Origin of the sequence: Streptococcus sp. SN-1 (assembly GCF_041154385.1) — a bacterium.
Taxonomy (GTDB): Bacteria; Bacillota; Bacilli; order Lactobacillales; family Streptococcaceae; genus Streptococcus; species Streptococcus mitis_CT.
In genome coordinates this window covers 865,072-980,414 of sequence record NZ_AP028929.1, presented here as the reverse complement: position 1 = coordinate 980,414, position 115,343 = coordinate 865,072, and the positions used below count along the sequence as shown (strand labels likewise).

General features: G+C 39.5%; 91 protein-coding genes, 2 tRNA genes, 6 pseudogenes and 1 riboswitch (2 of these 100 only partly in view). Of the genes and pseudogenes, 27 read left to right on the top strand and 72 right to left on the bottom strand.

Annotation, left to right across the window (positions count from 1 at the left end):
* Both htpX and ACAM22_RS04340 read right to left on the bottom strand, forming a co-directional pair.
* Positions 1–533 carry the 5' portion of a zinc metalloprotease HtpX gene (gene htpX / locus ACAM22_RS04345; RefSeq protein WP_369606990.1) on the bottom strand. The gene continues 367 nt to the left of window position 1, outside the view, so 533 of the gene's 900 nt are visible here — the first part of the coding sequence; its start codon is at positions 531–533; its stop codon lies beyond the left edge, outside the window.
* A 1-nt stretch (position 534) separates the two neighbouring features.
* A complete protein-coding gene (locus tag ACAM22_RS04340) occupies positions 535–1,095 on the bottom strand; it encodes a LemA family protein (protein WP_000219822.1) in 561 nt (186 codons plus the stop codon).
* A 93-nt stretch (positions 1,096–1,188) separates the two neighbouring features.
* Between ACAM22_RS04340 and rsmG the strand changes: the two genes are divergently transcribed.
* Both rsmG and ACAM22_RS04330 read left to right on the top strand, forming a co-directional pair.
* Positions 1,189–1,902 carry a 16S rRNA (guanine(527)-N(7))-methyltransferase RsmG gene (rsmG, locus tag ACAM22_RS04335; RefSeq protein ID WP_261055447.1) on the top strand — a complete coding sequence of 238 codons (714 nt, stop codon included), beginning with the start codon at positions 1,189–1,191 and terminating at the stop codon, positions 1,900–1,902.
* A 253-nt stretch (positions 1,903–2,155) separates the two neighbouring features.
* Positions 2,156–3,439 carry a solute carrier family 23 protein gene (locus ACAM22_RS04330; protein ID WP_261043677.1) on the top strand — a complete coding sequence of 428 codons (1,284 nt, stop codon included), beginning with the start codon at positions 2,156–2,158 and terminating at the stop codon, positions 3,437–3,439.
* A gap of 301 nt (positions 3,440–3,740) precedes the next feature.
* Here ACAM22_RS04330 and ACAM22_RS04325 read toward each other — a convergent pair whose 3' ends face one another.
* The 18 genes from ACAM22_RS04325 to ACAM22_RS04240 form a co-directional block, all read right to left on the bottom strand.
* A complete protein-coding gene (locus ACAM22_RS04325) occupies positions 3,741–9,365 on the bottom strand; it encodes a ZmpA/ZmpB/ZmpC family metallo-endopeptidase (protein WP_369606989.1) in 5,625 nt (1,874 codons plus the stop codon).
* A 43-nt stretch (positions 9,366–9,408) separates the two neighbouring features.
* Positions 9,409–15,930: a ZmpA/ZmpB/ZmpC family metallo-endopeptidase gene (locus tag ACAM22_RS04320; RefSeq protein ID WP_369606988.1), complete on the bottom strand. Its 6,522-nt coding sequence runs from the start codon at positions 15,928–15,930 to the stop codon at positions 9,409–9,411.
* Positions 15,931–16,171: 241 nt separating this feature from the next.
* Complete coding sequence (locus ACAM22_RS04315) at positions 16,172–17,350, bottom strand: hypothetical protein (protein ID WP_369606987.1); 1,179 nt, start codon at positions 17,348–17,350, stop codon at positions 16,172–16,174.
* 17 nt (positions 17,351–17,367) lie between these two features.
* Positions 17,368–21,018, bottom strand: a complete 3,651-nt coding sequence (gene addA / locus ACAM22_RS04310) for a helicase-exonuclease AddAB subunit AddA (RefSeq protein ID WP_369606986.1) — start codon at positions 21,016–21,018, stop codon at positions 17,368–17,370.
* A complete protein-coding gene (gene rexB, locus ACAM22_RS04305) occupies positions 21,015–24,290 on the bottom strand; it encodes an ATP-dependent nuclease subunit B (RefSeq protein WP_369606985.1) in 3,276 nt (1,091 codons plus the stop codon). Before rexB ends, addA begins: the two co-directional genes overlap by 4 nt.
* 129 nt (positions 24,291–24,419) lie before the next feature.
* On the bottom strand, positions 24,420–25,091 hold the full coding sequence (locus ACAM22_RS04300; protein ID WP_261091071.1) for a CPBP family intramembrane metalloprotease: 672 nt from the start codon (positions 25,089–25,091) through the stop codon (positions 24,420–24,422).
* 383 nt (positions 25,092–25,474) lie between these two features.
* On the bottom strand, positions 25,475–28,600 hold the full coding sequence (locus ACAM22_RS04295) for a pneumococcal-type histidine triad protein (RefSeq protein WP_261052538.1): 3,126 nt from the start codon (positions 28,598–28,600) through the stop codon (positions 25,475–25,477).
* Between the two features lie 7 nt (positions 28,601–28,607).
* Complete coding sequence (gene adcAII, locus ACAM22_RS04290; RefSeq protein WP_000744916.1) at positions 28,608–29,525, bottom strand: zinc-binding lipoprotein AdcAII; 918 nt, start codon at positions 29,523–29,525, stop codon at positions 28,608–28,610.
* Positions 29,526–29,866: 341 nt separating this feature from the next.
* A complete protein-coding gene (locus ACAM22_RS04285) occupies positions 29,867–31,258 on the bottom strand; it encodes an APC family permease (RefSeq protein ID WP_369606984.1) in 1,392 nt (463 codons plus the stop codon).
* Between the two features lie 110 nt (positions 31,259–31,368).
* Positions 31,369–32,343 carry a DUF1002 domain-containing protein gene (locus tag ACAM22_RS04280; protein WP_261052551.1) on the bottom strand — a complete coding sequence of 325 codons (975 nt, stop codon included), beginning with the start codon at positions 32,341–32,343 and terminating at the stop codon, positions 31,369–31,371.
* Between the two features lie 73 nt (positions 32,344–32,416).
* A complete protein-coding gene (gene pmp23, locus ACAM22_RS04275) occupies positions 32,417–33,031 on the bottom strand; it encodes a cell wall hydrolase Pmp23 (protein WP_261052560.1) in 615 nt (204 codons plus the stop codon).
* Positions 33,031–34,005 carry a nucleoid-associated protein gene (locus tag ACAM22_RS04270; protein WP_369606983.1) on the bottom strand — a complete coding sequence of 325 codons (975 nt, stop codon included), beginning with the start codon at positions 34,003–34,005 and terminating at the stop codon, positions 33,031–33,033. Before ACAM22_RS04270 ends, pmp23 begins: the two co-directional genes overlap by 1 nt.
* 7 nt (positions 34,006–34,012) lie before the next feature.
* Complete coding sequence (gene glyA, locus ACAM22_RS04265) at positions 34,013–35,269, bottom strand: serine hydroxymethyltransferase (protein WP_369606982.1); 1,257 nt, start codon at positions 35,267–35,269, stop codon at positions 34,013–34,015.
* 59 nt (positions 35,270–35,328) lie between these two features.
* A complete protein-coding gene (locus ACAM22_RS04260) occupies positions 35,329–35,760 on the bottom strand; it encodes a GNAT family N-acetyltransferase (RefSeq protein WP_369606981.1) in 432 nt (143 codons plus the stop codon).
* 1 nt (position 35,761) lies between these two features.
* Positions 35,762–36,364, bottom strand: coding sequence for an L-threonylcarbamoyladenylate synthase (locus ACAM22_RS04255; protein ID WP_369606980.1), 603 nt, complete (start codon positions 36,362–36,364; stop codon positions 35,762–35,764).
* Positions 36,348–37,184, bottom strand: a complete 837-nt coding sequence (prmC, locus tag ACAM22_RS04250; protein ID WP_369606979.1) for a peptide chain release factor N(5)-glutamine methyltransferase — start codon at positions 37,182–37,184, stop codon at positions 36,348–36,350. Before prmC ends, ACAM22_RS04255 begins: the two co-directional genes overlap by 17 nt.
* Positions 37,184–38,263 (bottom strand): peptide chain release factor 1, encoded by a 1,080-nt coding sequence (prfA, locus tag ACAM22_RS04245; protein WP_001028815.1) that lies wholly within the window; start codon positions 38,261–38,263, stop codon positions 37,184–37,186. The genes prmC and prfA overlap by 1 nt, the downstream gene beginning before the upstream one ends.
* Positions 38,260–38,850, bottom strand: a complete 591-nt coding sequence (locus ACAM22_RS04240) for a thymidine kinase (RefSeq protein WP_369606978.1) — start codon at positions 38,848–38,850, stop codon at positions 38,260–38,262. Before ACAM22_RS04240 ends, prfA begins: the two co-directional genes overlap by 4 nt.
* A gap of 123 nt (positions 38,851–38,973) precedes the next feature.
* Here ACAM22_RS04240 and ACAM22_RS04235 point away from each other — a divergent pair, with 123 nt between their 5' ends.
* Both ACAM22_RS04235 and mnmE read left to right on the top strand, forming a co-directional pair.
* Positions 38,974–39,156, top strand: coding sequence for a 4-oxalocrotonate tautomerase (locus ACAM22_RS04235; protein ID WP_001117401.1), 183 nt, complete (start codon positions 38,974–38,976; stop codon positions 39,154–39,156).
* Positions 39,157–39,293: 137 nt separating this feature from the next.
* Positions 39,294–40,667, top strand: a complete 1,374-nt coding sequence (gene mnmE / locus ACAM22_RS04230; RefSeq protein ID WP_369606977.1) for a tRNA uridine-5-carboxymethylaminomethyl(34) synthesis GTPase MnmE — start codon at positions 39,294–39,296, stop codon at positions 40,665–40,667.
* A gap of 41 nt (positions 40,668–40,708) precedes the next feature.
* Here mnmE and dapA read toward each other — a convergent pair whose 3' ends face one another.
* The 4 genes from dapA to ACAM22_RS04210 form a co-directional block, all read right to left on the bottom strand.
* The gene (gene dapA, locus ACAM22_RS04225; RefSeq protein ID WP_261052591.1) at positions 40,709–41,644 is read right to left on the bottom strand and encodes a 4-hydroxy-tetrahydrodipicolinate synthase; all 936 of its coding nucleotides are present in this window, start codon (positions 41,642–41,644) and stop codon (positions 40,709–40,711) included.
* A 56-nt stretch (positions 41,645–41,700) separates the two neighbouring features.
* The gene (locus ACAM22_RS04220) at positions 41,701–42,777 is read right to left on the bottom strand and encodes an aspartate-semialdehyde dehydrogenase (RefSeq protein ID WP_000542462.1); all 1,077 of its coding nucleotides are present in this window, start codon (positions 42,775–42,777) and stop codon (positions 41,701–41,703) included.
* Between the two features lie 573 nt (positions 42,778–43,350).
* Positions 43,351–43,423: transfer RNA gene (locus tag ACAM22_RS04215), tRNA-Thr, on the bottom strand.
* 100 nt (positions 43,424–43,523) lie between these two features.
* Complete coding sequence (locus ACAM22_RS04210) at positions 43,524–44,033, bottom strand: QueT transporter family protein (RefSeq protein ID WP_261052602.1); 510 nt, start codon at positions 44,031–44,033, stop codon at positions 43,524–43,526.
* Positions 44,031–44,127, bottom strand: a riboswitch (PreQ1 riboswitch). It overlaps the preceding gene by 3 nt.
* A 28-nt stretch (positions 44,128–44,155) precedes the next feature.
* Here ACAM22_RS04210 and ACAM22_RS04205 point away from each other — a divergent pair.
* Positions 44,156–44,587 (top strand): GtrA family protein, encoded by a 432-nt coding sequence (locus ACAM22_RS04205; RefSeq protein WP_261052611.1) that lies wholly within the window; start codon positions 44,156–44,158, stop codon positions 44,585–44,587.
* 81 nt (positions 44,588–44,668) lie between these two features.
* Complete coding sequence (gene mscL, locus ACAM22_RS04200) at positions 44,669–45,049, top strand: large conductance mechanosensitive channel protein MscL (RefSeq protein WP_261052623.1); 381 nt, start codon at positions 44,669–44,671, stop codon at positions 45,047–45,049.
* Between the two features lie 40 nt (positions 45,050–45,089).
* On the opposite strand, the pseudogene hemH reads toward mscL, so the two are convergent.
* Positions 45,090–46,186 (bottom strand): annotated as a pseudogene (hemH, locus tag ACAM22_RS04195) (ferrochelatase).
* A 153-nt stretch (positions 46,187–46,339) separates the two neighbouring features.
* Here hemH and pepT point away from each other — a divergent pair.
* Positions 46,340–47,563, top strand: a complete 1,224-nt coding sequence (gene pepT / locus ACAM22_RS04190) for a peptidase T (protein ID WP_369606976.1) — start codon at positions 46,340–46,342, stop codon at positions 47,561–47,563.
* A gap of 140 nt (positions 47,564–47,703) precedes the next feature.
* Here pepT and pta read toward each other — a convergent pair whose 3' ends face one another.
* The 4 genes from pta to ACAM22_RS04170 are packed head-to-tail and all read right to left on the bottom strand — an operon-like array spanning position 47,704 to position 51,088.
* Complete coding sequence (gene pta / locus ACAM22_RS04185; RefSeq protein WP_000451580.1) at positions 47,704–48,678, bottom strand: phosphate acetyltransferase; 975 nt, start codon at positions 48,676–48,678, stop codon at positions 47,704–47,706.
* 43 nt (positions 48,679–48,721) lie between these two features.
* Positions 48,722–49,618, bottom strand: coding sequence for an RluA family pseudouridine synthase (locus tag ACAM22_RS04180; RefSeq protein ID WP_049524089.1), 897 nt, complete (start codon positions 49,616–49,618; stop codon positions 48,722–48,724).
* Positions 49,615–50,433 carry an NAD kinase gene (locus ACAM22_RS04175; protein WP_049524088.1) on the bottom strand — a complete coding sequence of 273 codons (819 nt, stop codon included), beginning with the start codon at positions 50,431–50,433 and terminating at the stop codon, positions 49,615–49,617. The genes ACAM22_RS04180 and ACAM22_RS04175 overlap by 4 nt, the downstream gene beginning before the upstream one ends.
* On the bottom strand, positions 50,417–51,088 hold the full coding sequence (locus tag ACAM22_RS04170; RefSeq protein ID WP_049524087.1) for a GTP pyrophosphokinase family protein: 672 nt from the start codon (positions 51,086–51,088) through the stop codon (positions 50,417–50,419). Before ACAM22_RS04170 ends, ACAM22_RS04175 begins: the two co-directional genes overlap by 17 nt.
* Positions 51,089–51,215: 127 nt before the next feature.
* On the opposite strand from ACAM22_RS04170, the gene ACAM22_RS04165 reads away from it, so the two are divergent.
* The 7 genes from ACAM22_RS04165 (at position 51,216) to ACAM22_RS04135 (ending at position 55,987) form a co-directional block, all read left to right on the top strand.
* Positions 51,216–51,785: a CYTH domain-containing protein gene (locus ACAM22_RS04165; RefSeq protein WP_049524086.1), complete on the top strand. Its 570-nt coding sequence runs from the start codon at positions 51,216–51,218 to the stop codon at positions 51,783–51,785.
* A 111-nt stretch (positions 51,786–51,896) separates the two neighbouring features.
* Positions 51,897–52,856: a ribose-phosphate diphosphokinase gene (locus ACAM22_RS04160; protein ID WP_261052663.1), complete on the top strand. Its 960-nt coding sequence runs from the start codon at positions 51,897–51,899 to the stop codon at positions 52,854–52,856.
* 9 nt (positions 52,857–52,865) lie between these two features.
* Positions 52,866–53,981: a cysteine desulfurase family protein gene (locus tag ACAM22_RS04155; RefSeq protein WP_261052666.1), complete on the top strand. Its 1,116-nt coding sequence runs from the start codon at positions 52,866–52,868 to the stop codon at positions 53,979–53,981.
* Between the two features lie 4 nt (positions 53,982–53,985).
* Complete coding sequence (locus ACAM22_RS04150; RefSeq protein ID WP_000863540.1) at positions 53,986–54,333, top strand: DUF1831 domain-containing protein; 348 nt, start codon at positions 53,986–53,988, stop codon at positions 54,331–54,333.
* Positions 54,334–54,340: 7 nt separating this feature from the next.
* The gene (locus ACAM22_RS04145) at positions 54,341–54,556 is read left to right on the top strand and encodes a DUF4649 family protein (protein WP_000462489.1); all 216 of its coding nucleotides are present in this window, start codon (positions 54,341–54,343) and stop codon (positions 54,554–54,556) included.
* Between the two features lie 82 nt (positions 54,557–54,638).
* Positions 54,639–55,280 carry a redox-sensing transcriptional repressor Rex gene (locus tag ACAM22_RS04140; protein ID WP_000653414.1) on the top strand — a complete coding sequence of 214 codons (642 nt, stop codon included), beginning with the start codon at positions 54,639–54,641 and terminating at the stop codon, positions 55,278–55,280.
* A gap of 17 nt (positions 55,281–55,297) precedes the next feature.
* Positions 55,298–55,987 (top strand): gamma-glutamyl-gamma-aminobutyrate hydrolase family protein, encoded by a 690-nt coding sequence (locus ACAM22_RS04135; protein WP_261052669.1) that lies wholly within the window; start codon positions 55,298–55,300, stop codon positions 55,985–55,987.
* Here the strand turns inward: ACAM22_RS04135 and radC are convergent.
* The 3 genes from radC to ACAM22_RS04120 form a co-directional block, all read right to left on the bottom strand.
* Positions 55,984–56,664: a DNA repair protein RadC gene (gene radC / locus ACAM22_RS04130; protein WP_261052670.1), complete on the bottom strand. Its 681-nt coding sequence runs from the start codon at positions 56,662–56,664 to the stop codon at positions 55,984–55,986. The two genes, ACAM22_RS04135 and radC, sit on opposite strands and share 4 nt — an antisense overlap.
* Positions 56,665–56,706: 42 nt before the next feature.
* A complete protein-coding gene (pcrA, locus tag ACAM22_RS04125; RefSeq protein ID WP_153192381.1) occupies positions 56,707–58,998 on the bottom strand; it encodes a DNA helicase PcrA in 2,292 nt (763 codons plus the stop codon).
* Between the two features lie 266 nt (positions 58,999–59,264).
* Complete coding sequence (locus tag ACAM22_RS04120) at positions 59,265–60,935, bottom strand: formate--tetrahydrofolate ligase (RefSeq protein WP_153192383.1); 1,671 nt, start codon at positions 60,933–60,935, stop codon at positions 59,265–59,267.
* Between the two features lie 225 nt (positions 60,936–61,160).
* Here ACAM22_RS04120 and coaB point away from each other — a divergent pair, with 225 nt between their 5' ends.
* The 5 genes from coaB to ACAM22_RS04095 all read left to right on the top strand — a co-directional run bounded on the left by coaB (position 61,161) and on the right by ACAM22_RS04095 (position 64,191).
* Positions 61,161–61,850 (top strand): phosphopantothenate--cysteine ligase, encoded by a 690-nt coding sequence (gene coaB / locus ACAM22_RS04115; RefSeq protein WP_153192385.1) that lies wholly within the window; start codon positions 61,161–61,163, stop codon positions 61,848–61,850.
* An 11-nt stretch (positions 61,851–61,861) separates the two neighbouring features.
* Positions 61,862–62,413 carry a phosphopantothenoylcysteine decarboxylase gene (gene coaC, locus ACAM22_RS04110; RefSeq protein WP_369606975.1) on the top strand — a complete coding sequence of 184 codons (552 nt, stop codon included), beginning with the start codon at positions 61,862–61,864 and terminating at the stop codon, positions 62,411–62,413.
* Entirely contained in the window at positions 62,397–62,960 is a 564-nt protein-coding gene (locus tag ACAM22_RS04105) for an ECF transporter S component (protein ID WP_369606974.1), read from the top strand. Before coaC ends, ACAM22_RS04105 begins: the two co-directional genes overlap by 17 nt.
* Positions 62,961–63,136: 176 nt before the next feature.
* Complete coding sequence (locus ACAM22_RS04100; protein ID WP_049500798.1) at positions 63,137–63,664, top strand: ECF transporter S component; 528 nt, start codon at positions 63,137–63,139, stop codon at positions 63,662–63,664.
* A gap of 11 nt (positions 63,665–63,675) precedes the next feature.
* Positions 63,676–64,191 carry a transcription repressor NadR gene (locus tag ACAM22_RS04095; protein WP_020902811.1) on the top strand — a complete coding sequence of 172 codons (516 nt, stop codon included), beginning with the start codon at positions 63,676–63,678 and terminating at the stop codon, positions 64,189–64,191.
* On the opposite strand, the pseudogene ACAM22_RS04090 reads toward ACAM22_RS04095, so the two are convergent.
* From ACAM22_RS04090 to ACAM22_RS04060, 7 genes and pseudogenes are all read right to left on the bottom strand, one after another.
* A pseudogene (locus tag ACAM22_RS04090) lies at positions 64,188–64,328 on the bottom strand (NUDIX hydrolase); the annotation flags it as partial. The gene ACAM22_RS04095 and the pseudogene ACAM22_RS04090 overlap by 4 nt on opposite strands.
* 77 nt (positions 64,329–64,405) lie before the next feature.
* On the bottom strand, positions 64,406–65,371 hold the full coding sequence (locus ACAM22_RS04085) for a substrate-binding domain-containing protein (RefSeq protein ID WP_261052700.1): 966 nt from the start codon (positions 65,369–65,371) through the stop codon (positions 64,406–64,408).
* 104 nt (positions 65,372–65,475) lie between these two features.
* On the bottom strand, positions 65,476–66,420 hold the full coding sequence (gene rbsC, locus ACAM22_RS04080) for a ribose ABC transporter permease (RefSeq protein WP_369606973.1): 945 nt from the start codon (positions 66,418–66,420) through the stop codon (positions 65,476–65,478).
* 1 nt (position 66,421) lies between these two features.
* Positions 66,422–67,900, bottom strand: coding sequence for a sugar ABC transporter ATP-binding protein (locus ACAM22_RS04075; RefSeq protein ID WP_369606972.1), 1,479 nt, complete (start codon positions 67,898–67,900; stop codon positions 66,422–66,424).
* A gap of 13 nt (positions 67,901–67,913) precedes the next feature.
* Positions 67,914–68,312, bottom strand: coding sequence for a D-ribose pyranase (gene rbsD, locus ACAM22_RS04070; protein WP_000759833.1), 399 nt, complete (start codon positions 68,310–68,312; stop codon positions 67,914–67,916).
* The gene (gene rbsK, locus ACAM22_RS04065; RefSeq protein ID WP_369606971.1) at positions 68,287–69,198 is read right to left on the bottom strand and encodes a ribokinase; all 912 of its coding nucleotides are present in this window, start codon (positions 69,196–69,198) and stop codon (positions 68,287–68,289) included. The genes rbsD and rbsK overlap by 26 nt, the downstream gene beginning before the upstream one ends.
* Positions 69,198–70,172 (bottom strand): LacI family DNA-binding transcriptional regulator, encoded by a 975-nt coding sequence (locus ACAM22_RS04060; RefSeq protein ID WP_000207599.1) that lies wholly within the window; start codon positions 70,170–70,172, stop codon positions 69,198–69,200. The genes rbsK and ACAM22_RS04060 overlap by 1 nt, the downstream gene beginning before the upstream one ends.
* A gap of 144 nt (positions 70,173–70,316) precedes the next feature.
* Here ACAM22_RS04060 and ACAM22_RS04055 point away from each other — a divergent pair.
* Positions 70,317–70,385, top strand: a pseudogene (locus ACAM22_RS04055) (DNA-binding transcriptional regulator); the annotation flags it as partial.
* Here ACAM22_RS04055 and ACAM22_RS04050 read toward each other — a convergent pair.
* From ACAM22_RS04050 to ACAM22_RS04040, 3 genes are all read right to left on the bottom strand, one after another.
* Positions 70,382–70,849, bottom strand: coding sequence for an 8-oxo-dGTP diphosphatase (locus tag ACAM22_RS04050; RefSeq protein ID WP_000091556.1), 468 nt, complete (start codon positions 70,847–70,849; stop codon positions 70,382–70,384). The pseudogene ACAM22_RS04055 and the gene ACAM22_RS04050 overlap by 4 nt on opposite strands.
* A gap of 22 nt (positions 70,850–70,871) precedes the next feature.
* Positions 70,872–72,860: an excinuclease ABC subunit UvrB gene (gene uvrB, locus ACAM22_RS04045; protein ID WP_369606970.1), complete on the bottom strand. Its 1,989-nt coding sequence runs from the start codon at positions 72,858–72,860 to the stop codon at positions 70,872–70,874.
* A gap of 76 nt (positions 72,861–72,936) precedes the next feature.
* Positions 72,937–73,890: a CPBP family intramembrane glutamic endopeptidase gene (locus ACAM22_RS04040; RefSeq protein ID WP_369606969.1), complete on the bottom strand. Its 954-nt coding sequence runs from the start codon at positions 73,888–73,890 to the stop codon at positions 72,937–72,939.
* Between the two features lie 172 nt (positions 73,891–74,062).
* On the opposite strand from ACAM22_RS04040, the gene ACAM22_RS04035 reads away from it, so the two are divergent.
* The 3 genes from ACAM22_RS04035 to zwf all read left to right on the top strand — a co-directional run bounded on the left by ACAM22_RS04035 (position 74,063) and on the right by zwf (position 78,607).
* Positions 74,063–76,228: an ABC transporter substrate-binding protein/permease gene (locus tag ACAM22_RS04035; protein ID WP_261052744.1), complete on the top strand. Its 2,166-nt coding sequence runs from the start codon at positions 74,063–74,065 to the stop codon at positions 76,226–76,228.
* On the top strand, positions 76,228–76,968 hold the full coding sequence (locus tag ACAM22_RS04030) for an amino acid ABC transporter ATP-binding protein (protein ID WP_050315938.1): 741 nt from the start codon (positions 76,228–76,230) through the stop codon (positions 76,966–76,968). The genes ACAM22_RS04035 and ACAM22_RS04030 overlap by 1 nt, the downstream gene beginning before the upstream one ends.
* A 151-nt stretch (positions 76,969–77,119) precedes the next feature.
* Complete coding sequence (gene zwf / locus ACAM22_RS04025; RefSeq protein ID WP_261052745.1) at positions 77,120–78,607, top strand: glucose-6-phosphate dehydrogenase; 1,488 nt, start codon at positions 77,120–77,122, stop codon at positions 78,605–78,607.
* 45 nt (positions 78,608–78,652) lie between these two features.
* Here the strand turns inward: zwf and ftsY are convergent.
* From ftsY to ACAM22_RS03900, 25 genes and pseudogenes are all read right to left on the bottom strand, one after another.
* Positions 78,653–79,941: pseudogene (gene ftsY / locus ACAM22_RS04020) on the bottom strand (signal recognition particle-docking protein FtsY).
* Between the two features lie 3 nt (positions 79,942–79,944).
* Positions 79,945–80,763, bottom strand: a complete 819-nt coding sequence (locus ACAM22_RS04015) for a Cof-type HAD-IIB family hydrolase (protein ID WP_261052757.1) — start codon at positions 80,761–80,763, stop codon at positions 79,945–79,947.
* Positions 80,763–81,557, bottom strand: coding sequence for an HAD family hydrolase (locus tag ACAM22_RS04010; protein WP_261052760.1), 795 nt, complete (start codon positions 81,555–81,557; stop codon positions 80,763–80,765). Before ACAM22_RS04010 ends, ACAM22_RS04015 begins: the two co-directional genes overlap by 1 nt.
* Positions 81,554–85,093: a chromosome segregation protein SMC gene (smc, locus tag ACAM22_RS04005; protein WP_261052766.1), complete on the bottom strand. Its 3,540-nt coding sequence runs from the start codon at positions 85,091–85,093 to the stop codon at positions 81,554–81,556. Before smc ends, ACAM22_RS04010 begins: the two co-directional genes overlap by 4 nt.
* Complete coding sequence (rnc, locus tag ACAM22_RS04000; protein ID WP_000661487.1) at positions 85,084–85,782, bottom strand: ribonuclease III; 699 nt, start codon at positions 85,780–85,782, stop codon at positions 85,084–85,086. The genes smc and rnc overlap by 10 nt, the downstream gene beginning before the upstream one ends.
* 173 nt (positions 85,783–85,955) lie before the next feature.
* A tRNA-Arg gene (locus ACAM22_RS03995) sits at positions 85,956–86,027 on the bottom strand.
* Between the two features lie 66 nt (positions 86,028–86,093).
* Positions 86,094–87,080, bottom strand: coding sequence for a GMP reductase (locus ACAM22_RS03990; RefSeq protein WP_261052768.1), 987 nt, complete (start codon positions 87,078–87,080; stop codon positions 86,094–86,096).
* A gap of 174 nt (positions 87,081–87,254) precedes the next feature.
* Positions 87,255–88,574, bottom strand: a complete 1,320-nt coding sequence (locus ACAM22_RS03985) for an McrC family protein (protein ID WP_261052807.1) — start codon at positions 88,572–88,574, stop codon at positions 87,255–87,257.
* Positions 88,558–90,267, bottom strand: coding sequence for an AAA family ATPase (locus ACAM22_RS03980; RefSeq protein ID WP_261052771.1), 1,710 nt, complete (start codon positions 90,265–90,267; stop codon positions 88,558–88,560). Before ACAM22_RS03980 ends, ACAM22_RS03985 begins: the two co-directional genes overlap by 17 nt.
* A 155-nt stretch (positions 90,268–90,422) precedes the next feature.
* Positions 90,423–91,202, bottom strand: coding sequence for an L-threonylcarbamoyladenylate synthase (locus ACAM22_RS03975; RefSeq protein WP_000160498.1), 780 nt, complete (start codon positions 91,200–91,202; stop codon positions 90,423–90,425).
* Positions 91,203–91,226: 24 nt separating this feature from the next.
* The gene (gene leuD / locus ACAM22_RS03970; RefSeq protein WP_261052773.1) at positions 91,227–91,820 is read right to left on the bottom strand and encodes a 3-isopropylmalate dehydratase small subunit; all 594 of its coding nucleotides are present in this window, start codon (positions 91,818–91,820) and stop codon (positions 91,227–91,229) included.
* Between the two features lie 9 nt (positions 91,821–91,829).
* The gene (gene leuC / locus ACAM22_RS03965) at positions 91,830–93,212 is read right to left on the bottom strand and encodes a 3-isopropylmalate dehydratase large subunit (protein WP_196311757.1); all 1,383 of its coding nucleotides are present in this window, start codon (positions 93,210–93,212) and stop codon (positions 91,830–91,832) included.
* 3 nt (positions 93,213–93,215) lie between these two features.
* Complete coding sequence (locus ACAM22_RS03960) at positions 93,216–93,485, bottom strand: DUF1294 domain-containing protein (protein WP_261023815.1); 270 nt, start codon at positions 93,483–93,485, stop codon at positions 93,216–93,218.
* The gene (gene leuB, locus ACAM22_RS03955; protein WP_261052777.1) at positions 93,482–94,519 is read right to left on the bottom strand and encodes a 3-isopropylmalate dehydrogenase; all 1,038 of its coding nucleotides are present in this window, start codon (positions 94,517–94,519) and stop codon (positions 93,482–93,484) included. Before leuB ends, ACAM22_RS03960 begins: the two co-directional genes overlap by 4 nt.
* A gap of 11 nt (positions 94,520–94,530) precedes the next feature.
* Positions 94,531–96,093, bottom strand: coding sequence for a 2-isopropylmalate synthase (locus ACAM22_RS03950; RefSeq protein WP_369606968.1), 1,563 nt, complete (start codon positions 96,091–96,093; stop codon positions 94,531–94,533).
* A 304-nt stretch (positions 96,094–96,397) separates the two neighbouring features.
* Positions 96,398–97,054, bottom strand: a complete 657-nt coding sequence (locus ACAM22_RS03945) for an MmcQ/YjbR family DNA-binding protein (protein WP_261052781.1) — start codon at positions 97,052–97,054, stop codon at positions 96,398–96,400.
* A 43-nt stretch (positions 97,055–97,097) separates the two neighbouring features.
* On the bottom strand, positions 97,098–97,730 hold the full coding sequence (locus ACAM22_RS03940; RefSeq protein WP_261052784.1) for a copper homeostasis protein CutC: 633 nt from the start codon (positions 97,728–97,730) through the stop codon (positions 97,098–97,100).
* Positions 97,731–97,823: 93 nt separating this feature from the next.
* The gene (locus ACAM22_RS03935) at positions 97,824–98,183 is read right to left on the bottom strand and encodes a YbaN family protein (RefSeq protein WP_001220352.1); all 360 of its coding nucleotides are present in this window, start codon (positions 98,181–98,183) and stop codon (positions 97,824–97,826) included.
* 257 nt (positions 98,184–98,440) lie between these two features.
* A complete protein-coding gene (topA, locus tag ACAM22_RS03930) occupies positions 98,441–100,528 on the bottom strand; it encodes a type I DNA topoisomerase (protein ID WP_261052787.1) in 2,088 nt (695 codons plus the stop codon).
* A 231-nt stretch (positions 100,529–100,759) separates the two neighbouring features.
* The gene (dprA, locus tag ACAM22_RS03925; protein WP_261052793.1) at positions 100,760–101,608 is read right to left on the bottom strand and encodes a DNA-processing protein DprA; all 849 of its coding nucleotides are present in this window, start codon (positions 101,606–101,608) and stop codon (positions 100,760–100,762) included.
* A gap of 87 nt (positions 101,609–101,695) precedes the next feature.
* A complete protein-coding gene (locus ACAM22_RS03920) occupies positions 101,696–102,385 on the bottom strand; it encodes a sugar phosphate nucleotidyltransferase (RefSeq protein WP_000643976.1) in 690 nt (229 codons plus the stop codon).
* 11 nt (positions 102,386–102,396) lie between these two features.
* Positions 102,397–103,275, bottom strand: coding sequence for a DMT family transporter (locus ACAM22_RS03915; protein WP_004269680.1), 879 nt, complete (start codon positions 103,273–103,275; stop codon positions 102,397–102,399).
* Positions 103,265–104,133 (bottom strand): annotated as a pseudogene (locus ACAM22_RS03910) (phosphotransferase). The gene ACAM22_RS03915 and the pseudogene ACAM22_RS03910 overlap by 11 nt, the downstream one beginning before the upstream one ends.
* A 16-nt stretch (positions 104,134–104,149) precedes the next feature.
* Complete coding sequence (locus ACAM22_RS03905; RefSeq protein WP_261052796.1) at positions 104,150–105,172, bottom strand: ribitol-5-phosphate dehydrogenase; 1,023 nt, start codon at positions 105,170–105,172, stop codon at positions 104,150–104,152.
* A gap of 4 nt (positions 105,173–105,176) precedes the next feature.
* Positions 105,177–105,884: a 2-C-methyl-D-erythritol 4-phosphate cytidylyltransferase gene (locus ACAM22_RS03900; RefSeq protein ID WP_261052798.1), complete on the bottom strand. Its 708-nt coding sequence runs from the start codon at positions 105,882–105,884 to the stop codon at positions 105,177–105,179.
* A gap of 212 nt (positions 105,885–106,096) precedes the next feature.
* Here ACAM22_RS03900 and ACAM22_RS03895 point away from each other — a divergent pair, with 212 nt between their 5' ends.
* The 4 genes and pseudogenes from ACAM22_RS03895 to ACAM22_RS03880 all read left to right on the top strand — a co-directional run bounded on the left by ACAM22_RS03895 (position 106,097) and on the right by ACAM22_RS03880 (position 109,275).
* Positions 106,097–107,263, top strand: a complete 1,167-nt coding sequence (locus ACAM22_RS03895; RefSeq protein ID WP_369606967.1) for an IS30 family transposase — start codon at positions 106,097–106,099, stop codon at positions 107,261–107,263.
* Between the two features lie 531 nt (positions 107,264–107,794).
* Positions 107,795–108,328, top strand: a pseudogene (locus ACAM22_RS03890) (transposase); the annotation flags it as partial.
* On the top strand, positions 108,267–108,869 hold the full coding sequence (locus tag ACAM22_RS03885) for a transposase (protein WP_261054018.1): 603 nt from the start codon (positions 108,267–108,269) through the stop codon (positions 108,867–108,869). The pseudogene ACAM22_RS03890 and the gene ACAM22_RS03885, both read left to right, overlap by 62 nt.
* Positions 108,832–109,275 carry a transposase gene (locus tag ACAM22_RS03880; protein WP_261054020.1) on the top strand — a complete coding sequence of 148 codons (444 nt, stop codon included), beginning with the start codon at positions 108,832–108,834 and terminating at the stop codon, positions 109,273–109,275. The genes ACAM22_RS03885 and ACAM22_RS03880 overlap by 38 nt, the downstream gene beginning before the upstream one ends.
* A 156-nt stretch (positions 109,276–109,431) precedes the next feature.
* Here the strand turns inward: ACAM22_RS03880 and gla are convergent, their stop codons facing one another.
* The 5 genes from gla to ACAM22_RS03855 all read right to left on the bottom strand — a co-directional run.
* Positions 109,432–110,301 (bottom strand): aquaglyceroporin Gla, encoded by an 870-nt coding sequence (gene gla, locus ACAM22_RS03875; protein ID WP_049491488.1) that lies wholly within the window; start codon positions 110,299–110,301, stop codon positions 109,432–109,434.
* A gap of 262 nt (positions 110,302–110,563) precedes the next feature.
* On the bottom strand, positions 110,564–111,088 hold the full coding sequence (locus tag ACAM22_RS03870) for an MgtC/SapB family protein (RefSeq protein ID WP_285299035.1): 525 nt from the start codon (positions 111,086–111,088) through the stop codon (positions 110,564–110,566).
* A 308-nt stretch (positions 111,089–111,396) separates the two neighbouring features.
* The gene (locus tag ACAM22_RS03865) at positions 111,397–112,626 is read right to left on the bottom strand and encodes a hypothetical protein (protein WP_285299037.1); all 1,230 of its coding nucleotides are present in this window, start codon (positions 112,624–112,626) and stop codon (positions 111,397–111,399) included.
* A complete protein-coding gene (locus tag ACAM22_RS03860) occupies positions 112,616–113,782 on the bottom strand; it encodes an AI-2E family transporter (protein WP_077805236.1) in 1,167 nt (388 codons plus the stop codon). The genes ACAM22_RS03865 and ACAM22_RS03860 overlap by 11 nt, the downstream gene beginning before the upstream one ends.
* A gap of 117 nt (positions 113,783–113,899) precedes the next feature.
* Positions 113,900–115,343 carry the 3' portion of a peptide ABC transporter substrate-binding protein gene (locus tag ACAM22_RS03855; RefSeq protein ID WP_369606966.1) on the bottom strand. Its footprint extends 539 nt past the window's final position, so only the last 1,444 of its 1,983 coding nucleotides appear in the window; its start codon lies beyond the right edge, outside the window; the stop codon is at positions 113,900–113,902.

The following is a 115,343-nucleotide window of genomic DNA, read 5'->3' as shown; positions in this document are numbered from 1 at the left end:
CACATCATACGACCTGCCATACTAGAAAGCATGGTGATAGCACTGGCAAGGGCAACAGCAATAGTCGAAATACGGATATCGTAATTACGAATATGACTGACTTCATGTCCCATAACAGCTTCTAGCTCCTCACGATTCATGATAGCTAGGAGACCTGACGTCGCAGCAACCGCCGCATTTTGAGGGTTAGAACCTGTCGCAAAGGCATTTAAGGCAGGTTCATCAATGATGAAAACACGGGGCATAGGAATCTGAGCCACCATAGCCATATCTTCCACTACATGGTAGAGGTCTGGTGCCGTTTGTTCATCAACCTCACGCGCCCCGTTCATGGACATGACAATCTCTGTCGATTGAAAAATCATGGACAAGGCATAGATAAAGCCAATAATCAGTGCGATAATCAAACCACCAAGCCCAGATCGCATAAAGAGGTAACCAACCGCATAGCCAACAAGAGCTAAGAGTAGGAAAAATACCAGCAACAAAATCCAGGTTTTTCGTTTATTGCTTGCAATTTGATCAAACAACATCTTAGTCACCTAAACCGCTAAAATCAACTTTAGGAACTGCTTTTTCCTCTTCTGGTGTTTGAAGGAAATCTGCTGCTTTAAATCCAAACATTCCAGCGATAATATTGCTTGGGAAAGTTTCTAATTTTACATTGTAGTTGCTGACAACACTGTTGTAAAGTTGACGAGAGTATGAAATTTTATTTTCTGTGTTTGTCAACTCCTCTTGCAATTTAACAAAGTTGGCACTAGCTTTCAAATCTGGATAGCTTTCTGCAACAGCAAAAATACCTGAAACCTGACGAGTGAGGGCATCACTAGCTTTCATAGCTTCTGCTGGTGAAGTCGCTGCAGCAACTTGATTGCGAAGTTCTGCCACCTTTTCAAGGGTAGAACCTTCATATTTAGCATAACCTTTTACAGTCTCAATCAAGTTTGGCAAGAGATCATTTCGACGTTTCAACTGAACATCAATCTGACTCCAAGCCTCCTTTGTTTGCATACGATTCTTAACCAAACCGTTATAGCTAACAATTACAAAAATAACAATAAGAGCGATAACTCCAAGAATAATCCAAGTCATTATATAAGTCCTTTCTACTTTTAGATTAGTACCAGTATATCAAATTTTTAATGATTGTGGTAAAATAAGATGATACTAAAGAAGGAAATAACTATGAAATCAGAAACATTTTACAACTTGCTTGCCGAGCAAAATATTCCACTTTCGGACCAGCAAAAAAAACAATTTGATCGTTATTTTGAACTCTTGGTCGAGTGGAATGAAAAGATTAATTTAACAGCTATTACGGACAAGGAAGAAGTTTATCTCAAACATTTTTACGATTCGATTGCACCCATTCTTCAAGGTTTGATTCCCAATGAAACTATCAAACTTCTTGACATCGGTGCTGGGGCAGGATTTCCTAGTCTACCAATGAAAATTCTCTATCCTCAGTTAGATGTGACCATCATTGATTCACTCAATAAGCGCATCAACTTCCTCCAACTGTTGGCTCAAGAACTGGATTTAGACAATGTTCATTTCTACCATGGACGTGCCGAAGATTTTGCCCAAGATAAGAACTTCCGTGCTCAATATGATTTTGTAACAGCTCGTGCGGTTGCCCGCATGCAGGTTTTATCTGAATTGACAATTCCTTACCTGCAAGTTGGCGGAAAACTATTGGCACTCAAGGCCAGCAATGCGCCTGAGGAATTATTAGAAGCTAAGAATGCCCTCAACCTCCTTTTTAGTAAGGTCGAAGACAATCTCAGCTACGCTCTACCTAATGGAGATCCGCGCTACATCACAGTAGTAGAAAAGAAAAAAGAAACACCAAATAAATATCCACGTAAGGCTGGCATGCCCAATAAACGCCCGCTTTAATCTTTTTAGTAAAAAAATATTTACAAAGTCAACCTCGCTTTTTTATTTCTAGGCTCGGGAAAAAATGATTTACAAAATCATTTTTTTCTGCTATACTATCCTAAGCAAAGGTTTTTAATGTCATCCCGTGAGGTGACGAAGACGCAGAAATATTTGAAACTCTTTAAAGTCTAGATTTTAAAGAAGTCTTACTCTGAGGGCCTATTGCTGTAAAATAATGGGCTCTTTTTTGATGCCCAAAAGTGAGGTTTATATGAAACAAGAATCAACTGTTGATTTGTTACTAGACGTTAACCAACGTCCTTCAGCTGGAAAAGGAATTCTCCTTAGCTTCCAACACGTTTTCGCCATGTTCGGTGCAACCATCTTGGTACCCTTGATTTTGGGAATGCCTGTATCTGTTGCCCTTTTTGCTTCAGGTGTTGGAACACTCATCTACATGATTTCAACTGGATTTAAAGTTCCAGTTTATCTAGGTTCTTCATTTGCCTTTATCACAGCTATGTCACTGGCTATGAAAGAAATGGGTGGTGATGTATCTGCTGCCCAAACAGGGGTTATCTTGACTGGTTTGGTCTATGTCCTTGTGGCTGCTGGTGTTCGTTTTGCAGGTACAAAATGGATTGATAAACTCTTACCACCAATCATTATCGGTCCTATGATTATCGTTATCGGTCTAGGACTGGCAGGTTCAGCAGTTACTAACGCTGGACTTGTAGCGGACGGAAATTGGAAAAATGCTCTTGTAGCAGTTGTTACTTTCTTGATTGCTGCCTTTATCAATACTAAAGGAAAGGGCTTCCTACGAATCATTCCATTCCTCTTTGCTATTATCGGTGGTTACCTCTTCGCACTAACCCTTGGCTTGGTTGATTTTACACCAGTTCTTAAAGCTAACTGGTTCGAGATTCCTGGTTTCTACTTGCCATTTAGCACTGGTGGTGCCTTTAAAGAATACAATCTTTACTTTGGTCCAGAAACCATCGCTATCTTGCCAATCGCTATCGTAACAATTTCTGAACATATCGGAGACCATACTGTTTTGGGTCAAATCTGTGGCCGTCAATTCTTGAAAGAACCAGGTCTTCACCGTACTCTTCTTGGTGACGGTATCGCAACTTCAGTTTCTGCCTTCCTTGGTGGACCAGCCAATACAACTTACGGAGAAAATACAGGGGTTATCGGTATGACTCGTATCGCTTCTGTCTCAGTTATCCGTAACGCTGCCTTTATCGCGATTGCCCTTAGCTTCCTTGGTAAATTCACTGCCTTGATTTCAACCATTCCAAATGCTGTACTTGGTGGTATGTCAATCCTTCTCTATGGAGTTATCGCCAGCAACGGTTTGAAAGTCTTGATTAAAGAACGTGTTGATTTTGCTCAAATGCGTAACCTAATCATCGCAAGTGCTATGTTGGTCCTTGGACTTGGAGGAGCTATCCTTAAACTCGGTCCAGTTACCCTTTCAGGTACTGCCCTATCAGCCATGACAGGAATCATCTTGAACTTGATCTTACCATACGAAAATAAAGATTAAGAGACTTGACACAGAAAGAGAATAAACAAAAACGAGTTTCTCTTTACTAACCCCAAAAAGTTGCACAAATAATTATTGAAAGGATTTAGTTCTGTACTGCACAGGACTAAGTCCTTTTATAATAAAATGAAGCAAAACAGTACATAATGTGGTATCGTCAATTGAAACAAGGACAAGATAAAAGAGCCTCAAAAAAAGGTATTGCAACTTGCCAATACCTTTTTTGAGGTGCTTTTTGAAAGCCATCAAATGATGACTTTTCAGAGGGAGCAAAAAACTGTTCCCTTTATATTCTAAACATTTAAATGTCTTTTTTAAACAGTTGGTTAAAGAAACCGTCTGTATTTTTAAGAAGGGCTTTGAATACCTTAGATTTAAGAGCTACAGTATGAGAGAAGTCATCTGTTTTTTCCAAATCTTCTTCGACTGCTTTATCAAATAAAGGCCTTAACTCATCATAGTTACTGATATGGACGCCATCAATATCGATACCTTCAAAGCCTTTCTTAGCTTTAGCAAGAACCTCCTCGTACCAATGTCTCTTCCACTCTTCAAGTGTCTTGAACTTGTCTCCAGATACTTTCTTGATGATAAAATCATCTCCTAATAAGCTATTATTTTGTCTATTAGCTTCATCTTGATATTTGCTAGAGACATATCCAATGAATCCATTTGCATATCCAAAGTAACCCCACATACGAAAAGCATTGTGTTTAAATGATAATGAACCAGGAGCACCTTTGCTTGTATTACCACCATAAATACCAGCCATCATATTGACATTTACGTAAGCTGAGTTTGGTGTAAAATCTTCTGGTCTATAACGTCCATTACCTGGATTTCCATGTTTTGTCATGAAGTTATTATCCACTAAATCATTGACGCTAGATAAAGTCATTACCTTTTCTTCATCTTTCAAATCACGGACACTATCCCATTGGTTTGGACCTAAAAGATCATTATACTGAATCTTAAAGCGCATTTCTTTGTCAATCTTCTTGAACCACTTACTATTGTCTCCTTTAATTTTAGGAAGTACAGCATCAGCTTCTACATGATCAAGCAACATCATAGCTTCATTGTAGTTTCTCATGTAGCGGTCAATGTCATCACGTGTCTTTAATTTGTCAGGATCTGGGTTGTACCATTGGTTACCATCATTTGGACGATGGTAAGCCATGTTAATTCCAAGTGCGCCGTATTCACCATTAGTCGTTGAGCTGTCAGGTGTTTGCAGCATACCTTGTGCATAGGCTTCAACGTCTGTACCTTGACGATGCTTATGACCACCGAAGTAAAGCATTCTATCGTTTACGTGTGTTGTTTCGTGAGTAAAGGCTGAAATACCAAACGGACTAATCATATTTGTTCCCATGAAATAAACTTGGTCATTATTATTAGGATCTGGGAAAATAGATGCCATAGCTCCCATATTCCAGTTGGTATTATGGAATTTCCAAGTTGGTCCATATAATTCACGAATAGGTGCAATTGGTTTATTGTTCTTATCATAACCCATACGATTTACACCTTCAACGTTATGATAGTTTTGGTTATCCCAAACAGGTGTCGGAACCCTATTTTGACTTTTGAGTAATTGGTCACGTACACTTGGCAATGCTAAACGTGACCAAAAATCAAGGTAAGTTTGTTGACCTTTCGCAACATTATCAATCTCTTTCTTAAATTCGTTTCGAGATTCTTCTGTATACTTACCATATTTCTCAAATGAACTGTACGCCATCGTGTTATATGTTGAAATTAAGAACATATGGGCATCTTTAAGCGTTAGAAGTGGTAAAATCATACGACCATGAACACCGTTATCTAAACCATCAAAGACTCTATGACGTTTATTGACAAAGTCAGGATTTGTAGTTTTAGGTTCTGAAACATAAACATTCTTAGCTGAGTGGATAAACCAATCATTGATGTCTTTATCCTCTGTAAACAAACGCATGTTGTATTCTAGGAAGTTACGAAGACTACCTTTACCAGTATTACTTGCAATGATTTCACGATAAGCATCCTGAGTTCGGTCACCCTTTAAGTTCTTCTCGCTAGACCCGATGTTAATCAAGCGATCTAACACACTTGGTGTTTTACCGTAGAAGTCAGGTTTAAATATCATAATGTCTTTGATACTCATACTGTTGTCAGTATACTTAATGTTATAGTAACGGTTCAAGTAAGATAGAGCCATCATAATTTTCGCTTTATTATCGTCAATTTTCTTCACAAGTGCTTTCATCGCAGCTTCGTCACTATTCAATTGATGATCTTCATTTTCGACTAAAGCTTTCACAAATTTATCAAGATTGTCTTTGACGTCAGTAAAGCTTTCTTCTAGATACAAATCAGCTGGATTTCCAATAATTTTACGAACATCTTGCGAATCGTATGTGACTGAAGATAACTTCTCTTTCACATCTGCAATCAGTTTCACACGGTCTTTCTCAACCATATTTGGTGTATAAACAACATTTTGTCTAGCGATGGTATATTCTCGAACTTGTTTCACTTTAGAATCAGCATTCTTAGTAACATCCATTTCTTCCTTAGTACCATCAGCATAGTGAATCATTATTTTATCGATATCCGATAAATCGGTCACGAATTGACCATCCTTCATTCCCGTAACAGAAAGGACTTCTTTCTTAGCTAAGTTTGAATCTTCTGTAAGTTTGTTACCTTGGTTGACAATCCATTCTTTGTTATAAAATGGTTGAAGTTTCTCAATATTACGATAAGCCAGATCTCGATCTACTTTATAGTCTTGGGTTGACTTATATTCATCTTCTCTTCTGGTTAAACGATTTAAGCGATTGACAACAGGTTCGTTGATTTCGTATTTATCAGCAGTAATATTAAAGGCTGCAATTCTCTTGTTAGCTTCATCTTGACTAATTTCTTTAATTTTGTCACGAGAACGATTGAATGAATGCTTACCTGAACTGACACCTTTGACAACAAAGTTACGCTCTAACCAGCCATTTGTGAAATAACCACCATCGTAGTCCAAATCTGAAGAACCAAAGAACTCTTCACCATTTTCAACTCTCATCATTGAAATATTATCTTCCAGTTTACCAAAAGGAAGATTGCTATTGATAAATCCACCTGTTTCAAGCAAAACTTTAGTCTTAATGGTTCCTTTGGCGACCGATTTACGAATTGAACCGTATTTACCAATTCCCATAGAGTCGTTACCATTATCTGTTTTAGCAACTAAACCACCTATACGGGCTCTGTTGGCAACAATATCAGCCTCGACATATGCTTTTGCAAGATTACCTCTCCAAATCTCACCGGCAATGCCAGCCATATATTGACCTTTATCACCAACACCTGTAAGATTACCGATGAAGGCTACATTTGTCAACTGACCACCACTATCGATTTTATTGACGATACCTGCAATATTGTTATTAGCAACTACATTACCAGTCACCTTAACATCTTCAACAGTTGCATTTTTCACCATATTGGCAACAGGTGCTATTCCGTCAGCCCAAGGCATATTGATATCCGCATTACCTAAATTAATATTCTTTACTGAACCATTTTCAACACGGTCAAATAAGGGACGAGCAATGTTATGAATTGTATATTGTTTACCATCAACACTTGATAGATGTCCCTTAAACGTACCTGGGACATATTGTTTAAAGGGTGTTGGTACATTTGTAGCATTCAAATCTGCACCAATTTTAAATGTACCGTTTTTATTAACATTCATAGCATCTACTAAATCTTTAAAGTTATAGTAGACATTATCTTCTTTAGGATGGGGTTTTTCTATATAATAAACATACTTATTGCGCGCCTTAGATGGATCAATGTGTTGAATCAAATCTTGAGCTTCAGCCGTAATTTTATAAAGTTTTTGACCTTCTTCAGTTACTTCCTCAATTTTATCAACTGCTAAACGTGTTACTTTATTATCACGACTAGTGATTTTTAAGTACATTTTCTTCACATCTTCATCAGAAGGTTTTTCGCTCATGAAATCACTAGGTGTTTCAGTACCATCATCATTCACCTTCACTAAATTAGTAGATGCGATATTTTTAATTTCAACTTTTTTCAACTCCAAACGCAAAGGTTTTTCATCCAGTTTAGATGTTTCATCACCTTCACCACGGTTGTAAGTCATTGTTGTTGCAATTTTATAATCTTTGAATAAATCCAAACCTTGAATAGCGTCTGTCAATTTTTCTTTAGATAAATCAACTCGCTTAACAACAGTGTCCCCATCTTTAATCTCAGCTATAATGCTCTTGATTTCAGCATTACCTGTATTTTCAAGAGTGTAATCCAATGTAGCTGAACGATCCATCGCATCTTCTGTAACCTTATCTAAAGTCAAAGTTGGAGCAACTTTTGACGTATATTCTGGCAACTCAGCTTGAACTTCAGGTTCTCCCTTTTCAGTGACTACAGCTTCTGGTAAATCTTGTTGAACCTCAGGTTCTCCTTTTTCAGTGACTACAGCTTCTGGTAAATCTTGTTGAACCTCAGGTTCTCCCTTTTCAGTGACTACAGCTTCTGGTAAATCTTGTTGAACCTCAGGTTCTCCTTTTTCAGTGACTACAGCTTCTGGTAAATCTTGTTGAACCTCAGGTTCCCCTTTTTCAGTTACAACAGCTTCGGGTAAGGCTGTTTGAACCTCAGGTTCCCCTTTTTCAGTTACAACAGCTTCTGATAAGGCTGTTTGAACTTCAGGTTCTCCCTTTTCAGTGACTACGGCTTCTGGTAAGGCTGTTTGAACTTCAGGTTCTCCCTTTTCAGTGACTACGGCTTCGGGTAAGGCTGTTTGAACTTCAGGTTCTCCCTTTTCAGTGACTACGGCTTCTGGTAAGGCTGTTTGAACCTCAGGTTCCCCTTTTTCAGTTACAACTGCTTCTGATAAGGCTGTTTGAACCTCAGGTTCCCCCTTTTCAGTTACAACTGCTTCGGGTAAGGCTGGTTGAACTGCGGGTTCCCCCTTTTCAGTTACAACAGCTTCTGATAACGATGGTTGAACCTCAGGTTCTCCCTTTTCAGTGACTACAGCTTCAGGTAAAGCTGTTTGCACCTCAGGTTCCCCCTTTTCAGTTACAACTGCTTCTGATAACGATGGTTGAACTTCGGGTTCGCCTTTTTCAGTTACAACTGCTTCTGATAAGGCTGCTTGAACCTCAGGTTCTCCCTTTTCAGTGACTACAGCTTCGGGTAGGGCTTGTTGCACCTCAGGTTCGCCTTTTTCAGTTACTACAGCTTCTGGTAAGGCTGGTTGAACCTCAGGTTTGCCCTTTTCAGTTACAACAGCTTCTGGTAAAGCTTGTTGCACCTCAGGTTCGCCCTTTTCAGTTACAACAGCTTCTGGTAAAGCTGTTGTAACTTCGGGTTCGCCTTTGTCTGTCATAACTTTGGATTGTTCAACTAGCGAAACCGATGAAACCGTTCTCTCATCAAATTCCAAGTAACCAACATATCTGTAACCAGAAATTTGCAACACACCATCACGTCCAGACTCATGGATGTTAGCATTCAAATTAAGTGCTGAAGTAGTTGATAGTGTAACTAAACCTGTCGCCCCTACAATCAAAAATGTAGCTATTTTTTTATTTCTCTTATCTTTTGTAATAACTACAACAAGACTACCGATGGTCAATAAACCCAATACAGTCATAATAGATTGTGATTGACCAGTATTTGGTAGTGCGTCTTTCTCATAAACCAAAGCATATGATTCTTTTGATTCGTCAGGTCTACCTTGTTTGAGTTGATCACGTTCAGTTTGTGTCAAATTACTATAATCCAAGTAATGATAAGTCGATGCACCAACAACTGACGGTGCAAATAAAAGACTCCCCAAGAATATCGAACCAACAATACCCTTTATTTTCCGAATGGAAAATCTATCTTTTTTTAATAATGACAATTGTAATCCTCTACCTTTACTTTTTATTTCCTAATAGCAAATACTATTTTTTATTCTCAAAAATTGAATTTCTAAAATCATCGGTTTGATCAAGATAGGCTTTAAAGATTGCCTGTTTAAGTTTATGAACTCTACTTCTTTCTGGATATATATTCACAAGATAATCCTCAGCATCTTCATTGACAGCAGTAGTTATCATTCTTTGAAGATCTTCTATATTTTTTATTGTCACTCTATCTTTTCTGAACCAACTTCCATTTGGGTTATCGAAGCTAATGCTCATTAATTTATTAAATTTAGCTTTTCGTTCTTCATACATTGCTTTTTTGAAATCAACCCATGATTTATATTCATTATTAAACACTTTTTGAAGTACTAACTCATCAGTTACATTACCGATTACTTTACCATATGATGTAATAACATCACCATTGGCTTTTGCTTCTTCCGCATATTGATTAGAAATATATGGTACCATTCCATCTTTAAATCCTTTTGCAGCTAACAATTCAAACGCCATACGACGACCCATTAAATCACCCGGAGTTCCTTTATCATTACTTAGAGCAGAATATATTGGTGAGAATAGTTTAATTGTATAATATCCATTTCGTTTAAAAGTATTGTCATTTCCATTTTCGTATCCTCTTCTTGTAATAACATCATTTTCAATTAAACTATTAAATGAGGTTAATTTGTTAAGTTCACTAGTATTTAAATAACGAATAACATTGGTTGCATAAACTCTACTTCCGTCTGGATCTGTTTCAAATTTATTTTCTATTCTTCTCAACAACTCATTTTTCTTAGAAATATCTAATTTAACAACTGCATTACCTTCTAGATATTCTAGCATATAAATTACATCAAACATATTATGCATATATTTTTGTAAATCTTCTGCATTATTAAATCGTTTTGTAGGATCTTTCACCTGAAGTCTAGTTAGATCTTCTGATTTTTCATATTTCAATATAGAGTTAATCGTAATAGTAGGATCATTTGGATGATCAGGAGCTTGTAACAATCCTTTAGCATAAAACTCTGGTCCAAGTCCATTTCTTCTTCCATATCCTCCTAGATAAATTTCTCTATCTGAGTTATGCGTCATTTCGTGTGTATAAGTTACCGCACCATCTTTATCAAGCATACGATACGCCATATAATAGAATGCATCCCCTGTAGCGTATGCTCCATTAGAATTATGGACAACATTATTTCCCGCTGGACCGAAGAAATGTTTTATTGCCGGATGATTAGTTTCAAAAGTAGCTTCTTGTAACCTATTATCTTCATCATTTCCAAATCTAAATGCATCATAGACTAGAACACTTCTATATAATTTTTCTTTATTTTTATCATCTAGTATTTTATACCAATAATCATAGTGATCTCTAAATCTAACGGCCGCTTCTTTTGCTTTTGTCTCAACATAGTTATTTAAATTTGTTCCTGCTGGATGTTCTTTACTTCTATATCTATCATAAGCACCGAAACCTATTGTCGAAATGTTCGCAATCATAAACACCGATTTTTCAGGTAATGTTAATAGCGGCAAGACCATACTTGGGTATTTCCAAGATGGGCTAGTTAATCTATCATATACTCCAATTGAATATGGACTACCAGCTATTGATTGCTTATCACTTACCTCTTTAATTGTAGATTTTTCTTCTACTATATAAGCTTTAGTTTGTTCTTTAAACCACTCATTATTTGTTTTATCTGGTACAAAAGCTTTTCTATATTTTTCCAAAGCATCAAATAAATTATTAGTTTTATAATTTTTCGCTAATAAAACGTTATAAGTTATAACATTATTTTTCGCTAGTAAATTATTATATCCAGATTTACCTAGTTCGATAACATTATCTAACGCTGAACTATTTGATTTACCGAAGAAATCCAAGTGGTACATAACTAAATCTTTCGCTTTTGTATTACCATATTTGAAATTGTACCAACGTTCTAAATATGTTAATCCTAGAAGTAAAGCTTCCTTATTATTTTTAATTTTTTCGATTACATAATTATCTATTATCTTATTGTTATTTTCAGCTATTGCAGCATCTGCAGTAAGTAGTTTCGTTAAACTATCTCTCAAGTTATTTTTTGTAGTATTGAATTGTTCTTCTAAATATAGTTCTGTTAAACTAACATCATTTGAAACATCTAATACTTTTCTAATTTCCTTTGATTTATATTCTACACTATTTAATGTTGGTAATACTTTATCTAAAATATTATTATAATTGTGAAGTAATGTATTCGGTGTGTAAATTAATTTTGTATCGCCTATTCTATACTCTGCTACATTTGAAAAATCACTTTGATAATTTACATTAAGTTTCTCTGATGTATTGTCCGTATAATATAGTAGTAGTTTATTTATACTTGATTTGTATTGGTTAATATCACTAATTACTTCTTTATCTTTCATAGGAACTACTGATAATAATTCCTTATTGTAAAGATTACTACTTGACTCTACTAAATTTCCGTACTTAACTATTGTTTCTCTATTATAGAACGGTAATAGTTTTTCTATATTTTTATATACTTTTTCTTTTGATGAATCAGCATTCTCAAGACTTCTATAGTCAGTTACATATCTAGAAGAGAAGTTAAAATCTTCTGTTTTAATAATATTTTTAGATGCAAAAGCAGATTTTTTCTCTCTAATCTGAGCATCTTCTAAGACTTCTCCTCTTTGAACAGTAGAATCCTTAGTTAAGATTTCATCATCCTCTGGTACTACATTTACAACCTTATTATTTTTATTACTATAAACATTAGTTGCTTTCATATTATCAAAATGTTTACCAGCTATAGCATTACCGTTTGTAACATTAACATCGCTTAGTACATTTAATAGTTTTCCAGATTTTTCTAAACCATCCACTGGATCCCAAAGGTCTCCTACTACACCACCTACATAAGCAAAAGGTTTAACATTATTTAATTTCCCTTCAGCATAACTACTACTTATTACGGCATTATCAATTACTGCACCAGCTATTCCTCCAATAGACTGATCTCCTTGCGTTGCATTCGTCGCCATATCGATAGATGCAACCGACTTGTCTATTAATGCTCCCGAACCAGAAAGTTTACCTACTAAACCTCCGATTTGATAACTAGCAACTGTTTTATATGTATTAGTTATTCTACCTGTATAGCTACTGTTAGAAATAGTAGAATTATTAACTTGTGAAACTAATCCTCCTATTCCATGTTCCCCAGCTATCGCTCCATCAGCATGAACATTACTAATTGCAGTTCTATTTTTCGCTTCTTTAGCTACTGTTGCAGCATCTTCTTTTGCTGAAATATTGACATCTTTTAATGAAAGATTTTCTACTGTAGCGCCATTTAATCCCCCAAACAATGGTTTTTTCAGATTATAAATAGCATAATATTTCTCATTATTTGTTCCTACTAATTTTCCATGGAATTCATTTTTCACATAACTTTCTTGGCCATCTGGTAGTTCAACTTCACGAGCATCCATAGTTGCACCTAAATGAAATTCTCCATAAGGATTTCTATTCATTTCGTCAACTAAATTTTTAAATGATGTATATACCCCAGTTTCACTTTGCTGAGTTTTAGGTAAATAGTATGTATAATTATCTAGTACTTTATTATTTTCATGTTGTATCAGATTATTTGCACTTGCTACTATTTTATAAACAGCTCTATTATCTCTATTATCTTTATTATCATCAGTAATACTTGAAACAGGCAGCATCACATCTTTAAAGTTCTCTGATTTTACTTTCATGAAGTAATTTTGTGGGTCATTTGGCACAGAATCAAGTGAAGTTACATGACGATACTTATCACCTTCTTTTGAATATAGTTCTACAGAAGATATATTTCTAAGCTCTAATTTCTTATTAACATCTTCTTCTTTAACATCGTCTTTTTTCTCATCTTTATGACGTTCTAGTGCATCATATGTCGGAGTAATTTCTTTACCATTTATAATACTTCTAATCCAGTCTAATTGTGTTGGAGATAATATTAATCCTCCTGAACGGTTCTTAGCACCATTTTGGTGTACACCAATGACTTCACCGTTAGTATTAAATATTCCTCCACCACTCATACCAGGTTTTCCACCTTGATATTGAACACCGTAGGTATTATTCGCATATTTTTGTTCCATTTCAACTGTAGCATCTTTTAAGTGCGTATATTCCCCACCTGGATATCCATAGACATTTAGTTTGTCATGAATATTTACTTTCGAGTAATTTTCTACTAGATTTACATGTTTTCTTTCTAAAGATTGTGGTAATTTAATCACTGCTAAATCATAGATAAATCCTTTTGGATAATCTTTTTGATTATAAAAATGAATATCCTCTGAAGTAAATGAACCTTTTTGTCCATCAGGTGTTACCCATTCATATGTATTTTTAGACTTTTCTCCTCTAAATTCACCCGTGCTGTTATCTGAAGAATTATTAATGAAATTGTGTGCTACTGTCAATAATACATTAGGTGCTATAAATGTAGCTGAACCAGTTCCAGATAACGCTTGATTACCTTTAACAAAATTCATTCTAAGTAGTGCACTGGCATTTTTTTGAACATTATTCGTTTCTGTTGTATTGTTAGTTTCTTCAGAAGGTTTTGTACTTTCTGATTTCAGCGGCTCGATTTTCCCAGTATATTCTGGAAGTGGGGCTACCTGTTCAGGTTCACCTTTATCACTTACTACTGCTTCTGGTAACTCTGGCTGAATTGCAGGCTTGCCTTTGTCGGTTACTACTGCTTCTGGTAAAGCTGGTTGAACTTCAGGCTCACCTTTTTCAGTAACAACAGCTTCTGGTAATGCAGGATGAACTTCGGCTTCACCTTTTTCCGTGACTACTGCTTCTGGTAACTCTGGCTGAATTGCAGGCTCGCCTTTGTCGGTTACTACTGCTTCCGGTAAAGCTGGTTGAACTTCAGGCTCACCTTTGTCAGTAACAACAGCTTCTGGTAATGCAGGATGAACTTCGGCTTCACCTTTTTCCGTGACTACCGCTTCTGGTAACGCTGGTTGGACTTCTGGTGTGCCTTTGTTGGTTACTACAGCTTCTGGTAAAGCTGGTTGAACTGCAGGCTCACCTTTGTCAGTAACAACAGCTTCAGGTAATGCAGGATGAACTTCGGCTTCACCTTTTTCAGTAACAACAGCTTCTGGTAATGCAGGATGAACTTCGGCTTCACCTTTTTCCGTGACTACCGCTTCTGGTAACGCTGGTTGAACTGCAGGCTCACCTTTGTCAGTAACAACAGCTTCAGGTAATGCAGGATGAACTTCGGCTTCACCTTTTTCCGTGACTAAAGCTTCTGGTAACTCTGGCTGAATTGCAGACTCGCCTTTATCGGTTACAACTGATTCAGGTAACGTAGGTTGAACTGCTGGTTTGTCTTTATCGCTTACAACTGCTTTTGGCAATGCAGGTTGGACTTCGGGTTCGCCTTTGTCGGTTACAACTGCTTCTGGTAAATCTGACTGGACTGCAGGCTCGCCTTTTTCAGTAACAACAGCTGCGGGTAATGCAGGATGAACTTCGGCTTCACCTTTTTCCGTGACTAAAGCTTCTGGTAACTCTGGCTGAATTGCAGACTCGCCTTTATCGGTTACAACTGATTCAGGTAACGTAGGTTGAACTGCTGGTTTGTCTTTATCGCTTACAACTGCTTTTGGCAATGCAGGTTGGACTTCTGGTGTGCCTTTGTTGGTTACTACAGCTTCTGGTAAAGCTGGTTGAACTTCAGGTTCACCTTTATCTGTTACGCCTGTTTCCGGCAACGCTGCTTGAACTTCTGTCGGCTTAGTTGAAGAAACAGGTTTTTCTTCCTGAATAGTTTGTACCTTTGATGGATTCTCTACAAAATTTGGTGTAACATTGTAATCTACCTTTTGTTGATTTTTGGGAGTAGCTACTGATTTCTCTTGATTGCTTACTTTAAATTCAGAAGTTATGTTTCCCTCTTTGATATATCCAATATAAGTGTAACCTGAAATCTCTTTAGGAAGAGGTAATTTCTCTCCTAAAGTTAATTCATAGTCAGTATTGTAATTTAGCAAAAGATGATTTTCTAAAGCATGGGCTGAAACTAAGACACCATTTCCTATTCCTGCAACCAATACTAAATGTAATACCGTTTTATTCTTAACCTTTTTCTTGGAGACGGCAAAAATTAAAATTCCCAGAGCAGCTAAGCTAGCACCAGCAACTAGGGCTTGCATCTCATTCTTACTTCCAGTGTTGGGTAATTCCCCCAGTTGATTTTGGGAATTTAATTTATAAACAAGATAATAAGTCTCATCATCATTCTCCACGTATGTCGGAATATCATAGACAAGCTGCTTCTTTTCATCTGATGATAACTCTGACTCTGTCACATATTTATAGTGAACACCTTTAGTCTCTTGAGCCTCTACAGATGAACTACCTAATACAGACATAAAAAATAAACTTGAAATCGTTGCAGATACAAGTCCTACTGATAATTTTCTAAATGAAAAACGCTGCTGTTTTTCACCAAAATACTTTTCCATCATTCCTCCTTGAAATAAAATTTAAAAATATGTAAGGCAAACTTTATTATATTAGCTGTTATCTTATAAAAAGGTAACATACTTTAATTATACTCTTAATTTACAAAAAAGTCTTAAAATTGAGTTACGCTTTCATACTTTGTTTTATATATAAAATACAAAGGAGCAAGGTTTGCCATTTCCTATTTTCTCTTTTTGGATAAAATGTAACCTACCATGGAATTTCCACGGTAGGTGTTACTTATATCATTAATCGTTCTAAAAATGGTTTGACGCAGTTGAGGAGAATTCCTTCTATCCAGCTTTCTTGTGCTGAGGATAGATGTTCTGTCTGAAGGCTTTCTTTTAAAAAGTCTCGGACTTGTTCTGGTGCGATTTCAAACTCAAAGGCTTTCATTTTATAGAAAAAGTCGATGAGAGGATCTGACAGGTATGCGGTTGAAAAGGGTACTTCACCACTTTTTCGATATGCTAATAAAAGCCGAGCAAATCGGGATTTTTCTTCAGGAAGCTCACGAAAATAGGAATTGAGAAGCCAGGTCTGCTTCTGCTTTCTCTCAATTGGATCCTGACTGGCAATTCGTTGGTCTTTTTCCAGCTCTTTTTGGTATTGTTTGGCCTTGATAGCCCGTTCTGTTCGATTTTTACCAAAAAGAATTTTCTCCCACTTGCGTTCTTCTTGGGTTAGGGTTTCTGTAAAGCCAAAGTAATCTTGATAGGCACGCTCTGCTGGTCCCATTGCTAGAACCAGATTGTCTGCATACTGCTTGGCGATTTTATCCCTCTTCTTGCGCTCTTTCTCTGCCTGGATACGGAGTTCTTGCTCGTAGTCAATTTTCTCCTTACCTAGCTTGACAAGGTAGAGTTGGTCATCTGGCTTTCCAAGTAAAAAGGGTTTGATACACTTTTCAAGGACTTCTTCCATCCGAGCCTTTTTCTTTGGTTCTGCCTTGGTCCAACTTCCTCCTTGAAAGACTTCTAGGAAGAGCTGGTAGTCTTTCTCAGGTGAGAACTGATTTCCACGATTGGGCTTGAAAACACCTTTTTCCCAGAGCCATTTTAGAAGGCGCTCGTCAAAGTCACTTTTATTGACCTTGATTTTTTCCTTTTTCTGGGCTTTTCTGGTCAGATTTTCAACCTTTCTGAGTAGTTTTTCCTCCTTTTCCAATTGCTGGTCGAGGTTTAATCGATGAAAATGACGAACACAGTCGCTACCAATCGGAAAGAGGCGTTGACCTGTGACACCGTTAAAGAGTTCGTAGGCGTACTTGATGGAATTTCCACAGACACAATTGCTACGGCCGATACCGTTAAAAATCAAGGAAACTTCATTCCATTCCTTGGTAGCTTGTTCCCAAGTATCAGCTTTTGAAGCTTGTAAAACCGCATTATGCAGGGATTTTCTAACTGGAAGTGTCATGAGGTCTCCTTTCTAGATTATACTTTTACAACTTGAACCTTGTCTTTACCTAGTAAAATCAAGTATTTCTCAATATTTTCAATCGAATAGGCTCGAGATAAAGCCTCTCCGTATAAGGCTAACTGATCACGATAACGGTCTATGAGTTGACTTGGTTCATCATAGCGGTCTGTCTTATAGTCGAACAGAACAATTTTGTCTTCGTAAAGTAGATAGCCATCAAGGATACCACGGACAACAAAGTCTTCCTGACTCTTTTGGTCTCGTTTGAGCATGGAGAAAGGTTGCTCGCGATAAAGATGGTCGGCATTAGCAAGAATTTCCTGACCGAGTGCTGTGTCAAAGAATGCAAGAATTTTAGCAAGATTTATCTTATCTCTGACACCTGGGCTGGTTTGAACTTGTTTGAGAGTTTCTGTCAGGCTAGCAAGCGTTGGTCGCTGACTGAGGTCCATTCTCTGCATCAGTTCGTGGGTGGCACTACCAATTTCAGCTCCAGTTACTTTTTCTTTGGTTGAAAAATCTGGCAAATCAAAGCTGATTTTCTTGTCTACTGACTGGCCTTGACTTGCAATCTCAACGCCTTCCATATTCATAACAGGTTCGTAGAATTTCTTGATTTGACTTGGGGTTTGAACACTAGGAAGTTCAATGGCTGCACGGTGAAGAGTATTATAAACTTCCACTTCTTTCAGCATTTCAAGAGCTTCTTTAATGATTTCAGACTGGCGATTGTCTGCTTGGGAGCTATCTTGGAGAGGACTTTTGTTTTCCAACTGACCGATAGCTTCTCTAGTCAGCTGATCTTCACCAACAAAACGATAGCTAAAGCTGAGATTATCCTTAGTAAACACTTTACTGATAGCCCAAAGCCAATCTTGGAAATTCCTTGCTTGCAGTCTAGTAGAGCTATTTAGTTTTCCATTTTTAGCTGCTGGGTATTCCTTGGCTTCCAGCTTTTCACGAGAACCCTTGCCGACAAGATAGAGCTTTTTCTCAGCCCGCGTCATGGCAACATACAGTAGACGCATCTGCTCTGAGTAGCTTGCCAGCTGTAATTCCTCTTCGTTCTGCCTATAGGTCAGACTAGGAATGGAGAGTTTTATGGTTTTAGGATAGTGATCTTCCACTGCTCCTGTATCCATCTTGGCAATATACTTGACACCAAGACCATTCTGACGGCTGAGAATGACTTCTGACATAGAGTCTTGCTTGTTGAAATCTTGATCCATATTGAGGATAAGAACGTAAGGAAACTCTAGCCCTTTACTCTTGTGGATGGTCATGAGTTCTACTGCATCTTTTGGCGGTGCAAGGGCCACGCTTGCCAAATCGTGCTGGGCTTCTAAAACTTGGTTAATCATACCAATAAAACGCGACAAACCCTTGAAATTGCTCTTTTCAAATTGATCAGCACGCAGTGCTAGGGCATAAAGATTGGCCTGTCTAGCAGGACCATTTGGCAAAGCCCCAACATAATCATAATAAAAACGGTCGTTATAAATCTTCCAAATCAAGTCATAGAGGGAGTGTGTTTTGGCATACAGGCGCCAAGAAGCCAAGATATCCATGAATTGCTTTAGTTTCTCAGCTAGAGCTGAGTGAATCAAGCCTTTTTGGCTACTTACCTGTTTTTGAGCGTTGACCAGTTTCTCAAAGAGATTTTCTTGGACTTTGTCCTCTTCTTTCTGAAGGGACAAACGTGCTAACTCGTCCTCATCAAATCCAAACATTGGAGACTTCATAAGGGCAACCAAGGCATAGTCTTGCAGGGGATTGTGAATGACACGAAGGGTATCTAGCATGACTTGTACTTCTAGAGATTGGAGATAATTGTTTTGCTCTCCGTCAGTTTTGACTGGAATCCCGTACTCAGACAAGGCGAGGAGAATCTGGTCATTTCGACTGCGACTGGAGGTCAGAAGGGCGATTTCTTTAAAGGCAACACCTTTTTCTTGATGAAGTTTCAGAATCTCCTTGATAACTAAGCGCATTTCACCAGTCAGTTTAGTGTCAACTTGGCTCTCTTCTTCCTCATTTGTGTCATCCTTATCGTAGAGGAGAAATTCTGCCTTGTTGTCTGGATTGGGAGTCAGTTTGGTATTGGCAAAAACAAGCTGGTGCATGTTATCATAGTTGATTTCGCCGACCTCTTGGTCCATAAGTCGTGCAAAAACATCATTGGTTGCTGATAGCACTTCTGAACTACTACGGAAATTTTCCTTGAGGAGAATCAGCTTGCCTTCGTGTAGATTTTGCGCATAGCATTGGAATTTCTCATTGAAAATCTGCGGGTCTGCCTGACGGAAACGATAGATGGATTGCTTGATATCTCCCACCATAAAGCGATTGTGGCCATTAGACAGCAATTCCAGCATCCGTTCTTGAATGTGATTGGTATCCTGATACTCATCGACCATGACTTCATGGAAGCGCTCCTGATAAGCCTCACGGACTTGAGGGAATTTCTCTAAAATCTCAATTGTGTAATGGCTGATATCAGCGAATTCAAAGGCATTTTCCTGTCGTTTTCTCTGACGATAAGCTTCCACAAAATCGCTCATGAAAGATTGGAAGGTTTTAGCTAGTTCCCATGTGTCTTCATGATAACGTTCTTGATAGTCGAGAATGGTTATCTGGTCTGACAGTTGTCCTAGTTTAGCAAACTGGACCTTTCTTTCTTCGTTGTAGGCATCCGCCAGGGGCTTCAAATCAGCCTTACGACTGGCATTCGTCAGAGCCCGACCGTTTTTTTCTTTCGAAATGGCGACAACACGCGCAAGCACTGCCTGATAAGCCTGACTATCGGATTCCTGATTTAGGGAGCCAATTTCATCTAAAATCAACTGAACATTCTCTAGATAAGCGGCCTTTGGAAACTCCTTGGCATCATTATCCAGATGATAACGGAAAAAGCTTTCCAAATCCCAAATGGCTTGTTTGATCTGCTCAGTCAGTTTTTCTGTTTCACTGCTAAAATCAGCTTTTTCAAAGCCTTTGAGGAAAGATTCACTAAGCCACTTTTGAGGATTACTGGTGGATTGGAGAAAGTCATAAATTTTATAGACTTGCTGGCGCAGACCACGTTCATCTTTTCCACGTCCAGCAAAATTTTTCAGCAAATGGCTAAACTTCTTTTTCTGTTTACCTTGGTAATGGGCTTCAAAGACCTCATGGAAGACTTCGTTTTTTAGAAGGAGTTGCTCACTTTGGTTTTGTAAAATACGGAAATTAGGTGCAATATCAAGCAGATAGCCATGTTTACCAAGGAATTTTTGTGTAAAAGAGTCCATGGTACCAATAGCCGCGTTGGGTAGGTCTGCCAACTGGCGACCCAAGTGTTGTTTGAGGTCAACGTCATCGCTTTCTTGGATTTGCTGGCTGATTTTTTTCTCCAAACGTTCCTTAAGCTCTGTGGCAGCCTTGACGGTAAAGGTCGAGATGAAGAGTTGACTGATTTCCACACCACGCGCCAATTGATCTAGAATGCGCTCTGCCATGACAAAAGTCTTCCCAGAACCAGCCGATGCTGAAACCAGGATATTCTGACCAGAAGTGTAGATAGCTTCGATTTGCTCGGCAGTTTTCTTTTGTTCCTTGCTCGAATTTGCTTCTGCTTCTTGCAAGTTTTGAATTTCCTCCTCAGTTAAAAAGGGAATAGGCTTCATCGATTCAACTCCTCTCTTATTTTTTCAAACCAAGCTTGCTTGAGTTTTTCTCCGACCAGACGTTTACCATCAGCTAAATCCAATTTTTCTAGGAAACGGGCTTGGCCCAAGTGGTAATTTGCTTCAAATCCTGTGATGGCTTGATGTTGCTGAACATATGGGGCAATACTTCTGCCGTTTTCTGTGTATGGATTGATAGAGAACTGGCCTGCTAAAATCTTCTCTGCTGCTTTCTTGTAAAGATGGGCATTGTAGTCCAGTAGGAGCTGAAATTCCTCATCCGTCAGCTGATTGGCCTTGTTTTTATTGTAAAATTCACCCAAATGACTGCTTTCTTTTTCTAAAAAGAGGCCTTGGTATTTCATAGACTTGCTGGCTTCTACTACTGCACCTGCCAGATTTTTAACTGCTAATAAGGATTGGACAGGTTCAGCCATTTCCAAGTACATGGCACCGAAAAAGTTCTGCTCCCCTTCTTTTTTTAGGGCAGCTAAGTAAGTTGGTAACTGGGAATTGAGTCCATTAAAGAAATGAGGAAACTGGAACTGAGTTAGACTAGACTTGTAGTCTACTACTCCTATCGCCCCATCAGCTTTCAAGCGGTCAATGCGGTCAACCTTACCTCGTACAAAGACACTGCGTCCATTGTCTAATTGAATCAAGGCTTGCTCTTTCCCACCGAAATTTGCCTCTTCTTTGATGGTTTCAATAGCTGGATTGTGTCGGAGAATATGTCCAGTCGTCCGTGCAACATCAAGCAAAACTTCCTTGGTAAACTGGGCTTCCAAACTTTCTTGATATATAGCTTCAAATTCCCGTTCCTGACTGGTTTCGTGGATAGCTTGTTCCAAACGTTGGTCAAAGGAATCTTCGTCAGGCAACTGCAAGGCACGTTCAAATATACGGTGCAAGAAATTTCCGTGACTACGAGCATCCGGACGTAGGCGTAATTCTTCTTGCAAGCCTAAAACGTAGCGGAGGAAATAACTGTATTCATTGCGATAAAACTCCGTCAAACCAGAGGTAGACAGGTAAAACTCCTGTTCTGCAGGATAGAGAGCTTGTAAGGTGTCCTTGGCTAAGGGCTTACTGCTTGGACTGGTTGGGATGGCAGGATTTTCCAGACCTTGCTGTTCTAGTTTTTTACCCATAACACGCGCCAGAACCTTGACAAAGGTCAAATCTTGCTCAGTATCACTCGTCTCGCCCTGCTGGTGATAGGCAACCAGACTGGACAAAAGACTGTGATAGGACCCCATATCCTCCTTAGACAGCCCTTTGTGATTCATCCTCTTCTCTTTCCGCCTAAATCCAAAATGGACCAGCTCTTGAAGATAGGCAGATTCCTTGCTTTCACTTTCGTTAAAAAGGCTTGGAGCTGACAAGACCAACTGCTTACGAGCAGAATTGACCAAGGAAAGCATAGTATAGCGATTTTTCTTGAGATTTTCACTGCTGGCAATCAGCAATTGCGCTCCATCTGCTGTCGCTTGGTTTAAGCTTTGTCTTTCTTCATCTGTCAAAAGGCTGGTATTCTGCGCGATTTTTGGTAAATTGTCCTGTGTTAGCCCAATGGCGTAGACAAAGTCAGCAGTCAGTGGTGCAATCAAATCGTAACTCTGCACCAGAACGGTGTCCACTGTCGCTGGAATGGTACGGTATTGAGATAGGCTCATTCCAGAATGTAGCAAGGCTAGAAAGTCCTCTAGATTAACTTGCGAACCAGCAAAAACAGTCGCAAATTGTTCTAAAACATGACAGAAAGCCTTCCAAACTTCGACTTGTCTTTCCTGTTCTACAGCTTCCATAGTGGCTGTCAAATCTTGGAGTTGATTAGTCACAGCTCCTTCTTTTAGAAAGACATTCCACTTTTTCAAGAGATTTTCAGCCTTTTGTTTTCGGTTAGCAAAGAGGGTTTCAAGAGGTGTTAAAATACGCAGACGAAGAGCATTTAAACGTTCCAGATTAAATTTTCCATGGTGGGATTTGGTAAAGGTTTGCTGAAAGGCTGGCAAGCCATTGATACCAAGATAGCGGATATATTGCTCAAAAGCATCAATATCAGCCTGACTAAGGTCGGTATACAAACCTGTTCTAAGAAGGTTTATCAAATCCTCCTGACGGAAACGATAGCGTTTTAAAGCTAAAATAGACTCGACAAACTGTGTCAAGGGATGGTGAGCCATGGATTCGCTTCTACCAAGATAGAAAGGAATCTGATACTGGTCAAAAATGGTTTTCAGCGATAACTGGTAAGAAGCTACATCGCCCAAGAGAATACGAAAATGCTTGTAGCTCAGGTCTGAGTTCTCATGCAATTTCTGACGAATGCTACGCGCTACCAACTCCAACTCCTCCTTTTGTGTCAAACAAGACCAGATTTGTAAGTTTTCACGATCATTTTCATCGACATCCAATGTTAATTCTGAAAAGTCATAAGAAGACTCCAGCAAACGAGAGGCCTTGTCAAAGCAATCCATCTTCTCATGAGTTTGAGAATAATCCTGAGCAGGCGTTTGGTATTTAGCAGCTAAATGATGGAGAAACTCCACACTGGCTTGATAAAGATTGCCTTCAGCGAATGGACTGGTATAAGCTTTCTTACTAGCATAAGCCCCAATAACAATCTCAACACCCTTGCCGTGAAGTAAGTCTACAATCCGATCTTCCTCAGCAGAAAAACGGGTAAATCCATCAATAACCAAGGCGATTTGAGTAAAATCACTACTAACTTTGTCATTCTCAATAGCCTCAATCAAATGGGACAACTGACTTCCCTGAGCCAACTGCCCCTGATTGAGATAAGCAGTTACTTTCTCAAAAATCAAGACTAAATCGGCCCTCTTGTCCTCATCCGTCAAACTCTCCAAGTCCAAAAAACTCATCTGAGCCTTGGTCATTTCGTGATACAATTCAATCAACTGCTGGATGAATTGAGTATCCTGCTTAATCGCACCATAAACACGTAAGTCTTTGGGATCAAGTTCGGCGAGGCATTTGTAAAAGGCCATCCCAAGACCAATGTCATCTAGACTGGTCTTGACAGGTAGGCCATTCAAAATCAGGTAACGAGCCATCTGCGCAAAGCGCGTGACGGTAATCGCAAAAGAAGCCTGCTGGGACAAGTATTCCAGCACGGCGCGTTCTTTTTCAAAAGAAAGAGAGTTGGGGGCGATGTAGAAGACTCGCTTGCCAGCAGCAACTAGCTCCTCCGCCTCTCTGGTTAGAATTTCTGTCAAAGAAGTACGAATATCAGTATAAAGTAATTTCATCTCTGCCTCGTTGGAATTTTTCATTACCTTTTATTATACCATGATTGGCCAGCCAAGTCTGAAAATAATCAGTTCTTGCTCACCTGTTGAAAAGAAAATGCCGGAAAGTTCCGACATTGTTTTAGTAAGCTAACTTCCTGAAAATAGGAGTAACCACACATTCCAGAAAGAAGTGATATTGATGAGAATATGAACTAGTATTGGATAGTAGAGATTTTTAGTCATGCGATACAATAGAGCCAAAATAAGCCCTCCACTAGCATAAATGAAAAAAGCAAGAGGAGTTAAAGCAAAATTGATATGAATATAACCGAAAATAATAGCAGAAAGCAAGACATCTCCGTACCAAGGCGAGTTTTTGAAAAAGGTTGTCATAAGCACACCGCGATAAATCAATTCCTCAGCAATAGGGCCGATGAAGCAAGCTATGAGCAAGAAATAGGGTAATTCCTGTCTCCCCATCATTTCTATCGTTTCATTCAAAGAAATTTGATTTGAAGACGAGGGTATGAAATAAGACAAGAGGAAGTCCGACATATACGAAATGATGTAGCCCAGTAAAAGGTAGATAAAGTACCTCAGCTGCCACTTGAAATGAAAAGTTTTCTTTCCTGCAAAAACTAGTAGATAGATGACCGCTAATAAAAGAACTCCACTCTCCATCAAAAGTAGAATCTGAAAAAACTCACGACTTGCTGGTAGATAAGGCTTTACGAGATGATTGAAAAGCCCCCAAAACCAAGTTGATTTGTAAAAAATTAAGGACAATGCTAGTAAAATCTGAATAATCCGTTTTTTCATATTAAATCCTCTGTTTTCCTTGGCTAGATTATTGAATATAATGGTTTACTTAACTGCATAACAAGTTTAGTATAGAATATCTTTTCAAAATATACTCTTCAAATCATAAATTGTCATCAAAACATCCTAAACTGTAAAATCAATTAGCCTCTACCCTTTTACCATCATCTTCTCTAACAAAGGAAGACCTATGGTTAAGTTACTAACCTTGGATGTAGATTGATTTCTCCTAAATGAATCCAAAGCCACCAAAAAATCAGGTGGTTTATTTAGCCTGAACCTTACGGAGCGAGACAAATAAAAGCCAGTATTGCTACTGACTCTTACATCATTTTAATTTAACAAGATAAAATTATGCTTCTGATTTCGTCATAACTGACTCACTACCTTTTTAACAAAGCAAGTAATTTTTCTGCTTCTGCCATGATACCATTATTATCCATGGTTTGGAGACTCAGATTATTTCGTAAACCAGCTAGGCTCTCTGTCACATTGTTTTTCAATCTAGCATCCGTTACTTTATCAAGTAAAGCTTCTACTTCTTTGAGTTTGGCTTCTACTTTTTCAGTCTCTACTTGAGGGACTTCAGCTTCGTCTGTTGTATCGTTAGCTACTCCCTCTGTCTCGTCTTCATCAGTGCTTGGTTTATAAAGATTATCTACTGAAGGGTTTAAACCTGCATGATTCTCTTTTTCATCAGATTCAGGGCGAGTTGGCTCACTTACTTTATCATGTTCCTTATCTTCATCAGGTTTACTGTCTTGGTCTGCCTTATTTTTACGAACATGGTCACTGGCATTTCCCCAACCATTATCTGAATGAGGGCGTTCATTTGGATGTTCAACATAATATTTTACAGTCGCAAAGAGATCCTCTAAACTATAGCCTTTAGGCGCCTCATAAAGTCCTTCGTCAAACCAAGAAAATTTAATGTTATGGTAATGATCATAATGAGGTATAATCAAGCTACCGTTTTTAACTTCAACAGTATGTTGGAGATTGTAAGGCATGTGATCAAGTGGAACTTTCTTAGCTGCCTTCACTTTATTATAGATTGCTTCTACTCCTTTAACCTCAGTATTTCCTGACCCCTGATTATCTGTTGAAGGAGGCGTCAAACCTTTCTCTTTAGCATAAGCCTGAGCTGCTGCTCTTTCAGCTTCAGACAAACTTTCTTTCTTGATCCAATGACTATGAGTCATATGCGGAGTTACATAGGCATCGCCTTCATCGCTAGTTATATCACGAGGATCAAAGATATAGCCATCTTCTGTTGTATACTTACCTGCTAATTTCGCTAATTTAATTTCATCGTCCGTATAAGCAATTTGAGCATTTGATTTGCCAAGTCGCTCTGGATGGGTAATTGGTGCTAGGAAGGTAAGAATATCATCAACTAACTTGACCTTATCACTTGAGACATCATTAAGACGTTCCAATAGTTTATCCAAAGCGTCAAAATCAGCTTGGCGCCCCTTATTAGAAATCAAATCTTTATGAATTCTTGCTAGTAAATCATAAACCTTGTTGTAAAATTCTTGCTCACTAGAAGGGATGGTACTTTTCTTAGCTCCTAACTCATGAGACAAACTTTCTTGTTTGGAAAGTTTATTATCAATGGCTATAACAGTTTCTGCTGAAAGCTCCTTAGTAGAAATATAACGCGAGGTTCCATTCTCTTCAAAGACATAACCATCAGCTACCTTTCGAACAGCCTGTTTCACCAATTTTCCATCAAATGGATTGCTTGGAGATGGTTGAGGATTTGGGGTAGGTTGCGGACTTGGTACTGGGGTAAGCTCTGGAGCAGGGATTAGATTTGGTCTTGATGGTAACCAATGACTTGAACTATAATGAAGTGGAATCATTCTTGCAATCTTCTGCTCTAGATCAGACATTTGTGAATAAGGAATAAAGTGATAATGATCTCCGTGTGGCACTGCAACACCGTTAGCTGTACGTTTGATGATTTGTGCCGGATCAAAGACTAAGCCATCCGATTCTACATGTCGTTCTGATAAAGGTTTGGCATACAATTCACTTAAAAGTGTTGAAATGTCTTCCCCATGATTTTGATGATATGTTGGGGTGACAGTCAGGTTTGGAGTCTCTGTCAAACTTGGTTGGGCTGGTTTAGCATTATCACTACTTGGTTTACTTGAACTTGTAGCAGAATGTGAGCCCTGCTTCCCATTCCAATAGGCTTGGGCAGCAGCCAATTCTCCTGCTGACAAATCACTCTTAGGAATATAGTGGAAATGATTGCCATGCGGCACAACAAAAGCGTCACCTGTATCTTCAATCACATCTGTCGGACTAAAGACATACCCATCATCCGTTGTATAGGCACCTCCAGTTCCTCGATTTGGTGCCTGCGTATTGAGATTAAAGTTTGGTTTAATGGTTGAACTTGGTGTTGAACTTGTTTTCTCAGGACTGCTTGGTTTCGTATTATCAGCATGACTTTGAATTGGCTGACCTCCAATTGGTAGATTTCGAGCCAATTTTTCTTCCAAAGCAGACATTTGTGAATAAGGAATGAAATGGAAATGATCCCCGTGAGGCACTGCTACACCATTGGCTGTACGTTTTGTAATCTGTGCTGGGTCAAATACTAATCCATCAGACTCCACATGACGTTGGCTAAGTGGCAAAGCGTACAATTCTTGAAGGAGACTAGCTAAATCCTCACTTTGACTTTCAGAATCTGTTGCAGGATTTTGAGGTGTCTCAGATTGACTCGTTCTCACACTAGATCTTGTTTCAGCTCTGCTTGAACGATATTCAACCGTACTTAATTGACCACCTTTTCCAGATAAGAAGGCTTGGGCAGCAGCTAGTTCACTAGCAGACAAGTCACTCTTAGGAATATAATGGAAGTGATTGCCATGAGGAACAATATAGGCATCACCCGTATCCTCAATGATATCAGAGGCATTAAAGATATAACCATCATCCGTTGTATAGCGTCCTTGAGCTCTGGCAGCAACTACCGCCTGATCGTTAGAACCGCCTCCATGATTATGACTATGTTCCTGCTTCTGACGTTTAATCTCTTCTTTTGTCCGAATATTGTCCGCGTGGGCAGCATCCTTAAGGTAAACATAGTATTTCCCGTCTACCTTAATCACATAACCACCCTTGATTTCATTGACAATGTCTGCATCCTTCAACTGATAATTCGGATCTTTCATCAGCAATTCTTCACTGATGATGGCATCATAAGGAACCTTACCATTATAGTAATGATAATGGTCTCCATGAGAGGTCACATAACCTTGATCCGTAATCTTGATAACAATTTGTTCGGCGTTGATTCCCTCTCTCTTACTGACTTCATCTGGTGTCAAATTTTCTGCCTTTTGACCAGCCTGGTCACCATCTATATAAGCAACTCGATTAGAATCTTTCTTAACTTGACCAGCTTGGTACCGTCCAAGTTCATAGGAACAAACACTTAGGGCAAGAACTGCCACTGAACCCGCTACATATTTTTTATTGATTTTCATTCTTATCTCACTTTAATTCTTCTGCTAGAACACTCATATTTTCTTCAAGATTTTCTAAATAGGTCTTGTCATTTTGTGGGTCTGCCTCTAAAGGATTCAGAGTTTTAAGACCCACACCTGTTGATTTGACAAGAGTTTCAGCTACTTTCGAAGAAGCATTACTTTCTGTAAAAATCGTCTTAACCTTATAGGTTTTTACAAATTCCTGAATTTCTGTAAGTTGTCGTGGACTTGGTTCTTGTTCAGGAGAGATACCTGCAATACCAAGTTGATTAAGTCCAAATCTCTTCGCTAGATAAGAAAAGGCTGTATGTTGTGTTACAAATGTTTTCTGAGTCGCTTTTTCAAATTTAGGCTGGAATTTCTTAGTTAGTTCTTGAGCTTTTTTGATAAAGGCTTGCGCATTTTTCTGGTAAGTTTCTTTATGCTCACTATCCACCTCTGAAAGTTTATCAGCGATAATCTGAGCTTCTTCGCCAGCTTTTTCAGGATCGAGCCAAGTATGAGGATCATAGAGCGTTTTTTCATCAACTCCATCCCCTGCTTCCACATCTTCTAGCCCTGGGACGCGGTCTAAAGTCATTCCCTCTGAAGCCTCTAAAACCTTCACTTTAGATTTTTTTAGATTTGGATCCAGACTTCCTGCCCAAGATTCTAGCGTATGAGAATGGTAAACAAAGACATCTGCATCATAGATAGCCGCGATGTCATTTGCTGAAGGTTCAAAGGAGTGAATCCCACTACTTGACTGAATCATTCGAACATCATTCAAGTCACCAGATACTTCCTTAACCATAGCGTAGATAGGATAGAAACTGGTCACAATTTTCATCCCTTTCCCTGTCTGGCTTTCTTTTTGACCACAAGCACCTAAACACAAAAGAAAGACACTTAACAATACTAAAAATAAACTTTGTTTTTTCATGGATAACCCCTTAACTATTTAATTAACTGGTAAACATTCTACTCCTAAAAATTTAATCTGTCAAGCTATTTTAAGAAAAAAATTGAAATTTCTTTCACATATAAAAATCTGCTGAGTTTCAATAACTCAACAGATTCTCACTTTATATACTCAATGAAAATCAAAGAGCAAATTAGGAAGCTAACCGCAGGCTGCTCAAAGCACGACTTTGAGGTTGCAGATAGAACTGACGAAGTCAGCTCAAAACATGTTTTTGAGGTTGTAGATGAAACTGACGAAGTCAGTAACCATACATACGGCAAGGCGAAGCTGACGTGGTTTGAAGAGATTTTCGAAGAGTATTATTCTTCTATGGTAGAATGCTTATAACCATAAGTGAAGTAAATGATACTTCCTATCAACAAAGCAACTAGGAAAGCAATCCAAGTTTCCATATTATACTGTAACATAAAGGATAAACAAATGATGATTGATAAAATCGGTAATAAGGGTACCAATGGTGTTTTAAATTCGCCCGCTTTGGGCATTCCTTTTTCTTTCCGTAAGCGAATCAAGCCGTAAGCAAGCATAATCAAGTAGGCCAAGGTACAAATATTTAAGAAGGCTGCGATACTAGCAAGAGGGAACATTCCTGCTGCTACTGCTGAAGCTAGACCGGTCAAGATAGTAGCATTCTTTGGTACCTTGCTAGTCTTCGTTAGTTCTTTAAAGGCGGCAGGTATCAATCCGTCACGCGCTAAACTGTAAATCATACGCGATAGGGCATAGGTCATCGAAATACAAACTGTAATCAAGGTCAAGATAGCCACCAATGACACATAGTTTGCTGCCCAACTAATCCCAACACTACGAAGGGCAAAGGCAACGGCATCGTCGACATTTAGATGACTATAGTGAACCACACCAGTCAAGACAAGCGTCACCAAGGCATAAAGAATGGTTACGATAGAAAGCGATAAAACAATCCCTCTAGGAATATTTTTTTGAGGAGTCTTGACCTCATCTACAGCCATAGAGATGGATTCGAAGCCTAAAAATCCGAAGAACATCAAGGACGCACCAGCCATAATACCAGTACTAGCTCCATAGATTTGTCCAAACCCATAAGGAGCAAAATTGCTCCAATTATCAAGTTTGATATGCCAAATTCCTACCAAAACAAAGAGGGCTAAAGCGGAAAATTTCAAAATAACTAGGATCGAATTAAAGCGTAAGGCTGCCTTAGCATTAAGTAAAACAAGCGAGGTCACCAAGACCAAGACAAGAATAGGCAATAAATCAATAAATGTTCCTGCCTGAGGATTAAAGGTACCATTTAAAGCCTGAGGAAGGGCTATCCCGTATTGAAAGAGCAAGCCTTTAAAATAAGCTGCCCAACCCGAAGCCACACCAGATATGGCTGTCATGAATTCCATCATGGTTAACCAGCCAGCCAACCAAGCTGGAAATTCTCCTAAAATAGCATAGAGATAACTGTAGGCACCACCTGTAGCAGGTACTCGCGAAGCAAATTCTGCAAAAAAGAGGGCTGATAATCCCACACACAAGGCAGAAATCACGATTGAAATCACTAGCGCTGGACCAGCAAGTGTTGCAGCTGCAGTACCTGTAATTGTAAAGACGCCTGTCCCTACCATGGCTCCGATACCCAGCAAAATCAAATCCCATAACTTCAAATGTCTGTGCATCTCCGTTTTATCCAAACTTACATTCTTTGTTCTAAATATATTCATATTTGACTCCAAAATAAAATGATGATTCTATTTTACCATAAATATAGGAGATTTGTGAATATTTATAAAACATTTTTCTGAAAAAAATCTGACTACCTTTTTGTAACGGCTTAAGAACCAAAACTCTTGAAGAAGTTGGCAATGGCTTGCCAGAGGGAGCTTAGGAAATTGCCGCCGTCCTCTAGCGCCTTATCAGCATCAAAGTTAAGGTTGATATTTTTAAAACTGTCGCCAGCTTGTGAAACAATACTTTGTTTAAGGTCATTTAGGGTTTTAGTGAAGTCTGCATTGCTGAGTATATCACTCTTTGAGAGATTCAAAGCAAAATTGATGATGATATTGATTTGGTTTCCTGTTATAACCTGATCAAGTTGGTAATTTTTCAAGGTATCTTCAACAATTTTACGGACATCTTCTTCTGTAAGATTTCCCTTGCTTTCTTTAGCTTTGGCTAGTCCTGACTTAATATCGGCTAGGGCAACGTTTAATTTATTAGCATCATAGCCTGACTTGTCCTTGTTTTCAGCATTGATATCTGACAAAGCCTTCAACTCTTCTTGAGCCAAGTCTTTATTGGCTTGTGGCACCTTGGCTCCATTAGCTTCTAGCGAATAATAGATCCCTGCTAAAGCACTCTCACCTGTAACGGGAATAGGTGCTGCTACAGTGATTTTGGCGTGTTCCACACCCAAAGTTACGGCTGCATTTCGGTACATATCCTGAGTCACCTTAGTGATGTTTTCTGGTGTTTCAATCTTGACCTCAAGTGGCGACTTGTCACCTAGTTTTTGAATCTTGGCTGATGAATACAACTGTAAACTAGAGTCATTGGCCACATTCATGATTTTAGAATAGACATCAGGTGTCATAGTCTTGAGTTCTTTGGTATCTGTTGAGGCATTGTAGCCCAGTTTTTTAAGGGTTTGATTTTTTTGGTCTTCAGATAGGGATGAACCTAGGACATATTCAGGTTGGACATAGGTTTCATCGATGACTTTTTGAACATCTGTTGCTGCATGGACACTATTCATAGCTGTTACTGCCCACAAGACCGCAGCACTGGTCAGAAAGAGTTTCTTTCTCATAGGGAATTCCCTCCTTTACCTTTCTAGAGTAATATATCTATCTTAAAGAAAACTTATAACAAAAACACCTGGGCTAGCCAGATGTCGAAAAGAGAGTGAAACATTTGATGATGTAAAGGTTGAGTTGCACCTGTCTAGAATAATAATAGTTTCCTCCATTTACATAGAGTTCGGATCCATGAAAAATGGAAATGGGGTGAATATAACTATAAGTCTTTCCAGTGGTATTACCAAGCAAGGGAGCAACAGTCTCACGAGAGTACTGTTTGGCTAGAGCCAAGGTATTTTCCTTGCCATTTTGGGCAATAAAATCGATATAGGCAGGTCCAAAATTATAGGCTTGAACAGCCGTCCAGACATCTACCCCCTTCTTCTGGGCCAGATAAAGATTGTCTGTCAGTGTTTGAATGCCTTGCCGAATGCTAGAGGCATTATCATTGATGGTGTTAGTAGAACCACTTGCAGACTCACTAGACTGCATAACATCGCCTTCTTTTCCTTTTGTTTCAGTATAAATCATAGCGAGCACAAGCTCTTCGTTTGCTGGGGTGTCTTTTTCACTCAAGATTTCTCGCACCATGGGTTGATAGGTCATGACTTGCTTGACATCTTGGTGAACACGGTAAGCTTTATATCCAGCAAAAAGGAAGACTGCTAGTACAAGCACTCTTCGAATTCGTTTAAACATTATTTACTTTGGATATCCTCGATATTTTTGATTAAGATAGAGTAGGTTCCATTGTCATTTTGAATAAACTCAACAGACTCGGCGTCTTGATAGACGTTATTGGGAACGATGAGCTCAATTCCATTTGACAAGGAGAGTTTTTGGTTTTCAAATTTTTTAAGCTGGCGACTGGCATCAATTTCATCAAATTGAACAGGTTCTGGGACAGCTTCCTTGACTTGATCAATAAAGCTCAAACGAGCCGTCAGATTATTGTCAAAAAGGTCGTTGGCCAATTTTTCAGGTGACAATTCATTGCTTTCTTCTAGGTTGTTGAAAATCGCTGATTTGACCTTGGATTGAAATTGAAAATCATCTGTGTTAAAAGTCTCAGCAATTCTATGGGCCGTTTTTTCCAGTTCTTTGATAGATTTCTTAGGAGAAATCTTAGGGGCTACGGCAAGGAGATTTTCTGAAAAATAGTTCAAGAAAGTTCCATTGTACTTGATTCGTTTTTCAATCAGATGGTACTTGCGGCTCTGAAGATTGACCACCAAGGCCTCGTCAGCACCCGTTCCAAATCCAGGCAGGTTATTCTGAGTCAGCTTGATTGGATTATCAACTTCTCCACCGAGGTGAGTCAAGGTCTCCCGCAGGGCAATTCGTAAGAAAGCAAAATGTTCTACACCTTCTTTAGAAAATTGCACAAAAATCAAGTCATTGGTCTTGAGATTTTCTGAAATGCCGAACTCCTCTTTCCAGAGATTAGCCAGCGTTACTGATGTCTCCAACAAATCGTCTGTGATGTGATTGAAGAAGGGATTTTCTTCTTCGAAAATCCCAGTCTTAGCTTCATCTGAATATACACGTTCAATTTTTTTACGCAGATATTCTTCGATTTTTGGAGTAATATTGAGAAATTTATCCGCTAGGAACAGCTCGGTGTCATCCGGACTGAACTGATGGATAATGGCTTTCTTAATATAAATGTCCATAAAAGTTTTAGTCCTCGTATAATGGGAAGGCATCTGTCAATGCTTTGACATCGCTTCTCACTTCTTCTAAGACAGCTTCATTTTCTGCATTCTTAAGGGTTTTAATGATAAGTTCAGCCACTTTGCGACTTTCTTCTTCACCAAATCCACGTGCAGTAATGGCTGCTGCTCCGATACGAATACCACTTGTCTTGAATGGTGACAAGCTTTCGTAAGGGATTGAGTTTTTATTTAGGGTAATATTGACTTCATCCAGCAAGTTTTGAGCAACTTTTCCGTTTTCTACAACTTTAGTCACATCCACTAGGAAGAGATGGTTTTCAGTCCCTCCAGAAATGATACGAAAATCAGGGTCTTGCAAGAAGACATCTGCCATAGCCTTGCTGTTCTTGATAACATTGGCAGCATATTCCTTGAAAGCTGGATCCAAAACTTCTTTGAAGGAAACAGCCTTCGCAGCCACAACATGTTCCAAAGGACCTCCCTGAATACCAGGGAAAATAGCTGAATTGATTTTCTTAGCAAGTTCTTCGTCATTGGTCAAAATCAAACCACCACGTGGTCCACGAAGGGTTTTATGAGTCGTTGTTGTAGTGATATGGGCGTATGGTACTGGGCTTGGGTGAAGACCAGCCGCAATCAAACCAGCGATATGGGCCATATCCACCATGAGCTTAGCACCAACAGCATCAGCAATTTCACGGAATTTTGAAAAGTCGATAATTTGAGAATAGGCTGAAGCACCTGCTACAATCAGTTTTGGTTTTACTTCTTGGGCTTGTTTCAAAATAGCATCAAAGTCCAAGAGTTCGGTCTCAGGATCCACACTATAAGAAACAAAGTTGTAGGTTTGACCAGAGAAGCTGACAGGAGCTCCGTGAGTCAAGTGTCCACCAGCTGCTAAATCCATTCCCATAACCGTATCGCCAGGCTCAATCAAAGCCATATAGGCAGCACAGTTGGCTTGGCTTCCTGAGTGGGGTTGGACATTGGCAAATTTGGCACCAAAAATTTCTTTTGCACGTTCAATAGCTAGAGTTTCTACCACGTCTACCACATCAGTTCCACCATAATAACGACGTCCTGGGTATCCTTCGGCGTATTTATTGGTCAAGATAGACCCTTGAGCTGCCATTACAGCCTTAGAAACTACGTTTTCCGAAGCAATCAACTCGATATTGTTTTGTTGGCGTTCCTCTTCTTTGGCAATAGCATTCCATAGATCAGCATCGTATGCTTTAAAATCATCTTTGTCAAAAATCATAGGTCTTCTCCTTTATAGTGTGACTGGTCCTTTAGTTTGTTTTACAACAAGAAAATAAACTAAAAGATGCGAATAAACCGTTTCTGCACTTTATCACAAGTATAACCAACTTTTTCATAAAATGCATGAGCACCCAGACGATGATCGGCAGAGTTTAAGCGGATAAACCCATAACCACGTCTTTTTGCTTCTTGATCCAACCCTTGCAGTAAGCTTTTACCAATACCTTGACCTTGCTCTTGAGGTGAAACTGCTAAGGCTAAGATATTAAATCCTGCTTTAGAATAAAGTGATTCATAGACCTCAGCGTGGACATATCCAAGCAAGGAATGACTAGCTTTATCCTCATAGCCAAGTAGGAAATGATGGGAATCCTGAGATAGTCTAGCTAGTTGGCTAGCCGTTTCCTCTGGACTAAAAGAATAACCCAACGCCTCTTGGTTGATGTCACATATAGCTTTCACATCGGTTTCTTGTAAATCTCTTAGCATTTCATGCCTCCTCAAAAGAAATCTCTGGCAACTGAGCAAGAATATCCTCTCGCTTAATGGCCCCTTGGCGTAAGATTTTCACCTTGTCTCCAGACAAATCCAAAATAGTTGAATCCTGTCCAGTTAGAAAAGCATCGTCTTCTAGCCCCAAAGCCTCTTGGTCAAAATCCTCTAGAATTTGAGCAAAGGTCACTCCACTAGCCCGACCTGAGATATTAGCAGACGGTCCAATCAGAGGACCTGTCTCTCGAATCAAATCAAGGGTAATGGGATGACTAGGCATCCGAAATCCCACCGTTGCAAGGCCAGAATTGACCCAATAGGGAACTCGGTCATTGGCTTCGAGTATAATGGTCAAGGGACCTGGTAAAAAGGTCTCTACAAGTTTTTGTAGATAAGTTGGCTGATTCTTAGAAAAGTGCAAGATGTCCTCTAGAGAGGCGATATTGAGGTTAAGAGCCTTGTCTCTTGGACGACGTTTGAGTTGGTAAACATGGTCAACTGCTTTTTCGTCTAGAGCCTTGGCAAAGAGACCGTAAACCGTCTCTGTAGGCAGAACAACAGCTCCACCATTTTCCAACTCTTGTCTAATCCTGTCCATCATCAACTACAACCATCCTATCTTGACCAAACTGATCCTTGAGCGTTCGTACTCGTTTTTCATGAAGGTATTTCCTAAAAAGTTCAGGAACACTTTGACCTTGCTTGTATCCAATTTCAAGGTAAATCTTACCACCATCTTTGAGATAGTCTCTTGCATCTTCCGCAATTCTACGATAAATAGCTAGGCCATCCTCGTCTGCAAAGAGGGCTAGGTGAGGCTCTGAATGCAAAACATTCAAGCCTACCTCTGACTCATCTTCACGAGAGATATAGGGTGGATTGGATACAATTATATCATATTTTTCAGAAATTTCTGCAAAACAATCAGATTTTTTAAAAAATATATTAAGTTTTTGATTTTTAGCATTCTCGGATGCAAGGTTAAGAGCCTCTTGGGAAATATCTGCTGCTGTCACTGACCAATCTGGTCTATTTTTTGCTAGAGCGAGAGCAATAGCTCCACTACCTGTTCCAATATCTAGGACCTTAAGATTTTCTTCAGGATTTTCAGCCAGGATAAGCTCCACCAACTCTTCTGTTTCTGGACGAGGAATCAAAACCCGTTCATCAACTTTTAACCGTATTTCAAAGAAATCTGCATGACCGATGATGTACTGGGCCGGTTTATGAGCTGCTAACTGTTGGAAAATTCCTTTTACAAATACTTCTTCCTCTTTTGTTACTTCTTGCTGTAGGGCAAAAACGAAATCTGTAAAAGAGAGATTTTTCAGGCTACGATAGACAAAAGAGAGGCTTTCAGCTTCCTCTCCTTGTCTTATCAACTCTTCTTCAAAATCTGAAAATAATTGAGCTAATTTCATTATTTGTTTAATTCTTCTAATTTTTGTGTTTGGTCATAAAGAACCAAGGCATCCACAACTTCATCCAATTTACCAGACAAAATGGTATCTAGTTTTTGGAGGGTTAAACCGATACGGTGGTCTGTGACACGGTTTTGTGGGAAGTTATAAGTACGAATCCGTTCTGAACGGTCACCAGTACCAATCGTTGACTTACGCTCAGCGTCTTGTTCGTCTTGTGCAATCTGAGCAAAGTGGTCAGCCACACGTGCACGTATGATTTTCATAGCCTTCTCACGGTTTTTCTGCTGAGTACGTTCTTCCTGCATCTCAACCTTGATATTGGTTGGCAAGTGAACGATACGAACGGCTGTCGCAACCTTATTGACGTTCTGTCCACCAGCACCTGATGCGTGGTAGATATCAACACGAAGGTCTTTTGGATCAATATCGTATTCTACTTCTTCGACTTCAGGCATGACAAGAACTGTGGCAGTTGATGTATGGACACGACCTTGGCTTTCTGTCACAGGAACACGTTGCACACGGTGGGCACCTGACTCATACTTAAGTTTAGAGTAAACAGACTGACCTGAAACCATAGCAACGACTTCTTTGAAACCACCGACACCGTTCATAGAAGCTTCCATGACTTCAAAGCGCCAGCCTTGGGCTTCTGCATACTTTTGGTACATAGTTAGAAGGTCTCCGGCGAAAAGTGCCGCTTCGTCACCACCAGCCGCTCCACGGATTTCAAGGATGATGTTCTTGTCATCGTTTGGATCTTTCGGAAGGAGCAAGATTTTTAGTTTTTCTTCGTATTCTTCTTTTTCAGCCTTGGCATCTTTGAGCTCTTGCTTGGCCATTTCTTCCAAGTCAGCATCTCCACCTGATTCCTTAATCATCTCTTCAGCATCGACGATATTTTGGAGGACTTGCTTATACTCACGGTAGGCTGTTACTGTGTCACGAGTAGAAGCCTCCTCTTTTGAAAGCTCCATGAAACGCTTGGTGTCCGAAACCACATCTGGGTCACTCAGCAATTCTCCTAATTCTTCATAACGGTCTTCTACAGCTTGTAGTTGATCATAGATGTTCATTTTTCTTCATTCTCCTTATTGATTTCAGGGGCAAAATAATGTTTACGGCAAACTGAGATATAGGTTTCATTACCACCAATCTGGATCTGTTCTCCATCATAAACAGGCAATCCATCCTGTGTACGCAAGACCATAGTCGCCTTTTTCTTACAAAACTGGCAAATGGTCTTAATCTCATCAATCTTGTCTGCTAAAAGCAAGAGATATTTGGAACCTTCGAACAATTCATTACGAAAGTCATTTTTCAAACCAAAAGCCATGACAGGTATGTCTAGCTCATCGACAACACGAGCTAGGTCGTAAACATGGTGACGCTTGAGAAACTGAGCCTCATCGACCAACACACAGTAAGGTTTTTCTGATAGGTCTCGGATATAGCCGAAGATATCAGTTGTTTCCTCAATCGCAATTGCTGGGCGTTTCATACCAATCCGACTAGATACATAGCCCACACCGTCACGCGTATCTAGAGCCGAGGTCATAATCACAACACCTTTTCCCTGCTCCTCGTAGTTATAGGCCACCTTGAGAATCTCAATGGTCTTACCAGAGTTCATGGTCCCATAACGATAATACAACTGTGCCATGTTTCTTGCTTCACGTCCATTTCTAAATTTTTGCTACATTCTAGTATATCATAATTTTCTTAAGCTTTAAACGGCAAAATGTGGTAAAATAGAAGAAATCAAAAACTAGTGGAGGAAGCTATTATGCCATTTGTACGCATCGATTTATTTGAAGGACGCACGCTCGAGCAAAAGAAAGCTCTTGCTAAGGAAGTAACAGAAGCTGTTGTTCGCAACACTGGAGCACCTCAATCTGCTGTCCATGTCATCATCAACGACATGCCAGAAGGAACTTATTTCCCACAAGGGGAAATGCGCACCAAATAAGCTAGCTTAAGCAGAATTGCTTAGGCTTTTTCAATCTCCAAGTAGCATTCATTGAAGAAATATCCTAAATTTGTTACAATTTGAAAAGAGACTTGGAAAAATTTCCAAGAAAAGAGCCATTTATTAAAGGAAATATTATGATTACACGTGAATTTGATACCATCGCTGCTATCTCTACTCCACTAGGTGAAGGGGCTATTGGTATTGTCCGCCTGAGCGGAACTGACAGTTTTGCTATTGCGCAAAAGATTTTTAAAGGAAAAGACTTGAGTCAGGTTGCTAGCCATACCCTTAACTACGGTCACATTGTTGACCCTCAGACAGGGAAGGTCATGGACGAGGTTATGGTCGGGGCTATGAAGTCTCCCAAGACCTTTACTCGTGAGGATATTATCGAGATTAACACCCACGGTGGTATTGCCGTGACCAATGAGATTCTCCAGCTAGCTATCCGTGAAGGAGCTCGGTTGGCAGAACCTGGTGAATTTACTAAACGTGCCTTTCTAAACGGTCGCGTAGATTTGACACAGGCTGAGGCCGTGATGGACATCATCCGCGCCAAGACTGACAAGGCCATGAACATTGCAGTTAAGCAATTAGACGGCTCCCTTTCTGACCTCATTAACAATACCCGTCAAGAAATCCTTAACACACTTGCCCAAGTCGAGGTTAATATTGATTATCCTGAGTATGACGATGTTGAGGAAGCCACTACTGCTGTTGTCCGTGAGAAGACTATGGAGTTTGAGCAATTGCTAACAAATCTCCTTAGAACAGCCCGTCGCGGTAAAATCCTTCGTGAAGGAATTTCCACAGCTATCATCGGACGCCCCAACGTTGGAAAATCTAGCCTTCTCAACAACCTCTTGCGTGAGGACAAGGCTATCGTTACAGATATTGCTGGTACTACTCGAGATGTCATTGAAGAGTATGTCAACATCAACGGTGTTCCCCTAAAATTGATTGACACAGCTGGTATTCGTGAAACGGATGATATCGTTGAACAAATCGGTGTTGAGCGTTCAAAAAAAGCCCTTAAGGAAGCTGACTTGGTTTTACTAGTTCTAAATGCTAGTGAACCACTGACTTCTCAAGACAGACAACTCTTAGAAATCAGTCAGGATACCAACCGAATTATTCTTCTTAACAAAACTGACCTACCAGAAACGATTGAAACTTCAGAACTACCTGAAGATATCATCCGCATTTCAGTTCTTAAAAACCAAAATATTGATAAGATTGAAGAAAGAATCAACAACCTCTTCTTTGAAAATGCTGGTCTTGTAGAGCAAGATGCCACTTACTTGTCAAACGCCCGTCATATTTCCTTGATTGAGAAGGCTGTTGAAAGCCTACAAGCTGTTAATGAAGGTCTTGAACTGGGAATGCCAGTTGACTTGCTTCAAGTTGACTTGACCCGTACTTGGGAAATCCTCGGAGAAATCACTGGAGATGCGGCTCCTGATGAACTCATCACCCAACTCTTTAGCCAATTCTGTTTAGGAAAATAAGAAATCCATGATCGTTCATTCGGTCATGGATTTTATATTTATTAGTAATCTGGTCTTAATACACCTGTTACAGTGGCCTTAGTCGCTTCATAGTCGCCATCTACAACGACCTTGATAATACGTTTGGCATCTTCTTCTGGTGCTGGAACTAGAGGTAGACGAGTTGGTCCAGCTTCAAATCCCATATAGTTAAGAACTGCCTTAACTGGAGCAGGACTTGGATAAGAGAAGAGGGCATTGACTTTAGGAATGAACTTACGTTGAATAGCTGCAGCTTTCTTCATATCGCTTTCTGCAATAGCAGTAAACATCTCGTGCATTTCATCCCCATTTGTATGAGAGGCAACAGAAATAACCCCATCCGCACCAAGGTTCATGGCATGGAAAGCATCTCCATCTTCACCTGTATAAATCAAGAACTCTTCTGGCTTGTGCTCAATCAAGTAAGCCATATTGGCCAAGCTAGTACATTCTTTGACCCCAATGATATTTGGATGGTCAGCCAAGCGAAGCATGGTTTCTGGAGTTAATTCGACAACCACACGCCCTGGAATGTTATAGATAATAATTGGTAGGTCAGAAGCATCTGCAATGGCCTTAAAGTGCTGGTACATTCCTTCTTGAGAAGGCTTGTTGTAGTAAGGTACGATAGCAAGCCCAGCTGCGAAACCACCAAATTCTGCTACTTCTTTGACAAACTCGATCGAGTCACGCGTATCATTGGTACCCACACCCGCAATCAAAGGAACGCGTCCATTGACAACTTTCTGTACAGCTGCAAAGAGTTCCAACTCTTCATCGTGGGTCAAGGTTGGACTCTCAGCAGTCGTTCCCGCAAGAAGAATTCCATCCGTATGATGAGCCAATAAATGTTCAATCAAGGCTGGAATAGCATCAAAATTGATGGAACCATCCTCGTGGAAGGGAGTAATAAAGGCTGTGATGATTTTACACTCTTTTAAATCTTTATAAGACATGAGAAACACCTCTCTATTTCAAAGAAGGAGTTCATTTGAACTCCTAAACGATATTACTATTTTAATTCAAATTTCAATTCGGCCGTTGGACGAACCAATCCACGTTCATGAAGAGTTTCTGCAATTTGAACTGAGTTCCAAGCAGCACCTTTGAGAAGGTTATCTGAAACAACCCACATGTGAATTCCTTTTTCAGCATCCAAGTCTTTACGGATACGACCTACGAAGGTATCACGTGAACCAACTGCATTGATGGCTTGTGGATAGATTTGATGAGCTACATCATCTTCAAGAACAGCACCTGGGAAGGCTGCGATAGCTGCTTTGACTTCTTCAATTGGAGCCACTTCTTTTGTTTCGATATAAACTGACTCAGAGTGAGCTGACAAGACTGGAATACGCACACATGTTGCAGATACTGCAATGCTATCATCTTCCATGATTTTCTTAGTTTCCTTAGTCATCTTCATCTCTTCGTAAGTATAATCATTGTCTGTGAAGACATCGATTTGTGGAAGAGCGTTAAAGGCGATAGGATAGTGTTTCTTGTCACCGCCTGAAGGCAAAATTTCTGCGTGTAAATCACGTGGTTTCACTCCATCATTCAAGACTTCACGAAGTTCACGTTGTGTCTCAAGAATCGCTCCCATACCAGCACCTGAAACTGCTTGGTAAGTTGAAACGATGATACGGTCCAAGCCCCATTTTTGGCGAACTGGCTCAAGAGCCACCATCATTTGGATTGTTGAACAGTTAGGGCAAGCAATAATCCCGTTGTGGGCATCAAGTGCGTGAGCATTGACCTCTGGAACAACCAATGGTACGTCTGGATTTTGACGGAAATAAGATGTATTATCAACCACTACCGCTCCAGCTTTAACCGCGTATGGTGCATACTTAGCTGATGTCGAACCACCCGCTGAAAAGAGAGCAATGTCAACTCCTTCAAAAGCTGTTTCAGTCGTTTCTTCAATCGTAATATCTTGGTCTTTAAATTTCAAAGTCTTGCCCGCTGAACGTGCAGAAGCAAGTAAACGAATTTTATCAATTGGAAGTGTTGATTCTTCCAACATTTTTATCATCTGAGCACCGACAGCACCTGTCGCGCCGACTACAGCAACTGTATATCCCATAAGTAACCTCTTTCGGAATTTTCTAAAAATTTCTATAATAGATGTATTATACTACTTTTTCCATGAATTGCAAAGCTTTTTCATCATTTTTTAGAAAATAAAAATCCCCAGTCGTTAGACCAGGGACTAAGAGGCATCTTCATGTGATGAGCAGGTTCACACAACTCATCAAGGTCCGCTCCTGCGTTATGACCTCCTTATGCTCAATAGTAGTCCGAAGACTACCTATCGACTCATCGCATCTTCTATTCTACTAAAGAGAATGACTTTTGTCAACAGACGAAACTCTTTATACTAAATTCAAACTTCGTCAGCGTCGCCTTACCGTATATATGCGACTGACTTCGTCAGTCTTATCTACAACCTCAAAACAGTGTTTTGAGCTGACTTCGTCAGTTCTATCTACAACCTCAAAGCAGTGCTTTGAGCAACCTGCGGCTAGCTTCCTAGTTTGCTCTTTGATTTTCATTGAGTATTAGTTTCATTTACACAGCTGAATAGAAATATCTTTTAAAAATTTGGGGCAGACATAACAAAAACCCTTGTAAATAAAGGGCTTTTCTGTCTATTTCATGCTAATTGCCGGGATTGAACCGGCGACCTCATCCTTACCATGGATGCGCTCTGCCAACTGAGCTAAATCAGCTTACTTGAAAAGTATACTATAATCAGAAAATCCTGTCAAGTTTTCCTTAAAAATTTTCCATAAGAAAAAGCCAGGTAAGAGCTACCTAGCTTGTCTTCTTCTATTTGCTTAAATCAATTCGATGACCAATTTTACCAATAATAATCGCTCCAATAATCAATGAGGCAAATTCACCAACTCCTGTTGTGAACCAAGTAAGGAAAAATGGTAATTGCGCTACGATATTCAACTCTGCAGCGATAGTAAACATGGAAATTGAAAAGAGGATTGAAAAAAAGAAATGATCTTTTCGAATTAATCCATTAAAGAGGTAATCTTTGCTGTATTTTGCAAAAAGCCAAACACCTAGACTGAGGAATACTAGGGTTGATCCACCACCAACAAAGACATCTAGCAGTCCGAAGCTAAAGAAATTAGCAATCATACAACCGATGGTAACTCCGATGATGTACTTAGGATTGTAAAAAGCCATAAAGTTCATCATTTCTGAAATACGGAACTGATAAGCACCATAGCTAATGGCATTTAGAGGTGGTGTGACAGTTAAAACGACATAGATAGCAGCAACGATTGCAATGTCTGCAACATCACGAATAGTTAATTTTTTCATCTTTTCTCCTTTAGCGGTTGCCCGCGTGTAATATGCTTGGTGAAAGAAGCTAAGCACCAAGGGTTGCTTTATTCAACCTTACTAGTATAGCACAATAGCCTGCTTTATGCTATACTTAAACCATGAAAATTCCTATTCAAAAATTTTTTAACAATGAAATCTTAGCCTATCTCTTCTTTGGCCTTGCAACAACTCTAGTTTCGATTCTCACACGACTAGTCATTTATCAACTAAGTCATCAGGAACTTCTTGCTACGACCTTGGCAAATATTATTGGTATCCTCTTTGCCTTTATCACAAATGATAGGATTGTATTTAAGCAAGCTAGGCAGAATTGGCCAAGACGTTTAGTGAAATTTTCTCTTGCCCGCCTTTCTACTTTTCTGTTAGACTTGCTCCTTACTTTTCTATTTGTAACCCAGTTTCCTAATATTATTGGTCAGTTCGTAAACGGTAATCTTGACAAAATCAATGCAATCGAAACAATACTTGCACAATTATTGATAATTATCCTTAATTATATTTTTAGTAAGGTTTTTATTTTTGAAAAATAAAATTTCTGAGCATATAGCTTGCAAGCTTTTCTTAATTAATATATAATTAGGTGTAAACTTTTTTGAAAGGAAATTATGAAAATGTTAAAAGATCTTAAAGCATTTTTGCTTCGTGGTAATGTTGTTGACCTTGCTGTCGGTGTGATCATTGCCTCTGCTTTTGGTGCAATCGTTACATCACTTGTTAACGATATCATCACTCCACTTATTTTGAATCCAGCCTTGGAAGCTGCGAAAGTACAAAACATCGCTGAGCTTGCTTGGAATGGTGTTACATATGGTAAATTCTTGAGCGCTGTTATCAACTTCCTAGTTATCGGTACTGTTCTCTTCTTTGTTATCAAAGGTATCGAAAAAGCTCAAAGCCTTACTAAGAAAGAAGAGGCTGTTGAGGAAGCTCCAGCTGCTCCAACTGAGTTGGAAGTACTTCAAGAAATCAAATCCCTTCTTGAGAAAAAATAATCGATTAAAAGGATCTAGTGCAAAGCTAAATCCTTTTTCTTTACTCTTTTGGTAACTTACCTGCTTTCTCAAGCATTTTTTTGATAAGATATGGCATCTTAACATTTTCACGACCTTTTTTCTCAATCAATTTTTTCACAAATTCTGGCATTTGTAAATCTTCAGATTCGGCCAAAATGTTTTTAGTCTCATCTGAAGGAACTAATTCATCAAAGGTTTCTTCTTCTGGGAGAAATTCCTTAAATTCTTGGTGTTCATTTTGGCTCTGACTGTATTGACCAAGGCATCAATCAAACGAGAATCTGTATTTGGCATTGGTGGACGATGATAGTTCACACCAAATTCCTGACACAAGTCATAACATTCCACATCATTGTCAAACAAGACTTCAATATGCTCGCTAATGAAGCTGATAGGAACAAAAATATAATGGTCTGGATGTTCTTTCTGTTCTCTGAGATACTCTAAAACATCTGGCTTAATCCATGGAATCCCGATATCACTTTCACTCTGCCAAGTGTTAGTATATTGCTCTGAACTCAAGCCTAGTTTTTCAGCGACTAACTTGCTATTTTCGAAAATTTGGTCGATATAGGGGTCACCAAAATCCAAGGCAAAAATAGGAACACTGTGGGCTGAAAAGATGACTTTAAAGCTATCCTGCTTTACTTCTTCTTTTAAAATCTTAGCAATTTCATCTGCCCAATAGTTTAAGAGCGCTTCTTCTTGATACCAGTCCTTAATGACTAAAAATTTAATTTGTTTGCTTTCTAAAAATTTTTCATAGCCCATGACAGAGTAGAAAGAATAATGAGGCTCCAAAATCAAGCAAATACACTGTTCAATGCCGTCTGCTTCCATCTGACCAATCACATCTGGAATAAAGGGTCTAGAAAACTTATTAGCAAAATAAACACTATACTCATTCCCCAGCCTGCCTTCTACCAAGGCAACCTCTTCTCGAGTAATTTTTTGCAGAGGCGTCCCTCCAATTAGTACATAATTATCATAGAGAGTTTGAATCTCGTGGTCTTGAGGTCTCACTCCACGACGAATATTTGTGAAAAAATCAGCCACACCTTCAAAGGTAATCTCTTCTGGCGAACCGAAAGTCATCATTAAAATTGCTTTTTTCATAATCGCTTCCTTGTGATATTTTTATCAAGTTTATTTTATCATTAATTCGTTAATAAGTAAACGCCAACATAGTGAATTTCCCTAACTTCAGTCTTTTGTTTTTCTCTCTTTTCTATGATACAATGGAAAAAATGAATTCAAAAGGAGTTTTTTATGACTTATCCCAATCTCTTGGACCGATTCCTAACCTACGTTAAGGTCAACACGCGCTCTGATGAACACTCTACTACTACTCCAAGTACACAGAGTCAGGTTGACTTCGCAACCAATGTTCTTATCCCTGAAATGAACCGTGTTGGATTACAAAATGTTTATTATCTACCAAATGGTTTTGCAATTGGAACCTTACCAGCCAATGATCCATCTTTAACACGTAAAATTGGCTTCATCTCCCATATGGATACTGCTGACTTTAATGCCGAAGGAGTCAATCCACAGGTAATTGAAAACTACGATGGTGGTGTGATTAAACTTGGAAATTCTGGTTTCAAACTCGATCCAGCTGACTTTAAGAGTCTTGAAAAATATCCAGGACAAACGCTCATCACAACAGATGGAACAACCTTGCTAGGAGCTGATGACAAGTCAGGAATTGCTGAGATTATGACTGCCATTGAATATCTGACTGCTCATCCTGAAATCAAGCACTGTGAAATTCGTGTTGGTTTTGGTCCAGATGAAGAAATCGGTGTTGGTGCTAATAAATTTGATGCAGAAGATTTTGATGTTGATTTTGCCTACACAGTTGATGGTGGGCCACTAGGTGAGCTTCAGTACGAGACCTTTTCAGCAGCGGGTGCTGAATTGCATTTCCAAGGACGCAATGTCCACCCTGGTACTGCCAAAGGGCAAATGGTCAACGCCCTTCAGTTAGCAATTGATTTTCATAATCAACTTCCTGAGAATGACCGACCTGAGTTAACAGAAGGTTACCAAGGTTTCTACCATCTAATGAATGTGACAGGTAGTGTCGAAGAGGCTCGTGCAAGCTACATCATTCGTGATTTTGAAAAAGATGCCTTTGAAGCTCGTAAAGCAGCAATGCATTCTATCGCTGATAAGATGAATCAAGAACTTGGTAGCGACCGTGTCACTCTCAACTTGACAGACCAGTACTACAATATGAAAGAAGTCATTGAAAAAGATATGACTCCAATTACCATTGCTAAATCCGTTATGGAAGATTTAGGTATCACTCCTATTATCGAACCAATCCGTGGAGGGACAGACGGCTCTAAAATTTCCTTTATGGGAATCCCAACTCCAAATATCTTTGCTGGTGGCGAAAACATGCATGGACGTTTTGAATATGTTAGCCTTCAGACTATGGAACGTGCAGTTGATACCATCATTGGTATCGTAGCTTATAAAGACTAAAAATAGGCTGGGCAAAAACTCAATTTTAAGAGAAAATGAAGTAAATCTTCACACAATAAAACGCATAGTATCAAGGTTTTCGACTCCTGATACTGTGCGTTTTTTGATTATAAATACGAATTATTTAGTAGCACTTCTCTTTATTGATGAACTGCTTGAGCTGCCGTGATAAGGGTTAACTTGTAAACATCATCTGCATTACATCCACGAGAAAGGTCGTTAACTGGTTTGTTCAAACCTTGCAAAACAGGTCCTACAGCTGCAAAACCACCAAGACGTTCAGCCATCTTGTATCCGATATTTCCTGCCTCGATACCTGGGAAGATGAAGACATTTGCTTGACCAGCTACTGTACTTCCCGGAGCTTTAAGAGCTGCAGTTTCGGGAACAAAGGCTGCATCAAATTGCAACTCACCATCGATTTCAAGATCAGGACGCAAGTCGTGAGCAATTTTAGTGGCTTCTACAACCTTATCGACGCTTTCACCAAATCCTGAACCTTTAGTAGAATAGCTCAGCATAGCAATTTTAGGCTCGATGCCAAACATCTTAGCTGTGATTGCTGAGTTGATGGCAATTTCAGCCAATGCTTCTGCATCTGGATTGATGTTGATGGCACAGTCTCCAAATAAGTAACGTTCAGTACCACGAACCATGAGGAAGGCACCTGAAGTACGAGTCACATTTGGACGAGTTTTGATGATTTGAAGGGCTGGACGAACTGTTGAAGCAGTTGAGTGAATCGCACCTGATACCATTCCATCAACCAAGCCCAGGTAAACCAACATGACACCAAAGTAGTTGACATCTTCAACCAAAACCTTGCGTGCATCTTCTTCAGACATTTTGCCCTTGCGACGCTCCACCAAGGCAGCAACCATTTCTTCAAATTGAGGATAATGTTGAGGGTCAATGACTTCATAACCATCCATGATACCTTCAATTTCAAGATAAATTTTAATTTTTTCAGGATTTCCAAGCAAAACAGGAATCACTTCTGTTTCTTTTACCAAGCGTTTAGTTGCTTGAAGAATACGAGGCTCTTCCCCTTCAGGGAGAACGATACGAGCATTTTTACCAACCAGGTTGGCTTTGAGACTTTCAAAAACTTCCATGAGTTTTCTCCTTTAAGATAATAATTATACTCTGAAACAGTTTTTATAGAGTATTAGTTGATAACTGAGTAATAAGGTTACTGAAATCATCCGGCAAGGGACTTTCTAACTGCAAGCCTTGCTCTAAAAATGGATGATAAAAGGATAGGTAATGGCAATGCAGGGCCTGACGTTGAATGCCGTCGTCCAGACTACCTCCGTACAAATCATCGCCCAACAAAGGAAAACCAATATGAGAAAAGTGGACTCGTATTTGGTGGGTTCGACCAGTATGCAGGCGAATGTCTACCAAGTGAATATTTCCATAGGAAGCGACAATCTTGTAGGAAGTATGGGCGTACTTCCCACCTTTAGCTACCCTTCTGGTGATAATAGAGTCTTCATCACGCGCAATCGGAGCAATAATTTCCCCCTCTGTTTCCAAGTGTCCATCACCTTTAACCAAAGCAAAGTAGCGTTTCTCAATGGACTTCTTCTGCAACTGCTTGTCTAATCGTGCGTGGGCATAGCCGTGCTTGGCAAAGAGCATCAAGCCAGAAGTATCTCTATCAAGTCTAGTTACAATGTGAATCTGCTGATTTTCATAGTCTTGCTTGACGTAGTAACCCTTAATAAAATTAGCGATGGTATTGGAGTGATTAACACTAGGAATAGAAGCCACTCCATAGGGTTTATTTAAGACTAGAAAATGGTCATCCTCATAGAGAATATCCAGTGGGCGCTCGATAGCTTCGAGAGTTTCAAAGCCTTCCTCAGCAGGAATATCAATGATAACTCGGTCTCCAATATCCAATAGATACGTCGCATTTTGTGGTTGATCATTGACCAGTATAGCTCCACCTCGAAACTTAATCTTAGCCAGTAGCCCCTTAGAAACCTCGTGCTTTTTTAAGAAGGTCTTAACCTTGACATGCTCATCTGCGATAAATTCAAACCTCATTCGTCCACCTCGCCGATAAAGGCATCCTTAACGCGGTTCCAGAAACTGGTATGGCTAGGAGTCGCGACAAAGTGAATCTTATGATGATCAATTTGATACTCGATTCGCTCGATACTACGAAAAGAATAGACACTATTGTCAACCGAAATGGTGTGGTAATCATTTCTTGTTGGAATGAGTTCAATCTTATCCTTCTTAGGCACAATAATGGAAGAGCCCAGCGTTCGATAGACACGATTATTAAGGCTGGCAATTTCCGTTAATTGCAAAGCTTCAATGGTAGGGTGTAAAACAGCTCCACCAAGTGATTTGTTATAGGCTGTACTACCAGTCGGTGTCGAAACTGTTAAGCCATCTCCGCGAAAACGTTCAAAGGGAACACCATTGATGACAATATCTGCCACCATGGTTCGATCGGATCTGCGAATGCTGGCTTCGTTGAGGGCACGAAAAATCTTGACCTCTCCATTTCCAAGAAAAACCTTCACATTTAGAACAGGGTAAGAAACCCTTGCTCCGGTATCTAGCTGCAAATTGGTCACTAGCTTGTCCAACTCAAAATCACGGTAGTCCGTATAGAAGCCCAAATGTCCCGTATGAACACCGATAAAGCGTACCTTATCAAGTTGGTCTTCGTACTTATGAAAGGCCGACAAGAGCATGCCATCCCCACCTATGGATATGACAATATCCGGATTGGTATCATTAAGTATAAACTGATTTCTCTTCAAACGATCTCGCAATTCATATAAAACCCTTTGACTCTGCGGTTTTCTATTGGCTATCAGGTCAATTCGTTTACCTGTATTCTTCATCTGTATCGTCACTGTTTCCTACACCATCATTTAATTTTCTACTCAAAGGATCAAAAAGGGCCTGGGCTTCTTGGATATCATCACGAATTTTACCCATTTCTTCATCTAACTGATGGGCAATCTTGGATGTAATTTCCAGTCGCTTCTTAATCTCCTCTGGGAAATCCCCTTGGTACTTGTAGTTGAGAGAATGTTCTATCGTTGCCCAAAAATTCATGGCCAAAGTACGAATTTGAATTTCTGCCAAAATAGTCTTAGCTCCATTGATGGTGTCAACCATATATTCTACTACCACATGATAAGAACGGTAGCCTGAGGCTTTTCGATGAGTAATGTAATCTCGTTCCTGTATGATCCGCATGTCCTGACGCTTGTGTAAAATTTCCACTACTTCCTTAACGTCATCTACAAACTGGACCATCACACGCAAACCAGCAATATCCTGCAAATCGTGTTCCAAGGTCGCATAAGTAATGCCACGACGAGCCATTTTTTCTTTGATGCTCTCAATCGGCTTGACTCTACCAGTCACAAACTCAATCGGAGAATGCTTATTTTGCTTACGATATTGCTTACGAATACCACGAAGTTTAATCTTTAACTCACCAACAGCTTGAATGTAAGGATCTAGAAATTCTTCCCATTCTAAGGTCATATATTCTCCCTTGTTCTCATATTATCCTTCAAAAATATCTTTGATTTTTTCTCCAGATTTATATACAATAAATACAAAGCTATTATATCATAAATCCGCTTTCAACGATAAAGAAAAGGTAAGAAAATTGAAACATTTAGAAATTGAATTGAAAACACTCTTGAAAAAAGATGAATACAATCGTCTAAAAGACCAGTTCACAGGTGTCACTCCTGTTCTTCAAAAAAATTACTACATCGACACGCCTAATTTTGAACTGCGAGAAAAGAAAGTTGCTATGCGCATTCGCACTTTTGAAGACTGGGCAGAATTGACACTCAAAGTCCCTCAAAGTGTCGGAAACATGGAGTACAATCAAAAATTACAACTAAAAGATGCTGAAAACTATCTGGCTAAGGAAGAACTTCCTCAGGGACTGGTGCTCGATGAATTAGCTAAACATGGTATCCAGAGCAAGAACTGGCAAGTGCTCGGTTGTCTAACGACACTTCGCTATGAAATGCAAACAGCTATTGGTCTCATGGCGCTGGATGAAAGTCAGTATTTTGATATGACAGATTACGAATTAGAGCTCGAAGTGGAAAATCATGAGCAAGGCAAACAGGATTTCCAACAATTTTTAGAGGAAAATCAGATTGCTTATCAAAAAGCTCCCTCAAAATTGGTCCGATTTGTCAAAAGCATGAAAAATAGCTGAAATAATCTCCATTTTTTGGTAAAATAGAAAAGATAAAATACAAAAATCCCAGTTCATATAGGCTAGGCAGATATGGCTAGGATTTAAAAAGTTTACAGAGGACGGTCTATAATGTCAGATAGAAAAAACATGAAACTTTTCGCACTCAACTCTAACCAAGAGATTGCACAGAAAATTGCACAAGCTGTTGGTGTCCCACTTGGAAAACTATCATCACGTCAATTTTCAGACGGAGAAATCCAAGTGAATATCGAAGAAAGTGTCCGTGGTTATGATGTTTACATCATCCAATCAACAAGTTTCCCTGTTAACAACCACCTAATGGAATTGTTGATCATGGTTGACGCTTGTGTGCGCGCAAGTGCCCACAGTATCAACGTTGTCCTTCCATATTTTGGCTATGCACGTCAAGACCGCATTGCTTCACCACGTGAGCCACTTACAGCTAAACTAGTTGCTAATATGCTGGTTAAGGCTGGAGTTGACCGTGTTCTTACGCTTGATTTACATGCTGTTCAGGTGCAAGGCTTCTTTGATATTCCTGTTGACAACCTCTACACAGTTCCCCTATTTGCAAAACATTACTGCGATAAGGGCCTACTTGGTTCAGATGTGGTTGTCGTTAGCCCTAAAAATTCAGGGGTAAAACGTGCTCGTAGCCTAGCTGAATACCTTGATGCTCCTATCGCCATTATCGACTATCCTCAAGACGATGCAACTCGCAACGAAGGTTATATTATTGGTGATGTTGAAGGTAAGAAAGCCATCTTGATTGATGATATTCTTAATACAGGACGTACCTTCTCTGAAGCTGCTAAAATCGTTGAACGTGAAGGAGCTACAGAAATTTATGCTGTTTCTAGCCACGGTCTCTTCGTCGAAGGAGCTGCTGAACTTCTTGACAATACTAATATTAAAGAAGTTCTTGTGACTGATTCAGTAGCAACAAAAGAAAAAACTCCTAAAAACGTATGCTACATCACTGCTAGTGAGTTAATTGGTGATGCTATCGTCCGTATCCACGAAAGAAAACCAGTCAGCCCACTCTTTGCCTACAACAAAAAGAAATAAGGTGATTCTTTGATTTATTTGGACAATGCTGCAACGACTCCTATGTCAGCAGTTGCTATCTCAGCTATGACCAAGGTTATGCAAGAAACTCATGGCAATCCATCTAGTATTCATGGTCATGGTCGTCAAGCTGGTAAACTCTTGCGAGAAGCCCGTCAGGAACTAGCTTCGTTACTGGGGACAAAACCTCAGCATATCTTTTTCACTTCTGGTGGTACTGAAGGCAACAATACTGCCATCATTGGTTACTGCCTTCGTCACCAAGAGCAAGGAAAACATATCATCACAACTGCTATTGAGCACCATGCTGTCCTTGAAACCATTGATTACTTGGTTCAACACTTTGGTTTTGAAGTAACCATTATCCAACCAGAAAATCAAGAAATCACCGCCCAACAAATTCAAAAGGCTTTGCGTGACGATACGATTTTAGTTTCTACCATGTTTGCTAATAATGAGACAGGAAACCTATTGCCCATTGCTGAAATTGGCCAAATACTCAAGCAACACCCAGCCGCCTATCATGTCGATGCAGTTCAGGCTATTGGTAAAATCCCTATACACCCAGAAGAATTGGGCATTGATTTTCTCACTGCTTCTGCCCACAAGTTCCATGGTCCTAAGGGAATCGGTTTTCTCTACGCTTCTAGCATGGACTTTGATTCCTATCTCCATGGTGGAGACCAAGAACAGAAAAAACGTGCAGGGACTGAAAATCTAGCTGCCATAGTGGCTATGGTTGCAGCCCTAAAAGAAGACCTAGAAAAACAAGAAGAACATTTTCAACATGTACAAAATTTAGAAACTGCTTTTCTGGCAGAGCTAGAGGGAGTTCAATATTACCTGAATAGAGGCGAACACCATCTCCCTTATGTTCTCAATATTGGATTTCCTGACCAGAAAAATGACCTCTTACTCCTTCGTCTAGATTTAGCTGGAATTTCTATCTCTACTGGCTCAGCCTGTACGGCAGGCATTGTCCAATCCAGCCATGTTCTTGAAGCTATGTACGGAGCAAATTCAGAACGCTTGAAGGAATCCGTTCGCATCAGTTTGTCGCCACAAAATACCGTTGAAGACCTACAAACCCTCGCAAAAACCTTAAAAGAAATTATCGGAGGTTAGCCATATGGCATTTGAAAAAACCATTCAGTTAAAAAATTGTCGTTACGACTACACTCTTAGCCCTTCTGTTAAAAAATTCACCCTTAAGGACAACACCTTTTTTGAGACTAAGGTTGGTAACTATGAATTGACTCGCCTTTTGGAAAAAGTTCCGAACAGCGGTGAGGGATTCCAACTCAAAATCATCATTAACAAGGAACTTACAGGTGCTAAAATCAATATCACTGACAAGTTTGGGCTACGTCTAGTTGATATTTTCAAATCAGAAGACCACCACATTCATCAGGAAAAATTCTATTTCCTCATGGATAGCTTGGTAGAACGTGGTGTCTTTACAAAATCTGAAAGATAGGTCCCATATGTTTGAACTGACCTATAAGGATAACTATCATGTAGAGCGGACTCTCAAGTATGAAGATTATGAGGCTCTCATGCTGGCTCTGTCAGGATGTGTGACCCTACCAGATACACTTTATGTGACTTCTCTGACTTTTAATGGCCAGAAAGTTTATCAGGGTCTGGTCGGAGACCTCTACCGATTTCTATCACATGCAGATTTTTTACATCAAAACTAAGATTTTTCTTAGTTTTTTCTTGTTTTTGTTGATTTTTTCACAATGTTTCTATAAAATAGAAGAATAGAAAGGTTGTGATTTTGTGAAAGATAAACAGTCTGCTATTCCAAAAGCTACAGCGAAAAGACTCTCTCTCTACTATCGAATTTTTAAGAGATTTCATGCAGAAAAGATTGAACGTGCCAACTCTAAGCAAATTGCAGAGGCCATTGGGATTGATTCCGCGACCGTACGTCGTGATTTTTCCTATTTTGGTGAACTTGGTCGTCGTGGCTTTGGCTATGATGTCAAAAAACTGATGACGTTTTTTGCCGATTTGCTCAATGATAACTCCATTACCAATGTCATGCTTGTAGGTATTGGAAATATGGGCCATGCCCTTCTCCACTACCGCTTCCACGAACGTAACAAGATGAAGATTATCATGGCCTTTGACCTAGATGACCATCCTGAAGTCGGTAGCCAAACCCCTGATGGGATTCCTATTTACGGAATTTCTCAAATCAAGGATAAAATCAAGGATGCTGATGTTAAGACTGCTATCCTGACCGTTCCCAGCGTTAAGTCACAAGAGGTTGCTAATCTCTTGGTGGATGCTGGCGTGAAAGGAATTCTCAGTTTTTCACCTGTCCATCTGCATTTACCAAAAGATGTGGTCGTTCAGTACGTAGATTTGACAAGTGAACTCCAAACCCTCCTCTATTTCATGCGAAAAGAGGATTAGAAAGCGAACATCATTTTATGAAAAAACCAGTTATAGGGATTACAGGAAACGAAAAAACTCATCCAGATGATGACATCATGATGAGCTACGTAGCAAAAGGCTTTGTTGAAGGCGTTAAAGACGCTGGAGGGATTCCCATCATCCTACCGATTGGTGATCAAGAAATGGCTAGCCACTATATCAGTATGATTGACAAACTCATCTTGACAGGTGGGCAAAATGTTGATCCAAAATTCTATGGTGAACCAAAAACCATCGACAGCGATGACTACCATCTTCAAAGAGATATCTTTGAACTAGCCCTCATCAAGGAAGCTATTAAACAGAAAAAGCCAATTTTTTCTGTCTGCCGTGGAACACAACTCTTTAACGTTGCCATGGGTGGAACTTTGTACCAAGATATCGAAGATCACTGGCAGGATTGTTCTGCCGAGTACACAACCCAACGCTTAGTGACAGAACCAAATACCGTTCTCCGAGAAATCTATGGAGAAATCTCCCATATCAACTCCTTCCACCATCAGAGTATTAAGGATTTAGCACCTAACTTAAAGATTGCAGCTCATGATCCTAAGGATGGTATCATTGAAGCTGTCATGAGTACGGATGATGTCGCCTTTCTCGGTGTCCAATGGCATCCAGAATTTCTATTTGAAAATCGTCCCAAAGATAAAAACCTCTTTGACTATGTCGTTAATGAACTTTAAATTAAATCTGTTTTTTCACGGTAACTAAAGTAACTAGAATGTGAGACAATCAAATGGTCCAAGAGGACAATTCCCATCAGGTCGCAGGCTTCTTTGACAAGTTTAGTGACATGATCATCATTACGGCTAGGCGCTACTGCTCCTGAAGGATGATTGTGAACCAAGATAAGAGATGTCGCCATATGCTTGATAGCATAGTGAAGAATCTCTCGAGGCTCAGCGATACTACGAGTTGCAGAACCGATAAAAATGGTCTGTTGATGGATGATTTGATTTTGAGTATTGAGATAGAGCGCCACCAGGTGCTCTTGTTTTTTGTCCCCTAATTCCTGCTGCATCTTCTTGGCCAACTTTTGGCTACTGAGAATACTTTCCATCTCAATGGTCTCATGCTTGTGAATACGATGCCCCAGTTCAATCATAGCTTGTAATTCTATAGCCTTAACACGACCGATACCAGACAGACTCTGCATTTCCTGCAGGGTCATTTTTTTCAAATCCGTTAGACTTGAAAGGTTGTTCAAGACTTTCTGGGCAATTTCAAAAACACTAGCCTGACGTGTTCCTGTCCTGAGTAAAATAGCTAGCAACTCTTGATTACTGAGCGCTTCTACTCCTTCCTTGGCCAATCTCTCTCTTGGCAATAATGAATCTTCTTGGAATGAAATACTGTACATAAAAATCCTCCTCACTTTATTATTCGTGAGAAGGATGGAAAATTAGATTTTTTTCTCAATTGGAGCCACACTGGCTAAAAGTTTTTTCAAACCTACTTCTGGGAAATTGATTTTTAATTCCTGCGTAGCACCGCTACCTGAAACTTCCAGAACGGTTCCCTCTCCCCATTTCTTGTGGAGGGCAATGTCACCAATAGACCAATTTGCCTCACTAGACACGGATTTTGCGCCAGCTGTAAATTGACCAAATGGGAGACCTCTTGACTGGATAGTTTTTGGAGCAGCACTGCGTTTACGCTCTTGAAGGGCCTGGGCAAGACTCATACCTTGACCGAAGGCAAGGCCACCACTGCTATAAGATGCCTTAAAGCTTGTATTGGCTGGACGGGCCAATCCTTGATACTCAAGTAAGTCTGAACTGATTTCGTTAATAAAACGAGTTGGACGGTTGTAGTTGGTACGACCAAAAAGCAGGCGCGAATTGGCATTGGTCAGATAGAGAATTTTCTCTGCACGCGTAATTCCTACATAGGCCAGACGGCGCTCTTCTTCCAATTCATCTTGATCTTCAGCAGCACGACTAAGTGGAAAGACATTTTCTTCCATCCCAATCAAAAAGACAACTGGAAACTCGAGACCTTTGGCAGCATGCAGGGTCATCAAGGTCACTTCTGATGTCTCCTGACTACCTGAATCTGTGTCGGCAATCAAGGCCAAGTCATTTAAGAAACGACTCAGTTTGTCCAGACCAGTTTCCTCTTCTGGCCCATCAGAGGTATCATCAAAGTTTTTCGTTACAGAAAGGAACTCTTCGATATTTTCAACCCTAGCCTTGCTTTCTAAGGTCGCTTGAGCATTTAGAATATCGACGTAACCTGTTTTTTCAAGGACAGCCTCAACCAACTCAGTAATAGTTAAGTGTTCTAGCTGCTCACGTAAATCTAGAATCATATTGGCAAAATCCCAGATAGACTGGGCTGCTTTACCCTTGATACCAGATAACATGATATTAGCTGAAGCATCTAGCATGGACATGTCTTGCATATTCGCAAAGTCACGGATTTTCTCAACTGTACCTGGCCCAATTCCACGCTTCGGTTCGTTGATAATACGTTCAAAGCTGATATTGTCACTCAAATTAGCAATGAGGTTGAGGTAAGCGATAATATCGCGAATTTCCTTACGGCTGTAGAACTTGGTTCCTCCGACCATTGTATAAGGGATATTTGACTTGAGCAGGGCTTCCTCAATAGTACGGGACTGCGCATTAGTCCGATAGAGAACTGCAAAATCCTTGTGAAGGAAGTTTTGACTCCGACCAAGTTCATCAATGGTTTTGGCTACAAACACAGCCTCATCTAGCTCATCATTGGCACGATAATAAACGATTTGCTCCCCATCTGCATTCTGGGTCCAGAGATTCTTAGGACGGCGGTTTTTATTGTTTTTAATGACCTCGTTGGCCGCTTGGAGAATGGTTTTGGTTGAACGGTAATTCTCCTCCAACAAAACAACCTTGGCTTGGGGATAATCTTTCTCAAAATCCAAAATATTCTGCATATCAGCACCACGCCAACCGTAGATAGACTGGTCAGCATCCCCAACCACACAGATATTTTTAAAACGGGAAGCCAAGAGTTTGACCAATTGGTACTGGGCATGGTTGGTATCTTGGTATTCATCAACATGGATGTATTGAAACTTCTGCTGGTAGTAGGTCAAAACATCAGGATTCTGATCAAAGAGACGCAGGGTCAGCATAATCAAATCATCAAAGTCAACCGACTCCGACTGACGCAGTTCTTTTTGGTAAGCAGTGTAACACTGGGCCACGATTTGCGTATACATATCACCAGCTTGGGCAGCATAGGCAACATCATCAATCAGATCATTCTTAGCATTGGAAATAGTTCCTAAGATGCTCCGTTCATTCCATTTTTTAGGATCCAAGTTCAACTGCTTGAGAATGCGTTTCATGAGCGTTCGCTGTTCACCAGGATCTACAATAGTAAAATTGCGATTGTAGCCAATATGGTCCGCATCGCGACGCAAAATACGAACACACATGGAGTGGAAGGTCGCAATCAGACAGTCCTGAGTGGCTGGATTGAGGCTATAAGCACGCTCCTTCATCTCACGCGCAGCCTTGTTAGTAAAGGTAATGGCCAAGATATTCCAAGGATTGACCAGCTTTTCATCAATCAGATAAGCAATGCGGTGGGTCAAAACACGGGTCTTTCCAGAACCAGCCCCTGCCATGATCAACAAGGGACCTTCTGTCGTTTGTACCGCCTCAGCCTGACGGTCATTCATTCCATTTAATAATGCGTTCATCTTCTCTTCCTTACTCTTGAAGTCAATATTTCTATTATATCAGAATTCAGGGAAAATATCTTTACCTAGACTGGTTACGTCTAGAAGGCAACTTCTTATATCTAGATAAAAAATGAGCTTGGATAGTGTTTCCAAACTCATTTATTACTCAATGAAAATCGAAGTGCAAACTAGGAAGCTAGCCGCAGGCTGTACTTGAGTACGGCAAGGTAAAGCTGACGTGGTTTGAAGAGATTTTCGAAGAGTATAAAGTCAATTGCAATATACTAGAACAAGCCTAATACTGTTCCATCACTTTCAACATCCATGTTGAGAGCTGCTGGACGTTTTGGTAGGCCTGGCATGGTCATGACATCACCAGTTAAGGCAACGATAAAGCCTGCACCTAATTTTGGTACCAATTCACGAATGGTAATTTCAAAGTTTTCAGGTGCTCCAAGGGCATTTGGATTGTCTGAGAAGCTATACTGGGTCTTAGCCATACAGATTGGCAATTTGTCCCAACCGTTTTGAACGATTTGAGCGATTTGAGTTTGAGCTTTCTTCTCAAAGTTCACTTTGCTACCACGGTAGATTTCAGTAACAATCTTTTCAATCTTTTCTTGAACAGAAAGGTCATTGTCATACAAACGTTTATAGTTAGCTGGAGTTTCAGCAATAGTCTTGACAACCGTTTCAGCAAGTGCTACTCCACCTTCTGCACCATCAGCCCAGACACTTGCCAACTCAACTGGTACATCGATTGAGGCACAAAGTTCTTTCAAGGCTACAATTTCAGCTTCTGTATCAGAGACAAATTCGTTAATAGCCACAACTGCTGGAATACCAAACTTACGGATATTTTCAACGTGGCGTTTCAAGTTTGCAAAACCTGCACGAACCGCCTCCACATTTTCCTCTGTAAGAGCGTCTTTAGCCACACCACCATTCATCTTAAGGGCACGAAGAGTTGCGACAATAACTACTGCATCTGGAGAAGTTGGCAAGTTTGGTGTCTTGATATCAAGGAATTTCTCAGCACCAAGGTCCGCACCAAAACCAGCTTCAGTGACTGTATAATCAGCCAAGTGAAGGGCTGTTGTAGTTGCCAAGACTGAATTACATCCATGAGCAATATTGGCAAATGGACCACCGTGCACAAAGGCAGGTGTACCGTAAATTGTCTGAACCAGGTTCGGTTTAATAGCATCCTTCAAAATCAAAGCTAAGGCACCTTCAACCTGCAAATCACCTACAGAAACTGGTGTACGGTCGTAACGATAACCAATAACAATATTAGCCAAACGGCGTTTCAAGTCCTCGATGTCCGTAGCCAAGCAAAGAATCGCCATGATTTCGGAAGCGACGGTAATGTCAAAGCCATCCTCACGAGGAATACCGTTTAGAGGGCCACCAAGTCCTACGGTCACGTGACGAAGTGCTCGGTCGTTCAAGTCCACTACACGTTTCCAGAGAATACGACGTTGGTCAATTCCCAACTCATTTCCTTGGTGTAAGTGGTTGTCAATCAAGGCAGAAAGAGCATTGTTAGCAGTTGTAATGGCATGCATATCCCCAGTAAAGTGAAGGTTGATGTCTTCCATTGGTAGAACTTGGGCATAACCACCACCAGCAGCACCACCCTTAATCCCCATTACTGGACCAAGAGATGGTTCGCGGATAGCAATCATTGTTTTCTTGCCAATCTTATTCAAGGCATCCGCCAAACCAATGGTAATGGTTGATTTTCCTTCACCTGCAGGTGTTGGGTTGATGGCAGTAACCAGAATCAATTTTCCAACTGGATTGCTCTCAACTGCACGAATTTTATCAAAGCTGAGCTTAGCCTTGTACTTTCCGTACAACTCCAAATCGTCGTAAGAAATACCAAGTTTCTCTACAACATCAACGATTGGCTTCAACTCAATACTCTGTGCGATTTCAATATCTGTTTTCATTCAAAACTCCTCTAACCTCTTATATGATAATTCATTATAACACAAAACAAGATTTTTAACATCCGAAAACTCTCTAAACGTTCGTAAATATCCCTGTTTTTAAGGTTTTTAGAGTCCTTTCTTAAATTTTATATGGCTTTATAGTTTGAAACTATATTCTTTTCTTTTACCGAAATTTTATCACTTTCATTTTACTTACCGTTTATTTTTGTGTACAATAGTGCTATGAAAATTTTAGTTACATCGGGCGGTACCAGTGAAGCTATTGATAGCGTCCGCTCTATCACTAACCATTCTACGGGTCACTTGGGGAAAAACATCACAGAAACATTGCTTGCTGCGGGGCATGAAGTTTGTCTGATAACAACAAAACGAGCTGTGAAGCCAGAACCCCATCCCAACCTAAGTATTCGAGAAATTAACAATACAAACGACCTTCTCCTTGAAATGCAAGAACGTGTCAAGGACTATCAGGTCTTGATTCACTCAATGGCTGTGTCTGATTACACTCCTGTTTATATGACAGGTCTAGAGGAAGTTCAGTCTAGTTCCAATCTAGAAGAATTTTTAAGCAAGCAGAATCATCAGGCAAAGATTTCTTCGACTGATGAGATTCAGGTTTTATTCCTAAAAAAGACTCCAAAAATCATCTCTCTAATCAAGGAATGGAATCCTGCTATTCACCTGATTGGTTTCAAACTGCTGGTTGATGTTACCGAAGATCATCTGGTTGACATTGCCCGAAAAAGTCTTATAAAGAACCAAGCAGACTTGATTATCGCAAATGACCTCACTCAAATCTCAGCAAACCAGCACAGAGCAATCTTTGTTGAAAAAGATCAGCTTCAAACAGTCCAGACTAAAGAAGAAATTGCAGAACTCCTCCTTGAAAAAATTCAAGCTTATCATTCATAGAAAGGAAAGCTATGGCACATATTCTCTTGGCTGTAACGGGCTCAATCGCCTCTTACAAGTCGGCAGATTTAGTTAGTTCGCTTAAAAAACAAGGCCATCAAGTCACTGTCTTAATGACCCAGGCTGCTACAGAGTTTATCCAACCTTTGACTCTACAGGTATTATCACAGAATCCTGTCCACCTGGATGTCATGAAGGAACCCTATCCTGAACAGGTTAATCATATCGAACTTGGTAAAGAAACGGATTTATTTATCGTGGTACCTGCAACAGCTAACACTATTGCAAAACTAGCCCACGGCTTTGCGGACAACATGATAACCTGTATGGCTCTGGCCTTGCCAAGTCATATTCCTAAACTAATAGCTCCTGCTATGAATACAAAAATGTATGACCATCCAGCAACTCAGGCTAATCTGAAAACATTAGAAACCTACGGCTATCAGCTGATTGCTCCTAAGGAATCCCTACTAGCTTGTGGAGACCACGGACGAGGAGCCTTAGCTGACCTCACAATTATTTTAGAAAGAATAAAGGAAACTCTCGATGAAAAAACGCTCTAATATTGCGCCTATTGCTATCTTCTTTGCAACTATGCTTGTGATTCATTTTCTGAGCTCACTTATCTTTAACCTTTTTCCATTCCCAATCAAACCGACCATCGTTCATATTCCTGTCATTATTGCTAGCATTATTTACGGTCCACGAGTTGGGGTTACACTTGGATTTTTGATGGGACTACTTAGTTTGACCGTTAATACAATTACGATTCTGCCAACCAGCTACCTCTTCTCACCATTTGTACCAAACGGAAATATCTACTCAGCTATCATTGCCATTGTCCCACGTATTTTGATTGGTTTAACTCCTTATCTAGTCTATAAACTGATGAGAAACAAGACTGGGTTAATCCTAGCTGGTGCCCTTGGTTCACTTACCAACACAGTCTTTGTACTTGGTGGAATTTTCTACCTTTTTGGAAATGTCTTTGATGGTAATATCCAAAAACTCCTAGCAACTGTTATCTCAACAAATTCAATTGCCGAATTAGTTATTTCTGCAGTTCTTACTCTAGCTATTGTTCCACGACTACAAACTTTGAAGAAATAAAAACAATCTCCGCTTTCAAGCTCGAAGGTGGAGATTTTGTTTGATGTAGTTTGTTTTTTAGTGAAATTTTTACCAGCTTTCAACTTAAAAATGACCTATAAACCTAAGTAAATCCTTGCTTTATTGTCTTGTTTGGTGTACTATACTAGTGTATATACAGTTAAAAGGAGATTCTTATGAACACACGGAAAAAGACACAATTTATGACAATGACTGCCCTCTTAACGGCTATTGCAATTTTGATTCCAATTGTTATGCCTTTTAAGATTGTCATTCCACCTGCTTCCTATACTTTAGGAAGCCACATCGCTATTTTTATCGCCATGTTCTTATCGCCCTTGATGGCTGTTTTTGTCATCTTAGCCTCTAGTTTTGGATTTTTGATGGCTGGCTATCCCATGGTGATCGTTTTTCGAGCTTTTTCCCATATCTTTTTTGGGACTTTGGGGGCTCTTTACCTACAAAAATTCCCCGATACCCTAGATAAACCAAAATCTTCCTGGGTTTTCAACTTTGTGTTAGCGCTTGTCCATGCTCTTGCTGAAGTATTAGCTTGTGTCGTTTTTTATGCAACTTCGGGTACCAATGTAGAAAATATGTTTTATGTTCTATTTATACTAGTTGGATTTGGCACAATTATCCATAGTATGGTAGACTATACATTAGCACTAGCTGTCTATAAAGTGCTTCGAAAACGCCGTTAAAAGGAAAAGCTATGACAAAAGATCGCAAACAAGCCCTGCTCCAACTCTTGAAAGAAACTCCTAAAGCCCTCAATGGCCAAAGTTTAGCTGAACATTTTCATGTTACACGCCAGGTCATTGTACAGGACATTGCAATTTTAAGAGCCGATGGCGCTCCTATCCTATCCACCAATCGTGGCTACGTCTATAAGCAAATTGAAACCAACCCTTATGTTCACAAACTTTTCAAGGTGAAACATGAAGTTGAAGAAATCGGTCAAGAACTCCTTGCTATCGTTGATAATGGTGGACGTGTTCAAAATACCTTGATTGACCATCCCGTTTATGGAGAAATCGAAACCTTGCTGAAACTGTCTTGTCGCCGAGACGTGCAACATTTTCTAGAACAAGTCGAGCATTCAGATTTTAGACCTCTGTCTGAATTGACAGATGGCATCCATTACCACCTAGTCGAAGCTGAAACACAGCAAGACCTCCGCTATATCGAGGAGGCCTTGGATCAGCTAGGTTATTTAGTAAAAGACTAGAAGATTTTCTTCTCCCAGCCATCTTCTATACGATGACGGTAGAAAAATTCAGATTTGTCCGGAGCTTCCATCATCTCCATCAAAGGTAGCATATCATAGGCCAGATCCAAGTTTGGAATCTGGTCTTTTTGAATCCAATAGCTCAAATAGTAACAATGATATTTAAAAACCACATTGAATGAAAATTAACAACTACTTGCTTACTAAAAATATATCACCAGTTATGTTGATCAACATTATCCTTAGTCACAAGATAAATTGGAGAAACTGTTTCTTTTTCCAGTTTTTTCCCTTGATAATGATCTATTGCTGATTGAATAGCAATTTCACCCATCTTAGCTGGTTGCTGAGCAATAGTGGCAGTAATATCACCTTTTGCAATAGCATCATGTGCATCTGGTTGACCATCAATACCAACAATTAATACATTGCTAAGACCAGCTGCTTTTACTGCTTGTGCAGCTCCTAACGCCATCTCATCATTCTGTGCAAAGATTGCTTGCACTTCTTTGTTTCCTTGAATCATATTTTGCGCTGTATTCAAAGCTTTTGCGCGGTCAAAATTAGCGGATTGACTAGAAAGAACATCTAAATTTGTCTTTGAAATTTGTTCAAATCCTTTACCTCTATCTACAGTTGCAGAAGCGCCAGGGACTCCTGATAATTCAAAAGTTTTTGCTTTTTCTCCCAATTGCTTGGTAATAAATTCTGCAGCCATTTTACCTGCTTCTACGTTATCAGAAGCAACAGTTGTCAAGACTTCACCTCCATTACTACCGCGGTCAATTAAGATTACTGGAATATTTGCATTATTAGCAGCTTTAATAGATGTAACAATTGCATCAGAATCAACTGGATTAATTAGTAAAGCATCTACATTTTGACTAATAAAATTTTGAATATCATCTGCTTGTCTAGCAGCATCATCTTGTGCATCTGCTATCTTCAAAGTTACTTCTTTTTCTCCTGCAGCTTTTTCAAGACCATCTTTCATAGCTACAAAATAGGGATTGTTAGTAGTTGAAATAGAAACTCCTAATTTTAATTCTTTTGCCGACTTTTGAATCGTAGATTTATTATCATTTGATGAATTTCCTAAACCAGTTTTTCCACAAGCTACTAAAGCAAAAATAAATGTTACAAACAAAGCAAAAATGCTAATTTTTTTAATAATTTTCATGTTATTACTCCTCGTAATATATATCTATAGGGATAGTTTCAATCCCGATTATTGTATGTCATCTAATAAATTGTTACTATTTACAAAAAAAATTGAAAATTATTCTACTGTTTTACAACTTTAAAACGATCAATCAGAACAGCAATTAAGATTACAACTCCTTTTACTACTTGTTGCCAAAATGCTGAAACACCGATAATATTAAGTCCATTATTCAAAACCCCAATAATTAAAGCACCTATTAAGGTCCCCAGTATACGACCTTTGCCTCCAGATAAAGAGGTTCCCCCAAGAACAACAGCTGCAATAGCATCCATTTCATAACTAGCACCTGCTGTTGGTTGAGCAGAACTTAAGCGTGATGTTATAATCAATCCAGAAATTGAAGCCATAATACCTGATATTGAATAAATGATAATTTTCACTTTATTTAATTTTAAACCTGATATATATGCTGCTTTTTCATTCCCCCCTATAGCATATACAGATTTACCAAATGCTGTTTTATGAAGTAAAACATATAAAATAATAAATACAATAAACATAATAATTACAGGAAATGGAATTCCGACTATGTAACCTTGCCCCAAAAATTGAAATAAGAATGTATCACTTAATCCTTTTGTAATAGGATTCCCATTTGTATAAACAAGTGTTGCGCCTCTAAAAATAGTCATAGTTGCTAAAGTAACGATAAATGGAGCTAATTTCCCGTAGGAAATCAATAAACCATTCATCACCCCCAGAATGCAACCTAAAATTAAAGAGATTAGAATTGCTAATGTAACAGGCATTCCAGATCCTAATAGGCCAGCTGTTAGCGCACTGGATAAGGCTAAAATTGATCCAACTGATAAATCAATTCCACCTGTTAGAATAACAAAGGTCATTCCAAAAGCAATCAGTGCATTTGATGTTACTTGCAATAGTAAATTTAACAGATTATTTGCTGTTAAAAAATTTGAATTGATAATAGTGATGACAGCCATTAAAATTATCAATGCTATTACTGTTGTCAATTCTGACATATACTTCATAGTATTTTTCACACTATTGTCCTCCTGTGGCTAGTTGCATAACTTTTTCTTGTGTAGCTTCTTGACGTGTTAATTCTCCACTAATTCTTCCTTCATGCATGACCATAATGCGATCACTGACTCCGATCACTTCTGGTAAATCTGAAGATACCATAATAATCGGCACACCTCGTTCAGCCAATTCATTCATTAATTGGTAAATTTCACGCTTAGCACCAACATCTACCCCACGAGTTGGCTCATCTAGAATCAGTACTTTTGGAGCAATACCTATCCATTTTGCTAAAACTACTTTCTGTTGATTACCACCAGAAAGTGTCCCAACTTCCTTATCTGGATAACCTGATTTAATTCGTAGCCTATCAATTAAACGTTGTACAAATATACCACTTGTTTTATTATCGAAAATGCCATTTTTAACAAAATCACGAGTACTAGGTAAAGTCATATTATCTTTAATAGAAAAATCTAAAATCAATCCCTCATCTTTACGATCTTCTGTTAAGAAACCAATTCCATGCTTAATTGCTTCAAAAGGATTTTTAATTATCAGTTGTTCTCCGTTTATTATAATTTGACCAGATTTTAAAGAATCAATTCCAAAAATTGCTCGCATTATTTCAGTACGACCAGCACCCATCAAACCAGAAAAACCAAGAATTTCCCCTTGACGTACATAGAAAGAAATATCCGTAAAAGCATCACCAGAAAGATTCTTAGCTTGAAAAACAATATTCCCAATCTCAGCCTTTTTTTCTGGATAATAATCTTCTAATTCACGGCCTACCATCTTCTGAACTAATTCATCTGCATTAGTTAACTTCGTTCTCTTGGTATCAATTACAAACCCATCCCTCATAACAGTTATAAGATCTGTAATCTTAAAGATTTCTTCCATCCGATGTGAAATATACACAATACCTACACCATCAGATTTTAATCCTTCTATCACTTTAAAAAGTGTTTCAGTTTCACGATCAGTTAAAGCTGCTGTGGGTTCATCCATAATTAACAAGGAAACTTCTGATAATAAACATTTTGCTATTTCTATCATTTGTTGTTGTCCGACTGATAATTGACCAATGATTGCATCGAGAGGAATAGAGATATTAAGACGTTTAAATGCTTCTTTAGCTTTCCTTTCCATACTAGCTTTATCTAGAAACCCAATCGAATTTTTAATTTCTCTTCCTAAAAAAAGATTATCAAGTACAGTCATATCTGGCCAAGTATTCATTTCTTGATGAATAAAACTCAGTCCAAACCGTTCTGCCTCTTGAGGATTAGAAAATGTTTTTTCTTTTCCATCAATAAAAATAGTTCCTGAAGTAGCTGGAAAAAGTCCAGTTAAAATATTCATTAAGGTTGATTTGCCTGCACCATTCTCTCCCATTAAAGCATGAACTTCTCCTGAATTAAGAACCAAATCAATACTTTCTAAAACACGATTATTCCCAAAAGATTTTGAAATGTTCTTCATTTCAATTTTCATAGGCAACTCCCTTCTAAATAATAACTCCTGATTGCAAGATTATATTCGAATATGGTGTATCTTCCCCAGTGCGAATAACTGCCTTAACTGTAGTATTCATAGCTTTCAATTCTTCATGACTAATATATTCAATAATTATATTCGATCCTAAAAGATCTAGAACTGCTTGCCACTGTTCTTTGTTTTTTTCCTTAATTTCTTCTGCTAAGAAAATTTTTTCAATAAGTACATGATCTGAATATTCTTTTAAAACTTCTAAAAAACTTGGACTACCTTTTCTTAATGCTAAATCAATTTTATCAATACCTTTTGGAACTGGCAATCCTAAATCTCCAATACAAACCAAATCCATATGACCTAAATCATCAGCTAGTTTTGCTATATTACTATTTAAAATCCCATATTTCTTCATATCCTGGATGCTCCTTTATTTCTTTCAAACTCGGCATGCCACCTTGCGCTCCAAATCTTTGAACAGAAAGATGTGAAGCAATCGTTGCAAAGGACAATGCAACATTCATCTCTTTTCCTTTTGAGACAGCATAAGCAAAAGCACCATTAAACGTATCTCCTGCTCCTGTAGTATCAACTACTTCTGCTTTTATAGCAGGAATCTTCTGAACTGCTGCCCCATCATAATAAATAGAACCTTCAACTCCTAATGTCACAATCATTTTATTAGGATAAATTTTAATAATTTCTTCTAATTTCTTATCTGGAAAAAGCTCTGAACATTCATGCTCATTAGGAGTAATAAAATCACAAAAAGGAATCATCTCTATATCTGTTTCTCTAGCTGGTGCAGGATTGTAAAGTACCTTAACTTTATTTTCTTGACAAAATTTAGCTATAGATAGGTTGGCTTCATGTGGTATTTCATTCTGTAATACAACAATACTTGCTTCACTAATCAATTCCCACTCATTTTTCCAATCATTTGTTTTAACTAAATTATTCGCTCCGGGATAATAAATAATTCTATTATCACCTCCATATAAAGTAATTTGTGCAACTCCTGTAGATTGTGGTACCGTTCCCACATGTTCTGTAGAAATATTATTATTTTGCAGATTACTTAGTAAATCTGCTGAAAAAATATCTTCTCCGACGTTTCCAAATATGTAAATATTATCTTCTACACTGGATAATCTACCAATAGCTACAGCTTGATTTGCACCTTTTCCACCCGGAACTATATTAAATGAATCCCCAAAAATCGTTTCACCTCCTTCTGGAATCCTTTTTGTTCTCATAACTAAGTCCATTGAAATACTTCCAACAACAACAATTTTACTCATTACTTTCTCCTTAATGTATTTCTTTCTACGTATCTAACAGGTAGTTTAATTTTAGCTTCATCTATAGAGAACTTATTTGCCATATTATAGATTAGCTTTGCAGCCTGTTCTCCCATTTTATATGATGATTGGTGAATAGTTGATAAAGAAGGATAAATAAATTGACTAAGTACAATATCATCATAACCAATGATTTGAATATCATCTGGGATTTTTTTACCAATTGCTAAAATTTCATGAATATAAGCTATCGCATGAATATCAGAAGGCGCTATAATACTATCAATATTTGGATTTCTTTTTAGATTCTCTTTAGCTTCTGTTTGAATTTTTTCAAACTCAAATGTTTCACTTTCTTCAATACGAATCTCTAAAGATTTATTCCTCAAATAGTTTAAACTTGCTTCAAATCGTTCCGCAATGTTCTCAGCTTTATCATCTAAAACTTTAATAATCATAACTTGCTTAGCGCCAGCATTCCAAATTGCTTTAGCAGCCAAACGTCCACCCAACTGATTATCAGAAAAGACACCGTAACCTGTATCTTTACTAATCCGGTCAACCACAACGACAGGTAACGTCAGATTTGGAAATTCCTTTGTAAAGTCAAGTGTCGTTATAATACCAGCTGCATTTGTTTTTAACAAAAGGTTTATATATTCTTCTAACGAATCATGATCTGAAATAGTACCAACCATAATCCTATAACCTTTATCTTTCAAATATGATTCAGCTCCTCGAACCAATCTTGGGAAGAAGGGATTAGAAATATCTGGCAATAAGAGTCCTACCATTTGATTTTTTTTAGTTTTCAAAGATTGTGCTAATACATTCGGCGTGTAATTTAATTTCTTGATAGCATTTTTTATCTTTTCTCTAGCATCATCTCCGACATAGCCTTTTTTCGAAATATATCTTGAAACTGTTGATTTTGATACTCCAGCTTCTTCAGCAACCTGTTTTATTGTAGTCATCACTCCTCCTTCTTACGTTGTGGAACCGTTCCCTTATTTATATAGTAAGCGTTTTCTTTTATTTTGTCAATACTTTTTTAGAAATATTTTAAATTTATTTCAGAGTACACATGTTTTTACTAATATCCTATTACTATTAGATACGAAACACAACAAGACCTCCACTATATTGAGGAGGCCTTGGATCAGCTAGGTTATTTAGTAAAAGACTAGAAGATTTTCTTCTCCCAATCATCTTCTGTACGGCGAGGGTAGAAAAACTCTGATTTGTCAGGAGCTTCCATCATCTCCATCAAGGGTAACATATCATAGGCCAGATCCAAGTTTGGAATCTGGTCTTTTTGCACCCAAGAAACTTCTCCTTCATCTGAAGAGCGAAGGCTACCAGAGAACTCAGTCGCCTTATAACAAATGACAATATAGCGCCCACCTGTATCTAGTGGCCAATTTTTAATGCCGACAAGTTGAGGATTTTGGATAGTCAATCCTGTTTCTTCGTAGATTTCACGAATGACAGACTCCGCAAAAGCCTCACCATTTTCAACATGACCTCCAGGAAAGGCATAACCAGACCAGCGATTTGTTTCAGGAGAGCGATACTGCATAACCACGCGCTGAGTTTCGGGGTCTTCAATCAGACAAATGTTTGTTAAAATTGTTAATTGGGAACGGGACATATTTTCTCCTTTAGATACTATTCTAATCCAACGCCTTGACTTCCAGCATCATATCACGAATCTGAGCTGCGAGTTCAAAGTCAAGCACTTCGACAGCTTCTTGCATTTGTTTTTCTAGTTTCTTGACGAGGTCTTTGCGTTCTTGTTTATTAAGGCTATTAATATCGACTTCCTTGTCCTCTTCCTTAGCAACTGCCTTGGTAACGGCAATAAGATCACGGATTTCTTTCTTGATGGTTTGAGGTACGATACCATGCTCTTCATTATAAGCCATCTGGATTTTCCGACGGCGGGCAGTTTCATCAATGGCACGTTGCATAGACTGAGTCATCGTGTCCGCATACATGATGACATGTCCTTCGCTGTTACGGGCAGCACGTCCAATAGTTTGGATTAAGCCACGTTCGTTACGGAGGAAGCCTTCCTTGTCAGCATCTAGAATGGCTACGAGACTCACTTCAGGTACGTCAATCCCTTCACGGAGCAGGTTAATTCCGACCAAGACATCAAAGACACCCAAGCGCAGATCACGGATAATCTCCGTCCGTTCCAAGGTCTTGATATCCGAGTGCATGTACTTGACCTTGATACCCATTTCCTTGAAGTAGTCGGTCAAGTCCTCTGCCATTTTCTTAGTCAAAGTGGTGATAAAGGTTCGTTCATTCTTTTCAACACGGGCATTGATTTCACCCAAAAGGTCATCAATCTGTCCCATAGTCGGACGGACTTCTACCTCTGGATCCAAGAGTCCTGTTGGACGAATGATTTGCTCAATCACTGTCTCGGTCTGTTCATTTTCATAGTCACCAGGTGTCGCTGAAACGTAAACAATCTGATGAACGTGACTCTCAAACTCCTCCCGACGGAGAGGACGATTGTCCAAAGCTGATGGCAAACGGAAACCATAATTAACCAGCATTTCCTTACGCGAACGGTCACCATTGTACATACCTTTGATTTGTCCCATAGTCATATGACTCTCGTCAATCATAATCAAGAAATCATCTGGAAAGAAGTCGAGAAGCGTATAAGGTGGCTCACCTTCGCTACGGCCATCCATATGGCGTGAATAGTTTTCAACCCCATTTGTATAGCCCATCTCGCGCAGCATTTCGATATCGTACTCTGTCCGCTGCTTCAAACGCTGAGCTTCAAGTAATTTGCCTTCCTTCTCAAAGACAGCTAACTGCTCCTCCAACTCTGCCTGAATCTTGGCAATAGCCACTTCCATATGGTCGTCATTGGTCACAAAGTGAGTAGCTGGGAAAATCGCCAAATGATCCACTTCTCCCAATACCTGGCCTGTCAGAGCCTCAACCTCACGGATACGGTCAATCTCGTCTCCGAAAAACTCCACTCGAAAGGCATGTTCATCACGGGAAGCAGGGAAAATCTCCACTACATCCCCACGCACACGAAATCTTCCCCGTTGGAAATCAATATCATTTCGCTCAAACTGAATATCAACCAAGTCATTTAAGAGTTTATCACGAGAAATTTCAAGACCTGGACGCAGACTAACGACGCTATCAGCGTATTCCTTGGGCGAACCCAGACCATAGATACAAGAAACGGAAGCTACGACGATAACATCATTACGCTCCAAAAGGGCTGAGGTAGCTGAGTGGCGAAGCTTGTCAATCTCATCATTAACAGAGCTATCCTTTTCAATATAGGTATCGCTAGAAGGGACATAGGCCTCAGGTTGGTAATAATCATAGTAAGACACAAAGTACTCAACTGCATTTTCAGGGAAAAATTCCTTGAACTCTCCATATAGCTGGCCTGCTAGAGTTTTATTGTGGGCGATGACCAGAGTTGGTTTATTGACTTTGTAAATGACCTGACTCATGGTATAGGTCTTCCCTGTTCCGGTCGCCCCCATCAGAATCTGAGCTTTTTCTCCCCCCTCGATATTATCAACCAACTGCTCGATAGCTTGGGGTTGATCTCCTGATGGTTGATATTTTGATACTAGTTTAAATTGATTGTCTGTAATGCGGTTAATCATAAGAATCCTCTCTCCATGTGCTATTCCTATTTTAGCATACTTGTAGCATTTTCACGAAGAAAAGGACGGACCGAAGTCACATCCTTTCATTTTCTTTCTTTAATTGGTAAGCGAGATAGACAATCAAAAGTAACAAGACTAAACTTGTCATGATAGAACCTTCAATCCCAAAAGATCCTCCTGATAACCAGCCTTGATTGCCTTGTGGTAAAAAGGTCATCAAAGACGTTCCTGACGGTTGACCACTAACTAAAATCCCAAAAAGATTACCCTGAGCAAAATTCCAAGCCCCATGAATACCTGCAACACCCCAAACTGTATCGGTTTTGAGAAGATAAAGAGCCATAGCAACTCCGAATAAGAAGAGATTCATTAGAGATAGAGGTGTTAGACCAGAATTCCCAGCATGGAGCAAAGTAAAGAATAGGCTAGATATAAGAACAGCAAGTTTTAAATTGGTTCTTGAAGCCAATTGAGGAAGGAGCCATGCACGGGAAACCACTTCTTCTGTTGTCCCCTGTAAAATCCAAAATGGAATGGTAAAAATGACAAAGACAAGCGAATATGGATCCAAGTGAATGGATTCCAAACGATATTGCCCTAAGGCCACCAAACCTAGCAAGGTCAGAAGAAAAAGTGCCAGGCCTAGACCAAATCCTTTCAGAAGATTGCTGAGGCAATTCTCTCTATAAAATCCTAAAGTTCGAATAGGTCTTTTCTCTACTTTTCTAGTCCATCTGAACACAGTGTTGAGAATAAAACCAAAAGACAGCAATTCTAAAATTAAATGAAAGTCACTTGTTTTATCCATCAAGCTCTGCTGCAAGGTCTGTAAGTAGCTTGCAAGATTTTGACCAGCCTCTCCAAAATTTCTAGCAAGTCCGATGAGAGCTAACAAACTAATACCATACAGAGTATAAGCCACAAACTCTCCTATGAAGACAAAAGCAAAGGCTAACAAGGGGCTTGTGTAAATGTTTAAACTCATTTTTGAAGCTTGGAAGTCTTTAAATATTCTTTTGTTCTTCATATCCCTGTCCTCTTTTCTTCTATCATATACTATTATTATAGCACTTTATAGTAGCAATTCAAGAAAGAAAAGGAAAAAACAATGTTATATTTTCTGACACAGAAATATAAAAATTTGCCTTTTTTTACTTTTTCTGATATAATGGGAAAATATTCGGAAAAGGAGACTAAAAATGAAGAAAAAATTTCTAGCATTTTTGCTAATTTTATTCCCAATTTTCTCATTAGGTATTGCGAAAGCAGAGACGATTAAGATTGTTTCTGATACCGCCTATGCACCTTTTGAGTTTAAAGATTCAGATCAAACTTATAAAGGAATTGATGTTGACATTATCAATAAAGTCGCTGAGATTAAAGGATGGAACATTCAGATGTCCTATCCTGGATTTGACGCAGCGGTGAATGCAGTTCAAGCTGGTCAAGCTGACGCTATCATGGCAGGGATGACAAAGACGAAAGAACGTGAAAAAGTCTTCACCATGTCTGATACTTACTATGATACAAAAGTTGTCATTGCAACTACAAAGGCACACAAGATTAGTAAATATGACCAATTAACTGGCAAAACCGTTGGTGTAAAAAACGGAACTGCTGCTCAACGTTTTCTTGAAACAATCAAAGATAAATACGGCTTTACTATTAAAACATTTGACACTAGTGATTTGATGAACAACAGCTTGAGTGCTGGTGCCATCGATGCCATGATGGATGACAAACCTGTTATCGAGTATGCCATTAACCAAGGGCAAGACCTCCATATTGAAATGGATGGTGAAGCTGTAGGTAGCTTTGCTTTCGGTGTTAAAAAAGGTAGCAAATACGAGCACTTAGTCACTGAATTTAACCAAGCCTTGGCTGAAATGAAAAAAGATGGTAGTCTTGATAAAATCATCAAGAAATGGACTGCTTCATCATCTTCAGCAGTGCCAACTACATCTACTCTAGCAGGATTAAAAGCCATTCCTGTTAAAGCTAAATACATTATTGCCAGCGATTCTTCTTTTGCACCTTTTGTTTTCCAAAATTCAAGCAACCAATTTACTGGTATTGATATGGAATTGATTAAGGCAATCGCTAAAGACCAAGGTTTCGAAATTGAAATCACCAATCCTGGTTTTGATGCCGCTATCAGTGCTGTTCAAGCTGGACAAGCTGATGGTATCATTGCTGGTATGTCTGTCACAGATGCTCGTAAGGCAACTTTTGACTTCTCAGAATCATACTACACAGCCAATACTATCCTTGGTGTCAAAGAATCAAGCACCATTGCTTCTTATGAAGACTTGAAAGGGAAGACAGTTGGTGTTAAAAACGGAACTGCTTCTCAAACCTTCCTAACAGAAAATCAAAGTAAATACGGCTACAAAATTAAAACCTTCGCTGATGGTTCGTCAATGTATGACAGTTTAAATACTGGGGCCATCGATGCCGTTATGGATGATGAGCCTGTTCTCAAATATTCTATCAGCCAAGGTCAAAAATTGAAGACTCCAATCGCTGGAACTCCAATCGGTGAAACAGCCTTTGCCGTTAAAAAAGGAGCAAATCCAGAATTGATTGAAATGTTCAACAACGGACTTGCAAACCTTAAAGCAAACGGGGAATTCCAAAAGATTCTTGATAAATATCTAGCTAGCGAATCTTCATCTGCTTCAACAAGCACTGTTGATGAGACAACTATCTGGGGCTTGCTCCAAAACAACTACAAACAACTCCTTAGTGGTCTTGGTATCACTCTTGCTCTAGCTCTTATCTCATTTGCTATTGCTATTGTTATCGGGATTATCTTCGGTATGTTTAGTGTTAGCCCATACAAATCTCTTCGTGTAATCTCTGAGATTTTCGTTGACGTTATCCGTGGTATTCCATTGATGATTCTTGCAGCCTTCATCTTCTGGGGTATTCCAAACTTCATCGAGTCCATCACAGGCCAACAAAGTCCAATTAACGACTTCGTAGCTGGTACTATTGCCCTCTCACTCAACGCAGCAGCTTATATCGCTGAAATCGTTCGTGGTGGTATTCAGGCCGTTCCAGTTGGCCAAATGGAAGCCAGCCGAAGCTTGGGTATCTCTTATGGAAAAACCATGCGTAAGATTATCTTGCCACAAGCAACTAAATTAATGTTGCCAAACTTTGTTAACCAATTCGTTATCGCTCTTAAAGATACAACTATCGTATCTGCTATCGGTTTGGTTGAACTCTTCCAAACTGGTAAGATTATCATTGCCCGTAACTACCAAAGTTTCAAGATGTATGCAATTCTTGCTATCTTCTATCTTGTAATTATCACACTTTTGACTAAACTAGCGAAACGCTTAGAAAAGAGGATTCGTTAATGGCAAAATTAAAAATTGATGTAAATGATTTACACAAAAGCTACGGAAAAAATGAAGTTTTAAAAGGAATCACGACTAAGTTCTATGAAGGAGATGTCGTTTGTATCATCGGTCCTTCAGGTTCTGGTAAATCAACCTTCCTTCGTAGCCTCAATCTTCTAGAAGAAGTTACGAGCGGTCACATCACTGTGAACGGCTATGATTTAACTGAAAAAACTACCAACGTTGACCACGTCCGTGAAAATATCGGAATGGTCTTCCAACACTTCAACCTCTTCCCACACATGTCTGTATTGGACAACATTACTTTTGCTCCTATTGAGCACAAGTTGATGACTAAGGAAGAAGCTGAGAAATTGGGAATGGAGTTGCTTGAAAAGGTTGGACTAGCAGATAAAGCTAATGCCAACCCAGATAGCCTATCAGGTGGTCAAAAACAACGTGTGGCTATCGCTCGTGGACTAGCAATGAATCCAGACATCATGCTCTTTGATGAACCAACTTCAGCCCTTGACCCTGAGATGGTCGGAGACGTACTAAACGTTATGAAGGAATTGGCTGAGCAAGGCATGACCATGATTATCGTAACCCATGAGATGGGATTTGCTCGTCAGGTTGCCAACCGCGTTATCTTTACTGCAGATGGTGAATTCCTTGAAGACGGAACACCAGATCAAATCTTTGACAACCCACAACACCCACGTCTGAAAGAGTTCTTGGACAAGGTATTAAACGTCTAATACTCAAACTGTAAGGATTTCCTTGCAGTTTTTTTCTATCTCGTATTGGATTTTTTGATTTTTCGGAAAATTATGTTAGAATTAAGTTTATGAAATGAGATTTCCTCATACCTAGCAAGACTAGGAATAAAAATAGAAATTAGGTAGCTAGATGTCATCTAAGGTTATTGTTACAATTTTCGGTGCGAGTGGAGACCTGGCTAAACGCAAGCTCTACCCTTCCCTTTTTAGACTATATAAATCCGGCAATCTCTCCAAGCACTTTGCAGTTATTGGAACTGCCCGTCGTCCTTGGAGCAAGGAATATTTTGAATCTGTTGTAGTCGAATCTATCCTTGATTTGGCAGATAGTACCGAACAGGCTCAAGAATTCGCTAGTCACTTCTACTATCAAAGTCACGATGTCAATGATACGGAGCACTATATTGCTTTGCGTCAATTGCAGGCTGAACTAAATGACAAGTACCAATCTGAACACAACAAGCTCTTCTTCTTGTCTATGGCTCCTCAGTTCTTTGGAACTATTGCCAAACACCTTAAGTCTGAAAACATTGTTGACGGTAAAGGTTTTGAGCGCTTAATCGTTGAAAAACCATTTGGTACAGATTACGCAACTGCAAGCAAGTTGAATGACGAACTCCTAGCAACATTTGACGAAGAACAAATTTTCCGTATTGACCATTATCTTGGTAAGGAAATGATCCAAAGCATCTTTGCAGTTCGCTTTGCCAACCTGATTTTCGAAAACGTTTGGAACAAGGATTTTATCGACAATGTTCAAATTACCTTTGCGGAGCGCTTGGGTGTAGAAGAGCGTGGTGGCTACTATGATCAATCTGGTGCCCTCCGTGACATGGTACAAAACCATACACTCCAACTGCTTTCCCTCCTTGCCATGGACAAGCCAGCAAGCTTCACAAAAGACGAGATTCGTGCTGAAAAGATTAAGGTCTTTAAAAACCTCTATCATCCAACTGATGAAGAGCTTAAAGAGCTCTTTATCCGTGGTCAATACCGTTCAGGTAAGATTGATGGCATGAAATATATCTCTTATCGTAGCGAGCCAAATGTGAATCCAGAATCTACAACAGAAACTTTTGCATCTGGTGCCTTCTTTGTAGACAGTGATCGATTCCGTGGTGTTCCTTTCTTCTTCCGTACTGGTAAACGTCTGACTGAAAAAGGAACTCATGTCAACATCGTCTTTAAACAAATGGACTCTATCTTTGGAGAGCCACTTGCTCCAAACATTTTGACCATCTATATCCAACCAACAGAAGGCTTCTCTCTTAGCCTAAATGGGAAGCAGGTAGGAGAAGAATTTAACTTGGCTCCTAACTCACTTGATTACCGTACAGATGCGACCGCAACTGGTGCTTCTCCAGAACCATACGAGAAATTGATTTATGATGTCCTAAATAACAACTCAACTAACTTTAGCCACTGGGATGAAGTTGGTGCGTCATGGAAATTGATTGATCGTATCGAAGAGCTCTGGGCTGAAAATGGTGCCCCACTTCATGACTATAAAGCTGGAAGCATGGGACCTCAAGCTAGCTTTGACTTACTTGAAAAATTCGGTGCCAAATGGACTTGGCAACCAGATATCGCCTATCGTCAAGATGGTCGTTTAGAATAAAAAAATTTCCTGCAAGTTTGTACCTTGCAGGATTTTTGCTTCTGATTAGATTAAGCCTTCCAAAAGACCTTTCATAAAGTTTTCTGAGTTAAACTCTCCAATATCATCGATTTTTTCACCAAATCCAATCAATTTTACAGGAATATTGAGTTCCTCTCGGATAGCTAGAACAACACCACCTCGGGCAGTTCCATCAATCTTAGTCAAGACAATTCCAGTTAATGGCGTGATTTTTGAAAATTCTTTGGCCTGTACCAGGGCATTTTGACCTGTTGATGCATCAAGTGCCAAAAAGGTTTCATGCGGAGCTTCGGGCACAACACGTTTGATAATACGACCAATCTTTTCCAACTCAGCCATAAGATTATCCTTATTTTGCAGACGACCAGCGGTATCAATCATAAGAATATCGATACCTTCAGACACGGCACGTTCCATGCCATCAAATACGACACTGGCTGGGTCAGCTTTTTCAGGTCCAGTCACAACTGGAACATCCACACGGCGTCCCCATTCTGCTAATTGGGCAACGGCACCAGCACGGAAGGTATCTGCCGCAACCAACATGACCTTCTTACCAGCTTGTTTGTAGCGGTGGGCCAATTTTCCGATAGAAGTTGTTTTACCAACACCATTAACACCGACAAAGAGCATGACTGTCAAGCCATTTTGGAAGTGGATACGTTCATCGTAGTTGCCATCCTTTTCATAAAGCTCAACCAATTTCTCAATGATGACACGGCGAAGTGCGTCGGGTTTCTTGGCGTTTTCTAGCTTGGCTTCGTAGCGTAGCTCCTCGGTTAAGTTAGAAGCGACTTGGACACCAACATCACTCATGATCAGCAGTTCTTCCAGTTCCTCGAAAAATTCTTCATCAACAGAGCGGAAATTAGCAAAGAAGGCGTTCAAGCGGGCACCGAAGCCTGTACGAGTTTTCTTGAGACTTCGGTCATATTTTCCTGAACAGTTTCTTCTACCTGAGGCCTTTCTGCTTCAAGCACTTCAGAACTATTTTCTTTTACAGTCTCTAAGAGGTCAGGATTCTCTTCCTCTGGGACTTCTTGTGAGTTTGGCAATTCTTCGACTTCTTCTTGAGAAACTTCTACAACTGACTCTGAATCATAATTTTCTTCAACAGTTTTTTTGATTTCCTCTTCTTCAATCACAGGCTCTTCAAAACTTTCAACCTCTGCTTCTTCTTGAGGAATTTCCTCAGCTTCTGTAAGAGAAGACTCAACATCTTCAGACAAATCAAGATTTTCCAGAGCTTCTTTTACAACTTCTTCGATTTTAGGTTCTTCTTTTTTTCCGAATAGACGGTCAAATAATCCCATATCTTAGTTCTCCTTTAGCACATATTCTTCGATAGCCCAGGCTACAGCCTCTTCATCGTTGGTCATTGGAGTCACTACATTTGCGACTGCCTTGACTTCAGGAACAGCGTTTTGCATGGCAACACCGAGCCCTGCCCATTCAATCATAGAAAGGTCATTGGCCTCGTCACCACAGGCCATGACTTGGCTTTGGTTGATTCCGAGATGGTTGATTAGTTTTGCCAAACCTGTTGCTTTATGAACATTCTTTGGTGACCACTCTAGCAACATTTCACGTGATTTAAAGATTTCATATTGGTCAAACAATTCTGGAGAAATCTTCTGAATGGCTGCATCCAAGGGTTCTTGAGCAAAGGCAGTCACGCACTTATTGTAGGTCATTTGACTAGATAAGTCTTCAAAGTCAACTGAAACAAAAGTCAAAGCTGGATTGAATTTGGCATAAAGACTTTCTTGGTCGGATTGAATTTGATAAACAGTTCCTTCTGAGATGGCATCAAGAGGCAGTGATAATTTCTCTGTTTCCTCATACAAGCGTGCCACATCATCATATGAAAAGACTGTTTTATCAAGGATTTCACCTGTATTTTTCTGAACCAAACCACCATTAAAGGTAATCGTATACTCATCTTCCTGACCGTCAGTCCCTAGCTCATGGAGAAAGAAATCCATAGCTTTTAAGGGACGACCAGTTGTCAATACGACCTTGATACCACGATCACGCGCAGCTTTCAAGGTTGCCTTGGTACGATCCGTCAGCCTTTTATCAGTAGTCAGCAAGGTCCCGTCCAAGTCCAATGCAATCAATTTTATATCTGCCATTATAAGCCCTCCATATAAGCTATAACCGACTGGTCCTTATGGTGACCAATCACAGTCTCTGCTAATTCTAAAATTTCTGGTCGTGCATTTTCAGGAGCCACAGGATGTCCCACAACCTGCATCATATGCAAGTCATTTAGATTGTCTCCAAAAGCCATAACTTGATCCATTGTGATACCAAGTTTTTTAGCTAATTCAACAATGGCCACCCCCTTATCGACATAGTCCAGAACAATATCAATAGATTCAAAGCCAGTTGTCATAGCCTTAACACCAGGAACATGTTCATTGACCCAAGCTTCTCCAGCTTCTAGCGTTTCTTCTGTGAAGTTGGTTGTAAATTTGAAAATATCATCTGTGATATCTTCCAAACTCGCTACTTTTTGGATATTTTCATTATAGTGCTGACTCACTTTTAAATAGATCTCATCAACCGTATCTAGCACATAAGAGCCTTTTTTCCCCGTCAAGAGCAGTTTATTGATATCTACATAAGGTGAAGTTTTCAGCTTTTCAAAAGTTGCCAGATAAAAATCACGAGACATAGTCGCTTCATACAAGTCCTGACCTTGATACTCTACCAAACTGCCATTTTCCGCGATGAAAATAATGTCATCACGAACATCAGCAAATAATTTTTCTAGAGACAGAAATCCGCGTCCTGAAGCCACCGCAAAGTAAATCCCTTTTTCCTTGTAGGAAGCCAAGAGAGACTTGAGGCGGTCCATATCAAAGCGCCCATTCCCATCTAGGAAGGTTCCGTCCATATCCGTTGCTACTAGTTTAATTGTCATCCTTCAATACTTTCTAAATCTTTTAACTTAACCGAAACAATTTTTGAGACACCTGATTCTTGCATAGTCACTCCATAGATAGAATCAGCCGCTGCCATGGTTCCCTTACGGTGGGTTACGACGATAAACTGGCTGTCCTTATCAAATCGATTGAGGTAATCCCCGAAACGTTTAACATTGGCTTCGTCAAGTGCAGCCTCTACCTCATCCAAGATGACAAATGGGATAGTCTTAACTCGAATGATAGAAAAAAGCAAAGCAAGAGCTGATAAGGCTTTTTCACCACCACTCATGAGGTTAAGAGACTGGATTTTCTTGCCTGGAGGTTGGACAGAAATCTCAACCCCAGCAGTCAGCAGGTCTCCTTCAGTCAAAATCAGGTCTGCCTGCCCCCCACCAAACATCTGTTTGAAGGTCACTTTAAAGGACTCACGAATAGCTTCAAAGGTTGATTTAAAGCGGTCCTTGACCTCATCATTCATCTCTGTAATGGTCTCAAGGAGCAGATTTTTCGCTGACAAAATATCATCTCGTTGGCTATTTAGGAAATCCAGACGATTGTAAACTTCTTCGTACTGGTCAATAGCTTCCAAGTTGACTGGACCCAGTGAGCGAATAGCCTTCTCCAAATCCTGTACCTCTTGCTCTGCCAGATTGAGATTTTCCAACTCATGTGCTTTTTCTAGAGCCTCAGTATAGCTAATCTGATACTGGTCTGTCAATTGACTTTGTAGATGGCGCAAGCGCTCGCTGATCTTTTCTTTCTTGGCTTCAGCACGTGTTTGCTTGCGAATCCACTCTTCATTCTGCTGGCGAGCCTGATCCAAATGACTAGCAATATCATCCAGTTGACCTTCAATATCATCCAACTCAAACTGCTTGCGAATTAAACCTTGTTGGAGATTTGTTTTCTGGTTTTTGGCTTCTTCAGCCTGTTGATTGAGCAATTCTGTATCAACCTTCTCGATATTATCAACCTTTTCTTGAAGAAGGCGCTGGATTTCTTCTTGTTCGATATCTAAATTGTCCAATTCTTTGCCTAAACGCTCAATATCAGCTACTTCATAACGTTTTTGCCCTTGCAATTCTGTCTTAAGCAAACGAGCTTGCGCTACCTCTTCTTGCAAGTTCTGATAACGTTCTTGGATGGCATTTTTGTTGGACTTAATCTCTTCAATCTCAGCTTCCAGATTTTGCTTATCACTGGCAATAGTAGCAAGGCGTGCTTGGCATTTTTCCTTGTCTGCTTGCCAATCTCCGTCAGAAAGACGATCTAATTCCTCTTCTTGGAGTTTCCAAAGCGTTTCTAGCTCTTCAACTTGCTGACTGGTCTGCTGGTAAGAGAGGGACAAGCCTTGCTCCTGAATACGAGCCTGTTCTCCTTGAGATTTGATGGCTTCTAATGATTCGGTCAATCTAGCCATCTGGTCTTGTAAGGTCTTCAAAGCCACTTCTTCTGAACGAAGACTTGCTTCCTCTTCAGCAATTTCTTTTTGTAATTGCTCCAGTTCTGGCTTGATAAAAATGCTGTTATTCTGGCGATTAGCTCCACCTGCATAGGAACCACCTGTACGTAACTCTGTTCCATCTAGGGTTACCATACGAACCTGATAACGAACCTGTCGAGCAGCTTCACGCGCATGCTCTACGGTATCAAAGATAGCCGTCGTAGCTAGCAAGTTCTTGAAAATAGCTTCCAGTCTAGTATCGAATGTCACCAACTCATCTGCCATACCCAGAAATCCTGGACTTGCCGCGATAGCATCTTGATTCTGACTAGAAATCGTACGAGCTTTGATCGTGGTCAACGGAAGAAAGGTCGCACGACCGGCTCTGTTCCGTTTGAGGAAATCAATAGTCTTAGTCGCCGCGTTCTCATCTTCTACGATGATATGCTGACTGCTTGCCCCTAAGGCAATCTCTAGAGCAGTTTGATAATGAACATCAAAGGTCAGGTGCTCACTGACTGCACCAATAATCCCACCAAGGCAGTCTTTTTCTTGGAGAACACTCTTAACACCTGCATAAAAGTTACTATGATTTCTCAGGATATTTTCCAAACTTTGGGCTCTAGCCTGCTTGTTTTTGAGATTATCCAGACGGTCAAAGAGTTGACTTTGTTGAGCTTGATAGGAAGCTTTCTGCTCCTCTTGCTCCTTAGCAATAGCTTGGTAGTCGGCCAATAATTTTTGAACCTGCTCCTCAGCAGTTTCAAGCTCCGCCTTTTGCTGACTAGCCTTCTCTTTAGCTGTAGCCAGCTGTTCTTTCAGCTTTTCTAGTTGATCTGCTTGTTTTTGAGAAAGCTGACGACTATTTTCCAACTCGTTTTCGATACGGGTCAACTGGTTTGATACATCCGCTTCTTCTTGTAAAAGGGCTACAAAGCGTTCACGTAAGAGCTCAATCATCTGATCAGGATCATCTGAAAAAGCCAGCAATTCAGCTTCTAAACAATTAAGTTTTTGATTATTTTGGACTAGATTTTCTTCTAGGAGGGCTAAAGAGCTTTCCTTAGCAGATTTTTCTTGGATGAGTGAATTTTTCTTATCCTCCAAAGCAGCCAAACGAGCTTGTGCTTCCTGCTGATTCAGGGCTACTTGCTCAGATTCTAATTTCGATAGGGCTAATTTTCTCTCTAAATCACTAATCAGACTGGTCAAATCCATCAAACTGCCCTGATCTTTGGCCATTTCAGCCTGTAAATCTTGGCGTTGCTTTTTAAGAGTTTGATTTTCTTCTTCTAATTTTTCACGCTTTTGGTAGTAGCTCGTCAAGAGTTCCTGAACCTGTGCCAACTCTTCTTCTGTCGAATCTAGTTCAGCCTTATTTTCCTTGATTTGGGCAACCAGTACATCCAAGTAAATAGCCTTACGTTGGCCTTCCCAGTCTAGAAACTTACGAGCATTTTCAGCTTGCTTCTCAAGAGGCCTGATTTGATTATCCAACTCGTAGATAATGTCTTCAAGACGATCCAGATTATCCTGAGTTTGTTGCAATTTGGTCTCTGTCTCTTTTCTACGAGTCTTGTATTTTAAAACTCCAGCAGCTTCTTCGAAAATGGCACGACGTTCTTCAGGCTTGGAGTTAAAAATCTCCTCAACCTTCCCTTGAGAAATAATAGAGAAGGAATCGCGTCCCAAACCAGTATCCAAGAAGAGATCATGAATATCACGCAGACGAACTTTCTTGCCGTCAATCTTATATTCGCTATCTCCACTACGATAGATATGGCGTTCTACCCTGATTTCTTGTCCTGCGTCCTTGATAAATCCGTCATTATTATCCAGAGTCACAACTACAGAAGCATAATTGAGCGGTTTGCGACTTTCAGTTCCAGCAAAGATGACATCCGGCATCTTGCCGCCACGGAGACTCTTAACACTTGACTCCCCCAAGGCCCAACGCAGACTTTCTGTAATATTCGACTTTCCAGATCCATTGGGTCCAACGACTGCCGTCACACCTTGGTCAAATACGACCTTGGTCTTATCAGCAAAAGACTTGAATCCCTGAATTTCGATTTCCTTTAAATACATGAATCCAGCCCTTTCTCAACGGCATTTTTGGCAGCTTCCTGCTCTGCTAATTTCTTAGAACGACCTTGGCCTTGACCAATGCTCTTACCTTCAACAAGAACTTCTACATCAAAAACCTTATCGTGGGCAGGCCCTGTTTCAGAAATCACCTGATAACGAATAGCCACATCCCCATTAACCTGAAGTAACTCTTGGAGATGGGTTTTGTAGTCTGTAATCATCTCAAACTCGCCTGCTTCAACCTTAGGAATCATGACTTGATAGATAAATTCCTTGACCTTGGCCACATCCTTGTCCAAAAGGAGGGCACCAAGAAAGGCTTCAAAGGCATCACCAAGAATGGTGTCACGATTGCGTCCACCAGACTTTTCTTCCCCCTTACCCAGCTTGATAAACTGATCAAACTGGCAATCACGCGCAAAACCAGCCAAACTCTCCTCACGGACAATCATGGCACGGAGTTTAGACAAGTCACCCTCAGGCTTTTTAGGATATTTTTTATACAGATATTCTGAAATCAATAACTGTAGAACAGCGTCTCCTAAAAATTCCAAGCGCTCATTGTGTGAAATTTTTAAGAGGCGGTGCTCATTGGCATAACTCGTATGAGTAAAGGCAGTCTCCAGTAAGTTTTTGTCTGCAAATTCGATTGCAAAATGGTTCTTTAGTACAGTTTGTAATTCTTTCATACCAACCTCTTTCTAACTGATAACAGTCCTTTTTATTATATCAAAAAAAGCCCCCTGAGTCACTCTAAAATGGGACTATAGGGGATTTGGGTATTCTTTAGACAGAGATAGAAGCAAACTTGAGTCAGAATAAAGAAAAAAGCCCTATTAAAGGCTTTCTTAGGATGTTTACATCCACCCTGAGGGAATCGAACCCCCATCTCAAGAACCGGAATCTTACGTGATATCCATTACACTAAGGGTGGAAACTTGTTTTATTATAACAGAAATTTGCTCTAATAACAAGTTTTTTTCTAGTGAGATAGCCCGTCTTAGTGGGAAGCATCCCCATTCCAGATGGAGTTTTTCACGATCACATAATCAACATGTTTAAGGTCAGCAACCTGACGTCCACCTGCATAGGAGATAGCACTTTGAAGGTCTTGTTCCATCTCAATTAAAGTGTCTTGCAGATGACCTTTGGCTGGAAGCAAGATGCGTTTGCCCTCCACGTTTTTATAAGCTCCTTTTTGATATTGTGAGGCTGAACCATAATATTCTTTGAATTGTTCACCATCGACTTCAATCGTTTTCCCTGGACTTTCAATATGTCCTGCAAAGAGGGAACCAATCATGACCATGCTAGCACCGAAGCGAATAGACTTGGCAATATCGCCATGAGTACGAATTCCTCCATCAGCGATAATCGGTTTACGTGCTGCCTTGGCACACCAACGTAGAGCAGCCAACTGCCAACCACCTGTACCAAAACCCGTCTTAACCTTGGTGATACAAACCTTACCAGGACCGATACCAACCTTAGTAGCATCCGCACCAGCATTTTCCAATTCACGCACCGCTTCTGGTGTTCCTACATTTCCAGCAATAACAAAAGTATCTGGCAATTCTTTCTTGATGTGTTGAATCATAGAAATCACGCTATCTGCATGACCATGAGCGATGTCAATCGTGATGTATTCCGGAGCATCAGCCTTGAGCTGGCTGACAAAATCATACTCATAATCCTTAACACCGACAGAGATAGAAGCAATGAGCCCTTGATCGTGCATGCGTTTAATAAAAGGAATGCGCCCTACCTCATCAAAACGATGCATAATGTAGAAGTAACCACCTTTAGCCAGTTGCTCTGCTACATTTTCATCCAAAATCGTCTGCATATTAGCTGGCACAACAGGTAGTTTAAAGGTGTGATTTCCTAGAGTAACACTTGTATCAGCTTCTGCACGGCTTTTAATGACACATTTATTTGGAATCAATTGAATATCTTCGTAATCAAAAATTGGAAATTCATTTAACATATCGATGTCTCGTTTCTTTTGTAATGACCTACCTATGCTCTCGCATCACTACGCCTTTTTCCGACGTTTCCTTAATTAATTATAAATCAAAGTAAGGTTTTTGTCAAATAATTTTATAAATTAAAATATATTGTTCGGATTTTATTTTATAAATAACAAAAGAAAGAGGAGAAATTATTTTCTCCCCACTTCATTAGCAATATTCATTTTAAAAATTTCTTCTGAGTTTTCCATCATTTCACAAAATTCACTATAAGATGAAGACTCCTGAGGAATTTGGATAGACCATTTCTTTAATAAGGCTCCATACCCTGCTAGCTTTCCTATCTCATTATCAACCGCCTTTTTCTCACTCGGGAAAACAAGACCAGCTTTCTCAGCTTTTAAAATATAAGAATAGGAAATCAGCTGGAATAAGTCCTCACGGTTGATTCCTTTTTCAGCCTTTTCAAGCTTTTTATATTTAGCATCTAATACTATTTTAAGCTCTTCTTGATAAAAATCTGGATATACTTTTCTTTCTTGACTAGAAAATACTGAAATCCCATCCGTCTTATCCTTATTCCGTGGATGGATGAAATCTTTTGGCAACAAGGTGTAAACATACTCTTCCCAAAGCCAGGCAACATCGAAAAGAATACCATGGACCTTTTGATCTTGATATCCTAACCCATGCTTTCCTTGGTTCAATATCATCAGACAAAGCTCTTGTAGCTTTCTATACTCGTGAAAGTATGCATGACGCAAAAGTTTAGATTGATTTCCCCGAATAATCTTAGCACGGTCAGCTAGTTTATAAGAGGGCGTTACACGCACGATTTCAGCTACATTTTCACGATTAGTTGAGAGATTATCTAGTACTCCTTGACCAATACTTTTCTGGTTCTTAATGTATTCAATAGTATGACGGACCAACTGTATGAGGGGATTATCATAGGTGAACTCTCTCGTTGTGTAGGCAATATTTCCCGTGAAAGGAAGATTTTTCTTGAGATGATTTCTTACATCAATCACTCCCTTAACATGACTGTCATTATGAGAAAATCTCTGGTATTCCTTATAAAGACCTTTTCGAATAGCAGCTTGAAGATACTTGGGGAAGAGATAGATCAAAAGTTGATATAGCTTATCTTCACGCGACAAAGCTACATCTAAACTAGTAAGATTGATATGAAGAACCTTTTGTAAAAGATAATGCAAAAAATGATCATTGCTCTTATCAGAATAGCGAGAAGATATCGTTAATCTTTCCTGACCATAGCCCAGAAAACCAATTACATTTCCTGTCTTAATTTCCTGATTGACCGTTTCAAAGATTTTTTGGTCCTTTTCTAAGTCAGAAGAATTCCTCAAATCGTTTGGAAAAATGAAAATACGTTCATCTTGGGATAGACTTTCCAAGGTTCTGTCTAAAAGAAGATTGCTTAGTTTAGGATATCCATCAACAAATTCTTCTTTAACAATCTTGTGTTGATTATCAGTAATCCGCATCATCGTTTTCATCGCCTTCATTGTCATCAGCTACTGCCTGATCTTTTTGCTCATTCTTTGTCAGATCAAATGCCTTCTTCAATGTTTCAAGAATTTCAGCTTCTTCATAAGAACCACGTACATAATCTTCCAAAAGCGGTTTGAGATAATCAGACCAGAGTAATTCATAGTCAAAATCTACATCATTCAAATCAAGGAAATAACTTGGCCCGATATGGTAATGACTGTTTAATTCCTGAACGTTTTCAATAGCAGCATTCAAGTTTCTTAGTCGAGTCTTAGCTTCTTCAGCACGATTACCTAGTTCTTTATCTAGAATATAAAGTTGACTTTCAGCCGTAACTTCAACAAATCGGAAACGACGACGCATAGCAAAATCAAAGGTATCTACTGAACGGTCAATGTCATTCATAGTGCCGATGATATAGACATTTTCAGGGATATAAAACTTTTCATCAGTTTCGTGTAGATTAGCATATTGGGTAGAAACACTTCCCTTTTCACCACGATAGCCTTTATCAATTGAGAAAAAGAGTTCTCCAAAAATCTTAGAAATCTCACCACGGTTGATTTCATCGATGATGAAGACAAATTTCTTGTCTGTGTCAATCGTTGGAGATACATAATCACATAATCCATAACTTTCTTTCATGTGATCCAAAACAATGTTTTGATAAGTTTCGTACTTTAAATTAGTATCTTCACCCTTGTACAAAAGATACACTTTTTCTTTGGTAGCAACAGGAGAATCAAATTTCACATTCCCTTGACTATTTAAACTGGCTGGAACAGAACTACGAGGGAAGAAGTATTGTCCTTGCTTTTCATTGATAGCATCCGTTAGTTTAGCCCACGCTTCCTCAAAATTATCTTGGCCTCCAGTTTTCTGAGCTTCTTTTGCTCTCTGACAAAATTGCTTAAAAATACCATCTTGTAATTTAAACTCAATAGCTCCATCCCCATTTGATACCGGTCTTAAACCCTCCACAAAATCCGTATAATCATAGGATGGGTGAAATTGTACAAATCCGATTTGGTCTTCGTTGCCACCCGTTAACTCCATAGCAATTTCTTTAGCAAGATAAGTTTTTCCTGTACCAGGTGCACCACGGAGGATGAGGTTTTTGGATTTTCTTAATATAGCACTATAATTAAATAAAAAATCATTCCTTAACATAGTTTCACTTTCTAATTTTTTATACTTTTTCCAATTAGGATGATTCAAAAAATAGTCATAGTCTTGAATTATGATTTCATCACTTGCAGCAAATTTTATTAACTGGTTAGTCTCTTTAGTTCGATACTTAATATCTGATGGAAACCATATTGTTTCTTGCCCCGTAAAGAAAAACCATTCCCTCTCTATATACTCTTTTTTCCAATCAACAATAATGGTATGCCCATCATCTAAAACCTCTTTAACAGTTGCCATTCCACGAATTTTCATCACAGAAACCTTTGAATCATCTTTCTTTACAAAAGGTAAATTCTTCTTTTTGACATATGTGGATTTAGCAAATAAAACGTCACCTGGTTTAATTTTATTAAACAACTTTAACATTTTTTGATACTGTTTATTTTCCTCGTTGTTATGCCATCCTAATTCCCACTTTCCTTCTTCCCTAAAATATTCAAGATAATCATCATCACCAAATTTTGTACCAACAAAAAAATAGTTATTTTGTTCACTGTTCATTTGAATACTCCTTTAATTAACTTTTACAAGTAAGTTCTATTAATATATAGTTCACCTCTAGCATATCATATCTATCAAAAAAAGAAAAGAATTTCTAAAGAAAAGCCTAGTGTAGAGTGGGGTATTCCCTCATAACACTAGACTTCTTTTTTATCTTAATAATACTCACCCTGACGGTAGTCCCATGAGTTAAAGGTGTCTGACAGGTGCATCATAATCTTATCAATGTCAAGCCCTTTGCGGATTACAACTGGAGCTGGTGAAGTTGAACGTGCTCCTCCTTGTTCTGGGATGAGTTTGCCGTCTTTATCGACCATAGAGACCATCACACCTTGCTCGTAGCGTGTTTCAATCGTTTTGTCAGGTTGGATAGATGCCACATAGTCGTCTGCTTCGATGACAAGGTCCACTGCTCCTTCAATACGTTCTCCGATTCCTTCCACCTTACCTCGGTTTCCTTTACCAGATGGGTTAGCTGATGAGGCATAAACCATCTTGCCTTCTTCCCAAAGTTTGGCAGCCAATTGTTCACCAGCTTTCCCAAACTTGATAACGAAACAGCTAGTACCACGCACGTCAGTCATCAGTTCTTCACGGCCATCACCGTATGCTTTCAGTTTTTCAAAAGCTTCTGGTTTCCAAGGAAGGATACAACCAAGAAGAATATCTTCGTCCCAATGTTTTTGGTAAAAGGCTTCAATTTCTGGGTTGAGTTGTGCTAAAGCGCGAAGCTCATCCATGCTACCGCAGAGAACAACTCCTGGTTTGTTACGGTTACGCTCTTTAGCTGCGAACTTGCGCTCAAGTCCTGCCTTGTCACTGGTCATGATAATGTAGCCAACTTTTGTAGGGCAAACGATACATCCGCCCTCACCTTTTAAAATGTCATATCCTTCTTGTGAAAGTGTTCCGTTCCATTGAATGTGTTTTGTCATAGTTCTATTTCCTTTTCTATTTTTCTAATCCTGCCAATAGGCTGGTCGTTGTTTTTCATATGCAGCAATCAAGTCTTCATACTGCAAGGTAATACCGATATCATCCAAACCATTTAAGAGCTTGTGTTTCCATTCACTATCGATTTCGAAAGTGAATTCTCCAACTGGTGAGATGATTTTTTGTTGTTCCAAGTCCACAGTTACCTGGTCACTTGGTTGTAGCTGAGCTAGTTTCTCTCGAACCTCTCTGGGCTGTACAATAGGCAACATGCCATTATTGAGTTCATTATTGTAATGAATATCACCGAAAGACCCCGCAATCACGACCTTAAAACCATAGTCTGCTAAGGCCCAAGCTGCATGTTCCCTCGAAGAACCTGCCCCAAAGTTATTCCCTGAGATGAGGATAGTTGCTTTACGGTATTCAGGTCTGTTAAAGACAAAGTCTGGATCCTCAGTATACTTGTCATCCAAATAACGCCAAGCATACATGAGGTACTTACCAAAGCCTTTTTTATCAATTAACTTGAGAAACTGCTTGGGTAGGATTTGATCGGTATCGATGTTATCATTCATGAGAGGAACAGTCGTTCCCGTATAAACTGTAAATTTCTCCATATCCTCTCCTTACTGAGCTTCTGGCATTTGTCGAACATCTACAAAGCGCCCTGCAATAGCTGCTGCTGCTGCCATGGCTGGACTGCAGAGGTGGGTCTTAGCACCAAAGCCCTGTCTGTCTTCAAAGTTGCGGTTGCTGGTTGAAGCGCAGTGGACACCATCAGGAACCTTGTCCGGATTCATTCCTAGGCACATAGAACAACCTGGGTCTCTCCACTCAAAGCCAGCATCTATGAAAACCTTATCCAAACCCAACTTCTCAGCAGCTCGTTTGACAGGACGAGAGCCTGGAACCACGATTGCTGTTAGATTAGGGGCTATTTTCTTCCCTTTAACAAATCGCGCAGCCAGTTGCAAGTCACTGAGACGAGCATTTGTACAAGAGCCGATAAAGATATAACCTAGTTCAATATCAGCTGGCTTTTGACCTGGTTCCAAATCCATATAATTGTAGGCTCGTTCATCATTCATATCCTTAATTTCTGGGAAGCTACTGTCAAAGTCAACACCCATAGCAGGGTTGGTTCCCCAGGTCACCATAGGAGCCAAGTCTGAGACATCCATCTGGATAACCTTATCGTAAACAGCATCATCATCACTGACAATTGTTTTCCAATCCGCCACAGCCTCTTCAAAGTCCTCTGGGACACATTCTCGTCCCTTGAGATAATCATAGGTGGTTTGATCCGGATTCATGATTCCCATCTTAGAACCAAACTCGATGGACATATTGCAGATGGTCATTCGCTCTTCCATGCTCAGTGCATCAATAGCTTGTCCCCGATATTCCACCACATAGCCAACACCACAGGCAACGCCGTACTTGGCAATCAAGGCTAGAATGAAATCCTTAGAATAAACTCCTTTTTGAGGAACACCAGTGAATTCTACCAGCATTTTCTTGGGTTTGACCTGCCAGAGGGTCTGTGTCGCGAAGACATGTTCGACCTCACTGGTCCCAATTCCAAAAGCGATCGCTCCGAAAGCCCCGTGGGTTGCTGTGTGGCTATCTCCACAGACGATGAATTTTCCTGGTTGCGTCCTTCCTGTTTCTGGACCTACCATGTGCACGATTCCTTGTTTTTCAGAACCGTGGGCAGCATGTTCGATCCCAAACTCCTCAACATTTTCAGCCAGCTTATCAATTTGAGCCTTGGAAATTACATCTCGAATATCGTAGATATTGACTGTCGGGACATTGTGGTCAAAAGTTCCAAATGTCAAGTCTGGTCGTCTCAATCTGCGCCCTGCATCTCGTAATCCTTGAAAAGCTTGAGGACTGGTCACTTCATGAATATAGTGCTGATCCACATACATGAGTTGCGGCTGCCCCTCTTCTCCTGTGATGACATGACGGTCCCATAATTTATCAAAAATCGATTTTCCTGCCATCCATTACCTCCAAATAAAATATAAGGCTACTAGTGTGGACACCATCCCGAGAAACCAAACTGTTTTAAAATACCATTTTCGAGTCTTATGGTGAAAGATGATTCCTGCCAAACAGGCACCAAAACCACCACAAGTAAAGGCTAAAATGAGTAAGATTTTCTCTGGGATGCGCCAAACTCTTCTCCTTGCCTTAGATTTGTCAATGCCATAAATCAAGAAAACCATGACATTCCAAATCAAAAGGACTAGAGTAATTCTTTCGTCTAACTTCATAACCTTGCAATAATAGCTTCTGTCATTTCCTTAGTCGAAGCCTGTCCACCTATATCTCTTGTTAAAATGCCAGCCGCTAAACTAGCTTCAACAGCACGCTCAATACGCTCTGCATCCTCATAACGACCAAAACTATCTCTCAACATCATGGCCACTGATAAAATCATGGAGATAGGATTTGCAATGCCTTGACCAGCAATATCAGGTGCTGAACCGTGAATAGGTTCATAGAGACTTGGTCCATTTTCAGAATGACTGGCTGATGGCATAACTCCAAGTGTGCCAGATAGAACGCTTGATTCATCCGAGAGAATATCTCCGAAAAGATTTTCTGTCACGATGACATCAAACTTAGCAGGATTGGTAATCATGAGCATGGCAGCTGAGTCCACCAACTGGTGCTCCAAGGTTACATCTGGAAAATCCTGTGATACCTTCTCAGCTACTTTCCGCCAGAGTTTTGATGTCGCTAGAACATTTTGCTTATCGATACTAGTAACGATTTTTCTGCGATTTCTTGCAATTTCAAAGGCCTTGCGAATAATCCGCTCTACTTCCTCATAGCTATAGTCGTTGATATCACGCGCTTTGCGCTCTTCAAGGATATGATCTCCAAAGTAAATCCCGCCTGTCAACTCACGCACCACGACAAAGTCTACACCAGCAATTCGTTCTGATTTTAGTGGTGACAAATGCTTGAGACTGTCAAAGATTTTTACAGGGCGAATATTAGCATAGAGATTGAGTTCCTTACGGAGAGCTAGCAAGCCTTGTTCAGGCCGAACCGTTTCACTATCATACCGGGGACTACCGATAGCCGCTAGGAGAATGGCATCTGCTTCACGACATACCTTGAGGGTTTCATCAGGTAAGGGATGCCCTGCAGCATCAATACCTGCACCTCCAAAAGGTCGTTTGTCTATTTCATAGACAAAGCCTGTTTTTTTAGCTAGAGCCTCCAGGACCTCTAAACCAGCCTCCATGATTTCTGGGCCAATTCCATCCCCTGCTAGAGCTACTATTTTCTTTGTCATAGCATTCTCCTTTACACACTAGGCATATCGCGGTATGAAACACTGCGTCCCATCTCACCTGCATTCTCTTTTTGGACAAAGGTATTAGCGTTTATATAGGCAATAGCCGAAGCCTTCAACACATCGAAATCAAGACCTGCTGCATTAAAGATAGTCTCTGTATCTCTGTTTTCAACAGTGACCAAGACCCGAGCCTGGGCATCAATTCCATCTGTCACAGCATCAATGGTATAGGACACCAAGCGGACGGATTGATTGAAGAATTTGTCAATAGCGTTAAAGATCGATTCAACGGAACCTTGCCCTGTCGCATTAAATTCGACTTTCTCACCATCCATATTGGCAAGGCTAACGAGTGCTTCAATGTCATTGTCTGCATGAGCTTGAAGTTGTAAATCATCAAAGTGGAATCCTTCTGGGTTTTCAACCATGGTTCCAGCTACCAGCGCACGAATATCTGCATCTGTGATTTCTTGTTTCTTGTCGGCCAGTGCCTTGAACTTAGCAAAGAGTGGTTTGATGTCCTCTTCTGTAAAGTCTAGGGCCAATTCTCTTAGTTTCTCAACAAAGGCATGGCGACCAGACAATTTTCCAAGTGGAAGACTATTACTCTTAACACCGACTAATTCAGGGGTGATGATTTCATAGGTAAGAGGATTTTTAAGGACTCCGTCTTGGTGAATACCAGATTCGTGAGAAAAGGCATTGCCACCGACCACAGCCTTGTTTTTAGGAACTGGAATACCTGAGAAGCGAGAAACCATTTCTGACGTATTGATGGTTTCATTTAAAACAATACTATTTTCTGCTTGATAGTAATCTTGGCGAATATTGAGGGCCACTGCTATTTCTTCCAAGGCAGCATTTCCAGCTCGCTCCCCAATACCGTTGATAGTCCCTTCGACACGTCCTGCACCATTCTTGACAGCAGCAAGACTATTAGCCACTGCCATTCCGAGGTCATCGTGGCAGTGAGGCGAATAGACAATCTGACGATCTGTCTTAACATTCTCAATCAGGTGTTTGAAGATAGCACCGTATTCTTCTGGTGTGGTAAATCCTACCGTATCAGGGATATTGATATAAGACGCACCTGCATCAACCGCTGTTTGAACAACTTGTAAGAGGAAATCCAACTCTGTTCTAGTCGCATCCTCAGGAGAGAATTCGACCACTTCAAACTTAGAACGGGCATAGGAAACATGCTCCTTAATAGCTTCCAAAATCTCTTCCTTGCTCTTATTGAGCTTATACTTACGATGAATTGGACTGGTCGCGATAAAGACGTGAACCTGTGGATACTTGGCATCCTTGAGCGCCTCGTAACATGCATCGATATCAGACTTGACCGAACGTGCCAAACCAGTCACCGCCGTTTTCTTCAAGACCTTAGCAATCTCCTGCACTGCTGTGAATGAATCAGGACTCGCCGCTGGAAAACCAGCTTCTATGGCTGAAATGCCCCATTTCTCCAGCTGTCTTGCAATGGCAATTTTTTCCTTGATTGAAAAATTAACACCAGGTGTCTGTTCTCCATCCCGAAGGCTGGTATCTAGAAATTCAACTGTTCTCATAAGATTTCCCCTTTTCCAAATGTGGTTTTTAAAAAAACATCTCGCTTAGAAGTCCAAGCGAGATGTTGATTCACTCCCGCTTGGTAAGCCAAACAGGACTAATGCTTTTTGCACTAGCCCGAGTACCTCAACAACAAAGCAAATTGATTAAACTTAGCTGTTCTCATGTTTGACTTTCTCCTTCGTTTGATATCTTGTTTAGTATTTTAGCATAGGCAAAAGCACTTGTCAAGAAAAAATCAAATATTTTCTGAAAATTTCTTCAGTATAGAATATTTAGCTAATTGAAAATTATTGAAATGTTTCATTTTTTAGTGGTTAAGTTCCAACTTTTTTCTATCAATTCTAGCACTTCTACATCTGATAAAGTATCATCAAGTGCCACACTAATCCAGTAGCGTTTGTTCATATGAAAGGCTGGATAAATGCCCTTTTTTGAAAGCAAATCAGCTACTTGATCATGTTTGAGGTTGACTGCTTCCACTAGACCTTCTCTACCCTTTTCCAGCTTATCCCAAGAGATTCTCATCAAGACGGCATACCACTTTTTATTGCCTTCATGTCTTAAGACTGCCGTATCAGGCGATTTCTCCCACAAATACTCCAACTGATTACCATACTTTTCCTGAATCTGAGCCATGATACGCTTAGTCTGAGGACAGATAAAATCCTGTACCTCAAAACAAGCCTTCCGAATCTGGTAGAGAATCTCCAGACAAGCCTCACGGACATTTCCGACAAAACTTCCTCTCATACTTTCCATATGAACTTGAGGATAGAGGTCGCCCGTTTCCTGATCAAAGACCTGAAAACTCACATTATCAGCAGTGATGGACACAGTCATGACAAAATCACCCTGCAAAATCATGCAGCTATAAGTCCAAACTCCACTACTTTCTACAAAACCATAGGCACGAGCCTTTTCTTGATTAAACTGATAGGATTTAAAAATTTCAAACATAAGTTAAAACTGCTACCCAAAGCTAGCAGTTCCTTTCTATTTTTTAAAAGACAACCTTGGTTCCATGCAATTGTGTCACGCCCAGCTGGTCAATAAAGGTTTGACGGTTGTCAAGGTCAATCCCCCCACCTGGTAGAATTTCAATTTTACCTTTAACGTGCTCCAAAATTCTGTGATAGTGAGCAAAACGTTTGTCTAGTGAATCGCCAGATACACCCGCACGAGTTAAGATACGAGTGACTCCAGCTTGGCTGAGCCAGTCAATAGCTTCTAGTTGATCTTCATCGCTCAATTCATCAAAGGCCATGTGGAAGACAATTTCCATTCCTTTCGATGCAGCAATTAACTTTTCAAGATTAGGTTTATCCAACTTCTTCTCAGCAGTTAAGGCTCCAAATACAACTCCTTGACTTCCAGCCTGAGCAGTCAATCGAATGTCTTCTAGCATGATTGCAATTTCCATATCATTATAGACAAAGTCGCCACCACGTGGACGAATCATGGTCATAATGGTTGTATCGTAGTTAGCTGCCAATTCAACCGCTGCCTTGGTTACTCCATAGCTTGGTGTTGTTCCTCCCACTGCTAGATTATCACAGAGTTCGATTCGACGAGCTCCAGCCTCCATCGCTTTTTCAAGCAAGGTCACATTTTCAGCACAAAATTCGTAAATCATTTGATTCTCCCTGAAGATTACTTTGAATTTATTATATCATATTGTTGTGAATATGCTTTCATTTTTATCAAGGGAAATAGTTACAAATTTTACTTATTCTTTGTCTGGAATGACCTTGAAGAGATAATAAGTGATAAAGATGGTCAAGGCTCCCAGACCGATTTTGACTGGTAAGAGAGGGGCAAAATAAATGGAAATTCCCATCAAGATATAGATAGATACGATGATTTTTTTCTTACGTTCACGCGCAATAGACTTAGTCTCGCGAAAATCAGCTACATATGCTTGATAGAGCTTGGTATGATAAAGCCAATCTTCGAAGCGCTTGGAACTTCTTGAGAAACAAGCAATAGACAACAAAAGAAAAGGCGTTGTAGGCAACAAGGGTAAAACAACCCCAACAATAGCCAAGGCCAGCGATAAAAAACCAATAATTAGATAAATAATACGCATAACTTCTCCTAGTTAATACTCTTCGAAAATCTCTTCAAACCGCGTCAACGTCGCCTTGACGTAGGTATGGTTCCTGACTTCGTCAGTCTTATCTGCAACCTCAAAGCAGTGCTTTGAGCAACCTGCGGTTAGTTTCCTAGTTTGCTCTTTGATTTTCATTGAGTATAAAATAATCTTCTTCTAGTTTCGCATAAAATGATGAATTTTGTCAAGCACTAATCAAAAAGAGCCTGAAATTGACTTTCAGAACTCTCGTTTTATTTAATCTTTTCTTCTTCGTAGTCACCTTTGCTACAAACAACCTGCTTACCACCACCACGGACTTTTTTCTCCATGAGAAAGTTGCCACATTTTGGACAGTCACGACCAACAGGTTTATCCCAAGAGGTAAATTCACATTCTGGATAGCGATTGCAACCATAGAAGAGCCGGTTACGTTTGGTTTTACGTTCAATGATTTGTCCCTGATGACAGCTTGGACACTCAACACCGATTTCTTTTACGATTGCTTGGGTATGACGGCAATCTGGGAAATTGCTACAAGCGTAGAACTTACCAAAACGACCAAGTTTAATGACCATTGGACTGCCACACACTTCACAGTCAAATCCAGCTGGTTCATCCTTGATCTGGATTTTTTCCATTTCTTCTTCAGCCTTGGCGACTTCTTTAGAGAATGGTTTGTAAAAGGCGTCTATAACACGTTGCCACTGCTCTTTTCCGACTTCGACATCATCCAGCTTGCCTTCCATTTCAGCTGTAAAGGTCACATTTACGATATCTGGGAAATAGTCAACGATGAGCTTGTTAACAATTTCTCCCAACTCTGTCGGTTCAAAACGTTTGGCTACAAGGCGAACATAATAACGTTTCTGAATGGTTTCAATGGTTGGCGCGTAGGTTGACGGACGTCCAACTCCATTTTCCTCCAAGGTCTTGATAAGGGTCGCTTCAGAATAACGGGCAGGCGGTTGAGTAAAATGTTGCTCTGGTTTGCTATTAACCTGCTTAACCACATCTCCAACAGCCATATCTGGTAACATCTTATTCTTATCAGAATCATTATAAATGGCAAGATAACCATCAAACTTAACCTGACTACCATTGGCAGCAAATTGAACTCCATTTTGAGACAATTTAACAGCCATGGTATCAAAGACAGCAGCTGTCATCTGGCTAGCCACAAAACGATTCCAAATAAGGGTATAAAGCTTAAGCTGATCCTTGTTCAGATACTTAGCAATACTTTCAGGTGTATTAAAGACACTAGACGGACGAATAGCCTCGTGGGCATCCTGAGCTCCTGAAGCATTTTTGACCTTGCTGCCATGCTTAGAATACTTACTACCAAAACGGTCCGTAATGAAACTTGCTGCTTCATTTTGCGCTACAGGACTGATACGAGTCGAATCGGTACGCATATAGGTAATCAAACCTTGAACACCAGAACCGATATTAATCCCTTCATAGAGCTGTTGGGCAACCATCATGGTCTTTCGAGTACGGAAATTAATTTTATTGGCAGCATCCATCTGCATAGATGAAGTGGTATAGGGTAAAGGAGCATTGCGTTTACGCTCTTTCTTATCTACCTGATCCACTGAAAAATCTTTGCTAGTCAGACGAGACAAGACTTCCTTGACCTCATCATTGCTAGTCAGTTTAAGCTTTTTACCATCTACTCCATAGAAGGAAGCCTGAAATTGCTTGGTTCCTTTTTTAAAGACAGCATCAATTGTCCAATATTCTTCTGGTTGGAAGGCATTAATTTCATTCTCACGGTCAATGATTAACTTAAGTGCAATAGACTGAACGCGACCTGCTGACAAGCCCTTCTTGACCTTCTTCCACAAAATAGGCGAAATCGAATAGCCTACCAAGCGGTCTAGGACACGACGAGCCTGTTGGGCATCAACCAAGTCCATATCAATCTTACGCGGTTCTTTAAAAGCATTTTTGACAGCATCTTTGGTGATTTCATTGAAGACCACACGGTTGGCATCATTTTCATCCAAGTTGAGAATATGAGCCAAATGCCAAGAAATCGCTTCTCCTTCACGGTCCGGGTCACTCGCCAGAAAGACTTTATTAGCTTTTTTAGCTTCTTTTTTCAAGTCATTGATAAGAGGACCTTTTCCTCGGATATTGATATATTGCGGTTCATAATTATTTTCAATATCGACGGACATACTGGATTTCTTCAAATCCCGAATATGCCCGACACTGGCTAGAACCTTGTAGTTTCTGCCTAGATATTTCTCAATCGTCTTGGCCTTAGCAGGCGACTCCACGATTACTAGATTTTTTTTAACTGTTGTTTTTTTCTTTTTTGTTGCCGTAGCCACAGTATCACACCTTTTCAAAGTAATAAACTTTATAAAGTGTAAACCATTTTTTGAACCCTGTCAAGACTTAGCTACTATAATAGAAGAAAAGTTTGTCTAGTGAGCGGACTTTCTTCTTATACTCAATGAAAATCAAAGAGCAAACTAGGAAGCTAGCCGCAGGTTGCTCAAAACACTGTTTTGAGGTTGCAGATGGAAGCTGACGTGGTTTGAAGAGATTTTCGAAGAGTATTAAAATTCAAATTCCGCAAGAACATCCTTCCCACTTGTAACCAATTTTGCCCCTTCTTGAATCAAATGATGGCAACCATCTGATAGTCCATCTAAAATGCTACCAGGAATAGCAAAGACATCGCGCCCTTCTTCCATTGCTCTCTCACAGGTAATGAGACTACCTGAGCGCATCTTGGCCTCTGCTACAATCACGCCACGACAAAGTCCAGCGATAATGCGATTACGGGCAGGAAAATGAAATTTCAGAGGTTGTTCGCCAGGTCCATATTCACTTAGAACCAGATGATCATTTCCGATGTAGTCTTGCAAGCGTTTATTAGCTTTAGGATAAAACACATCCAGACCTGTTCCAATCACTGCAATGGTTTTGCCGCCATTCTGAAGAGCTGCCATATGAGCTGCTGTATCAATGCCCTTGGCTAATCCACTGACGATAACCAGTTCATTTTCCAGACCTTGAATGACTTTTTCAACTGACTTAGCTCCCTGTTTGCTACAAGCACGACTACCCACAACCGCTACCTTCGGGAATTTCAAGAGGTCAAGATTTCCCTTGTAAAATAAAAGTACAGGTGCATCGTATATTTCACTCAAATCCCAAGGGTAACAGTCATCTAAAATAGAGAAAGATGGAAATTTTTGAAACTCCTTCTCCAAATGCGTATCGTCTATCTGAAAATAACGTTCCATAAAAACAGCTGGATTTCGGCAACCTGATATTTCTGCAATATCACCCAACAAAAGTTCTTGATCGACATTTTCACCGTATTCTAGAACGTTCAAAATCTGTTGATTGGTCAAACCTGATTTTTTCAATTTATAGATTTCATAGTTTGTGATTTTCATAAATAACTCCATTTCTTTATCTACTCATCTATTTATTCGTAAAAAATCAAAAAAACATCCGACTATTTTAGCCAGATGTTGGAATCCTTAATTTTCGTTTTTAAGAATTTCTTCTAATTTATGGTAGTCTTGGACGCTATCGATCTCATAGATGCTATTACCTTCTAATTCTTCGACATAGACATCTAGCTCTTTGATATTATCCTTAACCATATTGTCCCAGTATAGATCAACAAATTCTCCACTTGCATAAGCCTTGTCGATAAAGCTGACAATCTTTTCTGCAGTTGGAGCATCCCAGAAGGATACACCACTAAGGATGCGACCAGCCTTGCTATCAACAATAATGTCTTGAACCTTGTAGTCATCTCCATAAACCAAGAACCATTCGTTGGTACAATCTTCACGATAGACACTAAAATAAGTAGAACGTGTCAAATCATTGCGGAACATATTTTTAAAGAGATAGTTGTCTGCATCAATAACATAGCTGTTGGCCAATTCTTCTTTTACAAGATAGAGAGAGTAAAAGTTATTGTAGTCAGCGTATTTATCATTGAAAACGAGGCGAACACCATATTTTTCTTTCAAATAATCAAATTGTTCTTTAAGATAACCAACAATGATAATAATCTCGTTAATTCCTTTTTCTTTTAAAAACTCAATTTGGTATTCAATCAAAGGTTTTTGATTAACCTGAACCAAGGCTTTAGGGGTATTTTCAGTCATAGGACGCAAGCGAGTTCCCAATCCCGCTGCTAAGATGATGGCTTTCACACGAATCTCCTTTATTCTTTAATAATAATATAAACTCCAGCAATGACGACAAGTGACGTAATAATTGTCAGCATATCTAGCGGTGCACCCAAGAAAACAACTGCGAACAAGACAGTCCATACTACATAGCTCACATTCAAGCCTGTAGCCTTGGCTGGTTGCAAGCGATTGATAGCGATATAATAAGCCAAGTAGGAAATCATATCAAAGGCTGCAAAGACAATCATGAGACCTAGCAATTGTCCATTGGCCACTTCTGCAAATGACTGATGAGAGAAGAGCACAATCACAAGATAGGACAAGAATGAAGTTACTTGACGGATTAAGAGAGCTTCGATTTCACTCAGTTCACTTTCCATGGCAAAGGAGCTAAGAACACTCTCACTTCCCCATGCAATGGCACAAACCAATGCACAGAGAATACCAATATAGAAAGAATTAACCTGTTCAACCTTATAAGTTTGAGCAATAATCCCTCCAATAATCAAGACAATCCCAAACACAGTATTTTTTGAAATCTTGTGCTTCAAAAAGAAGAAAGCCAATAAAACTGAAATCGCAGGATAGATAGCGGATACTGATGAAGCTAAGGAACTTCCGATATACTTAACCGCATAAAGATTGGCCTGCATACCGATAGGGCCTGCTAGCAAGGCTCCGATGATAACACTAACATTGCGAATATTTAAGAAAATTGAGAGACGAACTTTTCCTTCTTTTACCAAGAGAAAAGCTAGTAAGATAAAGATACTCAAGAAATCGTGAGCAGCGGCCACCACAAAGGGCGACAAATCTGTAAAAATCGAAAAGATATAAGCACTAATCGTTAGACCTAAACCCCAGAAAATACCTGAGAGTAGACCAAAAGAAACTCCATTTTTATTTTTCATCTGAACCTCCATAATATGACAAACCTTTAACAGCTCTTTGGTAACGACTCACACCATAGTCACCAAAATTTGCACCCTGCTCTTCCTTATAGACTGTCCATAAACTCCAAATAGTATCTTGTAAAATTTTATAAATGGTAATCTTTTCTCGAGAGACAGGTGTTTTGTCACTTTCATAATGTGACAAGAAGACTTCTTCCTCTTGACGAGTGAATTCAGACTCTAAAAAGAGAGCAGCCAAATCCCACATTGGATCGTTCATTGATGAATATTCCCAGTCAATCAGATATAGACGTCCTTGAGGTGATTCAATAAAGTTTTCAGGCACCAAATCGATATGACAAGATTTTCTGTCAACACCTAAGTCAGCCAGTCTTTTCTCTAAGGAGAAGACTTCTTCTCGAACAGCTTCATAGTTAGCATAAGGGATTTTTTCCTCAATCAAGGATTCGTATTTTTTGATTTCTTCAAAAGGAGCAAATTCTCCTCTTAATTCCTTGCCAGAAGCATGAATAGTTTGTAATATTGGAGCAATTTTATCAAATTTGGTCTTGATTGACCTTGAATCAAGCGTAATCGCAGATTCGATATACTCATTTACTTTGTACCAGCTTCAATATCAAAAAGATAATTTTTTACATCTAAGTCTAAATCCTTTAGTAGTTCAAGATTGTACTTTTCATCTTGACGATTGATCAGTTTTTCAGTCCCTTTACCAAAGAATTTAACAATGTATTGCTTATTTGTTGTTTTGGCCAAATAGTTTTGATTGGTCATTCCCCCCAGTTGTTCAACACTGAGGACTTCCTCTTCTGCACTAAGTAAGGAAGAAATTTTTTCTTTAATGATTTTCTCCACAATTAACCTCCAGTTCTTATACTTCCCACTTAAACACGGTTTTAAAAGCTGTGTTTAAATCGGTTGCAAAGACACGGTGAATATCTTTAATTTCTCTTACAGGTTCTTCTAGATAAAGGATATTTTTAAGACGATTGGCAAATTTCTTGACTTCCATCATTTGGATGGCATTTTCAAAATCAATGCGACCAGAACGAGAGGACCCAACCAAGAGCAAGCCTTTTTCTAAGGCATCGCGAGTATTGAGATTGACTTTATACTCACTAACTCCCATCATAAGAATCGTTCCTTGAGGACGAATATAGCGAATCAAATCATTAATAGCTGGTCCAGTACCATCACCACCACAACACTCAAAAGCATGGTCAAAGGCCAAATCTTCAGGAATATTATCAGTAATATAGCATTCTTTGGCAAAAGAGAAGAGTTCCAACTTTTCCCAATGACGACCAATAACCACAATCTCTGCTTCTGGCAAAGTATAGTTGATAATATTGGCAACCACAAATGCTAAACTTCCATCTCCGATAACGGCAATTCGGTTCCGCTTGCTGTGAGCAAGAGTCAGTAAGCGATTCATGGCATGCATACCAACACTGACAAACTCTGTAATGGCTGCAACCGTGTCTTCGATAGCATCATAAGTCACCACACGGTCTTTAGGAAGAGAAACAAACTCTCTCATAAAGCCATCAAATCCACTAGACAAGAAATGGGTCCCTGTCATGTAGTTCTCATAGAATTCTTCATCACTCTGCATAGGAGGCTGATTAGGAATCATGACAACTTTTTGCCCAACCTCGTAGGTTCCTGTCGGATCAGAAATAACGGTTCCACATGACTCGTGAATCATTGCCATTGGAAGTTTTTTATTCAAAATCTTTGGATCACGTTTTCCTTGATAGTAACGCTGATCCGCATGACAGACAGCCATGTAGTTGGGGCGGATGAGGATATGATTCTCTTGGTCAATATCCTCTTCCTGGTATTTGACGTTAATAAACTTGGGCTTAGTCAGTTGATAAATTTGATTAATCATATCACTAGTCTTTCTCAATCATACTTTTTGCAATCTTCAAATCTGTCACTGTTGTGATTTTAAGATTTGAGTATTCCCCCTTAGCCAAGGCCACATCTTTTCCTTTAATGACGAAGATTTTACATGCATCTGTTAAGATTTCCTTCTCTTCAACAGAGAGAGAGCCATAAAGATTCATGAAGTCCTTGCAACGGAATGTTTGAGGTGTTTGTCCTTGATAAAGGTGAGCACGATTTGGAATATCTGTAATAAATTGACCGTTAGTGCTTTCAACGATAGTATCAACAGCTTCTACCACTGTGTCCACTGCGTCATGATTTTGAGCAAGTTGGATATTGTCCTGAATCATGCGAAGCGTAATAAATGGACGAACAGAATCGTGGGTAACAATGATATCCTCTGGAGTAAGCGGACGATAAGCATCAATGGCTTCAATGATTTTCTCAATACTTGTATTGCGGTCAGCACCACCTTTTGTAATGATGATACGTTCCTTATGAAGAGGAAGATATTTATCTACAAGATCTTCTGCATGAGAAACCCAGTCTCCATGAACCCCAACTACAATTTTTTCAATACTTGGTTCCAAGACAAATTTTTCAATTGTATGAATCAAGATAGGTCGATCACCTAGCTCTAAAAATTGTTTTGGCAAGTTACTGATTCCCATGCGTGTGCCAGTTCCACCGGCAAGAATTCCTGCATAAATCATCTATTTTCTCCTTTGTCTTACTAAAAAACTTATTCTCTTTATTATACCACAATCTAGTTCTATCATGAAAGAAATACTGGTCCTCCCCTTCTAGAATAGGAGAAACGTAACTTCTCAAAGTAACTTCCATCTCTCTCCCAAAACTGGAAGTTACTCTCAGACGACGAATTATGCTAGAATTAAGTCTGAGACTTTTCGTGAGGAGGTACCTCATGCCGAAAAAACAAAAACATCTCACCCTAGAAGACCGTATTGACATCCAAACTGGAATCAGCCAACAGGAGACTTTCCGTTCCATCGCTGAGAAGATTGGAAAAGACCCGTCAACGATTTCAAAGGAAATCAAGCGCAATCGCATCATGCATCCAACATCCGTCAAATCTGATTGCACGGATTGCCCACTTCTCAAAAAAGCTCCTTATGTCTGTAACAACTGTCCAAAAAAGAGGACGGATTGTGGCTTTAACCGCTATCTTTACTACGCGAAAAAGGCGCAGGAACAGTACGAGACTATGTTGAGGGAATCCAGACAGGGCATCCCCCTAAACAAGGAAAGTTTTTATCAGATGGATAAGGTCTTAACCCAAGGCATCCAGAAGAAACAAAGCATCTACCATATCATTCAGACACATAACCTACCTGTGTCGAAAGCTACGGTGTATCGGCATACCAAGCTGGGATATCTGACACCCAAGCCCATTGATTTTCCTCGGATAGTCAAGTTCAAGGAACGCAGAAAATCCAGAAAAGTAGCTATTCTCAAAGAGCTAAAAATTGGGCGAACCTACCAAGATTTCCAAAAGTTACGAGAAACAGATGATTTCTTCAAATGGTTGGAAATGGACACGGTCATCGGCAGACCTGGTGGAAAGCTACTGCTCACCTTCAACGTTTCCTTCTGCAACTTCCTCTTCGCCTTGCTTTTGGGCAACAAGACCGCTCTGGAGGTCGCCACTAAATTCGCAGCTTTGAAAGAAAGAGTCATGGACGGAGGGTATGCGTTCCATCAGCTGTTCCCTGTCATTCTCACGGACAACGGATCTGAGTTCTCCTATGTGGAGGAGCTTGAGCGAGACATTGATGGGAAGTCTCACCTCTACTTCTGCGACCCTAGCCGTCCTGACCAGAAGGGGCGGATTGAGAAGAACCATACAGTTTTGCGAGCCATTCTTCCCAAGGGCACTTCCTTTGACCAGCTGACTCAGAAAGACGTCAATCTAGTCATTTCCCATGTCAATTCCTTGAAACGAGAAGAGTTTCAAGGAAAATCTGCTTACAACGTCTTCACCTTCAACTTTGGCGAGGACATCGCTGCTCTTCTGGGGTGCCAATTTGTCAAACCAGAAGACACACACTTATCACCTGATTTATTGAAATAAAGGGAATTTTCCCCTCTAACTACACATCTTATCACCATCGAAAAGTCTCACACTAAACGCTAGCAACTGGAAGTTACTCTAAGACGACTCTGTTTTAGGGCTATTTGTCGTGCACTTTTTTCTGAGTCTTTTCGCTTTTGAACCCTTATATATCAAGAAAAAGAAAACCAGCGGAAGTTAGTCTAAGACGGATTTCCACTGATTTCACGCGTTTTTCTTATACTAAAAGCTAGGTTGTGGGAAACTGGAAGTTAGTTTTAGAAGTTACCAGAATAGGAGAATTATGCAGTCCTATTATTCAAAGAAACAAGCCCGTTTCTAGTAATGACTAGGAATTCTGTAGTCATTACTAATAAATGGCTGTGAAATTTTAGACTTCTTCAGAATAATATAATTTCCTTAAAGAAAACTTAAAATCAAACTTTGAGACTTCAAAGTGATTACTGGACTTACTGCCCTTCATTTCTTATTAGCTAACTTTATGATATAATAAAAAACGAGGTAAATTGAATGAAAAGTATAAAATTAAATGCTCTATCCTATATTGAACTGACCCCAGAAAAAGTAGCTTTATTTCTTAAGAATTTTAATAGTTTAAAGCACTTAGCACCTGTTTATATTGATGAAACATGATTCGATACTTATTTTTATTGAGAATATGGTCGCTCATTAAAAGGCCAGTTAATAAGAGGTAAGGTATCTGGAAAAAGATATCAGAGGATTTCTTTGGTTGCAGGTCTAACAAATGGTGAGTTAATCGCTCCAATGACTTACGAAGAGACGATGACGAGCGACTTTTTTGAAGCTTGGTTTCAGAAGTTTTTCTTACCGACATTAAATACACCATCAGTTATTATTATGGATAATGCAAGATTCCATAGAATGGGTAAGCTAGAACTTTTATGCTAAGAGTTTGGGCATAAACTTTTACCACTTCCTCCCTATTCACCTGAGTACAATCCTATTGAGAAAACATGGGCTCATATCAAAAAGCACCTCAAAAATGTATTACCAAGTTGCACTACCTTTTACGAAGCTCTTTTGTCCTATTCTTGTTTCAATTGACTATATCTTTTCACATTCTGATCTCGTTTTAGTACTTGCCAATCTTCAACATATCAAGAATGTACCTGGCCGTAAGACAGATGTGAAGGACGCTGAATGGATGGCTCAACTCGGTCGTTGCAGACTAATTGAACCTTCCTATATTCCTACCCCTGAAGTGATACAGCTTAGTTTACTGACACGTCGTATGCGTTCTTACAAGCAACGTCAAACTCAAATTAAAAATGAAATTCACAATCTCTTACAAAGGGCCAATATCAAGCTAATCAGCTATCTTTCTGATATTTTTTCTAAAACGGGGCAAGCACTTTTAAAATTATTCATTGACGGAGAAACCATTAATGTAGAATCTGTTATCCCTTGTATCCAGAAGCGAGTGAAAACAAGTCCAGAAGAACTCGTGGAAGCGATGGAAGGAAAGTTGTCACTAGAAGACCGCTTTCTCTTAGACCAGAGCTTAGAGGAATGTCAGATGTATCAGGAACTCATTGAAAAATTGACCGATGAGATTCAACACTACATCGAAAAGGAGTTTCCCTGAGGAAAATAGGATACTTCAAACCATTCCCGGTGTGAATGAAAACTGTGCTGCCACTATTCTAGCTGAGATTGGACCAACTGTTACAGCCTTTCCGTCCGATGCACACTTAGCATCATGGGCTGGACTCTGTCCAGGGTCTTATGAAAGTGCTGGCATTAAAAAATCCTCACACATCACGCAAGGAAATCGCTATATCAAACAGGCTTTGACCATATCGGGATTAATTGCAGCACATTCTAAGGATCCAGCTTTTTCTTCTTTTTACAATCGAATTTCCCAAAGAGGAAGCAAGATGAAAGCCGTCATTGCTTGTGCTCATAAGATTCTCAGAATCATTTACAAACTACTCTCCACCAAGCAGACTTATCAAAAAGAAAAGGCGCTAGGACTGAGGAAACAGTTCTAACGCCAAAACTAAAAAATTCAATTACAGCATAGCACGGGAAGTGATTTTTTGCGCTTTTTTACTGTTTTTTCAAATAAAAAGAAAGGACGAAATGTGTCCTTTCTCTCTATCTTAGCTTTTCTTCAATCTATTACAATAGATAGAGAACTCAATTTCTTATAAGTAAAGGAATTTGAAAATAGCTACTGCTGCAATTGCTGCTGCGATAGGTGCTACTACTGGTACCCAAGAATACCACCATTTTGAATCGCCTTTGTGCTCACCAAGAACTGATTTTGGAAGGAAAGCATGAAGGAGACGTGGTCCCAAGTCACGAGCAGGGTTCAAGGCAGGTCCTGTAGGTCCACCAAGTGATGTTACCAAGGCCATAACAAGGAATCCAAGTGCCAAGTGAGCTACTGAAAGTCCTGAAGCAGTATGTGGTGCTACTTGGGCTTTGATTGCTAAATCAGAAAAGTCAACATTTTGACCTGCTTGACTAGCCATTTGTTTCATGTATTGAAGCACTTCAGAACCAAAGAAGTTTTTAGTCATTCCAAGGGCTGCAAAGAAAAGAACAAATGATCCAACAAACTCATTTACAAAACCATTAACAGTTGCTGCAAAATGTGATTCTTTTGTACCATTATCCAAACTTGAAATTGTTGAGAAAGTACCCAAAATGTTGTTTGGATTTTCAGTTTTCAAGTAGTATGGGCGGTGTGTTGCCACAACCAAGGCTTGACCAAAGATAGCACCCAAAACTTGTGCAATGATATAAGGCGCAACTTGTGCCCAAGGGAAAAGACCGCTGATTGCAAGTCCAAGAGTGAAGGCTGGGTTGATGTGATTTCCAGATACGTTACCAAACATTAATGCTGGGATCATAACCCCCATACCATAACCAACAGCGATAACGATCCAGCCACTTTGGTGACCTTTCGTACCTTTAAGTTCAACGTTGGCAACTGCACCATTTCCAAGAATGATCAAAATAGCAGTTCCCAAAAATTCAGTGGCATATTTAATTGCCCATGTGAAATCCATTTGATAGATTCTCCTTAAAATTTTTTAGACAATCCTTATTCTATCAATTTTTACATCTTTTAGCAACTACTTTCCCGAAAGATTGTGACAGAAAACGGTTCCAAATCTTATAAACTAATCTTTTTTTCAAGATGTTCCCAGTTCATTATGTTATCTGCGCTAATCTGATGCTTTTATGTCAATTCCTCCTGATACATAGTATAGAGAATAAGAAGTATCTTTCCCCATTCACCAATAAGAGTTTTGCTATGAAAACAAAACTCTATCCTTCTAATGAAACAATCTTAACCTGATTTATATAAAAATTCTCGTCACATTGCCATAAAACCTCAGCCATATTTTTGTAAGAGATGGATTTATCGTGATATGCTCTAATCGTAAGATTATAACCACTTTCATTCCTATCCATGTCAATATTTAGATTGTAAAATCCCTTCTGTTCAATGATAATATTCAAGGTATCTATTGAAGGTTTATTGGTTACAAATCCAGTTATTCTGATATGATAATGGGTATCGCTTTTCAAAAATTTGGAGCTACTTTTCTGAACAGAGACAACAATTAGACTACAAAATAAGCCTAGAAAAGCAAAACCTGCTCCAATCGCCATTCCAATACCTGCAGTTGCCCAAATACCAGCTACTGTGGTGATACCACTGATTTTTTTATCCCTCATGAAAATAATACCACCACCAATAAAACTAATTCCACTGACAATTTGGGCCGCAACCCTATAAGTATCATCATTAGGCGTATCCAAGAAAGCTTCTTTTGATAAAATCATCATTAAAGTTGCAGTTAAGGCAACTAAAATATGAGTCTTTCTCCCAGCCTACTTGTGCTTAGACTTTCTTTCATAGCCAATGATAAAACCAGATAAACAAGACAATAAAACGAGAATAATATGTCGGACTTCAATCGGTAGAGCTATCGTATCAAGCATTATTTCCCTCCTCTATCACTCATAATTTTATATTATAATCCTAGTTGAAATTTTTTCAAGAGAATATATTAGTTGAAAATTGTCCTTTTTAAAACAAAAAACCGCAGTTACCCTCTAGTGATAACTTGCAGTTTTCTGTAATGTATGAATTCTTACAATCTCTCATACAATTCTTGCATTTGTACATCATCTGGAACCAGTTTTAAGTAAGCTTGCGCATTGACTTTTGCTTCCTCAAAGTAGCCCAATTCATGCAAGAGATAGATATAGTGTTCTAGAAATTCGGGATTGTCCTTCAAATCTCCTGCTAATTCTTGGTAATGCTCATAGGCGGTATCCAAATCGTCCATTTCTTGATAGGAACGAGCAATCATCCACTTGGTCAAGAGATTTTCTGGCTCCTCACTTTGCAAGTCTAGAATGTCTTCATAACGCTCCTGCTCCAGATAAATAGTTGCTAGACGGAGTAAGATTTCTTCCGTATCCTCAGCATCTTCTTTAGCAGTAAGGAGGTAGTTCTCTGCTCCACTAGCATCATGCAATTCATAGGAAAATTGTGAAGCAGCCAGCAAGAGACGAGTTTCAAATGGATTTTTCTCCAACCCTTGCTTAGCGATACGCAGGGCTTCTTGAACTTGATGTTCCTTATGTAAGGCCTGACTATAACCATACTCATAGCCTTCAAAGTCAGGAGAAATGGTATCAAGTTGCTTAAAGTAGAGGACAGCTTTTTGGTATTCTTCTCTATCAAAGTAAAGACTGGCCAACTCAAAAGCTGTTAGGTCATCGTATTCTAACTCCAGGGCTTTTTCTAAAAACTCTGTAGCCGTTTCAAATTTCCCTAACTGAGCATAGGCAAAGCCAATTCGTTGATAGGTAGAAATGCCTGTTTGCTCATAAATTGAGCGATTATCTAACTGAGCATAGCCTTGAATAGCTTCTTGGTAATTTTCCAACTCACTATCCAACTCTGCCAAGCCCAATATCAAGAGAGGATCCTCTGAGTAAGTCAATGCTTCTAACAATTTCTCACGCGCCACATCTGTCAAACCTTCCAGCTGGTAGAGGTCTGCTTTAAGTGCCAAAGCTGAAACATACCAGTCACTGTCAGCTTGGATTTCCTCAAGGTACGCAAATGCTTCCTCGATTTGACCATCCTCGCTAGCAATAGCTGCCAGATTGAGATTAACCTCTGGGAAATCCCCTACAATTTTCAGGTAAATTTCCTTGGCCTGAGGATAAAAACCAATCCCTTCAAGATAAGTTGCCAACTCATACAGAAGGTCACTTGGATCATTTTCTAAAGCTTTGACGAAGTAGTGCTCTGCCTTAACTAAATCTTGCTCCTCCAAAGCCTGTAACATCTGTTGACTATTGTTCACTCTTAGCTTCCTCTCCTTCTAGTTCATATAGGCCACTGACTACCTTATACCATTCAAAAATCGCTGAAATGACAACTTTAGCAGAGGCATAAACCGGAATACCGAGCAAGACTCCCCATATGCCAAACATGGATCCTGAAGTCAACAAGACAAAGAGAACATTAATGGGATGGATGTTTAATTGACTTCCCAAAATCAATGGAGAGACAAAACGGCCTTCAATAGTTTGTTCTACGATAAAGACAATCACTACTTTCAAAAGCATGACTGGACCAGCAATCAAGCCCAATACTAAGGCAGGAAGCATGGCTAGGAAACTACCAAGATAAGGAACTAGATTTAGAATACCAGCAGTAACACCCAGCGTAACCGCATAGCGTAGACCAATAATCTTGAAGAAGATGATAAACATTACTGCTACAATAATAGCCACTGTCACTTGCCCCCGAACATAGTTAGACAACTGCTGATTCACATCTGATAAAACTTGTCCAACAGGTTCTTTCAATTTCGTTGGCATGAATTGGGTCAAATAGTGACGCAGGCCTTTCCCATCACGTAAGAGATAAAAGAGCATGAAAGGAACGATAATCAAGGCAACAATCACTTGAGATGCCCCACTAATAAAGGCACTCACCCAGTTTACTGCCTGAGAAGAAACCTTGCTCGCCCAAACTGTAGCCTGACTAGAGAAGTTTGTCAAAACTTGTTCTAACTGAGGCCTGAAATCATCTGGTAAACGCTTGGTTACCAAATCATCAATAACCCTGTCAGCATCTTCAAGATAGATTGGTACATTTCTTGCAAATGTTAAAACTTGACGTTGCAGATTTGGAATTGCTACTGCCAAGCCCCAAATGATAAAAAGAGCGATGATGACAAAGACAATAGTGATAGCTATAACACGATTAATTTTGTGTTTCTCCATCCAATCAACAATGGGATTCAGTAAATAATATAGCAAACCAGATAGAATGACTGGTAACATCACAACTGCCAAAAAGTCCAAAACAGGTGAAAATAGAAAACTAATCTTACTTAAAATAAAAAGATTCAGTCCCAACAATAAGGTTACCAAAAATACCGTAATTGCCTTGTTATCCAAAAACCACTTGAAAAACCAAGACAGGCTAAAATGTTTCTCTTTTTGTTCCATAAATAATTCCTTTCTGTCGTCCTTTCATTATACCATTTTTAGACCAAAATAACTCTTTTTTTAAGTGCTTACATAGAGACAGCGACATAAAAAATCCCCTCAAAAGAGGAGATTTGATTAGTCTTGAATATGACGGTCTAAGTTCTTCTGATAATCTGCGTTTGATTTGGCTTTTTCATCAGCAAATTTCTTGCGGAACTCATCCATTTCTTTAGTAGTGACAATCTTATCTTGGATTTTCAGATACTTGTAGCTATTTTCACTAGTCTTGTCACCTACCCAGCCACCGGCACCACTGCCAGGAACCATTTTCGTCACTAGCATTTGAGCACCATCAGAGTATACTGGAATAACAAGTGCACTATCTGACAACCAAGCTTGGGCCTTAGCATATTTAGAATAACGTTTTTGAAGGTCTGTTTTCTCACTATTTGCATCATCAATCAGTTCTTTGTATTTATCCAATCCAACTGTTTTAATAACTGGATTGTCTGTTCCTGGTGCCACACCAAGAGCACTTAGGAGACTTGGACCTGAAGTTGGATCAAATACATCTAGATAAGTCGATGGATCTGCAAAGTCTGGAGTCCAACCACTGACTGCATTAATATCCCAGTCAGTATTTGCATTGGAAGTAGCTAGAGTAGTCATACTTCCCAATTCGTCATCAGAAACTTGTTGAATATCAACAACTACATTATCAGAGCCTAAGGCTTCCTCAATGGATTGTTTATAAGACTGAACCTGACGAATAAAATCTGGATTTGATGAAGAAATTGGCAAATCTAAATGAATTGGGAACTGTACTCCATCAGCTTGAAGGGTTTTCTTAGCAGCTTCAAACTTAGCTTTAGCCTTGTCTACATTATGAAGTGAATCTTGGGCATCATCAAGACTAACATCTTTCCAGACATTATCCAATTTATCCAATTCTGTCTTAGTAACTTGACCAAATGTTTGATCTCCTACTTGAACAAATGTTGGAGGAGTGAAACTTGTCCGTAACTTACGAGGTCCTACTTCATCACCAAATACTTGAGAGATCCCTGCTTTACGATCTACCGCAAAAGCCAAGGCTTGACGGAAATCTTTGTTTAACAAGGCTTTCTTAGTAGAAGTTTTTTCTGTATCACTTGTTTTAGCAGTGTGATTGTAATTTACACGGTCGATATTGGTTGAGATATAAAAAACTCCTCCACGCTGTTGACCATACACAATATTATCCTTGTATTTTTCTTTTAGACGTTCATAGTTAGCAGAGTTTTTAAAGAGTGGTGCAGCTGGATAGTGTCCCTCATCAAAACCGCGTCCTAGAGAGTCTGCATCTTGACCATCAAAGAAGGATAACTTGATATCATCAATAAAGACATTCTGCTTATCCCAATAATTTTGGTTTTTGGTCATTTCTATAGAAGACTTAGATGTAAGACCTTTGAGGAGAAATGGCCCATTGTATAGAATGCTCGTTACATCCGTTGGTTTACCAAAGTCATCTCCTTTAGAAGCTAAAAAGTCTTCATTGACTGGTGCAAGAACTCCCATTGTTGTTTTTGAATTCCAG

Bases quoted from the DNA above. Each gene is read 5' to 3' on its own strand.
- ACAM22_RS04340 (WP_000219822.1), bottom strand. From the start codon at position 1,095: ATGACTTGGATTATTCTTGGAGTTATCGCTCTTATTGTTATTTTTGTA.
- rsmG (WP_261055447.1), top strand. From the start codon at position 1,189: ATGAAATCAGAAACATTTTACAACTTGCTTGCCGAGCAAAATATTCCA.
- ACAM22_RS04330 (WP_261043677.1), top strand. From the start codon at position 2,156: ATGAAACAAGAATCAACTGTTGATTTGTTACTAGACGTTAACCAACGT.
- ACAM22_RS04320 (WP_369606988.1), bottom strand. From the start codon at position 15,930: ATGGAAAAGTATTTTGGTGAAAAACAGCAGCGTTTTTCATTTAGAAAA.
- ACAM22_RS04315 (WP_369606987.1), bottom strand. From the start codon at position 17,350: ATGACACTTCCAGTTAGAAAATCCCTGCATAATGCGGTTTTACAAGCT.
- addA (WP_369606986.1), bottom strand. From the start codon at position 21,018: ATGAAGCCTATTCCCTTTTTAACTGAGGAGGAAATTCAAAACTTGCAA.
- rexB (WP_369606985.1), bottom strand. From the start codon at position 24,290: ATGAAATTACTTTATACTGATATTCGTACTTCTTTGACAGAAATTCTA.
- ACAM22_RS04300 (WP_261091071.1), bottom strand. From the start codon at position 25,091: ATGAAAAAACGGATTATTCAGATTTTACTAGCATTGTCCTTAATTTTT.
- ACAM22_RS04295 (WP_261052538.1), bottom strand. From the start codon at position 28,600: ATGAAAATCAATAAAAAATATGTAGCGGGTTCAGTGGCAGTTCTTGCC.
- adcAII (WP_000744916.1), bottom strand. From the start codon at position 29,525: ATGAAAAAACAAAGTTTATTTTTAGTATTGTTAAGTGTCTTTCTTTTG.
- ACAM22_RS04285 (WP_369606984.1), bottom strand. From the start codon at position 31,258: ATGAATATATTTAGAACAAAGAATGTAAGTTTGGATAAAACGGAGATG.
- ACAM22_RS04280 (WP_261052551.1), bottom strand. From the start codon at position 32,343: ATGAGAAAGAAACTCTTTCTGACCAGTGCTGCGGTCTTGTGGGCAGTA.
- pmp23 (WP_261052560.1), bottom strand. From the start codon at position 33,031: ATGTTTAAACGAATTCGAAGAGTGCTTGTACTAGCAGTCTTCCTTTTT.
- ACAM22_RS04270 (WP_369606983.1), bottom strand. From the start codon at position 34,005: ATGGACATTTATATTAAGAAAGCCATTATCCATCAGTTCAGTCCGGAT.
- glyA (WP_369606982.1), bottom strand. From the start codon at position 35,269: ATGATTTTTGACAAAGATGATTTTAAAGCATACGATGCTGATCTATGG.
- ACAM22_RS04260 (WP_369606981.1), bottom strand. From the start codon at position 35,760: ATGCTAAGAGATTTACAAGAAACCGATGTGAAAGCTATATGTGACATC.
- ACAM22_RS04255 (WP_369606980.1), bottom strand. From the start codon at position 36,364: ATGATGGACAGGATTAGACAAGAGTTGGAAAATGGTGGAGCTGTTGTT.
- prmC (WP_369606979.1), bottom strand. From the start codon at position 37,184: ATGAAATTAGCTCAATTATTTTCAGATTTTGAAGAAGAGTTGATAAGA.
- prfA (WP_001028815.1), bottom strand. From the start codon at position 38,263: ATGAACATCTATGATCAACTACAAGCTGTAGAAGACCGTTATGAAGAA.
- ACAM22_RS04240 (WP_369606978.1), bottom strand. From the start codon at position 38,850: ATGGCACAGTTGTATTATCGTTATGGGACCATGAACTCTGGTAAGACC.
- ACAM22_RS04235 (WP_001117401.1), top strand. From the start codon at position 38,974: ATGCCATTTGTACGCATCGATTTATTTGAAGGACGCACGCTCGAGCAA.
- mnmE (WP_369606977.1), top strand. From the start codon at position 39,294: ATGATTACACGTGAATTTGATACCATCGCTGCTATCTCTACTCCACTA.
- dapA (WP_261052591.1), bottom strand. From the start codon at position 41,644: ATGTCTTATAAAGATTTAAAAGAGTGTAAAATCATCACAGCCTTTATT.
- ACAM22_RS04220 (WP_000542462.1), bottom strand. From the start codon at position 42,777: ATGGGATATACAGTTGCTGTAGTCGGCGCGACAGGTGCTGTCGGTGCT.
- ACAM22_RS04210 (WP_261052602.1), bottom strand. From the start codon at position 44,033: ATGAAAAAATTAACTATTCGTGATGTTGCAGACATTGCAATCGTTGCT.
- ACAM22_RS04205 (WP_261052611.1), top strand. From the start codon at position 44,156: ATGAAAATTCCTATTCAAAAATTTTTTAACAATGAAATCTTAGCCTAT.
- mscL (WP_261052623.1), top strand. From the start codon at position 44,669: ATGTTAAAAGATCTTAAAGCATTTTTGCTTCGTGGTAATGTTGTTGAC.
- pepT (WP_369606976.1), top strand. From the start codon at position 46,340: ATGACTTATCCCAATCTCTTGGACCGATTCCTAACCTACGTTAAGGTC.
- pta (WP_000451580.1), bottom strand. From the start codon at position 48,678: ATGGAAGTTTTTGAAAGTCTCAAAGCCAACCTGGTTGGTAAAAATGCT.
- ACAM22_RS04180 (WP_049524089.1), bottom strand. From the start codon at position 49,618: ATGAGGTTTGAATTTATCGCAGATGAGCATGTCAAGGTTAAGACCTTC.
- ACAM22_RS04175 (WP_049524088.1), bottom strand. From the start codon at position 50,433: ATGAAGAATACAGGTAAACGAATTGACCTGATAGCCAATAGAAAACCG.
- ACAM22_RS04170 (WP_049524087.1), bottom strand. From the start codon at position 51,088: ATGACCTTAGAATGGGAAGAATTTCTAGATCCTTACATTCAAGCTGTT.
- ACAM22_RS04160 (WP_261052663.1), top strand. From the start codon at position 51,897: ATGTCAGATAGAAAAAACATGAAACTTTTCGCACTCAACTCTAACCAA.
- ACAM22_RS04150 (WP_000863540.1), top strand. From the start codon at position 53,986: ATGGCATTTGAAAAAACCATTCAGTTAAAAAATTGTCGTTACGACTAC.
- ACAM22_RS04145 (WP_000462489.1), top strand. From the start codon at position 54,341: ATGTTTGAACTGACCTATAAGGATAACTATCATGTAGAGCGGACTCTC.
- ACAM22_RS04135 (WP_261052669.1), top strand. From the start codon at position 55,298: ATGAAAAAACCAGTTATAGGGATTACAGGAAACGAAAAAACTCATCCA.
- radC (WP_261052670.1), bottom strand. From the start codon at position 56,664: ATGTACAGTATTTCATTCCAAGAAGATTCATTATTGCCAAGAGAGAGA.
- pcrA (WP_153192381.1), bottom strand. From the start codon at position 58,998: ATGAACGCATTATTAAATGGAATGAATGACCGTCAGGCTGAGGCGGTA.
- ACAM22_RS04120 (WP_153192383.1), bottom strand. From the start codon at position 60,935: ATGAAAACAGATATTGAAATCGCACAGAGTATTGAGTTGAAGCCAATC.
- coaB (WP_153192385.1), top strand. From the start codon at position 61,161: ATGAAAATTTTAGTTACATCGGGCGGTACCAGTGAAGCTATTGATAGC.
- coaC (WP_369606975.1), top strand. From the start codon at position 61,862: ATGGCACATATTCTCTTGGCTGTAACGGGCTCAATCGCCTCTTACAAG.
- ACAM22_RS04105 (WP_369606974.1), top strand. From the start codon at position 62,397: ATGAAAAAACGCTCTAATATTGCGCCTATTGCTATCTTCTTTGCAACT.
- ACAM22_RS04100 (WP_049500798.1), top strand. From the start codon at position 63,137: ATGAACACACGGAAAAAGACACAATTTATGACAATGACTGCCCTCTTA.
- ACAM22_RS04095 (WP_020902811.1), top strand. From the start codon at position 63,676: ATGACAAAAGATCGCAAACAAGCCCTGCTCCAACTCTTGAAAGAAACT.
- ACAM22_RS04085 (WP_261052700.1), bottom strand. From the start codon at position 65,371: ATGAAAATTATTAAAAAAATTAGCATTTTTGCTTTGTTTGTAACATTT.
- ACAM22_RS04075 (WP_369606972.1), bottom strand. From the start codon at position 67,900: ATGAAAATTGAAATGAAGAACATTTCAAAATCTTTTGGGAATAATCGT.
- rbsD (WP_000759833.1), bottom strand. From the start codon at position 68,312: ATGAAGAAATATGGGATTTTAAATAGTAATATAGCAAAACTAGCTGAT.
- rbsK (WP_369606971.1), bottom strand. From the start codon at position 69,198: ATGAGTAAAATTGTTGTTGTTGGAAGTATTTCAATGGACTTAGTTATG.
- ACAM22_RS04060 (WP_000207599.1), bottom strand. From the start codon at position 70,172: ATGACTACAATAAAACAGGTTGCTGAAGAAGCTGGAGTATCAAAATCA.
- ACAM22_RS04050 (WP_000091556.1), bottom strand. From the start codon at position 70,849: ATGTCCCGTTCCCAATTAACAATTTTAACAAACATTTGTCTGATTGAA.
- uvrB (WP_369606970.1), bottom strand. From the start codon at position 72,860: ATGATTAACCGCATTACAGACAATCAATTTAAACTAGTATCAAAATAT.
- ACAM22_RS04040 (WP_369606969.1), bottom strand. From the start codon at position 73,890: ATGAAGAACAAAAGAATATTTAAAGACTTCCAAGCTTCAAAAATGAGT.
- ACAM22_RS04035 (WP_261052744.1), top strand. From the start codon at position 74,063: ATGAAGAAAAAATTTCTAGCATTTTTGCTAATTTTATTCCCAATTTTC.
- ACAM22_RS04030 (WP_050315938.1), top strand. From the start codon at position 76,228: ATGGCAAAATTAAAAATTGATGTAAATGATTTACACAAAAGCTACGGA.
- zwf (WP_261052745.1), top strand. From the start codon at position 77,120: ATGTCATCTAAGGTTATTGTTACAATTTTCGGTGCGAGTGGAGACCTG.
- ACAM22_RS04015 (WP_261052757.1), bottom strand. From the start codon at position 80,763: ATGGCAGATATAAAATTGATTGCATTGGACTTGGACGGGACCTTGCTG.
- ACAM22_RS04010 (WP_261052760.1), bottom strand. From the start codon at position 81,557: ATGACAATTAAACTAGTAGCAACGGATATGGACGGAACCTTCCTAGAT.
- smc (WP_261052766.1), bottom strand. From the start codon at position 85,093: ATGTATTTAAAGGAAATCGAAATTCAGGGATTCAAGTCTTTTGCTGAT.
- rnc (WP_000661487.1), bottom strand. From the start codon at position 85,782: ATGAAAGAATTACAAACTGTACTAAAGAACCATTTTGCAATCGAATTT.
- ACAM22_RS03990 (WP_261052768.1), bottom strand. From the start codon at position 87,080: ATGTTAAATGAATTTCCAATTTTTGATTACGAAGATATTCAATTGATT.
- ACAM22_RS03985 (WP_261052807.1), bottom strand. From the start codon at position 88,574: ATGATGCGGATTACTGATAATCAACACAAGATTGTTAAAGAAGAATTT.
- ACAM22_RS03980 (WP_261052771.1), bottom strand. From the start codon at position 90,267: ATGAACAGTGAACAAAATAACTATTTTTTTGTTGGTACAAAATTTGGT.
- ACAM22_RS03975 (WP_000160498.1), bottom strand. From the start codon at position 91,202: ATGACAAAACACATTCAATGGAACGGAACACTTTCACAAGAAGGATAT.
- leuD (WP_261052773.1), bottom strand. From the start codon at position 91,820: ATGGAGAAATTTACAGTTTATACGGGAACGACTGTTCCTCTCATGAAT.
- leuC (WP_196311757.1), bottom strand. From the start codon at position 93,212: ATGGCAGGAAAATCGATTTTTGATAAATTATGGGACCGTCATGTCATC.
- ACAM22_RS03960 (WP_261023815.1), bottom strand. From the start codon at position 93,485: ATGAAGTTAGACGAAAGAATTACTCTAGTCCTTTTGATTTGGAATGTC.
- leuB (WP_261052777.1), bottom strand. From the start codon at position 94,519: ATGACAAAGAAAATAGTAGCTCTAGCAGGGGATGGAATTGGCCCAGAA.
- ACAM22_RS03950 (WP_369606968.1), bottom strand. From the start codon at position 96,093: ATGAGAACAGTTGAATTTCTAGATACCAGCCTTCGGGATGGAGAACAG.
- ACAM22_RS03945 (WP_261052781.1), bottom strand. From the start codon at position 97,054: ATGTTTGAAATTTTTAAATCCTATCAGTTTAATCAAGAAAAGGCTCGT.
- ACAM22_RS03940 (WP_261052784.1), bottom strand. From the start codon at position 97,730: ATGATTTACGAATTTTGTGCTGAAAATGTGACCTTGCTTGAAAAAGCG.
- ACAM22_RS03935 (WP_001220352.1), bottom strand. From the start codon at position 98,183: ATGCGTATTATTTATCTAATTATTGGTTTTTTATCGCTGGCCTTGGCT.
- dprA (WP_261052793.1), bottom strand. From the start codon at position 101,608: ATGAAAATCACAAACTATGAAATCTATAAATTGAAAAAATCAGGTTTG.
- ACAM22_RS03915 (WP_004269680.1), bottom strand. From the start codon at position 103,275: ATGAAAAATAAAAATGGAGTTTCTTTTGGTCTACTCTCAGGTATTTTC.
- ACAM22_RS03905 (WP_261052796.1), bottom strand. From the start codon at position 105,172: ATGATTAATCAAATTTATCAACTGACTAAGCCCAAGTTTATTAACGTC.
- ACAM22_RS03900 (WP_261052798.1), bottom strand. From the start codon at position 105,884: ATGATTTATGCAGGAATTCTTGCCGGTGGAACTGGCACACGCATGGGA.
- ACAM22_RS03895 (WP_369606967.1), top strand. From the start codon at position 106,097: ATGCCGAAAAAACAAAAACATCTCACCCTAGAAGACCGTATTGACATC.
- ACAM22_RS03885 (WP_261054018.1), top strand. From the start codon at position 108,267: ATGTATTACCAAGTTGCACTACCTTTTACGAAGCTCTTTTGTCCTATT.
- ACAM22_RS03880 (WP_261054020.1), top strand. From the start codon at position 108,832: ATGAGATTCAACACTACATCGAAAAGGAGTTTCCCTGAGGAAAATAGG.
- gla (WP_049491488.1), bottom strand. From the start codon at position 110,301: ATGGATTTCACATGGGCAATTAAATATGCCACTGAATTTTTGGGAACT.
- ACAM22_RS03870 (WP_285299035.1), bottom strand. From the start codon at position 111,088: ATGATGATTTTATCAAAAGAAGCTTTCTTGGATACGCCTAATGATGAT.
- ACAM22_RS03860 (WP_077805236.1), bottom strand. From the start codon at position 113,782: ATGGAACAAAAAGAGAAACATTTTAGCCTGTCTTGGTTTTTCAAGTGG.